This is a genomic window from Streptomyces sp. NPDC096132, from assembly GCF_044763345.1.
In the GTDB taxonomy this organism is placed as follows: Bacteria; Actinomycetota; Actinomycetes; order Streptomycetales; family Streptomycetaceae; genus Streptomyces.
Genome location: NZ_JBIWGA010000002.1, coordinates 77,308 through 191,168, shown reverse-complemented (window position 1 = coordinate 191,168; position 113,861 = coordinate 77,308). Strand labels below are relative to the sequence as shown.

The 113,861-nt window shown below is 71.3% G+C and carries 105 protein-coding genes and 3 pseudogenes (2 of these 108 only partly in view); 67 read left to right on the top strand and 41 right to left on the bottom strand.

The features are described 5' to 3' along the window. Both ACIRF9_RS05275 and ACIRF9_RS05270 read right to left on the bottom strand, forming a co-directional pair. On the bottom strand, positions 1-231 hold the start of the coding sequence (locus ACIRF9_RS05275) for an ABC transporter ATP-binding protein (RefSeq protein WP_403816631.1). Its footprint begins 693 nt before the window's first position; only the first 231 of its 924 coding nucleotides appear in the window; its start codon is at positions 229-231; the stop codon falls past the left edge of the window. A gap of 141 nt (positions 232-372) precedes the next feature. Then, positions 373-1,167: an aminoglycoside N(3)-acetyltransferase gene (locus tag ACIRF9_RS05270; RefSeq protein ID WP_403816629.1), complete on the bottom strand. Its 795-nt coding sequence runs from the start codon at positions 1,165-1,167 to the stop codon at positions 373-375. Between the two features lie 173 nt (positions 1,168-1,340). Between ACIRF9_RS05270 and ACIRF9_RS05265 the strand changes: the two genes are divergently transcribed. The 8 genes from ACIRF9_RS05265 to ACIRF9_RS05230 are packed head-to-tail and all read left to right on the top strand — an operon-like array spanning position 1,341 to position 7,892. Beyond that, positions 1,341-2,075 (top strand): helix-turn-helix transcriptional regulator, encoded by a 735-nt coding sequence (locus ACIRF9_RS05265; RefSeq protein ID WP_403816627.1) that lies wholly within the window; start codon positions 1,341-1,343, stop codon positions 2,073-2,075. Continuing rightward, positions 2,072-3,493, top strand: coding sequence for a Fe-S cluster assembly protein SufB (sufB, locus tag ACIRF9_RS05260; protein ID WP_403816624.1), 1,422 nt, complete (start codon positions 2,072-2,074; stop codon positions 3,491-3,493). The genes ACIRF9_RS05265 and sufB overlap by 4 nt, the downstream gene beginning before the upstream one ends. Positions 3,494-3,552: 59 nt before the next feature. After that, positions 3,553-4,734 (top strand): Fe-S cluster assembly protein SufD, encoded by a 1,182-nt coding sequence (gene sufD / locus ACIRF9_RS05255; protein WP_403816621.1) that lies wholly within the window; start codon positions 3,553-3,555, stop codon positions 4,732-4,734. Continuing rightward, complete coding sequence (locus tag ACIRF9_RS05250) at positions 4,734-5,054, top strand: non-heme iron oxygenase ferredoxin subunit (RefSeq protein WP_403816618.1); 321 nt, start codon at positions 4,734-4,736, stop codon at positions 5,052-5,054. The genes sufD and ACIRF9_RS05250 overlap by 1 nt, the downstream gene beginning before the upstream one ends. 7 nt (positions 5,055-5,061) lie before the next feature. After that, the gene (gene sufC / locus ACIRF9_RS05245; RefSeq protein WP_403816615.1) at positions 5,062-5,826 is read left to right on the top strand and encodes a Fe-S cluster assembly ATPase SufC; all 765 of its coding nucleotides are present in this window, start codon (positions 5,062-5,064) and stop codon (positions 5,824-5,826) included. Beyond that, complete coding sequence (locus ACIRF9_RS05240; RefSeq protein WP_403816612.1) at positions 5,823-7,079, top strand: cysteine desulfurase; 1,257 nt, start codon at positions 5,823-5,825, stop codon at positions 7,077-7,079. The genes sufC and ACIRF9_RS05240 overlap by 4 nt, the downstream gene beginning before the upstream one ends. Positions 7,080-7,095: 16 nt before the next feature. Next, positions 7,096-7,563 (top strand): Fe-S cluster assembly sulfur transfer protein SufU, encoded by a 468-nt coding sequence (sufU, locus tag ACIRF9_RS05235; RefSeq protein WP_403816609.1) that lies wholly within the window; start codon positions 7,096-7,098, stop codon positions 7,561-7,563. Further along, positions 7,560-7,892: a metal-sulfur cluster assembly factor gene (locus tag ACIRF9_RS05230; protein WP_403816605.1), complete on the top strand. Its 333-nt coding sequence runs from the start codon at positions 7,560-7,562 to the stop codon at positions 7,890-7,892. Before sufU ends, ACIRF9_RS05230 begins: the two co-directional genes overlap by 4 nt. Before the next feature lie 61 nt (positions 7,893-7,953). Here the strand turns inward: ACIRF9_RS05230 and ACIRF9_RS05225 are convergent, their stop codons facing one another. After that, positions 7,954-8,811 (bottom strand): AbfB domain-containing protein, encoded by an 858-nt coding sequence (locus ACIRF9_RS05225; RefSeq protein ID WP_403816602.1) that lies wholly within the window; start codon positions 8,809-8,811, stop codon positions 7,954-7,956. Between the two features lie 198 nt (positions 8,812-9,009). Here ACIRF9_RS05225 and ACIRF9_RS05220 point away from each other — a divergent pair, with 198 nt between their 5' ends. Together ACIRF9_RS05220 and ACIRF9_RS05215 are read left to right on the top strand one after the other, a co-directional pair. Further along, complete coding sequence (locus ACIRF9_RS05220; RefSeq protein ID WP_403816599.1) at positions 9,010-9,330, top strand: DMT family transporter; 321 nt, start codon at positions 9,010-9,012, stop codon at positions 9,328-9,330. Further along, complete coding sequence (locus tag ACIRF9_RS05215; protein WP_403816596.1) at positions 9,330-9,890, top strand: TetR/AcrR family transcriptional regulator; 561 nt, start codon at positions 9,330-9,332, stop codon at positions 9,888-9,890. Before ACIRF9_RS05220 ends, ACIRF9_RS05215 begins: the two co-directional genes overlap by 1 nt. On the opposite strand, the gene ACIRF9_RS05210 is transcribed toward ACIRF9_RS05215, so the two are convergent. Beyond that, on the bottom strand, positions 9,856-10,743 hold the full coding sequence (locus tag ACIRF9_RS05210; protein WP_403816593.1) for a winged helix-turn-helix transcriptional regulator: 888 nt from the start codon (positions 10,741-10,743) through the stop codon (positions 9,856-9,858). The two genes, ACIRF9_RS05215 and ACIRF9_RS05210, sit on opposite strands and share 35 nt — an antisense overlap. 86 nt (positions 10,744-10,829) lie before the next feature. Between ACIRF9_RS05210 and ACIRF9_RS05205 the strand changes: the two genes are divergently transcribed. Together ACIRF9_RS05205 and dapD are read left to right on the top strand one after the other, a co-directional pair. Beyond that, a complete protein-coding gene (locus ACIRF9_RS05205) occupies positions 10,830-12,053 on the top strand; it encodes an MFS transporter (protein WP_403816590.1) in 1,224 nt (407 codons plus the stop codon). Positions 12,054-12,691: 638 nt separating this feature from the next. Then, positions 12,692-13,681, top strand: coding sequence for a 2,3,4,5-tetrahydropyridine-2,6-dicarboxylate N-succinyltransferase (gene dapD / locus ACIRF9_RS05200; RefSeq protein WP_403816587.1), 990 nt, complete (start codon positions 12,692-12,694; stop codon positions 13,679-13,681). A 59-nt stretch (positions 13,682-13,740) separates the two neighbouring features. Here dapD and ACIRF9_RS05195 read toward each other — a convergent pair whose 3' ends face one another. After that, a complete protein-coding gene (locus tag ACIRF9_RS05195; protein ID WP_403816585.1) occupies positions 13,741-14,244 on the bottom strand; it encodes a hypothetical protein in 504 nt (167 codons plus the stop codon). 140 nt (positions 14,245-14,384) lie between these two features. On the opposite strand from ACIRF9_RS05195, the gene ACIRF9_RS05190 reads away from it, so the two are divergent. Together ACIRF9_RS05190 and ACIRF9_RS05185 are read left to right on the top strand one after the other, a co-directional pair. Next, the gene (locus tag ACIRF9_RS05190; RefSeq protein WP_403816582.1) at positions 14,385-14,942 is read left to right on the top strand and encodes a SigE family RNA polymerase sigma factor; all 558 of its coding nucleotides are present in this window, start codon (positions 14,385-14,387) and stop codon (positions 14,940-14,942) included. Then, a complete protein-coding gene (locus ACIRF9_RS05185; RefSeq protein WP_403816579.1) occupies positions 14,939-16,159 on the top strand; it encodes a WD40 repeat domain-containing protein in 1,221 nt (406 codons plus the stop codon). The genes ACIRF9_RS05190 and ACIRF9_RS05185 overlap by 4 nt, the downstream gene beginning before the upstream one ends. 21 nt (positions 16,160-16,180) lie before the next feature. Here the strand turns inward: ACIRF9_RS05185 and dapA are convergent, their stop codons facing one another. After that, complete coding sequence (dapA, locus tag ACIRF9_RS05180) at positions 16,181-17,080, bottom strand: 4-hydroxy-tetrahydrodipicolinate synthase (RefSeq protein ID WP_403816576.1); 900 nt, start codon at positions 17,078-17,080, stop codon at positions 16,181-16,183. A 202-nt stretch (positions 17,081-17,282) separates the two neighbouring features. On the opposite strand from dapA, the gene ACIRF9_RS05175 reads away from it, so the two are divergent. From ACIRF9_RS05175 to ACIRF9_RS05160, 4 genes are all read left to right on the top strand, one after another. Beyond that, positions 17,283-17,687: a phage holin family protein gene (locus ACIRF9_RS05175; protein ID WP_403816574.1), complete on the top strand. Its 405-nt coding sequence runs from the start codon at positions 17,283-17,285 to the stop codon at positions 17,685-17,687. Then, entirely contained in the window at positions 17,684-18,367 is a 684-nt protein-coding gene (locus ACIRF9_RS05170; protein ID WP_403816571.1) for a DUF3618 domain-containing protein, read from the top strand. Before ACIRF9_RS05175 ends, ACIRF9_RS05170 begins: the two co-directional genes overlap by 4 nt. Positions 18,368-18,498: 131 nt before the next feature. Continuing rightward, positions 18,499-19,110: an ArsR/SmtB family transcription factor gene (locus ACIRF9_RS05165; RefSeq protein ID WP_403816568.1), complete on the top strand. Its 612-nt coding sequence runs from the start codon at positions 18,499-18,501 to the stop codon at positions 19,108-19,110. A gap of 23 nt (positions 19,111-19,133) precedes the next feature. After that, entirely contained in the window at positions 19,134-19,877 is a 744-nt protein-coding gene (locus tag ACIRF9_RS05160) for an SRPBCC domain-containing protein (RefSeq protein WP_403816565.1), read from the top strand. A gap of 14 nt (positions 19,878-19,891) precedes the next feature. Here the strand turns inward: ACIRF9_RS05160 and ACIRF9_RS05155 are convergent, their stop codons facing one another. Further along, entirely contained in the window at positions 19,892-21,718 is a 1,827-nt protein-coding gene (locus ACIRF9_RS05155) for an endonuclease/exonuclease/phosphatase family protein (RefSeq protein WP_403816562.1), read from the bottom strand. Between the two features lie 260 nt (positions 21,719-21,978). On the opposite strand from ACIRF9_RS05155, the gene ACIRF9_RS05150 reads away from it, so the two are divergent. The 4 genes from ACIRF9_RS05150 to ACIRF9_RS05135 all read left to right on the top strand — a co-directional run bounded on the left by ACIRF9_RS05150 (position 21,979) and on the right by ACIRF9_RS05135 (position 27,647). Beyond that, positions 21,979-23,409, top strand: a complete 1,431-nt coding sequence (locus ACIRF9_RS05150) for a hypothetical protein (protein ID WP_403816559.1) — start codon at positions 21,979-21,981, stop codon at positions 23,407-23,409. A gap of 414 nt (positions 23,410-23,823) precedes the next feature. Then, the gene (locus tag ACIRF9_RS05145; protein ID WP_403816557.1) at positions 23,824-25,272 is read left to right on the top strand and encodes an alkaline phosphatase PhoX; all 1,449 of its coding nucleotides are present in this window, start codon (positions 23,824-23,826) and stop codon (positions 25,270-25,272) included. Between the two features lie 349 nt (positions 25,273-25,621). Beyond that, the gene (locus ACIRF9_RS05140; protein ID WP_403816554.1) at positions 25,622-27,205 is read left to right on the top strand and encodes a TROVE domain-containing protein; all 1,584 of its coding nucleotides are present in this window, start codon (positions 25,622-25,624) and stop codon (positions 27,203-27,205) included. A gap of 157 nt (positions 27,206-27,362) precedes the next feature. Beyond that, positions 27,363-27,647: a muconolactone Delta-isomerase family protein gene (locus ACIRF9_RS05135; protein WP_403816551.1), complete on the top strand. Its 285-nt coding sequence runs from the start codon at positions 27,363-27,365 to the stop codon at positions 27,645-27,647. A gap of 5 nt (positions 27,648-27,652) precedes the next feature. Here ACIRF9_RS05135 and ACIRF9_RS05130 read toward each other — a convergent pair. Then, positions 27,653-27,775 (bottom strand): annotated as a pseudogene (locus tag ACIRF9_RS05130) (TetR/AcrR family transcriptional regulator); the annotation flags it as partial. A gap of 70 nt (positions 27,776-27,845) precedes the next feature. On the opposite strand from ACIRF9_RS05130, the gene ACIRF9_RS05125 reads away from it, so the two are divergent. Both ACIRF9_RS05125 and ACIRF9_RS05120 read left to right on the top strand, forming a co-directional pair. After that, the gene (locus ACIRF9_RS05125) at positions 27,846-28,493 is read left to right on the top strand and encodes a GntR family transcriptional regulator (RefSeq protein ID WP_403816548.1); all 648 of its coding nucleotides are present in this window, start codon (positions 27,846-27,848) and stop codon (positions 28,491-28,493) included. A gap of 14 nt (positions 28,494-28,507) precedes the next feature. Continuing rightward, positions 28,508-29,533, top strand: coding sequence for a 1-aminocyclopropane-1-carboxylate deaminase (locus ACIRF9_RS05120; RefSeq protein WP_403816545.1), 1,026 nt, complete (start codon positions 28,508-28,510; stop codon positions 29,531-29,533). An 18-nt stretch (positions 29,534-29,551) separates the two neighbouring features. Here ACIRF9_RS05120 and ACIRF9_RS05115 read toward each other — a convergent pair whose 3' ends face one another. Both ACIRF9_RS05115 and ACIRF9_RS05110 read right to left on the bottom strand, forming a co-directional pair. Next, positions 29,552-30,448, bottom strand: coding sequence for an RNA polymerase sigma-70 factor (locus ACIRF9_RS05115; RefSeq protein ID WP_403816542.1), 897 nt, complete (start codon positions 30,446-30,448; stop codon positions 29,552-29,554). Positions 30,449-30,527: 79 nt separating this feature from the next. After that, the gene (locus tag ACIRF9_RS05110) at positions 30,528-31,637 is read right to left on the bottom strand and encodes an NAD(P)/FAD-dependent oxidoreductase (RefSeq protein WP_403816539.1); all 1,110 of its coding nucleotides are present in this window, start codon (positions 31,635-31,637) and stop codon (positions 30,528-30,530) included. A gap of 281 nt (positions 31,638-31,918) precedes the next feature. Between ACIRF9_RS05110 and ACIRF9_RS05105 the strand changes: the two genes are divergently transcribed. Then, positions 31,919-32,485 (top strand): TetR/AcrR family transcriptional regulator, encoded by a 567-nt coding sequence (locus ACIRF9_RS05105; protein ID WP_403816536.1) that lies wholly within the window; start codon positions 31,919-31,921, stop codon positions 32,483-32,485. Positions 32,486-32,782: 297 nt separating this feature from the next. On the opposite strand, the gene ACIRF9_RS05100 is transcribed toward ACIRF9_RS05105, so the two are convergent. The 5 genes from ACIRF9_RS05100 to ACIRF9_RS05080 all read right to left on the bottom strand — a co-directional run bounded on the left by ACIRF9_RS05100 (position 32,783) and on the right by ACIRF9_RS05080 (position 37,969). Beyond that, positions 32,783-33,973 carry a TerD family protein gene (locus ACIRF9_RS05100; RefSeq protein WP_403817921.1) on the bottom strand — a complete coding sequence of 397 codons (1,191 nt, stop codon included), beginning with the start codon at positions 33,971-33,973 and terminating at the stop codon, positions 32,783-32,785. Between the two features lie 95 nt (positions 33,974-34,068). Then, complete coding sequence (locus ACIRF9_RS05095; protein WP_403816533.1) at positions 34,069-34,335, bottom strand: hypothetical protein; 267 nt, start codon at positions 34,333-34,335, stop codon at positions 34,069-34,071. Between the two features lie 85 nt (positions 34,336-34,420). Continuing rightward, a complete protein-coding gene (locus ACIRF9_RS05090; RefSeq protein WP_403816531.1) occupies positions 34,421-36,055 on the bottom strand; it encodes a hypothetical protein in 1,635 nt (544 codons plus the stop codon). Positions 36,056-36,216: 161 nt separating this feature from the next. Continuing rightward, positions 36,217-36,984 (bottom strand): DeoR/GlpR family DNA-binding transcription regulator, encoded by a 768-nt coding sequence (locus ACIRF9_RS05085; protein ID WP_403816528.1) that lies wholly within the window; start codon positions 36,982-36,984, stop codon positions 36,217-36,219. 175 nt (positions 36,985-37,159) lie between these two features. Further along, positions 37,160-37,969 (bottom strand): NAD-dependent epimerase/dehydratase family protein, encoded by an 810-nt coding sequence (locus ACIRF9_RS05080; RefSeq protein WP_403816525.1) that lies wholly within the window; start codon positions 37,967-37,969, stop codon positions 37,160-37,162. A 166-nt stretch (positions 37,970-38,135) separates the two neighbouring features. Between ACIRF9_RS05080 and ACIRF9_RS05075 the strand changes: the two genes are divergently transcribed. From ACIRF9_RS05075 to ACIRF9_RS04970, 22 genes and pseudogenes are all read left to right on the top strand, one after another. Beyond that, complete coding sequence (locus ACIRF9_RS05075) at positions 38,136-39,083, top strand: 5-dehydro-4-deoxyglucarate dehydratase (protein ID WP_403816522.1); 948 nt, start codon at positions 38,136-38,138, stop codon at positions 39,081-39,083. Further along, the gene (locus ACIRF9_RS05070; protein WP_403816519.1) at positions 39,080-40,243 is read left to right on the top strand and encodes a hypothetical protein; all 1,164 of its coding nucleotides are present in this window, start codon (positions 39,080-39,082) and stop codon (positions 40,241-40,243) included. The genes ACIRF9_RS05075 and ACIRF9_RS05070 overlap by 4 nt, the downstream gene beginning before the upstream one ends. A 77-nt stretch (positions 40,244-40,320) precedes the next feature. Then, positions 40,321-40,929: a TIGR03086 family metal-binding protein gene (locus ACIRF9_RS05065; RefSeq protein ID WP_403816516.1), complete on the top strand. Its 609-nt coding sequence runs from the start codon at positions 40,321-40,323 to the stop codon at positions 40,927-40,929. Positions 40,930-41,033: 104 nt separating this feature from the next. After that, the gene (locus tag ACIRF9_RS05060; RefSeq protein ID WP_403816513.1) at positions 41,034-41,786 is read left to right on the top strand and encodes an MBL fold metallo-hydrolase; all 753 of its coding nucleotides are present in this window, start codon (positions 41,034-41,036) and stop codon (positions 41,784-41,786) included. A 142-nt stretch (positions 41,787-41,928) separates the two neighbouring features. Continuing rightward, positions 41,929-42,585 carry a GntR family transcriptional regulator gene (locus tag ACIRF9_RS05055; protein WP_403816511.1) on the top strand — a complete coding sequence of 219 codons (657 nt, stop codon included), beginning with the start codon at positions 41,929-41,931 and terminating at the stop codon, positions 42,583-42,585. Beyond that, positions 42,582-43,493, top strand: a complete 912-nt coding sequence (locus ACIRF9_RS05050; RefSeq protein WP_403816508.1) for a dihydrodipicolinate synthase family protein — start codon at positions 42,582-42,584, stop codon at positions 43,491-43,493. The genes ACIRF9_RS05055 and ACIRF9_RS05050 overlap by 4 nt, the downstream gene beginning before the upstream one ends. Beyond that, positions 43,490-45,256 carry an L-arabinonate dehydratase gene (gene araD / locus ACIRF9_RS05045; RefSeq protein WP_403816506.1) on the top strand — a complete coding sequence of 589 codons (1,767 nt, stop codon included), beginning with the start codon at positions 43,490-43,492 and terminating at the stop codon, positions 45,254-45,256. Before ACIRF9_RS05050 ends, araD begins: the two co-directional genes overlap by 4 nt. 117 nt (positions 45,257-45,373) lie before the next feature. Further along, positions 45,374-46,309, top strand: a complete 936-nt coding sequence (locus tag ACIRF9_RS05040) for a carbohydrate ABC transporter permease (protein ID WP_403816503.1) — start codon at positions 45,374-45,376, stop codon at positions 46,307-46,309. Beyond that, entirely contained in the window at positions 46,306-47,205 is a 900-nt protein-coding gene (locus ACIRF9_RS05035; protein ID WP_403816500.1) for a carbohydrate ABC transporter permease, read from the top strand. The genes ACIRF9_RS05040 and ACIRF9_RS05035 overlap by 4 nt, the downstream gene beginning before the upstream one ends. After that, on the top strand, positions 47,202-48,464 hold the full coding sequence (locus tag ACIRF9_RS05030) for a pectate lyase (RefSeq protein ID WP_403816497.1): 1,263 nt from the start codon (positions 47,202-47,204) through the stop codon (positions 48,462-48,464). The genes ACIRF9_RS05035 and ACIRF9_RS05030 overlap by 4 nt, the downstream gene beginning before the upstream one ends. After that, a complete protein-coding gene (locus ACIRF9_RS05025) occupies positions 48,461-49,618 on the top strand; it encodes a Gfo/Idh/MocA family protein (protein ID WP_403816494.1) in 1,158 nt (385 codons plus the stop codon). The genes ACIRF9_RS05030 and ACIRF9_RS05025 overlap by 4 nt, the downstream gene beginning before the upstream one ends. Beyond that, positions 49,618-50,508 (top strand): PmoA family protein, encoded by an 891-nt coding sequence (locus tag ACIRF9_RS05020; protein ID WP_403816491.1) that lies wholly within the window; start codon positions 49,618-49,620, stop codon positions 50,506-50,508. Before ACIRF9_RS05025 ends, ACIRF9_RS05020 begins: the two co-directional genes overlap by 1 nt. Further along, positions 50,505-52,064, top strand: coding sequence for a family 43 glycosylhydrolase (locus tag ACIRF9_RS05015; protein ID WP_403816488.1), 1,560 nt, complete (start codon positions 50,505-50,507; stop codon positions 52,062-52,064). Before ACIRF9_RS05020 ends, ACIRF9_RS05015 begins: the two co-directional genes overlap by 4 nt. Positions 52,065-52,096: 32 nt before the next feature. Next, a pseudogene (locus tag ACIRF9_RS05010) lies at positions 52,097-53,206 on the top strand (polysaccharide lyase family 1 protein); the annotation flags it as partial. Positions 53,207-53,288: 82 nt separating this feature from the next. Continuing rightward, entirely contained in the window at positions 53,289-54,629 is a 1,341-nt protein-coding gene (locus ACIRF9_RS05005) for an ABC transporter substrate-binding protein (RefSeq protein ID WP_403816485.1), read from the top strand. Between the two features lie 132 nt (positions 54,630-54,761). Further along, positions 54,762-55,556: a rhamnogalacturonan acetylesterase gene (locus ACIRF9_RS05000; protein WP_403816482.1), complete on the top strand. Its 795-nt coding sequence runs from the start codon at positions 54,762-54,764 to the stop codon at positions 55,554-55,556. 18 nt (positions 55,557-55,574) lie between these two features. Further along, on the top strand, positions 55,575-56,888 hold the full coding sequence (locus tag ACIRF9_RS04995) for a polysaccharide lyase family 1 protein (protein ID WP_403816480.1): 1,314 nt from the start codon (positions 55,575-55,577) through the stop codon (positions 56,886-56,888). Positions 56,889-57,012: 124 nt separating this feature from the next. Then, positions 57,013-58,131: a pectinesterase family protein gene (locus tag ACIRF9_RS04990; protein WP_403816477.1), complete on the top strand. Its 1,119-nt coding sequence runs from the start codon at positions 57,013-57,015 to the stop codon at positions 58,129-58,131. Positions 58,132-58,138: 7 nt separating this feature from the next. Beyond that, positions 58,139-59,170, top strand: a complete 1,032-nt coding sequence (locus ACIRF9_RS04985; protein ID WP_403817918.1) for a pectinesterase family protein — start codon at positions 58,139-58,141, stop codon at positions 59,168-59,170. Continuing rightward, on the top strand, positions 59,154-60,311 hold the full coding sequence (locus ACIRF9_RS04980; RefSeq protein WP_403816474.1) for a dienelactone hydrolase family protein: 1,158 nt from the start codon (positions 59,154-59,156) through the stop codon (positions 60,309-60,311). The genes ACIRF9_RS04985 and ACIRF9_RS04980 overlap by 17 nt, the downstream gene beginning before the upstream one ends. Before the next feature lie 38 nt (positions 60,312-60,349). Then, positions 60,350-61,462 (top strand): chondroitinase-B domain-containing protein, encoded by a 1,113-nt coding sequence (locus tag ACIRF9_RS04975; RefSeq protein WP_403816471.1) that lies wholly within the window; start codon positions 60,350-60,352, stop codon positions 61,460-61,462. Positions 61,463-61,571: 109 nt separating this feature from the next. Next, on the top strand, positions 61,572-62,369 hold the full coding sequence (locus ACIRF9_RS04970) for an HAD family acid phosphatase (protein ID WP_403816469.1): 798 nt from the start codon (positions 61,572-61,574) through the stop codon (positions 62,367-62,369). Here the strand turns inward: ACIRF9_RS04970 and ACIRF9_RS04965 are convergent. After that, positions 62,362-63,627: pseudogene (locus ACIRF9_RS04965) on the bottom strand (family 43 glycosylhydrolase); the annotation flags it as partial. The gene ACIRF9_RS04970 and the pseudogene ACIRF9_RS04965 overlap by 8 nt on opposite strands. 146 nt (positions 63,628-63,773) lie before the next feature. On the opposite strand from ACIRF9_RS04965, the gene ACIRF9_RS04960 reads away from it, so the two are divergent. Then, positions 63,774-64,928: a right-handed parallel beta-helix repeat-containing protein gene (locus ACIRF9_RS04960; protein ID WP_403816467.1), complete on the top strand. Its 1,155-nt coding sequence runs from the start codon at positions 63,774-63,776 to the stop codon at positions 64,926-64,928. Between the two features lie 89 nt (positions 64,929-65,017). Here the strand turns inward: ACIRF9_RS04960 and ACIRF9_RS04955 are convergent, their stop codons facing one another. The 4 genes from ACIRF9_RS04955 to ACIRF9_RS04940 form a co-directional block, all read right to left on the bottom strand. Further along, complete coding sequence (locus ACIRF9_RS04955; protein WP_403816464.1) at positions 65,018-66,703, bottom strand: rhamnogalacturonan lyase B N-terminal domain-containing protein; 1,686 nt, start codon at positions 66,701-66,703, stop codon at positions 65,018-65,020. Between the two features lie 30 nt (positions 66,704-66,733). Beyond that, on the bottom strand, positions 66,734-67,564 hold the full coding sequence (locus ACIRF9_RS04950) for a pectate lyase (RefSeq protein WP_403816461.1): 831 nt from the start codon (positions 67,562-67,564) through the stop codon (positions 66,734-66,736). Positions 67,565-67,661: 97 nt separating this feature from the next. After that, entirely contained in the window at positions 67,662-68,546 is an 885-nt protein-coding gene (locus ACIRF9_RS04945; protein ID WP_403816458.1) for a hypothetical protein, read from the bottom strand. After that, the gene (locus tag ACIRF9_RS04940) at positions 68,543-69,106 is read right to left on the bottom strand and encodes a SigE family RNA polymerase sigma factor (RefSeq protein ID WP_403817915.1); all 564 of its coding nucleotides are present in this window, start codon (positions 69,104-69,106) and stop codon (positions 68,543-68,545) included. The genes ACIRF9_RS04945 and ACIRF9_RS04940 overlap by 4 nt, the downstream gene beginning before the upstream one ends. Before the next feature lie 257 nt (positions 69,107-69,363). On the opposite strand from ACIRF9_RS04940, the gene ACIRF9_RS04935 reads away from it, so the two are divergent. Then, positions 69,364-70,764 carry an NCS2 family permease gene (locus ACIRF9_RS04935; RefSeq protein WP_403816455.1) on the top strand — a complete coding sequence of 467 codons (1,401 nt, stop codon included), beginning with the start codon at positions 69,364-69,366 and terminating at the stop codon, positions 70,762-70,764. Positions 70,765-70,876: 112 nt separating this feature from the next. Here ACIRF9_RS04935 and ACIRF9_RS04930 read toward each other — a convergent pair whose 3' ends face one another. From ACIRF9_RS04930 to ACIRF9_RS04920, 3 genes are all read right to left on the bottom strand, one after another. Next, positions 70,877-72,328 (bottom strand): peptidoglycan D,D-transpeptidase FtsI family protein, encoded by a 1,452-nt coding sequence (locus tag ACIRF9_RS04930; protein WP_403816452.1) that lies wholly within the window; start codon positions 72,326-72,328, stop codon positions 70,877-70,879. 65 nt (positions 72,329-72,393) lie between these two features. Continuing rightward, entirely contained in the window at positions 72,394-72,864 is a 471-nt protein-coding gene (locus tag ACIRF9_RS04925) for a GNAT family N-acetyltransferase (protein WP_403816449.1), read from the bottom strand. Between the two features lie 13 nt (positions 72,865-72,877). Further along, positions 72,878-73,651: an IclR family transcriptional regulator gene (locus ACIRF9_RS04920; protein WP_403816446.1), complete on the bottom strand. Its 774-nt coding sequence runs from the start codon at positions 73,649-73,651 to the stop codon at positions 72,878-72,880. Between the two features lie 140 nt (positions 73,652-73,791). On the opposite strand from ACIRF9_RS04920, the gene ACIRF9_RS04915 reads away from it, so the two are divergent. From ACIRF9_RS04915 to ACIRF9_RS04885, 7 genes are all read left to right on the top strand, one after another. After that, a complete protein-coding gene (locus ACIRF9_RS04915) occupies positions 73,792-75,321 on the top strand; it encodes an aldehyde dehydrogenase (NADP(+)) (protein ID WP_403816443.1) in 1,530 nt (509 codons plus the stop codon). A gap of 134 nt (positions 75,322-75,455) precedes the next feature. Beyond that, a complete protein-coding gene (locus tag ACIRF9_RS04910; RefSeq protein WP_403816440.1) occupies positions 75,456-76,064 on the top strand; it encodes a DUF1349 domain-containing protein in 609 nt (202 codons plus the stop codon). A gap of 34 nt (positions 76,065-76,098) precedes the next feature. Beyond that, the gene (locus ACIRF9_RS04905) at positions 76,099-76,602 is read left to right on the top strand and encodes a GNAT family N-acetyltransferase (RefSeq protein ID WP_403816437.1); all 504 of its coding nucleotides are present in this window, start codon (positions 76,099-76,101) and stop codon (positions 76,600-76,602) included. Positions 76,603-76,678: 76 nt separating this feature from the next. Further along, positions 76,679-77,395, top strand: coding sequence for a DsbA family oxidoreductase (locus ACIRF9_RS04900; protein ID WP_403816434.1), 717 nt, complete (start codon positions 76,679-76,681; stop codon positions 77,393-77,395). A 96-nt stretch (positions 77,396-77,491) separates the two neighbouring features. Continuing rightward, a complete protein-coding gene (locus ACIRF9_RS04895; RefSeq protein ID WP_403816432.1) occupies positions 77,492-78,544 on the top strand; it encodes an aminotransferase class V-fold PLP-dependent enzyme in 1,053 nt (350 codons plus the stop codon). 47 nt (positions 78,545-78,591) lie between these two features. Next, positions 78,592-79,218 carry an RNA polymerase sigma factor gene (locus ACIRF9_RS04890; protein ID WP_403816429.1) on the top strand — a complete coding sequence of 209 codons (627 nt, stop codon included), beginning with the start codon at positions 78,592-78,594 and terminating at the stop codon, positions 79,216-79,218. A 25-nt stretch (positions 79,219-79,243) separates the two neighbouring features. Further along, positions 79,244-80,350 (top strand): maleylpyruvate isomerase family mycothiol-dependent enzyme, encoded by a 1,107-nt coding sequence (locus ACIRF9_RS04885; RefSeq protein ID WP_403816426.1) that lies wholly within the window; start codon positions 79,244-79,246, stop codon positions 80,348-80,350. An 88-nt stretch (positions 80,351-80,438) separates the two neighbouring features. On the opposite strand, the gene thpD is transcribed toward ACIRF9_RS04885, so the two are convergent. From thpD to ACIRF9_RS04855, 6 genes are all read right to left on the bottom strand, one after another. After that, positions 80,439-81,326, bottom strand: coding sequence for an ectoine hydroxylase (gene thpD, locus ACIRF9_RS04880; RefSeq protein ID WP_403816423.1), 888 nt, complete (start codon positions 81,324-81,326; stop codon positions 80,439-80,441). 5 nt (positions 81,327-81,331) lie between these two features. Further along, positions 81,332-81,736 (bottom strand): ectoine synthase, encoded by a 405-nt coding sequence (locus tag ACIRF9_RS04875; RefSeq protein WP_403816420.1) that lies wholly within the window; start codon positions 81,734-81,736, stop codon positions 81,332-81,334. A gap of 14 nt (positions 81,737-81,750) precedes the next feature. Beyond that, positions 81,751-83,022: a diaminobutyrate--2-oxoglutarate transaminase gene (ectB, locus tag ACIRF9_RS04870; RefSeq protein ID WP_403816418.1), complete on the bottom strand. Its 1,272-nt coding sequence runs from the start codon at positions 83,020-83,022 to the stop codon at positions 81,751-81,753. A 74-nt stretch (positions 83,023-83,096) separates the two neighbouring features. After that, positions 83,097-83,609, bottom strand: a complete 513-nt coding sequence (gene ectA / locus ACIRF9_RS04865; protein ID WP_403816415.1) for a diaminobutyrate acetyltransferase — start codon at positions 83,607-83,609, stop codon at positions 83,097-83,099. A gap of 219 nt (positions 83,610-83,828) precedes the next feature. Next, the gene (locus ACIRF9_RS04860; protein WP_403816413.1) at positions 83,829-84,356 is read right to left on the bottom strand and encodes a DinB family protein; all 528 of its coding nucleotides are present in this window, start codon (positions 84,354-84,356) and stop codon (positions 83,829-83,831) included. Between the two features lie 40 nt (positions 84,357-84,396). Continuing rightward, positions 84,397-85,497: a pyridoxal-phosphate-dependent aminotransferase family protein gene (locus ACIRF9_RS04855; RefSeq protein WP_403816410.1), complete on the bottom strand. Its 1,101-nt coding sequence runs from the start codon at positions 85,495-85,497 to the stop codon at positions 84,397-84,399. Between the two features lie 201 nt (positions 85,498-85,698). On the opposite strand from ACIRF9_RS04855, the gene ACIRF9_RS04850 reads away from it, so the two are divergent. The 10 genes from ACIRF9_RS04850 to ACIRF9_RS04805 all read left to right on the top strand — a co-directional run bounded on the left by ACIRF9_RS04850 (position 85,699) and on the right by ACIRF9_RS04805 (position 97,364). Beyond that, positions 85,699-86,562, top strand: a complete 864-nt coding sequence (locus tag ACIRF9_RS04850) for a transporter substrate-binding domain-containing protein (RefSeq protein ID WP_403816407.1) — start codon at positions 85,699-85,701, stop codon at positions 86,560-86,562. 4 nt (positions 86,563-86,566) lie between these two features. Further along, positions 86,567-87,400, top strand: a complete 834-nt coding sequence (locus ACIRF9_RS04845; protein WP_403816404.1) for an amino acid ABC transporter permease — start codon at positions 86,567-86,569, stop codon at positions 87,398-87,400. Next, positions 87,397-88,188 (top strand): amino acid ABC transporter ATP-binding protein, encoded by a 792-nt coding sequence (locus tag ACIRF9_RS04840; RefSeq protein ID WP_403816401.1) that lies wholly within the window; start codon positions 87,397-87,399, stop codon positions 88,186-88,188. Before ACIRF9_RS04845 ends, ACIRF9_RS04840 begins: the two co-directional genes overlap by 4 nt. A 222-nt stretch (positions 88,189-88,410) precedes the next feature. Beyond that, entirely contained in the window at positions 88,411-89,502 is a 1,092-nt protein-coding gene (locus tag ACIRF9_RS04835; RefSeq protein ID WP_403816398.1) for an amidohydrolase family protein, read from the top strand. A 164-nt stretch (positions 89,503-89,666) separates the two neighbouring features. Then, entirely contained in the window at positions 89,667-90,587 is a 921-nt protein-coding gene (locus ACIRF9_RS04830) for an SCO1860 family LAETG-anchored protein (RefSeq protein WP_403816395.1), read from the top strand. Positions 90,588-90,796: 209 nt separating this feature from the next. Further along, positions 90,797-91,651 carry an ABC transporter permease gene (locus tag ACIRF9_RS04825; protein ID WP_403816392.1) on the top strand — a complete coding sequence of 285 codons (855 nt, stop codon included), beginning with the start codon at positions 90,797-90,799 and terminating at the stop codon, positions 91,649-91,651. Then, the gene (locus ACIRF9_RS04820) at positions 91,648-92,535 is read left to right on the top strand and encodes a carbohydrate ABC transporter permease (RefSeq protein ID WP_403816389.1); all 888 of its coding nucleotides are present in this window, start codon (positions 91,648-91,650) and stop codon (positions 92,533-92,535) included. Before ACIRF9_RS04825 ends, ACIRF9_RS04820 begins: the two co-directional genes overlap by 4 nt. Positions 92,536-92,562: 27 nt before the next feature. Next, on the top strand, positions 92,563-94,212 hold the full coding sequence (locus ACIRF9_RS04815) for a sugar ABC transporter substrate-binding protein (protein WP_403816386.1): 1,650 nt from the start codon (positions 92,563-92,565) through the stop codon (positions 94,210-94,212). A gap of 30 nt (positions 94,213-94,242) precedes the next feature. Beyond that, positions 94,243-95,304: a LacI family DNA-binding transcriptional regulator gene (locus ACIRF9_RS04810; RefSeq protein WP_403816383.1), complete on the top strand. Its 1,062-nt coding sequence runs from the start codon at positions 94,243-94,245 to the stop codon at positions 95,302-95,304. A 194-nt stretch (positions 95,305-95,498) separates the two neighbouring features. Further along, positions 95,499-97,364 (top strand): DUF2264 domain-containing protein, encoded by a 1,866-nt coding sequence (locus ACIRF9_RS04805; RefSeq protein ID WP_403816380.1) that lies wholly within the window; start codon positions 95,499-95,501, stop codon positions 97,362-97,364. On the opposite strand, the gene cobC is transcribed toward ACIRF9_RS04805, so the two are convergent. From cobC to cobM, 5 genes are read right to left on the bottom strand one after another with little or no spacing between them, the layout of a single operon-like run. Then, positions 97,312-98,373, bottom strand: a complete 1,062-nt coding sequence (cobC, locus tag ACIRF9_RS04800; RefSeq protein ID WP_403816377.1) for an Rv2231c family pyridoxal phosphate-dependent protein CobC — start codon at positions 98,371-98,373, stop codon at positions 97,312-97,314. The genes ACIRF9_RS04805 and cobC overlap by 53 nt on opposite strands. Beyond that, positions 98,363-99,292, bottom strand: coding sequence for a sirohydrochlorin chelatase (locus ACIRF9_RS04795; RefSeq protein ID WP_403816374.1), 930 nt, complete (start codon positions 99,290-99,292; stop codon positions 98,363-98,365). Before ACIRF9_RS04795 ends, cobC begins: the two co-directional genes overlap by 11 nt. A gap of 52 nt (positions 99,293-99,344) precedes the next feature. Next, on the bottom strand, positions 99,345-101,027 hold the full coding sequence (gene cobJ, locus ACIRF9_RS04790; protein ID WP_403816372.1) for a precorrin-3B C(17)-methyltransferase: 1,683 nt from the start codon (positions 101,025-101,027) through the stop codon (positions 99,345-99,347). Then, a complete protein-coding gene (cbiE, locus tag ACIRF9_RS04785) occupies positions 101,024-102,259 on the bottom strand; it encodes a precorrin-6y C5,15-methyltransferase (decarboxylating) subunit CbiE (RefSeq protein ID WP_403816369.1) in 1,236 nt (411 codons plus the stop codon). Before cbiE ends, cobJ begins: the two co-directional genes overlap by 4 nt. Next, positions 102,256-103,074, bottom strand: coding sequence for a precorrin-4 C(11)-methyltransferase (cobM, locus tag ACIRF9_RS04780; RefSeq protein WP_403816366.1), 819 nt, complete (start codon positions 103,072-103,074; stop codon positions 102,256-102,258). The genes cbiE and cobM overlap by 4 nt, the downstream gene beginning before the upstream one ends. Before the next feature lie 110 nt (positions 103,075-103,184). Between cobM and ACIRF9_RS04775 the strand changes: the two genes are divergently transcribed. Further along, positions 103,185-103,913: a ZIP family metal transporter gene (locus tag ACIRF9_RS04775; RefSeq protein WP_403816364.1), complete on the top strand. Its 729-nt coding sequence runs from the start codon at positions 103,185-103,187 to the stop codon at positions 103,911-103,913. Positions 103,914-103,924: 11 nt separating this feature from the next. Here the strand turns inward: ACIRF9_RS04775 and cobI are convergent, their stop codons facing one another. The 7 genes in view from cobI to ACIRF9_RS04740 are tightly spaced (each overlapping or abutting the next) and all read right to left on the bottom strand, a layout consistent with a single transcriptional unit that may run on beyond the window. Next, a complete protein-coding gene (cobI, locus tag ACIRF9_RS04770) occupies positions 103,925-104,674 on the bottom strand; it encodes a precorrin-2 C(20)-methyltransferase (RefSeq protein ID WP_403816361.1) in 750 nt (249 codons plus the stop codon). Then, on the bottom strand, positions 104,659-106,050 hold the full coding sequence (locus tag ACIRF9_RS04765) for a cobyrinate a,c-diamide synthase (RefSeq protein WP_403816358.1): 1,392 nt from the start codon (positions 106,048-106,050) through the stop codon (positions 104,659-104,661). Before ACIRF9_RS04765 ends, cobI begins: the two co-directional genes overlap by 16 nt. After that, positions 106,050-106,649, bottom strand: coding sequence for a cob(I)yrinic acid a,c-diamide adenosyltransferase (cobO, locus tag ACIRF9_RS04760; RefSeq protein ID WP_381431947.1), 600 nt, complete (start codon positions 106,647-106,649; stop codon positions 106,050-106,052). The genes ACIRF9_RS04765 and cobO overlap by 1 nt, the downstream gene beginning before the upstream one ends. Then, positions 106,649-108,646, bottom strand: a complete 1,998-nt coding sequence (locus ACIRF9_RS04755; protein WP_403816355.1) for a putative cobaltochelatase — start codon at positions 108,644-108,646, stop codon at positions 106,649-106,651. The genes cobO and ACIRF9_RS04755 overlap by 1 nt, the downstream gene beginning before the upstream one ends. Then, positions 108,643-112,296: a cobaltochelatase subunit CobN gene (gene cobN / locus ACIRF9_RS04750; RefSeq protein ID WP_403816352.1), complete on the bottom strand. Its 3,654-nt coding sequence runs from the start codon at positions 112,294-112,296 to the stop codon at positions 108,643-108,645. Before cobN ends, ACIRF9_RS04755 begins: the two co-directional genes overlap by 4 nt. Beyond that, entirely contained in the window at positions 112,293-113,825 is a 1,533-nt protein-coding gene (locus ACIRF9_RS04745) for a cobyric acid synthase (RefSeq protein ID WP_403816349.1), read from the bottom strand. The genes cobN and ACIRF9_RS04745 overlap by 4 nt, the downstream gene beginning before the upstream one ends. After that, positions 113,822-113,861, bottom strand: the 3' portion of a protein-coding gene (locus ACIRF9_RS04740) for a cobalamin biosynthesis protein (protein WP_403816346.1). Its footprint extends 902 nt past the window's final position; only the last 40 of its 942 coding nucleotides appear in the window; the start codon falls outside the window, past its right edge; its stop codon occupies positions 113,822-113,824. The genes ACIRF9_RS04745 and ACIRF9_RS04740 overlap by 4 nt, the downstream gene beginning before the upstream one ends.

Genomic DNA, 113,861 nt, shown 5'->3' with positions numbered 1-113,861 from the left:
GCGCAGCGCGGAGGCCTGTCTCACCGGGTCGAGGCCAAGGACGTGCACGCTGCCGGAGTCCGGCCGGAGGTACCCCTCGCAGGTCTCGATCGTGGTCGTCTTGCCGGCGCCGTTGGGACCGAGGACGGCGGTGACGCCCGCCCGGGCCGTCAGGTCGAGGCCGTCCACCGCGGTTTTCGTCCCGTACCGCTTCACCAGGGCCTGGACCCGGACGACAGGCTCAGTTCGCATGGGTCCAGAGTCTAGGTTCGCCGGTGGGGGCTCAGACGTGGGGGTGCCCCCGCTCGAGCGGAGCCGAGAGTGGGGGAGGGTACGGGAACCGGCCACGCGCTCCGGCGGACGGGACGGCGGATGTCGGCGTGACCACCCCGGTCACTCCTCGTCCCGGGGCCGGTGGATCGCCAGCCACCGCTCGGCGTAGGCCACGGCGTCCGCGACCGGGAACAGGCGTGCCTCGGCCGCGCCCACCTTCCCCCGTACGACGGGACGGTCCCGTTCGAAGTCGTGGCCCAGCTCGTCGAAGCGGTCGGAGTCGATCGACACCTCGGTCACCACCTCCCAGCCGCCCGGCCCGGGCCGGGCCACCTCCACCAGCGGGGCGGGGATCCGGTACTCGGCGAGGTGGAAGCTGGTGCAGGTGTCGTATCCCGCGCCGAGGAGCAGCACCCGCGCCCCCGCCTTCTCCAGCCGGGCCAGCGGGCTGCGCTCACCCAGCCGGCAGTCGGGGGCGTGCCCCTCGACGATCTCCGCCGCGCGTGCCCCGAGTGCCGCGAAGGAGGTCTGCGGGTGCGCGCTGCGCAGGGCGCCGGGCCAGGTGCGCACGGTCTCCGGGATCACCCCGAGCCCTTGGCTGGGGGTGACGAGGGGGTCGTAGGCGGGCATGGTGGCGCGGATCGTCTCCCACCACTCCTCGGGCACCGGCGGATTGCTCCACACCGCCGGATCGGACAGGTCCCCGGACTGCGTCGGGACCACGAGCGTGCCGTCCGGGCCGAGGGCGTCGCGCAGTCCCTGGACGACCGCGACGGCGCCTCCGCAGACCCAGCCGAGCGAGCTGAGGGAGGAGTGGACGAGGAGGGTTTCTCCCGGTTCGACACCCAGATGGCGCAGCTGGGCCGCGAGGGTCTCCCGGGTGACAAGTGGGCCGGTCGGAGGGGGTGTGGGCATGGTTGTGCAGTGTCCCGGGAGGGGGAGTGGAGGGCCACCGGTTTTATCGGGCGTTTGATCGATCAATGATCGTTTCCGCAGGTCAGATTAGGTATGCCTAAGTGACGCAGGGCACCGTCGGGCGGACCGGACGCGGCTTGCCTGCCTCTGAGGAATTACGCAACAATGGCGTTGTGAAAAACGTCGGCGAGGCTCGGGAGACCCCCAGGGGGACCCCGCAGGAGGAGCTCGCGACCGGGGAGCGCTCGACGCGCAACCGGGTCGCGCGGTCCATCCTGGACCACGGGCCGTCGACCGTCGCCGAGCTGGCCGACCGGCTGGGGCTCACCCCCGCCGCCGTACGCCGCCACCTCGACGCACTGGTCGCCGACGACGTCGTACAGGCCCGCGAGCAGCGGGTGTACGGAGCGCGGACCCGCGGACGCCCCGCCAAGGTCTTCGCCCTCACCGACTGCGGCCGTGACGCCTTCGACCAGTCCTACGACAAGCTCGCCGCGGACGCCCTGCGCTGGATCCAGGAACGCTTCGGCGGGGACGAGGCGGTCGTCGCCTTCGCCCGCGCCCGGATCGCCGAGCAGGCCGCCGCCTACCGCGAGGCCGTCGAGGCCGCCGCCCCCGAGGAGCGCACCGAAGCCCTCGCCAGGGCCCTGAGCGCGGACGGGTACGCTGCTACGGCGCGCAGCGCACCGGTCGGCGAGCAGCTGTGTCAGCACCACTGCCCGGTCGCCCATGTGGCGGAGAAGTTCCCACAGCTCTGCGAGGCCGAGACCGAGGTCTTCTCCAAGCTGCTCGGAACGCACGTCCAGCGGCTGGCCACCATCGCCCACGGCGACGGGGTCTGCACGACGTTCATCCCCAAGATTTCCCACAACGCATCTGCAAGCACGGCCGGGAGGAACCCCGCATGACTCTCCCCACGGAGACTGCCCACCCCGAACTCGAGGGTCTGGGCAAGTACGAATACGGCTGGGCCGACTCCGACACCGCCGGTGCCTCTGCGCGGCGCGGCATCAACGAGGACGTCGTCAAGGACATCTCCTCGAAGAAGTCCGAGCCGGAGTGGATGACCAAGCTGCGTCTCAAGGGCCTGAAGCTCTTCGGGAAGAAGCCCATGCCGAGCTGGGGCTCGGACCTCTCGGGCATCGACTTCGACAACATCAAGTACTTCGTGCGCTCCACGGAGAAGCAGGCGGAGTCCTGGGAGGACCTGCCCGAGGACATCAAGAACACCTACGACAAGCTGGGCATCCCGGAGGCGGAGAAGCAGCGTCTCGTCGCCGGTGTCGCCGCCCAGTACGAGTCGGAGGTCGTCTACCACCAGATCCGCGAGGACCTGGAGGAGCAGGGCGTCATCTTCCTCGACACCGACACCGCGCTGAAGGAGCACCCGGAGCTCTTCAAGGAGTACTTCGGGACCGTCATCCCCGCCGGTGACAACAAGTTCGCCGCGCTGAACACCGCCGTGTGGTCCGGCGGGTCGTTCATCTACGTCCCGAAGGGCGTGCACGTCGAGATCCCGCTCCAGGCCTACTTCCGGATCAACACGGAGAACATGGGCCAGTTCGAGCGGACCCTGATCATCGTCGACGAGGGTGCCTACGTGCACTACGTCGAGGGCTGTACCGCCCCGATCTACAAGTCGGACTCGCTGCACAGCGCGGTCGTCGAGATCATCGTCAAGAAGAACGCCCGCTGCCGCTACACGACCATCCAGAACTGGTCGAACAACGTCTACAACCTGGTCACCAAGCGCGCCGTCGCCTACGAGGGCGCGACCATGGAGTGGATCGACGGCAACATCGGCTCCAAGGTGACGATGAAGTACCCGGCCGTCTACCTCATGGGCGAGCACGCCAAGGGCGAGACCCTCTCCATCGCCTTCGCGGGCGAGGGGCAGCACCAGGACGCCGGCTCCAAGATGGTCCACATGGCGCCGAACACCTCCTCCAACATCGTCTCCAAGTCGGTGGCGCGCGGTGGCGGCCGTACGTCCTACCGCGGTCTCGTCGAGATCGGCGAGGGCGCCCACGGCTCGAAGTCCAACGTGCTGTGCGACGCGCTGCTCGTCGACACCATCTCCCGCTCCGACACGTACCCCTACGTGGACGTCCGCGAGGACGACGTGTCCATGGGCCACGAGGCGACCGTCTCCAAGGTCTCCGAGGACCAGCTCTTCTACCTGATGAGCCGTGGTCTGAGCGAGTTCGAGGCGATGGCGATGATCGTGCGCGGCTTCGTCGAGCCCATCGCGAAGGAGCTGCCGATGGAGTACGCGCTGGAGCTCAACCGGCTGATCGAGCTGCAGATGGAAGGCGCGGTCGGCTGACGCCCGCCCTGAAGGCAGCACGCAGATTTCTGACGTAGGAAGAGAGCAAACCGACAGCCATGGCTGAGGCTCAGAACATCCCGGTGGGGTCCACCACCGCCGGCGCGATCGCGGTCGCCGCCGAGTCGACCGTCGCCACGCGCATGAGCGCGCCCCCGTCCTTCGACGTCGCGGACTTCCCGGTCCCGCACGGCCGTGAGGAGGAGTGGCGGTTCACCCCGCTGGAGCGCCTGCGCGGTCTGCACGACGGCACCGCCGTCGCCACCGGCGAGGGCGTCAAGGTCGCCGTCGAGGCCCCCGAGGGCGTCACCGTCGAGCTCGTCGACCGCGACGACCCGCGCCTCGGCAAGGCGGGCACCCCCGTGGACCGGGTCGCCGCCCAGGCCTACTCGGCGTTCGAGAAGGCCGGCGTGATCACCGTCCCCAAGGAGACGGTCCTCACCGAGCCGATCCGGATCGCCGTCCACGGCGAGGGCGGCACGTCCTTCGCCCAGCAGGTGATCGAGCTGGGTGCCTTCGCCGAGGCCGTCGTCGTCATCGACCACACCGGTGACGCCGTCGTGGCCGCCAACGTCGACTACGTCCTGGGCGACGGCGCCAAGCTCACCGTCGTCTCCGTCCAGGACTGGGACGACAAGGCCGTGCACGTGGCCCAGCACAACGCGCTGGTCGGCCGGGACGCGAGCTTCAAGTCCGTGGTCGTCACCTTCGGCGGCGACCTCGTCCGCCTCCACCCGCGCGTGCAGTACGCGGGCACCGGCGGCGAGGCCGAGCTGTTCGGCCTGTACTTCACCGACGCCGGCCAGCACCAGGAGCACCGCCTGCTGGTCGACCACAACGTCCCGCACTGCAAGTCCAACGTCGTCTACAAGGGCGCCCTCCAGGGCGACGACGCGCACGCGGTGTGGATCGGCGACGTGCTGATCGAGGCCAAGGCCGAGGGCACCGACACCTACGAGATGAACCGCAACCTGGTCCTCACGGACGGCGCGCGCGTCGACTCGGTGCCGAACCTGGAGATCGAGACCGGCGAGATCGTCGGCGCCGGCCACGCCTCCGCCACCGGCCGGTTCGACGACGAGCAGCTGTTCTACCTGATGGCCCGCGGCATCCCGGCCGACGAGGCCCGCCGTCTGGTGGTCCGCGGCTTCTTCGCCGAGCTGGTCCAGCAGATCGGTGTCCCGGACATCGAGGAGCGTCTGCTCGCCAAGATCGAGACCGAGCTGGAGGCCACCGTCTGATGGCCCCCTTCGTACGCGTCTGCGGCCTCAGCGAGCTGGAGGAGGACACCCCGAAGCGGGTGGAACTCGACGGCACGCCGGTCTCGGTCGTCCGGACGGAGGGAGAGGTGTTCGCCATCTACGACATCTGCTCCCACGCGAACGTCTCGCTCTCCGAGGGCGAGGTGGAGGACTGCCAGATCGAGTGCTGGCTGCACGGCTCCGCGTTCGACCTCCGCACCGGCAAGCCGTCCGGCCTTCCCGCGACGCGCCCCGTCCCCGTATACCCCGTAAAGATCGAAGGGGACGACGTGCTCGTCTCCCTCACCCAGGAGTCCTGAGGCCACCATGGCAACGCTTGAAATCCGAGACCTGCACGTCACCGTCGAGGCCGACAACGCCACGAAGGAGATCCTCAAGGGCGTCGACCTCACCGTGAAGCAGGGCGAGACGCACGCCATCATGGGCCCCAACGGCTCCGGCAAGTCGACCCTCGCCTACTCGCTCGCGGGTCACCCCAAGTACACGATCACCGGCGGCACCGTGCTGCTCGACGGCGAGGACGTCCTGGAGATGTCCGTCGACGAGCGCGCCCGCGCGGGTCTGTTCCTGGCGATGCAGTACCCGGTCGAGGTCCCCGGCGTCTCGGTCTCCAACTTCCTGCGTACCTCCGCCACCGCCATCCGCGGCGAGGCCCCCAAGCTGCGCACCTGGGTGAAGGAGGTCAAGGAGGCCATGGAGCGCCTCAACATGGACCCCTCCTTCGCCGAGCGCAACGTCAACGAGGGCTTCTCCGGCGGTGAGAAGAAGCGTCACGAGATCCTCCAGCTCGAACTGCTCAAGCCGAAGGTCGCGATCCTCGACGAGACGGACTCCGGTCTGGACGTCGACGCCCTTCGCATCGTCTCCGAGGGCGTCAACCGCGTCCGCGAGACCGGCGAGGTCGGCACCCTGCTGATCACGCACTACACGCGCATCCTGCGCTACATCAAGCCCGACTACGTCCACGTCTTCTCCGGCGGTCGCATCGTCGAGTCCGGCGGTGCCGAGCTCGCCGACAAGCTGGAGGACGAGGGCTACGAGGCGTACACGAAGGGTGGCGCATCCGAGTGACACAGCTGCCGGGCCTCCTCGACACCGAGGCGATCCGCAAGGACTTCCCCGTCCTGGACCGGCTGGTCCACGACGGCAAGAAGCTCGTGTACCTGGACAACGCGGCGACCTCGCAGAAGCCGCGCCAGGTGCTGGACGCCCTGAGCGAGTACTACGAGCGCTACAACGCCAACGTCCACCGCGGTGTGCATGTGCTCGCCGAGGAGGCCACGGCGCTGTACGAGGGCGCGCGTGACAAGGTCGCCGCGTTCATCAACGCGCCGAGCCGCGACGAGGTGATCTTCACCAAGAACGCCTCCGAATCGCTGAACCTTGTGGCGAACATGCTCGGCTGGGCCGACGAGCCCTACCGGGTGGACCGCGAGACCGAGATCGTCATCACGGAGATGGAGCACCACTCCAACATCGTGCCGTGGCAGCTGCTGTCGCAGCGCACCGGCGCGAAGCTGAAGTGGTTCGGCCTCACCGACGACGGCCGCCTCGACCTGTCCAACATCGACGAGGTCATCACCGAGAAGACGAAGATCGTCTCCTTCGTGCTGGTCTCCAACATCCTGGGCACGGTCAACCCGGTCGAGGCGATAGTGCGCCGCGCCCAGGAGGTCGGCGCCCTGGTCCTGATCGACGCCTCCCAGGCGGCACCCCACATGCCGCTGGACGTACAGGCCCTCCAGGCCGACTTCGTGGCCTTCACCGGCCACAAGATGTGCGGCCCGACGGGCATCGGCGTCCTCTGGGGCCGCCAGGAGCTCCTGGAGGACCTGCCTCCGTTCCTCGGCGGCGGCGAGATGATCGAGACGGTGTCGATGCACTCCTCGACCTACGCGCCGGCCCCCCACAAGTTCGAGGCGGGCACCCCGCCGATCGCCCAGGCGGTCGGCCTCGGGGCGGCGATCGACTACCTCCAGTCGATCGGCATGGACAAGATCCTCGCCCATGAGCACGCGCTCACCGAGTACGCGGTGAAGCGGCTGAGCGAGGTCCCGGACCTGCGGATCATCGGCCCGACCACGGCAGAGGACCGGGGCGCCGCGATCTCCTTCACGCTGGGCGACATCCACCCGCACGACGTGGGCCAGGTACTGGACGAGCAGGGCATCGCGGTGCGGGTGGGCCACCACTGCGCCCGCCCGGTCTGCCTCCGGTACGGAATTCCCGCGACCACGCGAGCGTCGTTCTATCTGTACTCCACGCCGGCCGAGATCGACGCACTGGTCGACGGCCTGGAGCACGTACGGAACTTCTTCGGCTGAGGGGCGTGCTGAAAAGGTGAAGCTGGACTCCATGTACCAGGAAGTCATCCTGGACCACTACAAGAACCCGCACGGGCGTGGTCTGCGCGATGGCGACGCCGAGGTGCACCACGTCAACCCGACGTGCGGTGACGAGATCACCCTCCGCGTGAAGTACGACGGCACGAAGATCGAGGACGTCTCGTACGAGGGCCAGGGCTGTTCCATCAGCCAGGCCAGTGCGTCCGTCCTGAACGAACTCCTGGTCGGCAAGGACCTCGCGGACGCGCAGAAGATCCAGGAGACCTTCCTGGAGCTGATGCAGTCCAAGGGCCGCATCGAGCCGGACGACGCGATGGAGGAGGTGCTGGAGGACGCGGTCGCGTTCGCCGGCGTCTCCAAGTACCCGGCCCGGGTCAAGTGCGCCCTCCTCAGCTGGATGGCGTGGAAGGACGCGACGGCCCAGGCCCTGGCCGGAGCCGACGCCGAAAGGAAGACGGCATGAGCGAGACCCTCGAAACGAAGCCGGCCTCGGAGGAGGAGCTCCGCGAGGCCCTGATGGACGTCGTCGACCCCGAGCTGGGCATCGATGTCGTCAACCTGGGCCTGATCTACGGCATCCACATCGACGACGCGAACATCGCCACCGTCGACATGACCCTGACCTCGGCGGCCTGCCCGCTGACCGACGTCATCGAGGACCAGGCCAAGTCCGCCACGGACGGCCTCGTCAACGAACTGCGCATCAACTGGGTCTGGATGCCCCCGTGGGGCCCGGACAAGATCACGGACGACGGCCGCGAACAGTTGCGCGCGCTGGGCTTCAACGTCTGAGATCACCGGCACATACGTGAGCGGCGGCACCCGACCGGGTGCCGCCGCTTTCGTATGCCGCTCAGTCCAGCCCGGCCACGAACCGGAAGGCCGAGTCCGCCTGGAACAGGCTGCTGTTCTGGTACGAGTCGAGCCGGATCTGGAAGTCCTTGTGGCGCAGGTAGCGGCCCGGGTAGTTGACCGACTCCAGCATGACCGCGCCGGAGTAGGAGGAGGCGCGGGAGCAGAAGGTGGCGTCCTGCTGGAACAGGGAGGAGCCGTCGTTGCGATCGGCACGCAGGACGAAGTTGCGGTGGCGCAGGTACTTGCCGTCGGACGTCTTGAAGGAGAAGCAGGCGCTGTCCGTCAGCCCCTTGACCACGGTGAAGGTGGAGTCCTCGCGGGACTCCGAGCCGCGCGGCGCGTCGAGCTTCACCTGATCGCTGCTCAGATGCCAGTAGCGGTCCGGGTAGTTGACCGACTGCACCGAGCGCTCGTAGCTGGTCGGCGTCGGGTCGGACGGCTTCTTGGTGGGGGAGGCCGAGGCCTTGCCCGAGGAGTGCGGGGACGGGCTGCTGTCGTCGTCCTGTGCGGACGCCGAGGCGGAGGCCGAGGCCGATGAAGAGGCGGACGGGGAAGCGCTCTTGTCGCCCTTTCCGGCCGTCGAGGCCGACGGGGAACCGCTCACCGACGGAGTGGCGAACGAGATCAGTCCGTCGGAGCTCGCGTCGTCGGACAGGGTCTGCCCCTCACGCGCGTCCGAACGCCCTTCGGAATCCCGGTCGTTGACCACGATCGCGGTCACGCAGGCGACGACGGTGGCCACGGCGAGGGCGCCGGCCAGCCAGAGCCGTCGGGTTCCGGGAGCCCGGGAGGTGTCCGGGGCCCAGCCGTTCTCCCATGGTTGCTCCTGGGGTGGCCGGGACTTGTTTTTTGGCATGCGCTGTTCCTCCAGCGGCGCTGCTGACGGCGGCCGCGGCTGCGATGGCCCGGTATGTGAACGGTGAAACAGTAGTGGAACCTGTGGCGCACGTTCAGCCGTTTGGGTGAGCGCTTTCGATAACGCTTTCGTAGCTGTCGGCACTCTGTCTATGTACATGCGTACACATCACCCCCTTTCATGTGTACGCTCGTACATATGGGATACCTGACGCTCTCCGGAGCCATCGCCGCCGAGGTGGCCGCGACCACCGCCATGAAGTACAGCGAGGGCTTCAGCAAGCTCTGGCCCACCCTCCTGACGGCCGCCGGCTACGCCGTCTCGTTCGTGCTGCTCGCCCAGACCCTGAAGTCCGTCGGGATCGGCACGGCGTACGCGATATGGTCCGGGGCCGGCACCGCCACCATCGCCGTGATCGGTCTCGCGCTCTTCGGCGAGACCCTCACCCTCACCAAGATCGCCGGGATCGTGCTGATCATCGGCGGAGTGGTGGTCCTGAATCTCGGCGGCGCGCACTGATGCCCCGCCGCTACGACCCCGAACGCCGCCAGCGCATCATCGACGCGGCGATCCGCGTGGTGGGAGCGAAGGGCCTGGCGGGCCTCACCCACCGCTCGGTGGCGGCCGAGGCGGATGTGCCCCTGGGCTCCACGACGTACCACTTCAGCACCCTCGACGACCTCATGACGGCCGCCCTGCGGCAGGCCAGCGAGGGCTTCGCCAAGGTGGTCGCGGCCCACGGCGGCCTCTCCGACCCCGACACCGACCTGCCCACCGAACTGGCCGCCCGGCTGGGTGAATGGCTGGCCGGCGACCGCGTCGGCGTGGAACTGGAGTACGAGCTCTATCTGGCGGCCCTGCGCCGCCCCGCCCTGCGCCCGGTGGCCGCCGAGTGGGCCGACGACCTGGCCGCCCTGCTCGCCCGCCGCACGGACCCGGACACGGCCCGTGCCCTGGTCGCCCTCATGGACGGCATCTGCCTTCAGGTACTGCTCACGGACACCCCCTACGACGAGGAGTACGCCCGCGAGGTCCTGTCCCGGCTCATCCCTCCCGCCCGAGCCGCCGCACCACGCTGAGCGCCGCCTCCACGCTCCCCACCACGTCCGTCACCGGGTACTGCACGTCGCGCACCACTCGCTCCCGGTCGACGACGAGCGTCAGCCGCTTGAGCCGGCTCGCCCCCGCCGCCCGGAACGTGGGCAGCCGCAACGCCCCGATCAACGACAGCTCCGCATCCGACAGCAGCGGAAACCCGAGCCCCTCCTTCTCCGAGAACTCCCGCTGCTCGTCCGCCCGTTGAGTGGACACCCCGTGCACCTCGGCCCCCGCCGCCCGGAACTCGTCGAGCCGGTCCCGGTACGTGCAGGACTCCAGCGTGCACCCCGTGGTCCCCGGAATGCCCGACCATCCCGGCGGATACGACTCCCCCCGCGCATAGGCACCCGGAAAGCAGTACACCACCGTGTACGGCATCCCGCTGTCGACCGGATCCCGCAACACCCCCCGGTCGTCGACGAGTCGCAGCTCCGGAACCCGCGTCCCCACCAACGAGTGCACCCGCCGCCCCTCGGCGGACGCCTCCCCGGCCGTAGCGGTCGTGGCCCCGTCCCCCAGCACCCACGCGTCCCCCCAGTCCTGAAGGGCCACCAGCACCGGCAGCAGCGCACGCCCCCTCGGCGTGAGCCGGTACTCGTACCGCACGGGCCGCTCCTGATACGGCACCCGCGCCAGCACCTCCGCCTCCACCAGCAGACGCAACCGCTCGGTCAACACCTTCCGGGACAGCCCGAGTTCACGTTGCAGCGCGTCGAACCGATGCACTCCCCGCGCGGTGTCACGCACGATCAGCAGCGTCCACCAGTCGCCCACGACGTCCAGAGCCTGCGCGATGGCACAGGTGGAGTCCTCGAGGCTCGTCCTGCGGGCCATGGCAGGGCTCCTTTCTCCATTGACCCGAGGCTGCCATGCTGACACAGTGAGTTCCCAAAAGGAACTCACTCAACCGAGGGGGACGGGTGCGAGGACTACGGGACTTACCGCGCACGGTGTGGCTGCTGGCGGCCGGAACGTTCATCAACATGATCGTCAGCGTCACCTTCGTCTTCCTCTTCCTCTACCTCACCGGCCCCCGCGGCATGAGCCCCGGCGAGGCGGGCCTGCTGGTCGGACTCGGCGGCGCGGGCCTGATGGCCGGCAACTTCACCGGCGGCTGGTACGGCGACCACCTGGGGCACCGCCGCGTCCTCCTCACGGCCGCCGCGACCAGCGGCCTCCTCCTGGCCACGGTCCCCCTCCTCCCCACCCCCGCCCTCTTCCTCGCCCTCCCCCTCGCCCAGTACGCCTCCGGCGTCCAGCGGGCGGCCAACTCCGCACTGGTCGCCGTGATCGTCCCCGAGCACACCCGCCGCCAGGCCTTCGCCCTCGTCCGCGCCTCGGCCAACGGCGGCTTCACCATCGGCCCCGTCCTGGGCGCACTCGTGGCGACCAGACTCTCCTACGACTGGCTCTACGCGGCCGAAGGCCTGGGCAGCGTGGCGATGGCGGCCTGGACCGCCCGCGTCGTCCCCGCCCGCCTCACCCCCCACACCCGCCCGCCCCGCGACAAGGGCGGCGTATGGCCTGCCCTGCGCGCCCGCCCGGCTGCCCTCGTCCTGCTGCTCGCCATCCTCGTGACCGACATCGTCTACCGCCAGCAGTACTCGACGTTCCCCCTCTACCTCGCCGACCACCACATGGACACCGGCGTCTACGGCACCCTGCTCGCCCTCAACGGCGTGGTACTCCTCTGCCTGGAACTCCCCGCCGCACTGGCCCTGCGCCGACACGCGCCCCTGCGCATCGTGGGCACCGGACTCCTCCTCGTGGCCGCGGGCTACGCCACCCTGCTCCTGGGCGCGAACATCACCACGGCCGTGGCGATGATGACCCTCCTCACCCTCGGCGAACTGCTCTACAAGACAACGGCCACCGCCTACATGGCCGACGAGGCACCACCCCACGTCCAGGGCCGCTTCCAGTCCCTGTACGCGGGCGTCTCCATCAGCGGCGTAGTCCTGGCGGCCCCCCTGGGCGGCACCTTCTACGAAGCGGCCCCCACCGCCCTGTGGCCCCTGTGCGCGACCCTGGCCGCGACAGCGGGAACGGCCGTACTACTCACCACCTCACGCAAGCCACACCAGCGGGAAAGCCGGGAGACGGCGGAGGCGGGCCACGACGGCAGACCGCAACCGGTCGCGTAGCTCGTCTCGCGCAAGCCACGCACTCGGGAGAGCCGGACGACGGCGGAAGCGGGCCGCGGCGGGCTCGGGAGAGCCGGGAGACGGCGGTGGCGGGTTGCGGCGGGCTCGGGAGAGCCGGAAGTCGGCGGTGGTGGGTTGTGGCGGGCTCGGGAGAGCCGGAAGTCGGCGGTGGTGGGTTGCGGCGGGCTCGGGAGAGCCGGAAGTCGGCGGTGGTGGGTTGTGGCGGGCTCGGGAGAGCCGGAAGTCGGCGGTGGTGGGTTGTGGCGGGCTCGGGAGAGCGGGGAGACGGTGGTGGCGGGTTGCGGCGGGCTCGGGAGAGCGGGGAGACGGCGGTGGTGGGTTGTGGCGGGCTCGGGAGAGCCGGGAGACGGCGGAAGTGGACTACCGACCGTCGCCAAACCACCCACTCGGGAAAGCCGGGAGACGGCGGGAGGGGCCGTGGCCGTACGTCGCAGCCCGTCGCTCAGCTCGTCTCTGCCCCGTCGGACTGTGGCAGCGGGTGGCAGTGCGCCCGACGCGCGACGGGCTCGACGTACCGCCACGGCCCCGACGCCCCACTTCCTGCCCCGTTGGCCCGCTACATGAGACGCCGCCCCGCTGGTTAGCCTCCGCACTCTTCGTCCGGTTAGGTTTTTCCCATGACCGACACGACTGCTCCGAGCACCACCGGCGCGGTGGCCACCGGCCTCGCCACCATCGCCGCCGACGGCACGATCCTCGACACCTGGTTCCCCGCCCCCGAGCTCGCCGAAGAGCCCGGTCCCTCCGGCACCGAACGCCTCACCACCGAGCAAGCGGTCGCCGCCCTCGGCGAAGGCGCCGCCAAGGCGATCGGCCCGGACACCCGCCGAGGCGTGGAAGTCGTAGCGGTCCGCACGGTCATCGCCTCCCTCGACGCCAAGCCCCTCGACGCGCACGACGTCTACCTCCGCCTCCACCTCCTCTCCCACCGCCTGGTCAAGCCGCACGGCCAGAACCTGGACGGCATCTTCGCCCACCTCGCCAACGTCGCCTGGACCTCCCTCGGCCCCGTCGCCGTCGACGACGTCGAGAAGGTCCGCCTGAACGCCCGCGCCGAGGGCCTGCACCTCCAGGTGACGTCCATCGACAAGTTCCCGCGCATGACCGACTACGTCGCCCCCAAGGGCGTCCGCATCGCCGACGCCGACCGCGTCCGCCTCGGCGCGCACCTCTCCGAGGGCACGACCGTCATGCACGAGGGCTTCGTCAACTTCAACGCCGGCACCCTCGGCACCTCGATGGTCGAGGGCCGCATCTCGGCCGGCGTGATCATCGGCGACGGCTCGGACATCGGCGGCGGCGCCTCCACGATGGGCACCCTCTCCGGCGGCGGCAACGTCATCATCTCCATCGGCGAGCGCTGCCTCATCGGCGCCGAGGCGGGCGTGGGCATCGCCCTGGGCGACGAGTGCGTGGTCGAGGCCGGCCTCTACGTCACCGCAGGCACCCGCGTGACGATGCCCGACGGCCAGATCGTCAAGGCCCGCGAGCTCTCCGGCGCCTCCAACATCCTCTTCCGCCGCAACTCGGTCACCGGCACGGTCGAGGCCCGCCCGAACAACGCGGTCTGGGGCGGCCTGAACGACATCCTGCACAGCCACAACTGACGCACGCAGCAGGAAGCGCCCTCCCGCCGACGGGGAGGGCGCTTCGTCGTATGGAGAGGTCACGCGGCCACAGCGGCCGCGAACGCCGACAACGTCGCGAAGTCGTCGTCCCGCAGCCCAAGGCGCGGGCTCACGAGATGCAAGAGCGCCGGGGCGGGGTGGCGGGCGGCGACGTAGGCGGAGTCCGCGGGCGACTGCTCGTCGTCGACCCAGGCGAAGGGACGTCCCGCCGCATGGGAGAGGAGGGTCTCCGTCTTCCAGTGGACCCCGTCGCCCCGCTCGGCGAACAGCGCCGCGCCGAAGTCGACGTACGGCAGCTCGGGCAGCCCCACCATGGGCGCGATCCAGCGGTTGGCCTCGGCCATCCAGGTCGTGGCCCAGCACAGGTCGTAGGGGAGGCGCAGCAGAGCCGCGCCGTGCCCGGGGTTCAGCCAGACCCGCAGAGGACGGCCGGGCCGCACGGACGCCCTGATCGTCGTATAGCCGGCGGGGCGCCGCTCGGGCTTGGCGGCGTACGGGTTGAGAGGCCCGTCGACGTCGAGGTACAGCAGCGGCCGGCTCATGTGCCCACCGTAGGACGGCAGCCGCGCGGCGGTCCCGGAATTTTCTGCGGACCGCAGGCATAGCGGTGCGGGGCCGGGAGCGTCACAAGGGGCATGGGGACCGGGCAGTGGGTCCGCTCCCGGGGGAAGAGAAGGTGACGATGGATGCCGAGGCACTGGAGAGCTTCCGACAGTTCGTGGACAGTAGGTCGTCCGCGCTGCTGAGGACCGCCGTCCTGCTCAGCGGCGGCGACCGGCACGCCGGTGAGGACCTGCTCCAGAACGCCCTGGCCAAGGCCGCCGGCCGCTGGCACCGCATCGACGAGCCCGAGGCGTACGTACGTCAGGTGCTGTACCGCCAGCAGATCAGCCGCTGGCGGCTGAAGTGGCGCCGACGGGAGGTGAGCGTCGCCGAGCCACCGGAACCCGGCGCCGAGCGGGACGCCGCCTCCGCCGCCGAGCTGCGCGTGGTCATGCGCGCGGCCCTGTCCCGGCTGACCGCCCGCCAGCGCACCGTCCTCGTGCTGCGCTACTTCGAGGACCTGCCGGAGGCCGACGTGGCGCGGCTCCTGGGCTGCTCGGTGGGCACCGTACGGTCCACCACGCACCGCTCCCTCGCCCGGCTGCGCTCCCTCGCGCCGGAACTCGCCGCCCTCGGCCCCGCGGACGCCGAGCAGCCGCCGTCCCGTGACTTCTCGCCCGTGGAGGTGCGTCCGTGAACGTCGACGAACTCGTGCGCGACGCCCTGCGTGAACAGGCCGAGGAGCAGACGGCGGCAGTGCCGGGGCTCGTCGACCGGGTGCTGACCCTGCGCCGGCGCCGCCGTACCCGCCGGATCGCGACCGTCGCCGTCGCGACCGCCGCCGTGGTGGGCATCGCCGTGGCGGTGCCGAGGCTGGACTCCGGCGGCACCACGGACGTGCGCCCCGCGGACGTCATCCCGCCGAACCGGATCAGCGCGCAGCCGGACCAGTCGCCGCCGCGCGACATGATCGCCGCCGGGGGGACGGCGCTGGCCGCCTACTACGGGACGACTCAAGTCCCGCAGTCGAAGAAGACGCAGGTGGCGACGCGCACGTACTGGCTGCTGAACCCGGTGACGAAGAAGTACGTGAAGACCACCAAGTGGTCGTGGGTCGCCGTCGCCCCGGGCTTGAAGACCGCCGCCGTCCTGGAGCAGAACCTGCCGGTGAGCCGGATCGGCCTGCTCGACATGGCCAGCGGCGAGGTCAAGCGGTGGATCAAGGTCGATCACACCGTGGGCGGGCTCGCGTTCTCCCACGACGGACGGGAACTCGTCGCGACGACCTACAGTGAGAACCCGGACCTGCAGCCCATCCCTAAGAAACTGGAGGGGGGCGGCTTCGAGACCGAGTCCACGAGCCCGCACCGGACCGGCTTCTTCGTCGTCGACGTGGCCTCCGGCAAGAGCGAGTGGAGCCGGGTCGACCTGGGCGGCGGGGCCGGGGACCCCGACTTCATCAACAACCGCCAGGACTTCGCCTTCAGCCGGGACGGCAGCCTCGTCTGGGCCGGTACGCCCATGGCGCCGGGCTACCAGTACTACGACCGGAAGGGCGCCGAGACGAACCCGCCGGCCGACGGGAAGTACGTCCGGTGGTACGTCGAGGCCGGCCTCTCGCCCGACGGCAAGCAGCTCGCCGGCGACTTCGCGGGCAAGAAGTACAAGACGTCGTCCTGGATCCTGGACCCGAGGACCGGAAAGACGATCACCGAGACGCACGGCCAGCAGCTGCTCGCGTGGGCCGACGACTCCTCGCTGATCGCCTGGGACATCGGCAAGGACGGCAACGAGTACCACCAGCGGCTGGTCCTGGTGACGCCGGGCAGGGACGAGGTCGTGCCGCTCAGCGACTTCCGCTCGACCAAGGACAACACCCTGGGCCGCTGGGCGCCGGTCTTCGCGGACCGGTGACCCGCGCCCCCGGGTGCCGGGTCACTCCACCAGCCGGTCGTAGGCCGCCCGCAGCGCGCGGACCGCCTCAGGGCCGGCGGGGCGCAGCGGCGCGCGGACCGGGCCCGCGGGCAGGCCGAGTGCGTTGAGGAGCGCCTTGGCGGTGACCGTGCCGGGCAGACCCGCCGCCATCATCAACTCGATGAGCGGCGTGGCGCGTTGCTGGAGGCGGGCGGACACGGGGGTGTCGCCCGCCTCGAACGCGTCCAGGACCGCCCGGAGTTGCTCCGGTACGACGTTGGCGACCGTGCTGACATATCCCGCACCGCCCACCGCGTACAGGGCGAGATTGTGCTCGTCGCACCCCGCGTAGTACGCCAACTCGGTCTGAGCCAGTACCTTTTGGGCGCCCAGGAAGTCGTAGGAGCAGTCCTTGACGGCGACGATCCGGGGGTGATCGGCGAGCCTCAGGAGGGTCTCCGGCTCGATCCGGGTGCCGGTGCGGCCGGGGATGTCGTACAGCATCAGCGGTAGCCCGGAGGCGTCGGCGACCTCCCGGAAGTGCGCCTCCAGGGCGTCCTGCGGAGGCCGGCTGTAGTACGGGCTGACGACGAGCACCCCGTCCGCGCCCGCCTTCTCGGCGGACCGGGCGAGCTCGACCGTGTGCCGGGTGTCGAAGGTGCCGACGCCCGCGACGACGGACGCCCGGTCGCCGACCGCCTCCCGCACCGCCGCGACCAGCTCCGCCTTCTCGGCGTCCGAGGTGGTCGGCGACTCACCGGTCGTCCCGGACAGCACCAGCCCGTCGCAGCCACGCCCCACCAGCCACGCGGCGAGCCGCTGCGCCCCGTCGACGTCGAGCGCGCCCGACCCGGTGAAGGGCGTGACCATCGCGCAGAGGGCACGGCCGAAAGGCGGGTTCATGGAAGCTGCGTTCGTCATGCCAGTAGTCTCGGCCCCGTTACAGTGAAGCTCCACTTAAATCTTCTACGAGATATCCATAAGGGGAGCTGAGAAGTCGAAGCCTCTCCACGCCGCGAGGCCGGGGCAGCCGGGGTCGGTCGCCGTCCTCGAACTCGCCGCGGGGATAGCGGGCACGGGCCGGGGTACCCGGTGTCCCGCACACGAGAGGAGGCGGAACACCGTGACCGTGACACGTCCAGCCGGGCACCACACCGTCGGTGAACTCGTCAGCCAGGCCACCGAACAGCTCTCCCGGCTCGTACGACAGGAACTCGCCCTCGCGAAGCTGGAACTCGCCGAGAAAGGGCGGCGGGCGGGGCGCGGTGGCGGACTGCTCGGCGCCGCGGGCGCGTTCGCCTACGCCGGGCTGCTGGCCCTCGCCGGCACGGCCGTCGCCGCCCTCTCGCTGACGCTGCCCGTGTGGGCTTCGGCGCTCATCGTCACGGCGGTGCTGTTCGCGATCGCCGGCCTGCTGGCCGCGACCGGCCGCGCCCAACTGCGCCGGGCCGCACCCCCCACCCCCGAGGAGACCCTCGGCAGCGTCAGGGCCGACGTCGAGGAGATCAGGGAAAGGGCGCATCGATGACGGACAGGGAAACGGCGAGGGAAACGGCGGCGCACCTGCGTCGGCAGATAGCCCGCACCAGGAGCCAACTGGGCGCCACGGTCGAGGAGTTGGCGGGCAAGACGGACGTGCGCGGCCGGGCCCGGGCCCGCGCGGCGGACTTCCGGGACCGCGCGGGCGCGATGACGGTACAGCTGCGCAGCACGGCGGCCCAGGCCGGCCAGACGGTCCAGGACAGGACGGCGCATGCCCGTCACGCCGTGCAGGAACGGGCGAACCGGGCGGGCCACGCGGTTCACGAGCGGGCGGCCCACGCGGGCCACGCCGCCCAGGACAGGGCCCTCCGGGCGGGGCACACCGCTCAGGACAAGGCGCTCAGGGCGGGCCACACCGCTCAGGACAAGGCCCTCAGCGCCGGGCACACCGCCCAGGACAAGGCGCTCAGGGCGGGCCACACCGCTCAGGACAAGGCCCTCAGCGCCGGGCACACCGCCCAGGACAAGGCCCTTCAGGCGAGCGACACCGCCCGCGGGAAGGCCACCCGCGCGGGTCGCACCGCGGAGCGCGAGGTGCCGGCCCCCATCCGCGGACCCGTGCGGTTCGCGATGCGGCACCCCAAGCCGATCGTGATCGTCGGCGCGGCGGGCGTGGCGCTCGTCGCGGCGGGGATCCTCGGGAGGCGCCGGGCCGAGCACCGGTAGGCGCGAGCGGGGAACACCGGCCCGGCATCCGCGAGACGCGGGTGCCGGGCCCCCTCATGTCCTGCCTCGCGCCCTCCACCGAAAACTCAGTCCTCCTGGACAAAAAAAGTTTTCGGTGAGACGGTGGACGCATGCTGGACGTCACCGTGATCGAGGACCCGGAGGCCGCCGCCGTCTCCCTGGACCCCATAAGGGCCCGACTGCTGGCCGAGCTGGCCGCGGGGCCGGCCTCGGCGGCGATGCTGGCCGGGAAGGTCGGGCTGCCGCGGCAGAAGGTGAACTACCACCTGAAGGCCCTGGAGCGGCACGGCCTGGTCGAACTGGCCGACGAGCGCCGCAAGGGCAATGTCACCGAGCGGCTGATGCGCGCCACCGCCGCCTCGTACGTGATCTCCCCGCTCGCCCTCGCCGAGGTGCAGCCGGACCCCGACCGCTTCCGCGACCAGCTCTCCGCGCGCTGGCTGCTCGCGCTCGGCGCCCGTCTGGTGCGGGACGTCGGCTCGCTGATCACCGGCGCCACGAAGGCCCGCAAACGGCTGGCGACCTACGCGCTGGACGGCGAGGTCCGTTTCGCCTCCGCCGCCGACCGCGCCGCGTTCATCGAGGAACTGACGGCGGGGGTCGGCGCCCTGGTCCGCAAGTACGACGCCCCCGATGCCGAGGGCGGCCGCGACCACCGGATCGTCGTGGCCGTGCACCCCACGGTCAAGGATCCGGCCACCACCCCTGAACTTGCCGAGTAACAAGCCCAGTCGAGGAGCTCACCATGTCGCAGGACAAGGAAAAGGCATTCGAGATCGTCCGCGAGTTCGATGTCGACGCCACCCCCGAGGAGGTGTGGGAAGCGATCACGAACGGCACCGGGGGATACCTGTGGCCGATGGAGCCGCCCGAGCCCAAGGTCGGCGGCAGCGCGGCCTTCGGATCGACGGTCACCGCCTACGACCCGCCGCACCACCTCACCATCCGCAGCGAGGACGTCGGCTTCTCCATCCAGAGCGTGAACCAGCTCGAGCACGTCATCGAGTCACGCGACGGCGGCCGGCGCGCCTGGGTGCGGTACGTGCACAGCGGGATCTTCACCGACGACTGGGACAACCAGTACGACGGAGCGAGCCGGCACACCGACTTCTATCTGCACACCCTGCGCGAGTACCTCACCCACTTCGCGCCCCGCCCCGTCACGTTCGCCCAGCTCAACGGCCCCGAGGCCTCGATCACCCCGGGGGCGCTCACCGAGGTCGAGCGGGCGCTGGGGCTGGCGGAGGACGCTACGGCGGGGGCCCGGGTGACGGTCCGCGGTCCGCGGGAGTTCGACGCCGTGCTCGACTACCGGAACCCGTACTTCGTCGGACTGCGCACCGACGACGCCCTGATCCGTGTCTTCGGACGCAACCACTGGGGCGCGCCGGTCGGCGTCAGCGTCCACGACTTCGCCGCGGACGCCGACGCCAAGGCCAACGAGGACGCCTGGCAGGGCTGGCTGAACGGCGTGTTCAGCCGGCCCTGAGAACGACCGCCCGGTTACGGCTCGAAGCGCAGCACCTGCGGGTCGTGGTCGCTGATCTGGTCGTGGAACTCCGAGTTGATGTGCACGCTGTCGTACTCGAAGTCGCAGGACCGCCGGATCGACGGGCTCACCAGGATCTGGTCCAGGACCTGCTGGTTGCCCTGGTAGTCGTAGGTGTACCGCTCGCTCCTGGGCAGCGACTTGATCGCCGACCACAGCTCGCCGTCACCCTCGAGGATCTGCGCGGTGCCGGAGAACTCGAAGTCGTTGATGTCGCCGAGCGCGATGACGTCCGCGTTCTTCTGCGTGTCGAGGATGTCCTTGACGAACGCGTTGACCAGCGTCGCCTGCTGGTGACGCTGGGTCTCCGAGCTGCGCACCACCGGCTGGTACTGCGCGTGCAGCGACTGGTCGCCGCCCTTGGAGTTGAAGTGGTTGGCGATCACGAAGACCGTACGGCCGCGGAAGGCGAACTCGCCGACCAGCGGCTTGCGGCTGGCGTTCCACGCGGTGTTCGCCGGGTCGATACGGCCCGGGGACGCCGTCAGCTGCGCCTTGCCGCGCACCTTGGTCACCCCGACGGCGGTCGTGGCGTCGCCGCCCGCGCGGTCCGTGAAGGACACCCGCTCCGGGTTGAACAGGAACACCTGACGGATGTTGCCGCCCGGCTCACCGCCGTCGGTGTTGTTCGTCGGGTCGATCGAGCGCCAGTCGTACCTCGGGCCGCCCGCCGCCACGATCGCGTCGATCAGCTTGTTCACGGTGACGTCGGCGGCGGTCGTGCCGTCGTTCGTCGCGCCGTTGTTGTCCTGGATCTCCTCCAGGGACACGATGTCGGGCGACTTCAGGTTGTTCACGATCGCGGAGGCGTGCTCCTCGAACGTGGCGTCGGACGGGTCGAGGTTCTCGACGTTGTACGTCGCGACCGCCAGCTCGCCCTTCTTCTGCTTCTCGGTCGTCTCCCGCTCCAGGCCACCGCTCTTCAGCGTGCCGAGCGTGCTCGCGACCAGTGTGTAGCCGCCGAACTGGTTGTAGTCCAGCGGACCCGTGGTGGTGCCGATGAGGGTGTCGCCCACGTTCGCGACCGGGAAGTCGGCCGTCGCGCCCAGCGACTGGATCTGCAGCCGGCCGGTGTTCTGCGAGGTGTAGGAGCCGTACACCGTGCCACCGCGCCGGTTCGCGTTCTCCCGCGGCTTCACCGTGACCCACAGCTCGCTGTACGGGTCGGTGGCGGTGACCACCCGGGCGTCGGCGACCTGGACGTTCATGCCCTCCAGGGACTCGTAGAAGTCCAGGGCGTACTTCTTCGGCTCCAGGGTGAGCCCGTTGACCGAGTTGTTCGCGGCGCTGTCGCCGGCCGGGGTGTAGGCGGCCGGGACCGACTTGGCGTCGATCACCGTGGCCGCCGGGACCGCGTTGCCGCTGGAGACGACCGTCACCGTCGGCTTGACGATCTCGGTGACCGACTGGTTGCCGGAGGCGGCGCCGCCCGGGACGAACTCCGAGACCGTGCCGCTCACGGTGACCGCGTCGCCGACCGCGACCTTCGGGGTGGAGCTGGTGAAGACGAAGACGCCCTCGCTGGTCGCCGGATCGGCGTCCGGGTTCGGATCCTGGATCCAGAAGCCTCTGGAGGAGCCGTAGGTGCGTACGCCGGTGACGATTCCGGTCACCCCCGTGACCGCCTGGCCGGCGTACAGCGATATCCGGGTCGTGCCCTGGATGTCATGGACGGCCACCGTGTCCGCGTGCGCGGGGGAGGTGAGGACGACAGTGGACGCCGCGGAACAGACGGCGGCGACGGTGAGCGCGGCGACGCGCGCGGACTTCATGCTCGGCAACGGGATCCCTCCGGGGACATACGTGGGCGCCGGGACGAGGGTGGAGCGTGAGCGCGTATGACGCGCGTAGAAAGGCGCGCAGAAATGAGTGAACAGTCGTTCCCCCGACTTCTACGCGCGTCAATCTCCTGCTTGATCAGGCCAGTTGTCAAGGATTGAGCCATGTATGGCTCCCGACGAGGAGATGAACCGGACGGGATGGGTCGAAATCCCTCTAGGCTGAACGCCTGAGTGGTACGACGCCCTAGGAGAACCCGCCGATGTCAGACAGCTCCCCCCTGCCGCCCGTACGGCTGCAACCCGAAGCGGAGCTGGCGCGCGACGCGCTGTCCACGCCGTTGCTCTCCCGGGCCGCCCGGCTCGCCCGCTGGGCCGGCCCCGACACCCGGGTCGACGCCGGCGGCGGACTCGTCGACGAGCAGCTGCCGGACGCCGCCGAGCTGCTCGGACTGACCGGGGACGACGCGGCCGCCTACGCGAGCGAGGCCTGGCGGATCGCCGTGGACACCGGACTCGTCGTGATCGCCGACGAGGAGGCCGGCACCGTCACGGCCGGCGAGGACCTGGGCCTGCTCACCGCCGGCACCCCGCACGACGTCCTCGCCGTCTGGCTCGCCGCCCTGGAGGCCGTCATCGCCGACGCGGCCGTACCCGACCTCGACGAACTGATGGACGCCATGGACGCCGTCGGCGAGGTCGACTTCTCCCAGCTGGACTGGGACCCCGAGCGCGAGGCCGCGTTCCTCGACGGCGTGCTCGGCAACCTCTACCTGCTCACCGCCAGCGAGGACGGCCCCGGCGACAGCCCCGTCCCGCTGCCCGCGCTCGCCGCCTCCATGATCGTCCCCGGTGACATGGGCGAGCCCACCAACGACGTGCTGGAACAGGTCTCCGACGCGATGATGCGCCTCGACGACCAGTTCCGGCTCCTGGAGCCCATCGGGCTCGTCGCCTACCAGCCCGTCGACGAGGCCCTGATGGGCGACCCCGACGAGGAGCCCGCCGCCGGCCCGGTCGACGAGACCGACGTCTCCCGCTACGGCATGGTCCGCCTCACCCCGCTCGGCCTGTACGGGCTACGGGCGCGCCTGCTGGAGTCCGGCTTCCAGGCCCCGGCCGTCGGTGAACTCTCCGACAAGGGCGCCGACGCGCTCCTCGACGGCAGCGCCGGGTACGGTCCGCACGCCGCCCGCGCCGAGACCGAGCAGTGGCTCGCCCACCGTGAACCCGTCGCCGCCGCACAGGAGTTGCTCTCCGCCGCCCGCGGCTCCGACCCCGGCGCACCGCTGCGCCGGCTCCGCTGCCAGCAGGCCCTCTCGCTCGTCGGCGCGGCGGCCGAACCCGCCGTACGCGAGGTCCTCGACGACCCCGAGCTCGGCGGCCTCGCCCGCGTGTGGCTGACCGAGCTGGGCGCGACGGACGTACCGGCCCCGTCCGAGGAGCTGGTCTTCTGGCTCACCATCGACACGTTGGCCGCGCAGCTCGCCGCCGAGGGCAACTCCGAGGAGCTCCAGGCCCTCGTCGAGGGACTCGCCCAGCAGCACAGCGGCTTCTTCGCGGCGGCCTGGCGCGTCGAGCACCCCGCGACCCCGGACGTCCTGGAGGCGATGGGCCGCCTGCATCCCGACAAGCGGATCGCGAAGGAGGCCCGCAAGGCGGCCTTCAAGGCGAGGTCGCAGCAGGGCCACTGAGCGGGCACCCCCTAGGTCGTGTCCGCAAAGTCCCTCCCCCAGAGGGGGTGCCCCCAGCCCCGCGACGCCCGGCACGCTCCCCCCTCTCGGCTTCGCTCGAGCGGGAGGTACCCCCACCGCCGCACCGGGCGAACACCCGAGTACAACCAGTACGCGGGTGCCCGCCCGGCACGCCGAGAGCACGCACCGGACACCGCGGGGCCCGCCCTTCGGGCGGACGACGGGACTTTGCGGACACGACCCAGGGGCGGCCGGGGCGGCTTTGGGAAGCCGTGGCCGGATCCGTGCGGATTCATGGAACCGGGTACCCGGACGCCGCCCCCCGTTCAACTCCCGTTCAGGCATGGGCGGGACGGTGTCGCCGAACCGAGGTCCGCCACCCTCCACGGCACACCCACCGTCTCAGGAGACACCATGTCGCTCACCCGCAGGGACTTCGCCAGACAATCCGCGCTCACCGGTGCCGGGGTGGCACTGGCGGGCAGCGTCGGCGCCCTCGCCACCGCGCCGAACGCCCTCGCCTCCACGGAGACCGAGAGCGCGACGGAGGAGTCCGCGGCCGGTCACCACGGCGGCGTCGGCTACGGCCCCCTGCTTCCCGACCCCGACGGCATCCTCGCGCTGCCCGCCGGATTCAAGTACCGGATCATCACCTACAGCGGCAGGACCAAGCTGGAGTCGGGCGAGTTCACCCCCTCCAACCACGACGGCACCTCCACCTTCGACGGCCCGCGCGGCGCGACCCTCCTGGTCAACAACCACGAACTGAAGGGCCCCCGGTCGGCCTGGAAGTACCCCGTCCCGCTCACCGAGGGCCTGGTCTACGACCCGGCCGCGTCCGGCGGCTGCACGGTCGTCGAGGTGCGCCCCGGCGGCCATGTCGCCGAGTGGGTCGGCATCGCCGGTACCTCCACCAACTGCGCGGGCGGCAACACCCCTTGGGGCACCTGGCTCACCTGCGAGGAGACCGAGGACAAGGCCGGCCAGAACGGCATGACCAAGGACCACGGCTATGTCTTCGAGGTCGACCCCGAGGACCGCCGCGCCAACAAGAACCCCAAGCCCATCAAGGCGCTGGGCCGTTACGCCCACGAGGCGGTCGTCGTCGACCCCAAGCGCGGCCACCTCTACCTCACCGAGGACGCCGCCGGCCCCAACGGCCTCCTCTACCGCTGGACGCCGCCGGAGGGCTTCTGCCACGGCCGCGGCAAGCTGCGCACCCTCGCCGACGACGCCGGTGTCCTCGAGGCCTTCAAGTGCTTCGACTCCGGCGGCCAGTTCGTGGACGACCTCTCCCGCGCCACGAAGATCGGCACCGTGTACGGCGTCGACTGGGTGACCGTCCCCGACCGCGACGCGAGGACCACGCCCGTCCGCAAGCAGTTCATCGACGGCCAGGTCACCCGCGCCCGCAAGCTGGAGGGCATGTGGTGGGGCGACGGCGGCACGTACATCGTGTCCTCGTACGCCCGCGGCGAGAGCCCCGTCCAGCACGACGGCGCCGTCTGGTTCTACGACCCCAAGCGCCGCACCCTCACCCTGAAGGTCCTGCTCGGCGTGAACCCCGACCCGTCCGTCGACGGCGCCTTCGACGGCCCGGACAACATCACGGTCTCCCCGTACGGCGGCCTCGTCATCGCCGAGGACGGCGAGGGCATCCAGCACCTCTTCGGCGCCACCGACAGCGGCCGCACCTACCCGATCGCCCGCAACGACCTCAACATAGGCACCGAGGAGGACCCGGAGTACAGCGAGTTCACCGGCGTCACCTTCTCCCCCGACGGCAGGACCCTCTTCGCCAACATCCAGGACCCGGGAATCATGCTGGCGATCACGGGCCCCTGGAAGCGCCAGAAGCGCTGACGGAAAGCGGTCGTTAAATAGTTCGCGACACCCGTGCTGCGTCTCCTAGATTGAGATCACGAACAGCGCACCTCCCGGTGCGAAGGCAGCGGCTACTTCTTCCAAAGAATCCAGCGCCGCGGCCGACTTGATCTCGGGAGGCGCAGCATGCGGTGGGTGCCCGGTGCGCAGGCAACGGTTACTTCATTGGATCGGACGGTTGCGGGTTCGAGTCCCGTCATCGACTTCGGGTCGGTGTAGCTCAATCGGTAGAGCATCTGAATAAGTCCGTCGCCGACCTCTGACCTCGGGCACCCTCCCTCTGCTCCGCCTCCCTCCTGAACATCATTGAATTCGGGGGGAATTCACCATGGCGCGCTTCAACAGCCGTGCCGCCAAGGCTCAGCCGGTCTCGCCCGTGCGGACCACCGGCCGCACCGTCCGTACCCACCTGGGCGGCCGGGGCTTCGAGCGGGACGCCCGTTCCGAGCTTTTCCTGCTCGCGGTGTCCAACCTCGTCTCCCAGCAGACCTTCCACGAGTCGGGCGCCGACCGCGACGACCGCTTCGCCAAGCTCCTGCGCGAGCTCGCCGTCAGCGATCCGTCCTGGACGGCGGGCCTGCTGGGCTGGCTGCGCGGCGAGGGCAACCTCCGTACGGCCGCGATCGTCGGCGCCGCCGAGTACGTGCACGCGCGGCTGGCCGCGGGCGTGACCGACGGCCCGTCGAACCGCCGGGTCGTGGACTCGGTGCTCCAGCGCCCCGACGAGCCCGGCGAACTGCTCGCGTACTGGACGGCGACGTACGGCCGTGCCGTCCCCAAGCCCGTCAAGCGCGGCGTCGCCGACGCCGTACGGCGCCTCTACAGCGGCAGGTCGCTGCTGAAGTACGACACCGCGTCCAAGGGCTACCGCTTCGGCGACATCCTCAACCTGGTGCACGCGGCGCCGGACCCGGACAAGCCGTGGCAGGGCGAGCTGTTCCGGTACGCCCTCGACCGCCGGCACCACCCCGACACCGCCGTACCACCCGCGTCCGACCGGGTCCTGACCGCTCACCGCGAGCTGATGGCGGTGCCGGTCGAGGAGCGGCGGGCGGTGGTCCTCGCCCCCGACGGCGTGGAGCGCCTCGCGGCGGCCGGAATGACCTGGGAGGCGCTGGCGGGCTGGCTGCAGGGACCGATGGACCGGGCGGCCTGGGAGGCGGTCGTCCCGAGCATGGGCCCGATGGCAATCACCCGCAACCTGCGCAACTTCGACGAGGCCGGTGTCTGTGACGAGGTCGCGGCGCGGGTCGCGGCCCGGATCAGCGATCCGGCGGAGGTCGTACGGTCGCGGCAGTTCCCCTTCCGCTACCTCGCCGCGTACCGGCACGCGCCCTCGCTGCGCTGGTCGTACGCGCTGGAGCAGGCACTCGGCCACTCGCTGGCCAACGTGCCCGCGCTGCCCGGCCGCACGCTGGTCCTGGTCGACCGCTCGGGCTCGATGTTCTACTCCCGGCTGTCGGACCGCTCCGAGCTCACCCGGGCCGACGCGGCGGCGGTGTTCGGCGCGGCGCTCGCGCTGCGGGCGGGCGCCGCGGATCTCGTCGAGTTCGGGACCGGCAGCAACGCGATCCGGTTCCGCAAGGGCGAGTCGGTGCTGAGGCTCCTCGAGCGCTTCGGCGACCTCGGCGGCACCAACACCACCGAGGCCGTGCGCCGGCACTACCGGGGCCACGACCGCGTCCTGATCGTCACCGACGAGCAGTACGCGGCGAGCCGGCACGGCGACCCGACCGACCAGGTCCCGGCCGACGTACCGGTCTACACCTGGAACCTGGCCGGCTACCGACCGGGCCACGGCCCGTCGGGCAAGGCCAACCGGCACACCTTCGGAGGCCTCTCGGACGCGGCTTTCCGGATGGTTCCCCTGCTGGAGGCGGCCCGTGACGCGCGCTGGCCGTGGGCGGGCTGACGGTCAGTCCGGGCGGGAGACCTGGCAGTGGCTGATCCGCCAGGCGGTGGGAGGCCGCGCCTACCAGCCCGGAGGACACCGGTCGTGGCGGCCGGTCGGGGACGGGTGGACGATGACCGCACGGGGGCGCGACGCCTTGGCGAAAGGGAGCAGGGCCATGCGAGAGTTCCTGGTCGAGATCACCACCGTCCCCGAGGGCACGAGCGAGGAGGAGGTCGGCGAACGCCGACCCGCCGAAGCCGTCCGCGCCCGCGAACCGGCCGCCACCGGCAACCTGGCGGTGGGTGAACTGCTCAGCATCGGGGTCTGGCGGGCCGCCGACGAGGACGAACTCCACGAGAAGGTGTTGGGCACCCTGCCGCTGCGGCCCTGGATGACCCTCACCGTCACCCCGCTCGAGTCCCACCCCAACGACCCGGGCCGGAGCGACGGCGCACACTGACGACCTCACGCGCCGGCCGGGGCCCTCTCCGGTGCGCTCGCGCCCAGCAGCGCCAGGCAGTTCGCCCCCAGGGGGCCCAGCCGGTCGGTGTCGCTGTAGAGCTTGGCGAACATCACCTGCCCCTCCAACGGCCCGGATCGGTTCGGTCCCTGCGAGGCCCTTGCCTGCCCCTCGGACTGATATCTAACATTTCAGTTCATGGAGGCCGTGCCACGCACTCTGCTCAGGGACCGCGCCTACGCGGCGATCCGGGACGCCATCGTGACCGGGGCGATCGAGCCCGGTGCGGTGGTGCGGGACGCCGATCTCGCGGAGCGGCTCGGGCTGTCCCGGGCGCCGGTGCGGGAGGCGTTCGCGCGGCTGGTGGACGAGGGGCTGCTGGAGAGCAAGCCGCAGAGCTACACGCGGGTGACGCCGGTCGTCGCCGCCGACGTACGGGACGCGGCCGCCGTGGTCGGCGCCATGCACGAGCTGGTGACCCGGATCGCGGTGCCCCGGCTGTTCGCGGCGGACGTCGAGGGGATGCGCGCGGCCAACGAGCGGTTCGCCACCGCCGTACGGGCCGGGGACGTGGACGCCGCCCTGCGGGCCGACGACGAACTGCACGACGTCCTCGTCCGCGCCGCGGGCAACCGTGCGGCGGCCGCCACCATCGTCCGTTACACCCCCCTGATCCGGCGGCTGGAGCGACGGCGCTTCGGCGAGGGCGGCACCTGCCGCTCGGCCGGGCTGCACGGACGGCTGATCGAGGCCTGCGCCGGCGGTGACGTGGACGAGGCGGTCCGGGTCACGGCGGAGATCTGGCGCACGCTGGCCGATGTGGCCGACCTGGCCGACACCGACTGAGCCAAGGAGGCTCCATGCCGACGAAATCCCTCTCCTCGTACGAGCGTTACCCCCTCCTCTTCGGCCCCTCGCCGATCCACCCGCTGGAACGGCTCACCGCCCACCTCGGCGGGGCCGCCCTCTGGGCCAAGCGGGAGGACTGCAACTCCGGGATCGCGTACGGCGGGAACAAGACCCGCAAGCTGGAGTACCTGGTCGCCGACGCCCTCGCGCAGGGCTGCGACACGCTCGTCTCGATCGGCGGGGTGCAGTCCAACCACACCCGCCAGGTCGCCGCCGTCGCCGCCCGTGCCGGGCTGAAGTGCGTGCTGGTGCAGGAGAGCTGGGTGGAGTGGCCCGACTCCGTGTACGACAAGGTCGGCAACATCCTGATCAGCCGGCTCGCCGGGGCCGATGTGCGGCTGGTGCGGGCCGGCTTCGGGATCGGCTTCAAGGAGAGCTGGGAGCTGGCGCTCAGGGAGGTCGAGGAGTCGGGCGGCAAGCCGTACGCCATTCCGGCCGGGGCGTCCGACCATCCGTTCGGGGGGCTCGGCTTCGCCGGGTGGGCGTACGAAGTCGCCGAGCAGGAACGGGAGTCGGGGGTCTTCTTCGACACCGTGATCGTGTGCTCGGTGACCGGGTCGACCCAGGCCGGCATGGTCGCCGGGTTCGCCGCACTGGAGGAGGCCGGTGGCCGCACCCGGCGGGTGATCGGGATCGACGCCTCGGCCAAGCCCGCCGAGACCCGCGAGCAGATCGCCCGCATCGCCCACCGCACCGGACAGCTCATCGGTGTCCGGCGAGAGCTGACCGTCGACGACATCGAACTGGACGAGCGCTACCACGCCGGGGTCTACGGCGTCCCGGACGACACGACCCTGGAGGCGATGCGACTGGCCGCCCGGACCGAGGGCATGGTCACCGACCCCGTCTACGAGGGCAAGTCGATGGCCGGCCTCATCGACCTGGTCACCCGCGGCGAGATCACCCCCGACTCCACCGTCCTGTACGCCCACCTGGGCGGCCAGCCGGCACTGAACGCGTACAGCGCCCTGTTCTGACGTCCCGGCCGGCCGCGGTCAGCGGGAGGTGAGGAGGGTTTCGGACTCGACCCGGGTGAGCTTCTCGGGGTTGCGGACGTAGTAGAGGCCGGTGACGCGGGCGTTCTCCACGCGGAAGGCCAGCACACCGTCGATCACGCCGTCCACACGCAGGATGAGTCCGGGGTTTCCGTTGACCGTCGTGGGCTCACTGGTGAAGGTGCCGCCGGCCTTGGCGAGACTGCCGATCATGTATCGGAGCACCTTGTCGGCGCCGGCGACCGGCCGCAGGGCCGCCGGCTTGAGGCCGCCGCCGTCGCTGACGAAGACGACGTCCGGGGCGAGTACGTCGAGCAGCCCCTGCAGGTCCCCGGTCGCGAGCGCGGACTGGAACGAATCCAGCGCTGCCCGGGTCTCTTCCGGGGAGACCGAGGTACGCGGCCGGCGGGCGTCGACGTGCCGGCGGGCGCGGTAGGAGATCTGGCGTACGGCGGCAGGGCTCTTGTCGATCGCGGCCGCGATGTCGTCGTAGCCGATGTCGAAGACCTCGCGCAGCACGAAGACGGCGCGTTCGGTCGGGGAGAGGGTTTCGAGGATGAACATGAGGGCCAGCGACAGGTTCTCGGACAGTTCGACGTCCTCGGCCACGTCCGGCGCGGTGAGCAGGGGCTCGGGCAGCCAGGGGCCGACGTAGGCCTCCTTGCGCCGATTGAGGGTGCGCAGCCGGTTGAGTGCTTGCCGGGTCGTGATCCTCACCAGGTAGGCACGCTGGTCCCGCACCTGCTCCAGGTCGACCTCGACCCACCGCAGCCAGGCCTCCTGGAGGACGTCCTCGGCGTCCGCCGCGGATCCGAGCATCTCGTACGCGACGGTGAACAGCAGGTCGCGGTGGGCGACGAAGGCCTCGGTCGCGGGGTCGGTGCCGTGGTCGTTCATGTCGTGCGCTTCACTTTCTCGTGGTCGGCCCCAAGGGCCGGAGGCAGGCCGTGGAGCAGGTTCCCGGTCCGGTGGCGGGTCAGCCGGCCTTGCGTGCCCCGGACACCAACTTGTTGAGGGTGAACACGCAGGCGATCTCCTTGACGCCGGCACCGGTCCGCCCGCTGATGCTGAGCGCGTTCACCTTGTCGTTCGGGTAGGAGAACTGGGTGACGCCCCCCTTCCGGCCGAGGCTGAGGCACTGCCCGGCGAAGAACATCCGGACGGGAGAGGCTTTCTTCCCCTCGATCCGGCGCAGGATCGTGGCGGCGGCCGCCGGGCCCAGCTGCGTGGCGGCCTGGCAGCTCAGCCGGAACGGGTGGTCCGGCATCACTCCCGCGTCCCCAGCGGCGATGATGCGCTCGTCGTCCACACTGGTCAGCGTCGTGTCGGTGACCAGACGGCCTTCGGCGTCGGTGCGCAGCCCGCTGCGGGCGGCCAGGTCCGGGATACGGAATCCCGCGGTCCAGACCGTCACCGCGCTGGGCAGTTCGCGGCCGTCGTCGAGCCGTACGCCGTCGCGTGTCACTTCCGCCACCTGCGCACCGGGTCCCTCGATGAGGGTCACACCCAGCTTGGCGAGCCGGCGGGCGACCGGACGGCGGACTCGGGGATGCAGGGAGGGGCCGAGCACCTTGCCGCAGACCAGGGTGACCTTGCGGCCCACCTCCGCCAGCTCGGCGGCGGTTTCCAGGCCGGTCGGGCCGGCCCCGACCACGGTCACCGGAGCCGACGCGGGCGTCGCGTCCAGCGCCGACCGCAGTCGCTCCGCCCCCTCGAGGTCCGACACCGAATGAGCGAACTCCGCCGCTCCGGGGACGCCGGGATCAGCGGCGCCGCTGCCCACCGCGTAGACGAGGTAGTCGTAGGAGACGGTGCCACCGCCCGCCAGCGACACCTGGCGCTCGGCGGCGTCGATCCGGGTCGCGGTGTCGACCACCAGCCGGACGTTCCCGCCCATGACCCTGTCGAAGCTCTCGACCGCGTCATCGGAGCCGGTCACGAGCTGGTGCAGGCGGATCCGCTCGACGAAGTCGGGACGCGGATTGACCAGGGTCACCGACACGCCGTCGCGCCGAGCCAGGCGGTTGGCCGCCGTCACGCCCCCGTACCCGCCGCCGACCACGACCACCTTCACGTTCCCGTTCATCACGTCTCCCTCGTGTTGTGCACTCGGCATGGAGACACCGGCCGCGCGGTCGTTGTAACAGCCTGCGGGTGAGACGTGGCGCACATCGGTTGCGGCGTCCAAGGAGCGGTCCGGGGTGGCCAGGGGGTGCTTGCTCCCTGTCTGGTGTCCCCGCGTGAAGTGGTGGAGCATGCGGACAGCACGACGTAGCCCGCAGAAGACAAGCGCAGTAAGCGGGGATGGTCTCCGTTTAGTGCTGGACAAAATGCGGAGAGAGTCCCCGGTTCGCAAGGAGTAACTGGATGACGCAGGTCAGACCCATGCGCGCGGACGCTCGCCGCAACTACGAGCGCTTGCTGAAGGCGGCTGCGGAGGCCTTCGCCGAGCATGGGGAGGGTGCCTCCCTGGACGACATCGCCAAGCGGGCGGGGGTCGGCTCCGGCACGCTGTACCGGCACTTCCCCACGCGGCAGGCGCTCCTGGAGGCGGCGTACGTCGACCGGGTCGAGGCGCTGGCGGTGCGGGCCGACGAGCTGGCGGAGGAGCTGCCGGCGGGGGAGGCGCTGGTGGAGTGGCTCAACGAGCTGTGCGTCGGCACGATCGAGGTGCGGGGGATGAAGGCCCTGTTGGGGTCTGCCGTCACGGACGGGAGTGTGGCGGCGGTGACCGCGTGTGGGACGAGTGTGAAGGGGGCGGCGACTCGACTGGTGTCGGCGGCGCAGGGGGCGGGGGTGTTGCGGGGGGACGTCGATGCCATCGATGTGCTGCGGCTGGCGCACGGGGTGGCCACGGCGTCGGAGTTGGCGAAGGGGGACGGGGCTTTGATCCGGCGGTATGTGGGGTTGCTGGTGGAGGGGTTGGGGGCGTAGGGGCTGGTTTTCCGGGTGCCCGGGGTGGGCGCTGGGCGGGGGTGCGTTCCGCTCACCCGCGCTTGCGGGGTGCCGCTGCGCCCACCCTCCCCCACTCTCGGCTTCGATCGAGCGGGGGGACCCCCATCGCCCCAGCGGCACGACTGCCCGCAGCTAGGGGGGGACGAGAGCCGCTGCCGGGTTCGGTCGGCGTGACTGCAACCCCCTAGGGGCGCGGGGAACTGCGCGACCAGCCCACCACGACCCGCACCCGGCCGCGACGCCCCCGAACCAGGACGCCCCCGAACAGCGCCCCCGCTACAGCGCCTGTGCTGCCGGCTGCACCATGTTGCGTACCGTGCGTGCCTTGACGAAGTCGCCCATTGCCGTCATTTCCCATTCGCCGGAGAACTGGCGGATCAGCTTGGCCATCATCACGCCCGTCTGGGGTTCGGCGTTGGTGAGGTCGAAGCGGACGAGTTCCTCGCCGGTGGCGGCGTCCAGGAGGCGGCAGTAGGCCTTGGCGACCTCCGTGAACTTCTGGCCGGAGAAGGAGTTGACGGTGAAGACGAGGCCGGTGACCTCCTGGGGGAGCCGGCCCAGGTCGACGACGATCACCTCGTCGTCGCCGCCGCCCTCGCCGGTGAGGTTGTCACCGGAGTGCTTGATCGCGCCGTTCACGATGGACAGCTTGCCGAAGTAGCAGCTGTCGACGTGGTTGCGCTGGGGGCCGTAGGCGATGACGGACGCGTCCAGGTCGATGTCCTTGCCGCGGTACGCGGGCTCCCAGCCGAGGCCCATCTTGACCGCCGAGAGCAGCGGGCGGCCGCCCTTGACGAGGGAGACGGTCTGGTTCTTCTGGAGGCTGACGCGGCCCTTGTCCAGGTTGATCTTCCCGGCGCCGGGGGCCGGCGGGGGCGGAGTCCGGGGCATCGGCGGGGCCGGCGGGGTGACCGGTGCCTGTGCCGTGGGCGTCGGGGGAGCCACCGGCTGGGCCGGTGCCGCGGGCGCCGCCGGTTCCTCCACCGTCACGCCGAAGTCGGTGGCGATGCCGGCCAGGCCGTTGGCGTACCCCTGGCCCACCGCCCGGGCCTTCCACGCGCCGTTGCGCAGATAGATCTCCACGACCACCAGTGCCGTCTCGGTGCCGAGCTGCGGGGGCGTGAAGGTGGCGAGGACGCTGTTGTCGTCCGCGTTGCGGAGGGTGGCCGTCGGTTCGATGCCCTGGAACGTCTGGCCCGCGGCGTCCGGGCTCGCGGTGACGACGATCTTCTCGATGCCGGGCGGGACCGCGGCCGTGTCGACGGTGATCGCGTCGGGCGACGTACCGCCGCCGGAGCGGTACGTCACACCCGGGCCGACGGGTTGGTTGTAGAAGATGAAGTCGTCGTCGGAGCGCACCTTGCCGTCGGCGGTGAGCAGCAGGCCCGATACGTCGAGCCGCACCGGTGCGGCGACGTCCACCGTCACGCGCACGGTGGGAAGAGGGATGTTCGAGCCGGGGGTCATAGCTGTCATGCCCCGTGAACGAACGAGACCACTTTGCCGTTCCCTTACCGAGCCCGAACGGCCCTGCCCGCCCCCCGCCGTGCGCGGCGGCGCCGTCAGCCGGCTCCGAGGGCCGTGGCCAGCTGTACCGCGGCGGTGCCGGCGGCAGCCGCGCCGCCCACCGAACCCGTGATCCGGTCCAGCAGATCGAGGATCCGGCCCCGGTCCGCCCGGCCGGCCGCCAGCTCGGCGTCGACGTCGGAGGCCTCGGCGGCGAGTGTCCTTCCCGCCTCGGTGGTCTCGTCCGCGGCCGGGGACGCGGCCAGCAGTTCCTGGAGGAGCGAGCGCAGCTGCTGGAGGTCCGAGCCGTGGTGGTTGATCACTCCGCCCGGACCGAGGATGCTGTTGCTGACGCTGCCGATCCGATAGCTGAACGAGTCGGCCGGCCGGGGCGGCCGCGACGCGGGGTCAGTCGGTGTGGCCGGGAGGCTGTTCGGTTCCCGGTCCTGTGGGTCGCTGGTGCTTGGGTTGTCCTGACTCGTCATTGATCACCTTTCCGTTCGGACCGAGGTTGGACTTCTCGACCCGGTGGATCTGATAGGTGGTGTTGTTGAAGATCTGGTCGCGGCGGGTGCGGAACTCCGACGTGTCGACCTGCCGCTCGGTGAGGAACTTCTCCAGGCAGTCGATCACGCTGCGCTGCATCCGCTGCAGGCAGTCCTGGGCGTCGTTCGCCTCGAAGTAGCTGGCCAGGAGGGGCCGCGCGGCCCACTCCCGCAGGCTGGTCTCGGCGCCGAAGTCGTGGATCCGGCGTCCCAGGGCGGCGCTGCGCTCGATCTCGTCGGTCTGCTCCTTCCACACCCCCTCGCTCCTGGCCCGGCCCGTCCTCGGTTCCCGGGCGTCGCCGTCCGCGCCGTCGTCGGTGCCGGAGGTGTCCTGCCGGGGCTCCCAGGAGCCGCGGGTGAGATAGCGCTCGAGGAGTTGGTCGGCGATCTGGTCGCAGGCGGATTCCGGGGAGCTGCCGGGACGGGGATCGAGATGGGCGTCGAAGTGGTCCTGGAAGGGGTCGTCGAGCTGTACGCGCCAGGGGTCCAGGTCGGCCAGCACATAGGCGGCGATCTCCAGGGAGAGCATGTTGCCCTCGCGGGAGACACGGACGAACATCGACACGACCAGCCGTCCGCCGTCGAACCGTCGCTGCAGGCACACGTACGTGCGGGCCCGCCCGGTCGGGCGGTCGACGCCCGCTTCGAGCCACTGGGGCGACACCCGGCACGGCGGCGGCTCCTCGCGGTTCTCCCACGGGCCGCGCGCCGTGGCGGCGATCACGTCCCCCCGGATGTGCAGACGCTGCCCGACGATCACCGAGTCCAGGCCCCGGGACGGTAGCTCCGCCACCAACCGGTCGTGGACGTCGTGGGCGGCGAAGGGCAGTGGTTCCACCTCGCGCGAGGTACCCCGGCTGATGTCGACGGGTGCCATCACCACGTGCTCGACGGGAAAGCCGCTGCCGATGAACGGGGTCGCGGAACGCGCGGAGAAGACGACCAGGTTGGCGTTCTGGATCTCCTCGATGCGCTTCTCGTCCGCCGCGTCCTGCTCCGGCGCGCAGGTCAGCGGTGCGATGTCGGGCCGCCGCAGCTTTGTCGCCGTCGCGAGGGTGTCCCGTACCGTGGCGCGCACGACCCTGCCCCCGTGGACGACCGCCGCCGCGCCGGCGACGACGGCCGCGGCGCACGACCAGAGCCACTGCGGCGAGAGGTACAGCGGCGCCGTGACACCGAACACGGCCACCGCGAGCGACAGCCCCAGCACCACCCGCACCACGTCCAGGGCCCGTGCCGCGTCCCGCCGGCGATCGCGCGCGAGACACGCGTGGCGCCATACGGCGACCATGTCGACCCCGAACGAGGGGCACCCGGCCTCGAGACCGGCCGGCAGCGTGTTCTCGCAGACCTCGTCCCGGAACTTCTGGTTGAGATGGACGGCGAGGCACAGGGCCCGGGTGGCCGAGTCCTCCGCCGCCTCCGGCAGGCACAGCTCCTCGTCGGAGACCCCGGCCGATCCCGCCCCCTGTCCGGAGGCTTCCTTCTGAAACGCCACACCCGCTCCCTTCGGTCGCGAGTACGTTCGTCATATGAGCGCAGTCGAACTTCCCACCGCGGATTCGGCCCAAGCCGGACGACCGGAACTGGTCGATATCCGCTGGAAGGGAGCGTCACACGCCCACAGAAGGACGGTGTGCTGACAGGTCGTCGGCTGTTTCAGACCCTGACGACCTGTGGTCCCAGCAGGGAGTAGCGGTGGGCCTCCGCTGCCGGCAGCAGTGTGCTCGTCACGATCGTCTCCAGGGCGCCGACATCGGCGAACCGGCAGAAGCTGACCGCCCCGAACTTGGTGTGCACGCCCGCGAAGACCACCCGTCGTGCCGCCCTCATGGCCTGCGCCTTGACCTCTCCGACGGCCGGGTCGGGTGTGGTCAGCCCGTGTTCGCGGGAGATGCCGTTGGCGCCGATGTAGGCGAGGTCGACGACGAAGCCGGCCAGCATCTTCGTCGTCCAGTGGTCGACGGTCGCGAGGGTGCCGGGCCGGACCCGGCCGCCGAGGAGCAGTACGGAGGTGTTCGCGGCCTCGGCGAGCGTGCCCGCGACCGGCAGGGACGCGGTGACCACGGTCAGTGGCCGGTCCCCGGGCAGGGCCTCGGCGATGAGCTGCGGGGTGAAGCCCTCGTCGACGAAGACCGTCTCGGCGTCCCCGAGCAGCCCGGCCGCGGCGGCCGCGATCCTGCGCTTCTCGGGCACACGGCTGGTGGCGCGGAAGGCGAGCGTCGTCTCGAAACCGGGGCTCTCGACGGGGTAGGCGCCGCCGTGGGTGCGGCGCACCAGGCCGTGGTCCTCCAGGGCGCGCAGATCCCGCCGTACGGTCTCCTTGGCCACGCCCAGTTCGGTGGCGAGCGCGGCGACGTCGACCGAGCCGGCGGCACGGGCGGCGCGCACGATCTCCCGCTGGCGGTCTTCCGCGGTGCCGCTCATGGTGTCACCCGCCTTCCTGCGCCGTGCTGCCCGTTCGGGCGCCATGGAGGAAGTTCTACAGCGGGTGGGTGCCGGTGAACAGGTCCGTTGCGGGGGTGATGGTGCCGGAGCATGCCCGTTCGGGCGGGGTGCCCCTGGAGTGGCGCTGCCGCGCCACATCGGGCCTGCCCGAATGTCAGTACGGCCAGATCGGCGGGTCGCTCACGAAGTGGCCGCCCAGGTACGCGTGCGCGATGTTCTCCGGGTCCAGCTCGCCCTGCTCGGCGATCAGCTTCTCGGCGTACGGCTCGGAGTCGTCCTGCGGCTCGTAGCCCAGCGCCCGTGCGGAGGTGAGGTCCCACCACAGGCGGGTGTTGGCGGAGGAACCGTAGACGATCGTGTGGCCGACGTTCTCGGCGGTCAGGGCCGCGTGGAAGAGGCGGGCGCCGTCGGCCGGGCTCATCCACACCGACAGCATGCGCACGCCGGTGGGCTCGGCGAAGCAGGAGCCGATGCGCACCGACACGGTCTCCAGGCCGTGCCTGTCCCAGTAGAGCTGGGCGAGGTCCTCGCCGAAGGACTTGGACAGGCCGTAGAAGGTGTCCGGGCGGTGCGGGGTGTCGACCGGGATCAGGGGGTCGTCGCCCCGCGGGCGGGGGGTGAAACCGACGGCGTGGTTGGAGGAGGCGAAGACGATCCGCCCGACGCCCTCCTCGCGGGCGGCCTCGTACAGGTTGTAGGTCCCCTCGATGTTCGCCTTGAGGATCTTCTCGAAGGGGGCTTCCAGGGAGATGCCCGCGAGGTGGATGATCGCGTCGACGCCCCGGACGGCCTCCCGCAGGGCTGCCCGGTCGGCGAGGTCGGCGACGATCGCGTCCGGCTCGCCCTCGATCGGGCGCAGGTCCAGGAGGCGCAGCTCGTAGCCGTGGGCGGGGAGCAGGTCCCGCATCAGGGTGCCGAGACCGCCGGCGGCGCCGGTGAGCAGGACGGTGCGGGGCGCTGGCATCCTCGGTTCTCCTTGAGTCGCAGGCTGCATGAGGGCACGGCATTCACATTCGTGGACAAGTTAAGGATCACTGCCCCGCACGGTCAAGGGTGGCGCGAGCTATGTTCATAAACATAAACTCCAATCAGAAGCGTGCACATCTCGGCACTACTCCCAGGGAGAGCCCGTGACGCCTGCCGACCTGGCCACTCGACTCGGCATCCCCAGCGGACCGCTGTTCTTCCCCGTCACGGCCTACGGCCCCGACGGCGCCGTCGACCTCGACGTCTACCGCGCGCATGTGCGCCGGGGAGTGGAGGCAGGCGCGGCGGCCGTCTTCGCCTGCTGCGGCACGGGGGAGTTCCACGCGCTCACCCCGGAGGAGTTCGAGGCCTGCGTCCGGGCGGCCGTCGAGGAGACCGGCGGACGGGTGCCGGTCGTCGCGGGCGCCGGGTACGGGACCGCCCTCGCCGTGCGCTACGCGAGGCTCGCCGAGGCCGCCGGCGCCGACGGGCTGCTCGCCCTGCCCCCCTACCTCGTCGCCGCCGCCCAGGAGGGCCTGCTGCGGCACTACCGGGAGGTCGCGGCCGCCACGGCGCTCCCCGTGATCGTCTACCAGCGCGACAACGCCGTCTTCACCCCGCAGACCGTCGTCGAACTCGCCCGCACCGACGGGATCATCGGCCTCAAGGACGGCCTCGGCGACCTCGACCTGATGCAGCGGATCGTCAGCGCCGTCCGCACCGAGGTCCCCGGCGACTTCCTCTACTTCAACGGCCTGCCGACCGCCGAGCAGACCCAGCTCGCCTACCGCGCCCTCGGCGTCACCCTCTACTCCTCCGCCGTGTTCTGCTTCGCCCCCGAGATCGCCCTCGCCTTCCACCGCGCGCTCACCACCGGCGACAGGACGACCGTCCACCGCCTGCTCGACGGCTTCTACCGCCCCTTCGTCGAGCTGCGCGCCCAGGGCCGCGGCTACGCCGTCTCCCTCGTCAAGGCGGGCGTCCGGCTGCGCGGCCTCGACGTGGGCGAAGTCCGCCCGCCGCTGCACGAGCCGAGCGAGGATCATCTCAAGCGGCTCGCCCAGGTGATCGAGCGCGGACACGCGCTCCTGGAGGAGGACACCACCAAGTGAAGGCGTCAACGTTCGTCTACCCCTGGGACGTCAACGGCGACCCGGCGGCCCCGGCCCGCATCGCCTCCCTCGGCGTGGAGCAGGTGACCCTGGCCGCCGCCTACCACTCCACCCGCGCCCTCACCCCCCGCCACCCGCGCCACCGCATCGTCACCGCCGAGCACGCGGCCGTGCTGTACCCGGCGGACGCCCGCTGGGAGGGCCGGGAACTGCGCCCGTACGCGGCCGGCGACTGGGCCCCCGGCGACGCCTACGGAGAGGCCGCCGAGGCCCTCGCGGCCGCCGGCCTGGAGGTGCACACCTGGGTGGTCCTCGCCCACAACTCCCGCCTGGGCGCCGAGCACCCGGACACCTCCGTCGTCAACGCCTACGGCGACCGCTACCCCTGGGCGCCCTGCATCGCCCAGCCCGCCACACGCGCGTACCTCGTCGACCTCGCCGCCGAGGCCGCCGTACGCCCCGGAGCGCACGGCACCGAACTGGAGTCCCTCGGCTGGTACGGCCTGCAGCATCTGCACGCCCACGACAAGACCGCCGGGGTCGGCCTCGGCGACGCGGGCCAGTACCTGATGGCGCTCTGCTTCTGCCCCGCCTGCCGGGCCGGCTACGGCGCACAGGGCCTGGACGCCGACGCCCTCGCCGCCGCCGTACGGGAGGCGCTGGAGCCGCTGTGGCAGGGGGCGCCGGACGACGGAGGCTGGGCGGGCGTGGAGAAGCTGCTGGGGGAGGAGACGGCCGCGGCCACGCGCGCGTGGCGCGACGACACCGCCCGCACCCTCCAGGAGACGGCCGTCGCCGCCGTCCGCGCCGCGGCCCCCGACGGCTTCCAGGTGCTGCTGCACGCCGACCCCGTGACCCATCACGTCGGCGCCAACGCGGGGGTCGACCCGGCGCACATCCTGTCCGTCGCGGACGGCGTCGTGGTGCCCTGCGCGGGCGGACCGGCCCTGCTGGCCCCCTTCGCCGAGCAGGGCCGGGCGGACGCGGTGATCGCCGCCAACTTCGGCGTCGTCTCCGGCATGGGCGGCAGCCCGGACACGCTCGCGGCCGACGCGGCACGCGCGCGGGAACTCGGGGCGACGGAGATCCGGCTGTATCACGCGGGCCTGGCCTCCGACGCGGACCTGGCGGCCGTACGGGAGGCACTGGCGGCCCGCTGAACCGCGCGGGACGCGACCGCGCGCGACGAGTCGGCCGGCGTGCGATGAGTTCTCGTGTCCCGGGCGGTCCACCCTGCATGACTGACATCACGACGACCACTCTCGACCTGGGCCCCCAGACCAGGATCGTCGCGCGCCTCGCGGCGGCCGTCCGCGACGATCAGCTCGCGGACGGCACGCCCTGCCCGGATTACGCCGTCCACCACATGCTCGGGCATCTGACCCACCTCTCCGCCGCCTTCCGGGACGCCGCACGCAAGGACCTGGGGCCCACCACCGACACCCCGCCCACCTCCGCCACACCGGACATCGGGCCCGACTGGCGCACCGAGCTGCCCAGGGTCCTCGACGAGCTCGCCGAGGCCTGGCGGGACCCTGCCGCCTGGACCGGCATGACCCGTGCGGGCGGCGTCGACCTGCCCGGCGCGATCGCCGGTGCCGTCGCCACCGACGAACTGGTGATCCACGGCTGGGACCTGGCGCGGGCCACCGGGCAGGCGTACACCCCCGACCCGGCCGCCCTGCGGGCGTCGTACGACTTCCTGCTCGCGGCCGCCGAGCAGGGGGATCGGGGCGGCGGGATCTTCGGCCCCGTCGTGCCCGTCCCGGAGGGCGCCCCGTTGCTCGACCGGGCGATCGGGCTGAGCGGGCGGGACCCGAAGCAGGGCCCGCCGACCGGGGCGTGATCGCCGGGCCGGGCGGGCCAGGAGTCGTACGTCACGCCCCGCGCCCGGCGTAGACAAACGCAAACGGGACCCCTGTCGCCGGGTGGATCCGTACGCTCCCCACCATGCCCCTGAGTCTCACCGTCCTCGGCACCGCCTCCCCGTACCCCCGGCCGGGCCGCCCCTGTTCCGGCTACCTGCTGCGCGGGGCGGGCGCGGAGGTGTGGGTGGACGCGGGGCCCGGATCCTTCGCCGAATTGCAGCGGCACACGGATCCCGACCGGCTCACCGCGATCTGGATCTCCCACCTCCACGCCGACCACAGCGCCGACCTCCTCGCCGCGTCCTACGCGATGGCCTTCGGCGGGCTCACCCCGCCGGCCCCGATCCCGGTGTACGCGCCCATGGACTGCGCGCTGCGGCTGGCCGGCTTCTTCGGGCGGGCGGACATCCGGTTCCTGAGCGGGGTCTTCGACTTCCGCCCGCTGTACGACCGCCACACCGTACGGCACTGGAACCTGCGGCTCACCACGCGCGCGGTGCTCCACGACACCGAGGCGTACGCGCTGCGCGTCGAGTGCCAGGGGAGCGTGTTCGCGTACTCCGGGGACACCGGGCCGTGCGACGCGCTCACCGAACTCGCCTCCGGCGCGGACCTGTTCCTGTGCGAGGCCGACATCGACGAGCATCGCAAAGGCGAACAGGTGCATCTGACGCCCGAGGACGCCGGTGAGGCGGCCCGCAAGGCCGGTGTGCGGGAGCTGTTCGTCACCCATGTCGGCCCCGGTCTCACCCGCGAGGACGCGACCGCCCGGGCGGCGGCGGCCTTCGGCGGACCGACCCGGACCGCTCGCGAAGGCGAAACCATCCCCCTCTGATCTCTCTCTCAATCTTCTTCCGGTCTTCTTCTGCCTTCTTCTGTCGGAAGCATTGACGAAACACGGCGCCCCTCCTACCTTCAACGCGTCGTACTTCGTACGTCATATATGAGACGCGATATGTGAGATCAGAGAGGCCCGCATGACCTCTGTGCCCACGCCGATCCCCTCCCGCACGCAGTACGTGCTGGAGGAGATCAAACGCCGCATCCTCACCGGGCAGCTGACGCCCGGTCAGGCCCTGGTCGAGACCGAGCTCGCCGCACAGTTCGGGGTGTCCAAGACCCCGGTGCGCGAGGCGCTCAAGACCCTGGCCGGCACCGGACTGGTCGTCATGAGCCAGTACAAGGGCGTCACGGTGCGCATGGTGGACGCGGACATGGCGCGCGAGGTCTACGACGTACGGCTGCTGCTCGAACCGGAGGCGCTCAAGCGGGCGGTGCGCCGGGGCGCCTCCCTGGACGCGGCACGCGATGCGCTGACCAGGGCCGACGAGGCGACCGACACCGCCGAACGCTCCCTGGCCAACCGGGAGTTCCATCGCGCCCTGTATCTGCCGTGCGGCAATCCGCTGCTCGGCCGGATGCTCGACGAGGTCCGCGACCAGGCCGCCCTCGTCTCCGCCGTCGCCTGGGCCGCCTCGCCCTCCTGGGAGCGGGAGGCCGGTGAGCACCAGGAGATCCTGCGGCTCGCCCTCGACGGTGACGCCGACGGCGCGGCCCGCGCCCTGTACGCCCACATCGCGTCGTTCGTCGAGCGAGCGTTCCCCGAGGCAGCGAACCAGGAAGGTCAGGAATGAGCAGCGTGGCGTTCGAGGACCAGCGAGCGGCGCTGGCCGACGTGGTGGCGATCCCGGTGACCCCGTTCGCCGAGGACGGCTCCGTCGACCGGGCCGCCCACCGGGCCCTGCTGCGCCGTCTGCTCGACGGCGGGATCACCACCCTCACCCCGAACGGCAACACCGGCGAGTTCTACGCCCTCACGCCCGAGGAGCGGCGGCTCGTCACGGAACTGACCATCGACGAGGCGGGGGAGCGCTCGGCCATCCTCGTCGGTGTCGGTCACGACGTCCCCACCGCCGTCGCCTCCGCACGGCACGCCCGTGAGCTGGGCGCCCAGATGGTGATGGTCCACCAGCCCGTCCACCCCTACGTGTCGCAGCGCGGCTGGGTCGACTACCACCGGGCCATCGCCGAGGCCGTGCCCGAGCTGGGCGTCGTCCCGTACATCCGCAACGCGCAGCTGCACGGCGAGCGTCTCGCCGAACTCGCCGACGCCTGCCCGAACGTGATCGGCGTGAAGTACGCCGTCCCGGACGCGGCCCGCTTCGCCGCCTTCGCCCGGGACGCGGGCCTGGAGCGCTTCGTCTGGGTGGCCGGCCTCGCCGAGCCGTACGCCCCCTCCTACTTCTCCGCGGGCGCCACCGGCTTCACCTCAGGACTCGTGAACGTCGCCCCGGCCGTTTCGCTGAACATGATCGAAGCGCTTCGATCAGGAGACTATCCGGCGGCGATGAAGGTCTGGGAGCAGATCCGCCGCTTCGAGGAGCTGCGCGCCGCCAACGGCTCCGCCAACAATGTCGTCGTCGTCAAGGAGGCCCTTGCCTCCCTTGGGCTGTGCCGCCGTGACGTCCGTCCGCCGAGCCGCTCGCTGCCCGAGAGCGAGCGCGCCGAGGTCGCCGCCATCGCCGCGGGGTGGTCCATATGAAGCGCTTCGACGATCATGCCGAGGACCGCTCCGAGCGCCGCCGGAAGCGCCCGGAGGAACTCAGAAGCCACCAGTGGTACGGCACCGACGGCCTGCGCTCCTTCAGCCACCGCGCCCGCACCCGTCAGCTCGGCTACCTCCCCGAGGAGCACCTCGGCAAGCCCGTCATCGCCATCCTCAACACCTGGTCGGACATCAACCCCTGTCATGTGCACCTCCGTGACCGGGCCCAGGCGGTCAAGCGGGGCGTGTGGCAGGCGGGCGGTTTCCCGCTGGAGTTCCCGGTCTCCACGCTCAGCGAGACCTTCCAGAAGCCGACCCCCATGCTCTACCGCAACCTGCTCGCGATGGAGACCGAGGAGCTGCTGCGCTCCTACCCGGTCGACGGGGCCGTCCTGATGGGCGGCTGCGACAAGACCACCCCCGCGCTGCTCATGGGCGCGGCCAGCGTCGACCTGCCCACCGTCTTCGTGCCCGCCGGGCCCATGCTGCCGGGCCACTGGCGCAATGAGGTCCTCGGCTCCGGCACCGACATGTGGAAGTACTGGGACGACAAACGGGCCGGCCTCATCGGCGACTGTGAGATGGCCGAGCTGGAGAACGGCCTCGCGCGCTCGCCGGGCCACTGCATGACGATGGGCACGGCGTCCACGCTGACGGCCGCCGCCGAGGCGCTCGGCGTGACGGTCCCGGGCGCGTCCAGCATCCCCGCCGTGGACTCCGGGCACGACCGGATGGCGGCCAGGGCGGGCCTGAGCATCGTCGAACTGGTCCACAGGGACCGCAGGCTCTCCGCCCTCCTCACCCGCGACGCCTTCGAGGACGCCGTGACGACCGTCCTCGGCCTCGGCGGCTCCACCAACGCGGTCATCCACCTCGTCGCCATGGCCGGCCGCGCCGGCATCCGCCTCACCCTCGACGACTTCGACCGCATCGCCCGCACGGTCCCGGTCCTCGCGAACGTCCGCCCCGGCGGCCAGAAGTACCTCATGGAGGACTTCCACTTCGCCGGCGGCCTGCCCGGCTTCCTCTCCCGGATCCCGGACCTGCTCCACCTGGACCGGCCGACCGTCTCCCACGACTCGATGCGCGAGCAGCTCGCCGGCGCCCAGGTCCACCACGACGACGTCATCAGGCCCCGGGACAACCCGGTCGCGAGCGAGGGCGGGGTCGCCGTACTGCGCGGCAACCTCTGCCCCGACGGCGCCGTCATCAAGCACATCGCCGCCGAGCCGCACCTGCTCAAGCACACCGGTCCCGCGGTCGTCTTCGACGACTACAGGACCATGCAGCGCACCATCAACGACCCGGAGCTGGGCATCACCGCCGACAGTGTGCTGGTGCTGCGGAACTCCGGCCCCAAGGGCGGCCCGGGCATGCCCGAGTACGGCATGCTGCCCATCCCCGACCACCTGCTCAAGCAGGGCGTGCGGGACATGGTCCGGATCTCCGACGCCCGGATGAGCGGCACCAGCTACGGCGCGTGCGTGCTGCACGTGGCGCCCGAGTCGTACGTCGGCGGACCGCTCGCGCTGGTCCGCACCGGTGACCCGATCACCCTCGACGTCGAGGCCCGCACCCTCCAGCTCCACGTGGACGACGAGGAGCTGGAGCGGCGCAGGGCGGCCTGGACACCGCCGCCCACCCGCTACGAGCGCGGCTACGGCGCGCTCTACAACGAGCAGATCACCCAGGCCGACACCGGCTGCGACTTCGAGTTCCTGGCCCGGCCGGGCAAGGTCGCGGACCCGTACGCGGGCTGAACCCCGTACCGCCACCGCACCATCCCGGGCACGGCCAAGAACGCACCACGCACGACGAGAAAGCGCTTCCTGAACGAGCACGACGCACGCACGACGTACCGAGAACGGAGAACAGTCATGGCCCAAGCCGCAGCCGTGGCGAAACCGCCCGCGCCACCCCGGCGGCGCCGTGCCTCCGCCACGCCCCGCAGGCTCCCGTACCTGCTGATCGCGCCGGCGGCCCTGCTGATGCTGGGCTTCATCGCCTACCCGGTGATCAGCGTCTTCTACTACAGCCTGCAGAACTACAACCCCACCAAGCCGTGGCGCAACGGCTACGCGGGCTTCGACAACTTCGTCCACGCCTTCACCGACGATCCGCAGTTCTGGGACACGCTGACCTTCAGCGCCAAGTGGGTCTTCGTCGAGGTCGGGCTGCAACTGCTGTTCGGTCTGGCGCTGGCGCTGATCGTCAACCAGACCTTCGTGGGACGGGCGCTGGGCCGCGCCCTCGTCTTCTCCCCGTGGGCCGTCTCCGGCGTGCTGACCTCCGCGATCTGGGTGCTGCTCTACAACTCCCAGACGGGCATCACCCGTTACCTCGCCGACATGGGCATCGGCACCTACGGCACCAGCTGGCTGTCGGACACCTCCACCGTCTTCCCGGCGGCGATCGTCGCCGACCTGTGGCGCGGCGTCCCCTTCTTCGCCATCCTCATCCTCGCCGACCTCCAGTCCGTCTCGAAGGACCTGTACGAGGCCGCCGAGGTCGACGGGGCGAGCCGCGTCAAGCAGTTCTGGCACATCACCCTGCCCCATCTGAAGGACGCCATCGTCCTGTCCACGCTGCTGCGCGCGGTGTGGGAGTTCAACAACGTCGACCTGCTCTACACGCTGACCAACGGCGGTCCGGCGGGGGAGACCACCACCCTCCCGCTGTACATCGCCAACACCTCCGTCGACGCCCACAACTTCGGCTACGCGTCCGCCCTCACCACGGTCGCGTTCGTGATCCTGCTCTTCTGCTCGATGGTCTATCTGCGGCTCAGCAAGTTCGGAGGTGAAGGCAAGTGATCACCAAGGAGGCCACCGAGGTCGCCCCCGCCCCCGCGCCCGTGCCCCCCGCCGCCGACCGGCGGCCGGGCAGGAAGCACCGCGCCTGGGACGAGGTCCCCCGCTGGCAGATCTACGTCCCCCTGTCGATCTACCTGCTCTTCACCCTGATCCCGTTCTACTGGATCCTGCTCTTCGCGCTCCGCCCGGCCGGCTCGACCTCGCTCGTGCCCTGGCCGATGACCTTCGACCACTTCGAGAAGGTCTGGAACGAGCGGGACTTCGGGATCTACTTCCAGAACAGCGTGCTCACCGGCGTCGCGACGCTGCTGCTCACCACCCTCGTCGCCCTCACCGGCGGCTACGCCCTCGCCCGCTTCGACTTCAAGATCAAGCGCGCGTTCATGCTGGCCCTGCTGTGCACCCAGTTCGTCCCGGGCGCGCTGCTCCTGGTCCCGCTCTTCCAGATCTTCGCCGAACTGAAGATGATCAACTCGCTCGGCAGCGTCATCATCGCCGAGACGGTCTTCCAGCTGCCCCTGTCGATGATCCTGATCAGCGGCTTCATCCGGAACGTGCCCTACTCCCTGGAGGAGGCCGCCTGGGTCGACGGCTGCAACCGGCTGACCGCCTTCCGGATCGTCGTCCTGCCCCTGCTGCGGCCCGGGCTGATCGCCGTCGGCTCCTTCGCCTTCGTGCACGCCTGGAACCACTTCCTGTTCGCCCTGATGTTCCTCTCCGACCAGTCCAAGCAGACCATCCCGGTCGGCCTCAACACCCTGATGAGCGCGGACAGCGTCGACCTCGGGGCCCTGGCCGCCGGCGGCATCATCGCCGCCGTTCCCGTGGTGATCGTGTTCGCCTTCATCCAGAAGTGGCTGATCACCGGGTTCAGCGCGGGGGCGGTGAAGGGATGAGACTCCGTCAGGTCACCGTCGTGGGACTGCTGGTGGGAGCCTTCTGCGTCCCCGCCCACGCCGAGGCCCGGGACATCGGCCGCGACACCCTCGCCGCCGACGACGGCTGGGCCGCGTACGGCACCGGCACCACCGGAGGCGCGGCCGCCGACGACGACCACGTGTACACGGTCACCAACCGCGCCGAACTCGTCCGCGCCCTCGACAACGGCAGCGCCACCCCCAAGATCATCAAGATCGCGGGGACCGTCGACGCCAACACCGACGACGACGGCGACCACCTGGACTGCGCCGACTACGCCACCGACGGCTACGACCTGAAGAAGTACCTCGCCGCCTACGACCCCCGCACCTGGGGCTCCGCCAGGCCCAGCGGCCCCCAGGAGGAGGCCCGCCAGGCGTCGGCGGCGCAGCAGGCCGAGCGGGTCGTGCTGACCGTTGGCTCCAACACCACCATCGTCGGCCTGGGCAAGGGCGCCGTCCTCAAGGGCGGCAGCCTCCAGGTCAGGAACGCGGACAACGTCATCCTCCGCAACCTCGACCTGCGCGACGCCTACGACTGCTTCCCCGTCTGGCAGCCCAACACCGGCGGCCTCGGCGACTGGAAGACGGCGTACGACAACGTCTGGCTGACCGGCGCGACCCACGTCTGGGTCGACCAGGTCACGGCGAGCGTAATGCGAACGTCTGATCGGCATTTCATCCTTCAGGGGGGATGGGCAGGGCATTTCGTCCTTGGCGCTCCCAAGGAGCAGGCTCCCGGGGCTAGCATCGGCTTGTCTCACCACAGAGATGGTGGATCTACCGCCGGGCGGGCGGAAAGTGACGCCTGTGGAGGCCCATGTAAGACCGATCTCCGCGGAGACTGGCCAGGGCCTGCGAAGCAGGAACCCATGGTGGTGCCGCATAGCGGTACGGACCGAAATCTTCAGCCCCAGGGCTGGGGAGGTCGTCAATCGCTCGGCGTGTCGACCGAGCGGGCGTTCTACGCCGAGGGCTGCATCTTGGCCAAGCCCTCGCGCGTAGAGGTCGCCGACCTGGTCAAGAGCTGGAACGGCACCGCCCTGCACCAGAGCGGCACCCTCTTCAACGGCTGGCCCGTGGACCTGCTGGCGATCCACAACGCCTACAACTCCGGCAGCGAGCGCGATCTCACCGCGGACGTCGGCTGGACGCCTACCCTGCACGGAAAGATCGACAGCGCCGCAGTGGCCGACCGCGAGGTGGCCCGCGGCGCGGGCGCAGGGAGGATCCCATGAGCACCGTAGACATCGTCCTGGCGGGCGCACGTGGCCACGGCCGCTGGCACCTGGACAACATCCGCCGGCTCCAGGACAAGGGCATCGTCCGGCTCGCGGGCATCTGCGAGCTGACCCCGCTCACCCCGGACGAGATCCCCGAGGGCCTCGGCACACCGGAGCAGTCCGCCGACTTCGGCGCCCTCCTGGACTCCACCGGGGCGCGCATCGCGGTGATCTGCACGCCCATCCCGACCCACACGGACCTGGCGCTCCAGGCCGCGGCCAGGGGCGTGCACCTCCTCCTGGAGAAGCCGCCCGCCCCCTCCTGGGCCGAGTTCCGCCGGATGGCCGACGGGGTCGCCGAGGCGGGCGTGGTCTGCCAGATCGGCTTCCAGTCGCTGGGCTCGCACGCCGTGCCCGCGATCCGCGAGCTGGTCGCCGACGGGGTGATCGGCGAGATCGCCGGGGTCGGCGGCGCCGGCGCCTGGGCCCGCGCCGAGGCGTACTTCCGGCGGGCACCCTGGGCGGGCAAGCGGCGGCTGAACGGCGTCGACGTCATCGACGGCGCCCTCACCAACCCGCTCGCCCACGCCGTCGCCACCGCCCTCGCCCTGGCCGGCGCGACCCGCGCCGAGGACGTCACCGGCATCGAGACCGAACTGGCGCACGCCAACGCCATCGAGTCCGACGACACCTCCTGCGTCCGCGTCACCACCACCGGCGACCTCCCGATCGTCGTCGCCGCGACCCTGTGCGCCGAGGACCCCGACGACCCGTACGTCGTCGTCCACGGCAGCCGCGGCCGGATCACCTACTGGTACAAGCAGGACCGCGTCCTGCTCCAGCGCGCCGGCCACGGACCCGAGGAGTTCGAGTACGGCCGCACCGACCTGCTGGAGAACCTCGTCGAGCACCTCACCGACGGAACCGCACTGCTCGTCCCGCCGGCCGCGACCGAGGCCTTCATGCGGGTCGTCGAGGCGATCAGGGTCGCCCCCGACCCCGTACGGCTCCCCGACGACGCCTGGCACCTGCTGAAGGACGAGGACCGCCGGGTCGTCCCCGGCATCGACGGCCTGGTCGCGGCCGCCGCCGACACCCTCGCCCTCTACTCCGAACTGGGCGCCCCCTGGGCGCTCACGACCGCGCATCCGAAAGAGGTGAGTACCTGATGCCACAGTCCCCGGACGCACCGGTCGTATTGCGCGTCGCGGGCCGCCCGGTCGGCCGCTACGTCACCCGGCCCGAGCTGCCCGCCCGGCTCTCCCCGCGTCCCTATCTCCACCCGGTCACCACCCTGGCCGGCACGGCGGTCACCGAACTGGCCCCGGCCGACCACCTCCACCACCTCGGCGTCGGTGTAGCCGTTCCCGACGTCGAGGGGCACAACTTCTGGGGCGGCCGCACCTATGTCCGCGACCGGGGCCCGACCGAACTCGACAACCACGGCACCCAGCGGCACGGCTCCTTCCAGCTCCGCGACCCCGACGGATTCGTCGAGGAGCTGCGCTGGGTGACGGCGGCCGGGGCGGAGTTGCTGCGCGAGCGCCGTACCGTCGCGGCCACCGAACTGACCGGCACGGCCTGGGTGCTGGACTTCACCTTCTCCCTCACCAACGTCACCCCGGGCCCGCTGTCCATCGGCAGCCCGGCCACCAACGGCCGTCCCGGCGCGGCCTACGGCGGCTTCTTCTGGCGGGCCCGCAAGGAGCAGGAACCCCCGCAGGTCTTCACCGTCGACCGCGAGGGCGAAGAGGCGGTCCACGGCAGCCGCGCCGACTGGGTCGCTCTGACGGGATGGGGGTCCCCCCGCTCGAGCGAAGCCGAGAGCGGGGGAACATGGACACTGGCCTTCGCCGGGGCCACCGAAGAGACCCGCCAGGACCCGTGGTTCGTGCGCGCCGGGGAGTATCCGGGCGTCGGCTCCTCACTGGCGTCCGGGGAGCGGCTGCCGGTCCCGCCCGGCGAGACCGTCGTACGGCGGATCGTGACCGTGGTGGCCGACGGGCGTCTCCCCCGGCTCGAGGTGGCGGCCCTGGTCCGCAAGGCGGTGAGCCAGTGACGTACGAGACCCACGGTACGTACGAGACGTACACGAACCCGGTCCTGAACGCCGACTGGTCCGACCCGGACGTCGTGTGCGTCGGCGACGACTTCTACCTCACCGCCTCCAGCTTCGGCCGCGCCCCCGGCCTGCCGCTGCTGCACTCGCGGGACCTGGTCAACTGGACCCTGGTCGGTCATGCCCTCGAACACCTGGAACCGGCGGAGGAGTTCGCCGGACCCCGCCACGACTGCGGGGTCTGGGCCCCGTCGCTGCGCCACCACGACGACCGCTTCTGGATCTTCTGGGGCGACCCCGACCAGGGCGTCTTCCAGGTCAACGCCCCGGAGATCAGGGGCCCCTGGACCCGTCCGCACCTGGTGAAGGAGGGCCGGGGACTCATCGACCCCTGCCCGCTGTGGGACGACGAGACCGGCGAGGCATACCTCGTCCACGCCTGGGCGAAGTCCCGGTCGGGCGTCAAGAACCGGCTCACGGGCCACCGGATGCACCCCGACGGCACCTCCCTCCTCGACGAGGGCAAGCTGATCGTCGACGGGGACCGCATCCCCGGCTGGTTCACCCTCGAAGGACCGAAGCTCTACAAGCACGACGGCTGGTTCTGGATCCTCGCGCCCGCCGGAGGAGTGGAGACCGGCTGGCAGGGCGCCTTCCGCGCCCGGGACTTCTTCGGCCCGTACGAGGAGAAGATCGTCCTGGAGCAGAAGGACACCGAGGTCAACGGCCCCCACCAGGGCGGCTGGGTGCGCACCCCGGCCGGCGAGGACTGGTTCCTGCACTTCCAGCAGCGCGGTGCCTACGGCCGGGTCGTCCACCTCCAGCCGATGAGCTGGGGTCCGGACGGCTGGCCGGTGCTCGGTGACGAGGGCGCCCCCGTCGCCGTACACCGGCGGCCGGACCTGCCCGTGCAGCCGCCTGCCGCGCCCGCCACCGACGACGACTTCCCCGGCGGACGCTTCGGCCGCCAGTGGCAGTGGACGGCCAACCCCCAGGCCGGCTGGGCCACCCAGCACTCCGCCGACGGCCTGCGCCTGACCTGCGTACGGACGGCGGACGCGCACGACCTGCGCACTCTGCCGAACATCCTCACCCAGCGCCTCCCGGGAGTCCCGTCCGCCGTGGAGGTGGAGCTGGAACTGCACGGCGAGGAGCCCGGCGCCCGCGCCGGACTCGCGGTCCTCGGCGACGCGTTCGGCTGGATCGGCCTGCAGCGCGGCACCGACGGATCGGTCCACCTCGTGCACCGCTTCGCCGAAGCCGTCGCCATGGGGGCACCTCCCACGCCTTTCGGGCAGTGGGGGAACGAACGGGACGCCGACCACCCGCGGCTCGCCCCCGAGGGCCGGGCGCGCCTGCGGATCGAGATCGGCACGGGCGCACGCTGCCGTTTCGCGTACGACGTCGGCGAGGGCCTGCGCTGGTCGGGCCCCGTCTTCGCCGCCACCCCCTGGCGCTGGGTGGGCGCCCTGCTCGGTCTCTTCGCGCTCGCCCCCACGGGACCGGGGCCTGCCGGAGCGGCCTCGTTCACGGAATTCCGGATCAGACCGCTCTGACCCTTTCCCCTGTACGCCTGTTGGGAGCCGCAATGACGCACTTCCATAGCAAGCGCTTGCCAAGACCGCGGTCACGGCCGAGGGCGGGTGCGGTGCTGATCGCCGTGGCCGGTCTGATCGCCGCGCTGGGCCTGGGCACCGTCGGTGAGGCGAGAGCCGCCGCACCCGCCACCGCCCCGGCCGACCGTTGGACCGACCGCGCCCACGGCTTCGCCTCCCTCGCCGGGGGAACCACCGGCGGGGCCGGCGGCAAGGTCGTCACCGTCACCGACCAGGCCGCGCTCGCGAGGTACGCGGCCGCCGAGGAGCCGTACGTCATCCGGGTCGAGGGCTCGGTGGCGGTGGAGCCGTTCGGCTCGGACATCGTGGTCGGCTCGAACAAGACGATCATCGGCGTCGGCGACACCGGCGAGATCGTCCACGGCGAGCTCCACCTCGACCCCGGCACGCACAACGTCATCATCCGCAACCTCACCATCCGGGACTCGTACGTCGAGGGCGACTGGGACGGCAAGACCACCGACTTCGACGCGATCCAGATGGACACCGTCGACCACGTCTGGATCGACCACAACCGCTTCACGCACATGGGCGACGGGCTGCTCGACATCCGCAAGGACAGCCAGTACGTCACCGTCTCCTACAACCAGTTCTCGCAGCACAACAAGGCCTTCGGGATCGGCTGGACCACCAACGTCCTCACCCAGATCACCATCGACCACAACTGGTTCACCGGCACCAAGCAGCGCAATCCGTCCGCCGACAACTGCGCCTACGCCCACCTCTACAACAACTACCTCTCCGCCCAGGTGGCCGACGGCGACCCGGTGTGGACGTACGGGAACTGGTCCCGGGGCCACACGAAGATGGTGATCGAGAACAGCTACTACGACGGGGTCCAGCACCCCTACCAGGCCGACGCCACCGCGGAGCTGGTCCAGCGGGGTTCGATCCTGCGGAACACCAGCGGCCGGACGGACACCTGGGGCTCCGCCTTCGAACCCCGCGACTTCTACGCCTACCGGCTGGACCCGGCGGCCGCCGTCCCGGCGCTGGTCAAGCGGTTCTCAGGACCGCAGAAGCGGATCGGCGCCGTGCTCGACGGGCCGGGCGCCCACCCGACCGTCCGGGTCGCCGCGAACGACCGGGCTCCCCAGGCCCGCCACTGACCCCCCACAACTTCATATCTCCGTTGGATCGATCCAGAAGAAGAGAGCCGACCACATGAAGAGCAGCATCCGCAGAAGCAGGCGCGCCGCCCTGGCCGTCGCCCTGGGCTCCGTGCTCGCGCTGACCGCCACCGCCTGCGGCGACGACGGCAGCGGCAGCGCGGGGGACAAGGGGAACGAGGGCTCGGGCAAGGGCGAGATCACCTTCTGGGACAACAACGGCGGTGTCCGCACCGACATCTGGAAGGAGATCATCGCCGACTTCGAGAAGGCGAACCCGGACATCAAGGTCAAGTACGTCGGGATCCCCGCCGCGAGCGCCCAGTCCAAGTACGACACCGCCATCCAGGGCGGCGGCCTGCCCGACGTCGGCGGCGTGGGCACCGCGATGCTCGCCGAGGTCGCGGTGCAGGGCGCGCTGGAGCCGCTGGACAGCCGGCTCGAGAAGAGCGACCTGAACGGCAAGCTGAGCCAGAACCTGCTGGACAGCAGCCGGGCGGCGGGCGGCGGCAAGGACCTGTACCAGATCCCGACCTCGTCCAACAACGGCACCCTGTGGTACCGCACCGACCTGTTCGAGAAGGCCGGTCTGGACGCACCGACCACCTGGACGAAGTTCTACGAGGCCGCCGACAAGCTCACGAACAAGGGCAAGAACGAGTTCGGCTTCACCATCCGCGGCGGCGAGGGCTCGATCGCGCCGGCCCTGGACGCGGCGTACAGCCAGACCGGCATCGACACCTTCTGGAACGGCGACAAGACCACCGTCAACGACCCGAAGCTCGTCGCCGCGCTGGAGAAGTACGTCTCCCTGTACAAGAAGGACACCCCGTCCGCCGACGTCAACAACGACTTCACCAAGATGGTCGCCCAGTGGGACAGCGGCACCATCGGCATGCTGAGCCACAACCTCGGTTCTTACCAGGACCACCTGAAGGCGCTGGGCGCGGACAAGTTCCGGGGCATCCCCAGCCCGACCCAGGACGACGGCAGCCGGGTGCAGATCTCCAACCCGGTCGACGGGCTGAGCGTCTTCAAGTCCAGCAAGAACAAGTCGGCCGCCTGGAAGTTCGTCGAGTTCGCCGTCTCGCACGAGGAGAACTCCAAGTACAACGAGTCGGCGGGGCAGATCCCGGCGAACACCGAGGCCGCGAAGGACGCGTGGATCCAGAAGGCCGAGCCGACGAAGCTGGCGGCCGAGGCGCTGAACGGGGCCGGTACCAAGATCGTGCAGCTGCCGTACTACCTGCCCGACTGGAACACCATCTCCAAGGCCGACAACGAGCCGAACTTCCAGAAGGTGCTGCTCGGGAAGATGAGCGCGAAGGACTTCTTGGACACGTTGGCGGAGCAGCTGAATGCTGCGCAGGCCGACTGGAAGAAGAACAACGGGTAGCTCGGGTGGTTCGGGTCGCGGGGCGACTGCGGGTCCGTTGTGGCTGGTCGCGCCCACGCGGCGGAGCCGCATATCGCAGCCGCCCCGCGCCCCTAGGGAATCCAATGAACCTCTCTCGAAAGGTGCACGTTCGTGGCCCTTACCCGCAGACAGGTCACTTCGGCGGTGGTCGCCGCCCTCCCCCTCGGTGTCGCCGCTGCCGGCACCGCGCACGCCCACAGCCGTGAACGCACTCTCTACATCGCCGGTGACTCCACCGCCGCCCAGAAGTACTCCGATGCCGCGCCCGAGACCGGGTGGGGCATGGCGCTTCCGTTCTTTCTCCGCGGGGACCGGCCGGTCGCCAATCACGCGGTGAACGGGCGGAGTTCGAAGAGCTTCGTCGACGAGGGGCGGCTGGACGCGATCCTCGCGGCGATCCGGCCGGGGGACTTCCTCCTCGTGCAGTTCGCGCACAACGACGAGAAGACCACCGACCCCACGCGCTACACCGAGCCCTGGACGACGTACCAGGACTATCTGCGGCTCTACATCGCGGGTGCCAGGGCGAAGGGGGCGCGGCCGGTCCTGGCCACGCCCGTCGAGCGGCGGAGGTTCGACGCCGAGGGGAACGCCGTGCCGACGCACGGGGAGTACCCCGCCGCCATGCGGGCGCTCGCCGAGGAGGAGCGGGTGGCGCTGCTCGACCTCCAGGCGCTGTCGCTCGCGCTCTGGCAGGAGCTGGGGGTCGAGGCGACGAAGACCTATTTCAACTGGACCGAGACCGAGCAGGACAACACGCACTTCAATCCGCCGGGCGCGATCGCCGTGGCGCGGCTCGTCGCGCGGGAGCTGCTGCGGACGCGGGTGCTCGGCCCGCGTGACGTGGTGCGGCTGCGCGACGAGATCCCCACGTCCTGGATCACCTGGCCCGAGCCGCTGACGTAACAAGAGGAGACCCGCACAGTGCGTACACAGAAATGTCATGGACGCGTCATTGCTGCCCTGGTGGGGTGCACCGCGCTGGTGCTGTCCGTCACCGGTACCGCGTCCGCCCATGCCGCGTCCCGCGACCTCGGCCGGCAGGTGCTCGCCGCGAACGACGGCTGGGGCTCGTACGGGACCGGGACCACGGGCGGGTCGGCCGCCGACGCCGACCACGTGTACACCGTCACCACCTGGGCCGAGTTCAAGGCAGCCCTCGCGGCCGGTGGCACCGCCCCGAAGATCATCAAGGTGAAGGGCGTCATCGACGCCGTCGCCGAGGGCTGCGACGCCTTCGCCGCGCCCGGCTACGACTTCGACGCCTATCTCGCGAAGTACTCGCCGCAGGCCTGGGGGCTGGACACCGACCTCGCCGCCGAGCCGGACGACAGCCCCGAGGGGCTGCGGCGCACGTCCCAGGCCAACCAGGACAAGGCCATCAAGGCGAACGTCCCGTCCAACACCACCATCGTCGGCATCGGCAGGAACGCCGGGTTCAAGGGCGTCAGCCTGCAGATCAAGGCCGTCGACAACGTGATCATCCGCAACCTGGCGTTCGAGTCGCCCATCGACTGCTTCCCCCAGTGGGACCCGACCGACGGCTCCACCGGCAACTGGAACTCCGAGTACGACACCGCCGTGGTGTACGGAGCCACCCATGTCTGGCTGGACCACAACACGTTCACCGACGGATTCCACCCGGACAGCGCCGCCCCGACCTACTTCGGGATGCTCTACCAGCAGCACGACGGCGAGCTGGACATCGTCCGCGGCTCCGACTACGTGACCGCGTCCTGGAACGTCTTCACCGAGCACGACAAGACGATCCTCATCGGCAACAGCGACAGCGAGTCGACGGCCGCCGGTGACCGCGGGCACCTCAAGGTGACCTTCCACCACAACCTGTTCTCGAACCTCGTCGAGCGCGCGCCCCGCGTCCGCTTCGGCCAGGTCGACTCCTACAACAACCACTTCGTCGCGAACGGCGACTACTCCTACAGCTTCGGCATCGGCAAGGAGTCCCAGCTCGTCGCCGAGCACAACGCCTTCACGCTGCCGGACGGGATCAGCGCGGCCAAGGTGCTCAAGCGGTGGAACGTCTCGCCGGTCACCGCGGACGACAACTACGTCAACGGCACGGCCACCGACCTGATCGCCGTCCACAACGCCGAGATCCCCGGCGAGGTCCTGGAGTCCGGCGCGGGCTGGACCCCCACCCTGCGCACCAAGGTCGACCCCGCGAAGTCCGTCCCCCGGATCGTCGACTGCGGCGCGGGCGCGGGACGCCTCGGCTGATCCGTCGGCACGAAGGCCGGGGCGGCGGCTGCCGTCGTCACCCCGGCCCTCCGTACGAAGGCCGGAGCGGCGTCCGTCGTCGCCCGGCCCCTCCCGCAGAGCCGCACCGCCAAGGAGCACCCGCATGCACCCCCTTTCCAGAAGGCGGTTCCTCGCCGCGACCGCCGGCACGGCCGCCACCCTCGCCCTAGCCACCCCGCCCGCACGGGCCGCCGCCACGGGCAGACGCGGCCCGTTCGGCCGCTACGGCACGCCGGCCGCCCGCCTCACCCCCCAGACCCTGTACGTCGACCCGCTCGGCCGGGGCGACGCCACCTCCGTCCGTGACGCCGTGGCCGCCACGACCGGCAGCGGCTGGACCCTCGTCCTCGCCCCGGGCGTGTACCGCGAGACGGTCGTCCTCGACGCCACCCGCACAGAGGCCACCTGGATCGGCGCCTCCGAGGACCCCCGGGACGTCGTGATCGTCTACGACAACGCGGCCGGCACCCCCAAGCCCGGCGGCGGCACCTACGGCACCACCGGCTCGGCCACCACCACCGTGCAGGCCGACGGTTTCACCGCCCGCTGGATCACCTTCGCCAACGACTGGCTGCGCGCCGACCACCCCGACATCACCGGCACCCAGGCCGTCGCCATCAAGATCCAGGGCGACCGGTCAGCCTTCCACCACTGCCGCTTCCTCGGCCACCAGGACACCCTGTACGCCGACTCGATCTCCCTCGCCGCCTTCGCCCGGCAGTACTACAGCCACTGCTACGTCGAAGGGGACGTCGACTTCGTCTTCGGCCGGGCCACGGCCGTCTACGAGCACTGCCACTTCCGCACCCTGAACCGCACCGACCTGGCCGGCGCCCCCTACGGCTTCGTCTTCGCCCCCTCCACGGCGGGCGCCAACCCGCGCGGCTACCTGGTGACCCGGAGCCGGATCAGCAGCGAGGCCCCCGACGCCTTCTACAAGCTGGCCCGCCCGTGGGTGCCCAGCTCCGACACCACCGCCCGCCCGAGCCTCACCGTCCGCGACACCCGCCTGGACGCCGGCATCGACGCGGTGGCCCCCTACACGAACATGTCGGCCTCCTTCCCCTGGCAGAACCAGCGGTTCGCCGAGTACCGCAACACCGGTCCCGGAGCCGAGATCACCGTCCCCGAGAACCGTCCCCAACTCACCGACGAACAGGCCGAGTCGGCGACCCGGGAGACCTACCTCGGGGACTGGAAGCCATGGAAGGGGGAGTGCTGAGATGCCGCTGCGCAGACGCACCCTCCTCGCGGGCCTCACCGGCGCCGCCCTGCTCCCCGCCACCCCGGCCCTCGCGCACTCCCGCCGCGTCCTGCACGTCCGCCCCGGCGATTCCGTCCAGGCGGCCGTGGACCGGGTCGACGGCCCCGGCTGGACGATCGTCGTGCACCCCGGGACGTATCGCGAGGTCGTCGGCATCCCCGCCGACAAGGCGGAACTGACGTTGCGGGGCGCCGTCCGCGACCCCCGTGCCGCCGTGATCGTCCACGACAACGCCAACGGCACCCAGCGCCCCGACGGTTCGGGCACCTACGGCACGGCGGGCTCGGCCACCTTCACCTGCGCCGCCCCCGGGCTCGCCGTCCGCGACCTCACCCTCGCCAACGACTGGCTGCGCGCCGACCACCCGGACATCACCGGCACCCAGGCCGTCGCCGCCTACGTCACCGGCGACCGCAGCCACTTCGAGAACGTCCGCCTGCTCGCCCACCAGGACACCCTCTTCGCGGACACGAGCGCGCTCGACGCCTTCGACCGGCAGTACTACCGCCACTGCCACATCGAGGGAGACGTCGACTTCGTCTTCGGGCGGGCCCGGGCCGTCTTCGACGCCTGCCGCTTCCACACCCTCCAGCGGGACGTCGGCTTCACCCCCAAGGGCATGGTCTTCGCCCCCTCCACCGCCCGGGCCAACCCCTACGGCTTCCTCGCGCTGCACGGCCGGATCACCTCCGGCGCCGAGGACGCCGCGTACAAGATCGCCCGGCCCTGGGTGCCCTCGTACGAGACGACCGCCTGGCCCTCGCTGGTCGTGCGGGACACCTGGATCGGCCCCGGCATCGACGCCGTCGCCCCCTACACCAACATGCGGGACGCCTACCCCTGGCAGACCATGCGTTTCCGTGAGTACGCCAACTCCGGCCCCGGCGCGGAGATCTCCGTCCCGGAGAACCGTCCCCAGCTGACGGCGGAGGAGGCGGCCACCCACACCCGGCGCACCTACCTCGGCGACTGGAGGCCGTATGACCGGCGCCCGTGACCCGGTGGGCCGCCGCACGTTCGTGGTCGGAGCGGGAGCCGCCCTGCTGGCCGGGGGCGCGGCGACCGGCGCGGAGGCGGCCGTCGTGGACGGGCCGTTGCCCGACTTCCACCCCGCCCTCAGGGCCGCGCTGACCTTTCCCCTGGCCTGGGGGAAGTCCCCGGTCCGTGACTTCCGGGCCTGGCGCCGGGTCGCCCGGGCCAAGGTCGAGGAGCTGCTGATCGTCGAGCGGGAGGACGGGACGCCGTACGCGCCGGAGTACGGTCCGCCAACCCGGCGGGACGGCTACACAGCCCGCTCGGTCACCCTCTCCCTCACCCGGTACGAACGCGTCCGCGCCGCCCTCCTCACCCCCGAAGGCCCCGGCCCCTTCCCGGCGGTGCTGCTCCTGCACGACCACGGGGCGAAGTTCGACATCGGCAAGGAGAAGCTGGTCCGGCCCGAGGACGACGTACGGCTCGCCTCCGCTCAGGCGTGGGCGGACCGGTACTTCAGCGGACGGTTCGTCGGCGACGAACTGGCCCGGCGGGGATACGTCGTGCTGTGCGCGGACGCCCTCGGCTGGGGCGACCGCGGTCCGCTCGCCTACGACCAGCAGCAGGCCCTCGCCTCGAACCTCTACCAGCTCGGCTCCTCACTCGCCGGACTCATGGCCCGCGAGGACGCGCGGGCCGCCGGATTCCTGGCCGGCCTCGACCACGTGGACGCGCACCGGGTCGCGGCCGTCGGGTTCTCCATGGGGGCCTTCCGCGCCTGGCAGGCCGCCGCGCTGAGCGACGACCTCGCCGCCGCGGCGGCCGTGTGCTGGATGACCGGCCTGAAGGAGGTGCTGGTCCCCGGCAACAACATCCTGCGCGGCCAGTCCGCGTACTGCATGCTCCACCCGGGGCTTCCCCAGTACCTCGACTTCCCCGACGTGGCGAGCATCGCCGCACCCCGGCCGATGCTGTTCTTCGACGGCGGGCTCGACCCCCTGTTCCCCGCCGACGGCGTCCGCACCGCCCACGAGAAGCTGCGCGCCGTCTGGCGCTCCCGCCACGCCGAGGAGCGGTTGTACCTGAGGACCTGGCCCGACCTGGGCCATGTCTTCGTCGACCGCATGCAGGACGAGGTCTTCACCTGGCTCGACCGCGCCCTGTGAACCGTCCCCCCACCCGCACGAGAAAGGACCCGCACTCCATGTCTCGTCGTACCGCTCTCACCGCCCTGGCCGCCCTGTCCCTGGGCGCCGGGCTTGCTGTCCTCCCCACCCAGGCGCAGGCCGCGACCGTGGTCGTCAGCAACTCCACGGACCTGTCCAACGCCATCAAGAACGCCACCGCGGGCACGGTCATCCAGGTCCGCGGCGGCACGTACTACCCGACGGCCACCCTCCAGTCCACCGCCAACGGCACCTCCTCCTCGCCGGTCACGCTCACGGCGTACGGCTCGGAGACGGTGAAGATCGACGGCTCGTCGCTCCCCGACGGCGACTGGATCTTCAAGCTGACCGCCGACTACTGGAACGTCTCCAACATCACCTTCCAGAACTCCCCGGACAGCGCGGTCGTCTGCCAGTCCTGCACCGGAACGGTGTGGAACAACATCAAGACCATCAACGGCGGCGACTCCGGCTTCACCCTCACCGGGGACGGCACGGTGAACAACACGGTCAGGAACATCGACTCGTACGGCCACTACGACGCCGCGAACCACGGCGAGAACGCCGACGGCATCGCGGTCAAGTACGGCTCCGGCACCGGCAACCTCATCACCGGCGCCCGCCTGTACAACAACTCGGACGACGGCATCGACTTCTGGTCCTTCTCCTCGCCCGTCACCATCGAGCACACCTGGTCCTTCGGCAACGGCGTCAACCGCTGGTCCGACTCCGCGTTCGCGGGCGACGGCAACGGCTACAAGCTGGGCGGCGACGGCGAGGTCGTCGCCCACGTCGTCAACAACTCGGCCGCCTGGGGCAACGCCGGCAACGGCTTCACCGAGAACTCCAACACCGGCGCGATCGTCATCAACCGCACCACCGCCTACGCCAACAGCAAATGGGGCTACTACTTCGCCACCGGCTCCGCCCGCCTCGGCAAGAACCTGGCGGTGAGCAACGGCAGCGGCCTGGTCAGCAAGGGCTCCTCCGTGGTCTCCGCCGGCAACAACTGGGACAGCGGCATCTCCACCCCGGCCTTCAGGTCGACGGACGCCTCCACCACGTACAACGCCCGCAGTTCCAGCGGCACCCTGCCCGCCACCACGTTCCTGACGACGGGTTCGACGACGATCGGGGCGACGATGGACTGACCTGCGGCCGAGCCGCCCAGGGCGCTTGACCCGTTTTTTGCCCGACATGCGGTCTCGATCGGGCAACGGGTCTCGCGCCCGACCGCGTGACGCGCGTAGAAAGCTTGTCATGCATAAGCCACTGCGCATCGCGGCCGTCGCCGCCGCCTGTGCCGTCGCCGGTGCCGCGCTCTACGGCGCCGGCGCGGCCACGGCCGGCCAGTCCACGGCCAACTCCACCCACGAGCCCTACAACATCGGGCTCCTGGTGAAGGACATCGACACCTACTACGGCACCACGGCGGACGCGAACGGCGTCTACCAGGCGTCGCCGACCAGCCCCTACGCCAAGGACCTCGCGGCGATCGACAAGGCCGCGAAGAAGTACATCGACCAGGCGGCCCGCAAGGCCCGCCACCACGGCGAGAAGCCCGCGGTCGTCTTCGACATCGACGACACGCTGCTGCTCAGCCTCGACTACGAGAAGAAGACCAACTACACGTACAACTCGACCACCTGGGCCGAGTACGTGGCCAAGGCGGACCGTCCGGCCGTCTTCGGCAGCCCCGAGCTGGTCCAGTACGCGAAGTCCAAGGGCGTCGAGGTCTTCTACAACTCGGGCCTGAAGGAATCGCAGCGCGCCTCGGCCGTCGAGAACCTGAAGAAGGTCGGCGCCGACGTGAACCTCGACACCGCCCACGTCTTCCTCAAGGACGCGGCCAACCCGCCGTCCTATCTCAGCGCCTGCGCCACCGCGAACAACTGGACCTGCACCACCGTCCAGTACAAGTCCGGCACCCGCAAGCACATCGAGGACGACCTCGGGTACGAGATCATCGCCAACTTCGGCGACCAGTACTCGGACCTCGAGGGCGGCTACGCCGACCGCACGTACAAGCTCCCGAACCCGACGTACTTCGTCAGCTGACGCGCCGTAGGGGCTCGATCCCCTCCAGCGTCGGCACGACCGGCTCGATGCCGCCGTCCGCGGCGAACCGCATCCGGTCGATCGTCGTCTCGCGGTGCGTCCCGTCACCGGCCGGTCTCCCGGGCCCGTTCAGTGCGAACCGGTGGTAGACGATGTACCACTCGTCCGTGCCGGGCACGTTCACCACGCTGTGGTGGCCGGTGGCGAGGATGCCGTACTCGGGACGTTTGGACAGGATCGTCCCCCGCTCGGTCCACGGGCCGAGCGGGGACGGTCCCGTCGCGTACGCCACGTGGTAGTCCACGCTGCGGGTGTCGTCCTCGGACCACATCAGGTAGTACGTGCCGTGCCGCTTCACCACGAAGAACGCCTCCCGGAAGTTCTCCGGGGTGATGTCCCGCACCGCGCCCGCGTCGAACGACACCATGTCGTCGTGGAGCGGCACCACGTATCCGTGCGTGTTGCCCCAGTAGAGATACGACGTCCCGTCGTCGTCCGTGAAGACGGCGGGGTCGATCATCTGGCCGCGGTAGTCGGTCTTCGCCACCAGCGGCCTGCCCAGCGCGTCCTCGAACGGCCCGGCGGGGGAGTCCGCCACCGCCACACCGATCTGCTGCTCGGCGCAGAAGTAGAGGTAGTACCTGCCGTCCCGCTCGGCGATCGCCGGCGCCCACGCGTACCGGTCGGCCCAGCCGACATCGGTGCCGAGGTCGAGGACGACCCCGTGGTCGGTCCAGTGGACCAGGTCCTTCGAGGAGTACGCCGTGAAGCGCGTCCCGCCCCAGCCCGGGAAGCCGTCCGTCGTCGGGTAGATCCAGTAGGCGCCGTCCATGAAGCGCACATCCGGATCGGCGTGGAGCCCGGGCAGCACGGGACTCCCGGTCGGCACCGCCTCGACCGTCCAGGTGCGGCTCGTGCCGTCGGCCGCCGTCACCGTGTACGTCCGCGGTTCACGGAAGTCGCGGGGCGTACCGGACGCGGGGCTGAGCGTGGCACCCTCGCCGACGGCGATCGACGGGGCGAGCCGCGAGAGGTCGGCGTCCGGCTCCATCGGCAGGACGACCTTCGACGAGGCCTCCGTGACGATCGCGTCCCCCCGCCGGCCCGCCGCCGTCACGTCCACGACCGAGGCGGGCGTCACGGGGACGGCGACGGGGACGAAGAGAGGGTCGGTGTACTTCGGGTGCGTCACGGACGGTGCTCCGGGGATCGTGGTGCCGGGTGAACAGGGCCATGAGCAGTGTGCGGGCGATACCGGAGTGGTGGGAGGGGCGCGAAAGTTTCGCTCTTTTTCGCGGGGCTCGGCAACCCTTTCCGGCCACGGTGGCGACTGGTGTGCGGAGACGGGCCGGGGCGGCCCCTCCGGCCCGTCTCCCTCCTCACCCTCACGTGAAAGGAACGCCCGTGCTTCTGAGCACCGGACGCCACCGCAGGACGCGTACCCTCTCGATCGCCGCCGCCGTGGCGCTCGCCGCGGGGGCGGGCGGTGTCTACCTCGGTCTGTCGGGCGGCGGCGCCCAGGCCGCGTCCTCGACGGTCACCGTCTCCACCACCGCGCAGCTGGAGTCGGCCGTGAAGAACGCGGTCGCCGGCACGGTCATCCAGGTCCGCGGCGGCACGTACTACCCGACGGCCACCCTCAAGTCCACGGCCAGCGGCACCGGTTCGTCCCGCATCACGCTCCAGGCCTACGGCACCGAGAAGGTGAAGATCGACGGCTCCAAGCTGCCCGCCGGCTCGTGGCTGGCCGGGATCTACGGCAGCTACTGGACCGTCCAGAACCTCACCTTCCAGAAGTCCCCGGCCCAGGGCTTCGTCGTCACCTCGTCCACCGGCGGTGTCTTCAAGAACCTGGTCACGGCGAACAACGGCGACTCCGGGTTCACCCTGCGCGGCGACAACACCGTCAACAACCTCGTGCAGAACCTGGACAGTTACGGCAACTACGACGCCGCCGGGCACGGGCAGAACGCGGACGGCATCGCCATCAAGTTCGGCTCCGGGACGGGCAACAAGATCACCGGCGCCCGCCTCTACAACAACTCGGACGACGGCCTCGACCTGTGGCAGTTCTCCACGCCCGTCACCATCGAGCACTCCTGGGCCTTCGGCAACGGCAAGAACCGCTGGTCCGACTCCGCCTTCGAGGGCAACGGCAACGGGTTCAAGCTGGGCGGCGGGGGCGTCGCGGTCGCGCACGTCGTCAACAACAACGCGGCCTGGGACAACACGCTGAACGGCTTCACCGAGAACTCCAACACCGGGGCGATCGTCCTCAACCGCAATACCGCGTACTCCAACACCGAGGCCGGCTTCTACTTCGCCACCGGCAAGGCCCGGCTCGCCCGCAACCTCGCGGTGAGCAACAAGGGCGGGCTGTCCAAGCTGGGGTCCTCGACCGTGTCCGCCGCGAACAACTGGGACAGCGGGGTGTCGACGCCGGCCTTCGTGTCGGCCGACGCGACCACGGCGTACGGGGCCCGTAAGTCGGACGGTTCGCTGCCGGCGACGGCGTTCCTGACGACGGGCTCGACGACGATCGGCTCGACCATGAACTAGCCCGAGGGCAACAGGAAACGCCCCCACCTGACCAAGGGTGGGGGCGTTTCCTGCTGCCGGCCGGAGAGGGGGGCCGGGCCGGCAAGCTCTCAGGACAGCAGGTCGACGCAGTCGAACGACGTGCCCGGGCTCAGGAACGCCGTGCCGCTCGAGCCGCTCACGATGGTGAGCTTGAGGACGTTGTACTGGGAGACGTCCGTCTTCCAGGCGCTCGCCGGGACGTTGTACGTGAAGGTGTGGTTGTTGCCCCGGTAGGAGCCGGTGGTGAGGGACCGGGTCGAGGGCTGGGTGACCGCCGCCGGGATCGCGGAGACCCAGTCGTTCACCGTCACGCGCGGGCGGCCGTTCGCGAAGGCGTCCGTGACGCCGATCCGGAGCGTGTGGGCGGCCGCCGCCTGCTCCTTCGTCAGCCTGAAGTAGATCAGGATGCCGTCGTTGACGTCCTTCCAGACGTACGCGGGGAAGGACGCGGCCGGGTCGCCGCTGCCGATCGTGATGTTGCCCGTCCACTTTGCCGCGCGGGCGTCGGAGGGATGTGCGTACGTCATGAGCTCGGCGTTCTTGAACTCGCCGGGCGTGCCGTCCCAGTCGCCGAGCCGCCAGACGGTCTTCGCCGTGGACGGGTCGCCGGTGATCGACAGGGTGTGCAGGCTGGTCGTGGCGCCTGCCGTCACCTTCACTTCCTGCGTCAGCACCGCCAGCTCGCCCTTGAAGACGGTCAGCGTGTACGTCCCCGGCAGCATCCCCTTGCAGGAGAAGGCACCGGTACCGGTCGCCGCCCTCGCCCAGTACTGGGCGTCCTTGTTGGCGAAGCCGACCGTGTACGGGTACTTCGCGTCCATGCCCTTCAGGCCCACGCCCGCGACCCTGCCGCGGCCGGCCTTGCCGACCCAGCCGGTGATGCCGAGGCCGTCCACCCAGGAGGTGTCCAGCTTGTCGTGGAAGAGGGACGGGGAGGGCGTGCCGCCGTCGGTGAAGGCGAGGACGTACGGTCCCTGCAAGCCGAAACGTTCCGCCTCGGTCTGGGCCTCGTTGTAGTGCAGGATCTCGTAGAGGCCCGCGCCCTTGTCGTTGGAGTGGCGCAGCAGGGAGCGGTAGAAGGGGCCGCCCGAGGCCTTCTCGTGGTTCGAGCGGACCAGGTACAGGCCGACCGAGCCCGTCGTGAAGCCGACGTGGTCGTAGTCGACGGTGCGCTTGCCCGAGTAGTGCTTGGAGTGGGTGGTGCCGTCGGCGCGCTTCCACACGTCCCCGGCCTCGATGATCGTGTCCGAGGCCTCGATCCAGGAGTCCGGGCCGGTGTTGGGGAACATCCCGGGCTTGAGGCGGACGATGTAGCGGGTCGCGGTGAAGGAGGCGTCCGCCTTGTTCGTCCAGAGGTAGACGTTGTTCTGCCCGCTGCGGGCCGCGTACCACTGGGTGATCGCGCCGTGGACCACCTTGATCAGGACGGTGGAGCCCGACTGCCTGATCGTGACCGTGGAGGCGCCGAGGCCGGACTCGACGTGCGAGTGCTTGCCGCCGTAGCCCTCGTACTCCTTGCCCTTGTAGACCAGGGAGGTGAGGTCGCCGGTGGTCTTGGAGACCTTGAAGACGAGGGAGGAACCGGTGTCGACGACGTAGTTCCTGCCGTCGTCCCGGTAACCGAAGGCGGCGGCGGACGCGGACGAGAGGAGGCCGGCGCCGCCCGCGACGGCGGCGCCGGTGGCGGCGACCCCGATCGCGGAGGCCCCGAGCACACGTCGGCGCGTGAGGTGTCGTCTCTTGTGCGTGCTCAAGGGTCGTGCTCCGGATTGTTGAATCTTGCGTTACTTGTACGTGATGTCAGATGAGGAGAACTTGCAGGTGGTTCCGTCCGCACCGGTGCCGATCTCCGTGGGCTCCTTGCCGGAGTTGTTGCCCTTGAAGCGCACGCAGGTCTTGACCTTCTTCTTGGGGTCGTTCTGGATGCGGATCTTCGACAGCGTGGCCGTGTCGCCATAGTTGGCGTTGACCCCGACGATCGCCTTCAGGGGCGCCACGACGTCGATGTCGCTCAGCACGATCGTGCGCTTGAACTGCGTCTTGCAGTTGCCGCAGGAGCGCACCAGCTTCCCGGAGTTCTCCACGCGGAAGCCGGACACGGTGAGCTTGCCGGCGCCGTTGAACTGCAGCACCTTGTCGTCGGCGTTCTTCGCGCCACCGCCGACGACCTTGTACACGGCCGAGGACGACTTGCCCTTGAAGCTGGCCGCGTCCTCACCGACGTCCAGCCACCACACGTTCTGCAGCGTGCAGGAGCCCTTGCAGTGGACTCCGTCCGCCGCCGGGGTGCCGATGATCACGTTCTTCAGGACCGCGCCGTCGGCCAGCTCGAAGATCGCGCCCTGCGACTCGTCCTGGTCGGAGGTGCCGAGCGCGCCGCTGCCGTAGAACTTCTTCAGCTTGCCGTCATAGGTGCCCGACACCTTGATCGTCGAGGAGACGGCCTTGCTGCCGGTGGCCGTGGGCCAGGCGGTCGCGGCGCCCGCCGAGGACAGCAGCGTCGTGGTGACGATCGCCGCGCCGGTGATGCCCAGGGCGGTGGAGCCCGCGATCAGCGCCCGCCGCTTGGTGACCTTGCGGCGGTGCCGGACGCGCGGTTCTGCTGAAGCAGTCATGTGCCGAATCCTCAAGTGGGTGGTGACTCTTGTGCCTTGGGGTCGTCACCGGTGAGGAAAGGGTTGCCGCTGTTTCAGAAGTTTTTTGTGGGGCCTGCTACGAGTCGCCCTCGGCCGAGTCCTGGGTCGCGAAGTCGCCGCCCAGGGTGCGGGCCCTGCCGTCCGACTCGCCCGTGATGACGTAGCTGTCACGCGCGGCGTCCCGGCCTCCGCGGTCGTGGTCGTACTGCCCGGCGAACACCCACTCGCCCACGGGGACCGTTCGGCCCTCCTTGAGCACCCAGGTGTAGACCAGGAAGCCGTCCTGCTCGGTGACGGTGAGCGTGAAGTCGTCCTCGGGCAGCGAGCGCCAGGCACCGGCCGAGGACACCCCGCCGGTCTGAGCGACCCTCAGCTGCACGGTGAGCGCGGTGGCTTCCTGCTTCGCCCGGATGGTGATGTTGCTCTGCGCCCAGAAGTCGTTGCTGTGCGGGTCCACGGAGCCGTCCGACCACAGCGGCCCGTCGTCATCGTCGTCGGTGCCCGGCAGCAGGGCGACGGCCGGCGCGGAGGGCGTCGACGTGGCCGAGGGCGTCGGGGAACTGCTCGGCTTCGACGGTGCCCCGGTGGCGCCGCCGGAAGTCGCACTCGGTGTGCTCTTCGGCGAGGCCGGCGGACGGCTCGTCGCGTCCGGGGACTTCACCGGCGGCGAGGACACGGCGACCGTCTGCGGCGACGGTGAGTCGTCCTTCACCGCGGACGCCACCGCGTAACCGCCGACCGCGAGCATGCCCGCGACCGCGGCCGTGGCACCCACGACCCGCGCCCAGCCCCAGACCAGCGGGCGGGTCGCGCGGTGCGCGCGCCGCTCCAGCTCCGTCGTCTCTCCCGCCATACCGCGCTCGACCCGGGCGAGGATGCGCTCCCGGTTCGGCTCGTACGCCTCGGCCGCCTGGTGCAGCCGGGCGCGCAGTTCGTCGTGCACGTCCCGCTGCATCGTCATCGGTCCCTTCCCGAGGCCTCGCTGGTGCGCGCCATCGCGTGCACCTTAAACGGAGCTCCCTTGGCGCCGAGCAGCTTCTGCAGCTCGGCCATTCCCTTGGAGGTCTGGCTCTTCACCGTACCGACCGAGACCCCCAGGGCGAGCGCGGTGTCCTTCTCCGAGAGGTCGAAGGCGTGCCGGAGCACCACGCAGGCCCGTTTGCGGAAGGGGAGTCTACGCAGCGCGGACTGCACGTCCACAACGCCCGCGACATCAGGATTTTCCGTCTTTTCCTCGCGTTGCGACCAGAACAGGGCGATTCTGCGTCGCTCGCGGACGGCGCTGCGGATGCGGGTGCGGGCCAGGTTGGCGACGACGCCACGGGCGTACGCCACCGGGTGGTCGGCCGCGCGCACGCGGTCCCAGCGGTTCCACAGGGCGAGGAGCGCGTCCGCCGCCAGGTCGTCGGCGGCATCCGCCTCACCCGTCAGGAGGTGGGCGAGACGGGCCAGTTCGGCGTAGTGGCGGTCGAAGAAGGCATGGAATTCCACGGAGGCGGCGTCGTCGACGACTGTGCCCACGGGTGACCTCTTCTCGATGGCTGCTGTGCGTGTCATGTGAATGACATGGGGATGTCCCGGGGAGGGTCTGGGACGAGATCCGGAAGCGTAGCAGTGATCATCCACTTGGCTTGGTACTGGGGTTCGAACATCATGTGGCCGCCAGGAGCTGCGCGGAAGCCCGATTCCGTAACACGGCGAAAACCTGAGCACGGTTCAACGAGGCCACAATCCAGCCAGCATCCGCACACGATCATTCAGGCAGCAAGGAGCAACACGTGACCAGTGTCGACCGGTACTTCAAGATCTCCGAACGGGGATCCACCTTCGGCCGGGAGATACGCGGCGGCTTCGCCACGTTCTTCACGATGGCCTACATCCTTGTCCTGAATCCCATCATCCTCGGCAGCGCGAAGGACAAGTTCGGCCACACCCTCGACACCGTCCAACTCACCACCGCCACCGCCCTGGTGGCCGCGGTGATGACGATCGTCATGGGCGTCGGCGGCAACCTGCCGCTCGCGCTCGCCGCGGGCCTCGGCCTGAACGCGGTGGTCGCCTTCCAGATCGCCCCGCTGATGAGCTGGGACGACGCGATGGGCCTGATCGTCCTCGAGGGCCTGCTGATCTGCGTGTTGGTGGTGACCGGTCTGCGCGAGGCAGTCATGCACGCCATCCCGCAGCCGCTCAAGCAGGCGATCAGCGTCGGCATCGGCCTGTTCATCGCCTTCATCGGCTTCGTCGACGCCGGCTTCGTCAGCCGCATCCCCGACGCCGCGGGCACCACCGTGCCCGTCCAGCTCGGCGGCACCGGCACCCTCTCCGGCTGGCCGGTCCTCGTCTTCTGCCTCGGCGTTCTGCTGACGGTCGCGCTGCTCGCCCGCAAGGTCAAGGGCGCGATCCTGATCAGCATCGTCACCATGACCGTGCTCGCGATCGTCATCAACTCGATCGCCGACATCAAGTCCTGGGGCCTGACCACGCCGTCCTGGCCCGACGAGATCGTCGACACCCCCGACTTCGGACTGATCGGTCACTTCAGCCTGTTCGGCGCGTTCGGCGAGACCACCGCCATCACCGTCGTCCTGCTGGTCTTCACCCTGATCCTGTCCGACTTCTTCGACACCATGGGCACGGTCGTCGGCATCAGCGCGGAGGCCGGACTGCTCAACGAGAAGGGCGAGGTGCCCAACCTCGGGCGCGTGCTGCTCATCGACGGCGCGGCGGCGGTCGCCGGCGGCGCTGCCTCCTCGTCCTCCGCGACCTCCTACATCGAGTCCGCGGCCGGTGTCGGCGAGGGCGCGCGCACCGGCTTCTCCAACCTGGTCACCGGCGGTCTGTTCGCCCTCGCCCTGTTCCTGACCCCGCTCCTCACCATCGTCCCGCTCCAGGCGGCGGCCCCGGCCCTGGTCGCCGTCGGCTTCCTGATGATGACCCAGGTCAAGAACATCGACTGGGACAAGTACGAGATCGCCATCCCTGCGTTCCTCACCATCGCCGTGATGCCCTTCACCTACTCGATCACCAACGGCATCGGCGCGGGCTTCCTCGCGTACGTCGTGATCAAGACGGTCCTCGGCAAGGCGAAGGAGGTCCACTGGCTGCTGTGGGCGGCGTCGGCACTGTTCGCGGTGTACTTCGCGATCGACCCGATCGAGCAGATTCTGGGCGTGAAGTAGCGACGCCGGTGAGGTACGCAACCCAAGGGGCGCGGGGCCGCATCGATATGCGGCCCCGCCGCGCGGGCGCGACCAGCCACGACGGACCCGCAGGCTGATCGCGCAGCCATCCTCAACCCTTCAACGCCGCTTGCATCATCGCCTTGGCCACGGGTGCCGCCAGGCCGTTGCCGCTCACTTCTGAACGTGCCGCGTCCGACTGCTCCACCACCACCGCCACGGCCACCTCCTTGCCGTCCGTCTTGCCGTAGGACGTGAACCAGGCGTACGGCGCCTTGCTGTTGTTCTCGCCGTTCTGGGCCGTGCCCGTCTTGCCGCCGACGGTGACGCCGTCGATGAGCGCGTTCGTGCCGGTGCCCTTCTCGACGACCGTCTGCATCGCGGACTGGAGCTGCTCGGCGGTGGAGGAGCTGATGATCCGTTCGCCGGACGCCTCGTCGTCGTAGTCCTTGAGGACGTCGCCGCCGCTGTCGGTGATCTGGGAGACCATGTGCGGCGAGACCAGCTCACCGCCGTTGGCGATCGCGGCCGACACCATGGCCATCTGCAGCGGGGTGGCGGTCACGTCGAACTGGCCGATGCCGGTCAGCGCGGTGGACGACTCGTCCATGTCGGAGGGGTACACGCTCGGGTACGCCCGCACCGGCACGTCCAGGCTGTCGTCGTTGAAGCCGAACTTCTCGGCCATCGCCTTCACCTTGTCCTGCCCGAGCTGCACGGCCATGTGCGCGAACACGTTGTTGCAGGAGTACTGCAGCGCCACCCGGATCGAGGCGTTCTCGCAGGGCGCGGAGGTGTTCTCGTTCTTCAGGACCGTGCGGGTGCCGGGCAGCGTGTAGGGGTCCTCGCTGTCCGTCTTCTCGTCCACCGACGAGTACAGCCCGTCCTCCAGCGCGGCCGCCGCCACCACCAGTTTGAACGTCGAGCCCGGCGCCAGCGGCTGCCGCAGCGCCCGGTTGACCAGCGGCTTGTCGGAGTCGGAGTTGAGCTTCTTCCAGGCCGTACCGGCGGTGTTGGCGTCGGTGAGGGACGACGGGTCGTACGACGGGGTCGACACGACCGCCAGGATCTTGCCGGTCGTCGGGTCGATCGCGACGGCCGCGCCCTTCTTGTCGCCCAGCGCGTCGTACGCCGCCTTCTGCACGTCCGGATCGATCGTCGTGATCACGTCGCCCGGGTCGGCCCGCTTGTCGGTGACCGTGTCCATCACGGTCTTCAGCCGGCTGTCCGTCCCGTTGAGCAGGTCGGCGTAGATGCCCTCCAGCTGGGTCGGGGCGTAGGCCTGCGAGGCGTAGCCCGTCACCGCCGCGTACAGCTTGCCGTTCGTGTACGTCCGCTTGTACTTCAGGTCGCCGCCCGAGGTGGCGGCCGAACCGGTGACCGCCTTTCCGGCCACGATGATGTTCCCCAGCGGCTGCGAGTACGTCTCGATCGCGTTGCGCCGGTTGTCTGTGTCGTCCGCGAGAGCCTGGGCCTCGTAGAACTGCACCCAGGTCGCCCTGATCAGCAGGGCGAACACCAGCAGCAGCGAGAAGACCGAGGCACGCCTGATCGTCTTGTTCATTGCGATCAGGAAGACGAGCGGGCCGAAGCGAATCGTTCCCTTCGGCCGGTTTTCTCATCGTACGTTCATGCGTCCAGCTTCAGGACGACCTCCGGGGTCTCCTCGCCGCGCGCGTGGGCGAAGCCCGAGGCGTGCGCCGTGACGCGGAAGCCGCACTTCTGAAGCACCCTGAGGGAACCGGCGTTGTCGGCCGCCGCCCGGGCGTACAGCGGACGCTCGGTGACCTCGGCCAGCAGCGTCCGCAGGGCCGCCGTCGCGATGCCCTTGCCCCAGTAGGCCCGGTCCACCCAGTACGTCACCTCGCGCTCGCCCGGCTCCCCGTACACCGCCGCGTGACCGACGACGTCCCCGTCGGTCAGGACCGTGCGGACCAGCGCGGTGGAGGACCTGACCCGTTTCCAGTGGTCCTCGAAGGCGGACCGGTCGGAGGGGTTCTCCGGGGTGAACGCGGCCATCCGCAGGGCCTCGGGGTCGTTCAGCAGCCGGTAGAACACCGGCAGATCGCTGTCGTGGACGGGGCGCAGGGCGATATCCATCACCCGAGCCTACTCAGAGCCGGCGGGTGGCGAGCGTGAGGCGGTCCCGCGCGTCGAACAGGGCGTCCTTGACCATCTGCTCGTGCGCCGGGGTCAGCCGGGCCACCGGCACCGAGCAGCTGATCGCGTCCCGGGCCGGGGTGCGGTAGGGGATCGCCACACCGAAGCAGCGCAGGCCGAGGGTGTTCTCCTCGCGGTCCACGGCGAAGCCCTGATCGCGCACCTGGTGCAGTTCCTCGATGAGCTTCTCGCGGTCCGTGATGGTGTGTTCGGTGAGCGCGGGCAGTGTCTCCGGGAGCATCTTGCGGACCTGCTCGTCGGTGTACGTGCTCAGCAGCGCCTTGCCCAGGGAGGTGGAGTGGGCGGGCAGCCGGCGGCCGACACGGGTGAAGGGGCGCAGATAGTGCTGGGACTGGCGGGTGGCGAGGTAGACGACGTTCGTGCCGTCGAGGCGGGCCAGGTGGATGGTCTCCGTGGTGTCGTCGGAGAGCCGGTCCAGGGTCGGCCGGGCCGCGGCGACGACCTCGTCGCCGTCGATGTAGGAGGTGCCGACGAGCAGCGCCCGGACACCGATGCCGTACCGCGTGCCCGTCGCGTCCGTCTCCACCCAGCCGAGTTCCACGAGCGTGCGGAGCAGCATGTAGAGGCTGGACTTGGGGTAGCCGACGGCCTCCTGAACCGCCGCGAGGGAGTGCATACCGGGGCGGCCGGCGAAGTATTCCAGCAGCTCAACCGTCCGCACCGCGGACTTGACCTGCGCCCCGCCCCCCGTCTCGCCAGCCGACATCGCCCTTGACCCCTTCGTTCGACGGGAAATAGTCTCCAACAGCATATTCACCATGAGAGACGCTGTTCAGTATATCGAACGTCCCTGGTGGATGAGCCAATACCAAACGTGGCCAGTAAGCAAGCGTGGAGGGACCCGCGGTGGCAGCAGCACCAGTCTGGAGTGTCGACCCCCGTACCGGGAAGCAGCGTGAACAGGTTGCGGTGGAGGCCACGGCCCAGGAGGTGGACACCGTCGTCCGTGCCGCGCACGCCACGCGCGGCTCGCTCGCCGACCGCACCGTCCGCGCCGCCTTCCTGCGCACCGCCGCCGACAAGCTGGAGGCGGCCAAGGACCAGCTGGTCGAGGTCGCCGACGCGGAGACCGCGCTCGGCCCGGTCCGGCTGAACGGCGAGCTCGCCCGCACCTGCTACCAGCTGCGCGCGTTCGCCGGCATCGTCGACGAGGGCGCCTTCCTCGACGTCGTCGTCAACCACCCCGACGACACCGCCACCCCGCCCATCCCCGACCTGCGCCGCTACAAGGTGCCGCTCGGCGTGGTCGCCGTCTACTCGGCGTCCAACTTCCCCTTCGCGTTCTCCGTCGCCGGCGGCGACACCGCGAGCGCGCTGGCGGCCGGCAACCCCGTCGTCGTCAAGGCGCACCCCGACCACCCGGCGCTGTCCGAGCTGGTCGCCAAGGTGCTGCGGACGGCCGCCGCCGCGCACGGCATCCCCGAGGGCGTCCTCGGTCTCGTGCACGGCTTCGAGGCGGGCGTCGAGCTGATCAAGCACCCGCTGGTCGCCGCGGCCGGTTTCACCGGGTCCATCCGGGGCGGGCGCGCGCTGTTCGACGCGGCCGCGGCCCGGCCGACGCCGATCCCCTTCCACGGCGAGCTGGGCTCGCTGAACCCCGTCGTGGTCACCGAGGCGGCCGCCGCCGAGCGCGCGGAGGCCATCGGCGCCGGGCTCGCCGGATCGATGACGCTGGGCGTCGGGCAGTTCTGCGTCAAGCCGGGCCTGGTCCTCGTACCGTCCGGCTCGGCCGGTGACGGGCTGGTCAAGTCGCTGACGGACGCGGTGAGCGACACGGAGGCGGGCGTGCTGCTCGACCACCGGATGCGGGACAACTTCATCGCCGGGGTCGCCGAGCGGGCCGAGCTGCCCGACGTCGAGACGCCGGTGACGCCCGGCGCGGGCGGGGAGCACACCGTCAGCGCGGGCTTCCTGACGGTGCCGGCGGCACGGCTTGCCGAGGAGGGCGCGCACGACCTGCTCCTCGAGGAGTGCTTCGGGCCGGTCACCGTGGTGGTCCGCTACGAGGACGAGGGTGAGGTCAAGGCTGTTCTGTCGCGGCTGCCGGGGAATCTCACCGCGACCGTGCAGCTGTCCGACGAGGAGGCCGCCGGGCAGGGGCGGGGGGCCGAGATCCTCGCGGAGCTCACGCCGCTCGCGGGGCGTGTGCTGGTGAACGGCTGGCCGACGGGGGTTGCCGTCGCGCCGGCGCAGCATCACGGGGGGCCGTACCCGGCTACGACGTCCACGTCGACGTCCGTGGGTGGGACTGCCATCGAGCGGTGGCTGCGGCCCGTTGCCTATCAGAACGCGCCTGCGGCGCTGCTGCCGGTGGAGCTTCGGGACGAGAACGAGTTGGGGCTGCCTCGTCGGTTCAACGGGCGTTTGGAGCGGTAGCGCTCCGCGGGTGCGCCGTAGGGGTGCGCCGTAGGGGTCGGGGTGTATCGGCGGGTGCGGCGCCGTCGTGGCCGTTCGCGCCGTTCCCCGCGCCCCCAAGAAGGGCGGCCTGCCTCCCCCTGGATAATTCCGCCATGGACGTCTCGCTTCCCGAACTGCCGTTTCCCCTCCGTACCTATGGGCCCGACGGGCACTGGTCCCACGAGGACGGGGTGCTCACCGGGTGGGCCGGGCCGCGGCAGGACCGGTTCGTGCCGCCGACCGGGGAGGGGCTGGAGCCCGCCGCCGACGCGCCGCGGCTGCTCGGGGCGCCCGAGGGGGACTTCCAGCTGATCGCGCGGGTCACCGTGGGATTCAACTGGGCCTTCGACGCGGGGGTGTTGTACGTCCATGTCGGCGAACGCGCCTGGGCCAAGCTCTGCCTGGAGTACTCCCCGGACGTGGCCACCGTCTGCACGGTGGTCACCCGGGGACACTCCGACGACGCCAACTCCTTCACCGTGGACGGCAGTTCCGTCTGGCTGCGGGTGAGCCGGACCGGTCGCGCCTTCGCCTTCCACGCCTCGCGCGACGGCCGGCGCTGGACCTTCGTCCGGCTGTTCACCCTGGGCGAGGAGAAGGAGACCGGCGCCGCCCTGGTCGGCTTCATGACCCAGTCGCCGATGGGGGAGGGGTGTGTGGTGACGTACGACCACATCGAGTTCCGGGACGCCTGGCCGGACGATCTGAGAGACGGCAGCTAGGAACCGGGACGCCTGCTGTGTCGTCCTCCCGTGCATGATCGGAGAACCCCCCACCCCGAGCCGAGTGATCCGTACCGTCGTGCCCGCCGAGGCGGAGGCCGTCGTGGCGCTGCACGCGCGGGCCCGGGCCACGTACTACCCCGACGGGATCCCGCAGGACGGTACCGCCTGGCTCGCCAACTGGCGTACGGCCATCGAGCGGCCCGACGGACAGGTGCTGTGCGTCGTCGAGCAGGGGCGGATCGTCGGCCTGGCCTCGTTCCGGGTGCCGGAGGGCGCCGGTGCGGAGACGGTCAAGCTGTTCCAGTTCCACGTCGACCCGGACCGCTGGCGGGCGGGCATCGGTACGGCCCTGCACACCGCCTGTGTGGAGCAGTGGCGGGCCGACGCGCGTCGTACGGCCGTGCTCGACGTGCATGTCGACAACCGGCGCGCCCAGGCCTTCTATGCGCGTCAGGGCTGGGTCCCGGACCCGGAGAACCCGCCCGCGGACGACGACCACCATCTCTTCCTGCGCTTCTCCGTGCGCGGGGAATGAACCCCGCTGATTGAACGTTCATGCACTCGGCGGAGGGGGTCTCCGTCCCCCGTACGAGTTGGAGAGTGCCGAGACCATGCGCGTCGAGATCTGGAGCGACATCGCCTGCCCCTGGTGCTATGTCGGAAAGGCCCGCTTCGAGAAGGCGCTCGAGGCGTTCCCGCACCGCGACCAGGTCGAGGTGGTGCACCGCTCCTTCGAGCTGGACCCCGGCCGCGCCAAGGGCGACGTCCAGCCCGTGATCAAGATGCTCACCAAGAAGTACGGCATGAGCGAGGCGCAGGCGCAGGCCGGTGAGGAGAACCTCGGCACGCAGGCCGCCGCCGAGGGACTGGAGTACCAGACCCGGGGCCGCGACCACGGCAACACCTTCGACATGCACCGCCTGCTGCACTTCGCCAAGGAGCGGGGCCGGCAGGACGAGCTGATCCAGATCCTCTACCGGGCGAACTTCGCCGAGGAGCGGTCCCTCTTCACCGAGGGCGACGAGCGGCTCGTGGAGCTGGCCGTCGAGGCCGGCCTCGACGCCGACGCCGTCCGCAAGGTGCTCACCGACCCCACCGCCTACGCCGACGACGTCCGCGCCGACGAGCGCGAGGCCGCCCAGCTCGGTGCGAACGGCGTGCCCTTCTTCGTGCTCGACCGCGCCTACGGCGTCTCCGGCGCCCAGCCCGCCGAGGTCTTCGCCCAGGCCCTCACCCAGGCCTGGGGCGACCGCTCCCCGCTGAAGCTGATCGACGACGGCGGCGCGGAGGCCTGTGGCCCGGACGGGTGCGCGGTGCCGCAGCACTGAGAAGCGCAGGTGGGGGCGGACGTATAAGCGCTCCTTAGGGGTTCCGCTCAGAAATCCGCAATGGACTACGAGTTCTCCCGGCCCCACAGTGGACCCATGGAGACCTTCGAGAGCCTCGTCCGCGCCGAGTTCGCCCCGAAGAACACCTACCTCAACACCGCGAGCAACGGGCTGCTGCCGGCCCGCGCCGTGGCGGCCCTGCGGGAGGCCGTCCAACTGCGGGCCGACGGCCGGCCGCTCGGGCCGTTGTACGCCGACGTGGAGGCGGCCCGTGCCTCCTACGCCCGGCTGGCCGGCGTTCCCACCGAGCGCGTGGCGGCCGGCGCCTCGGTCGCCGCCCACACCGGGGTGATCGCCGCCTCCCTGCCCGCCGGCGCGGAGGTCCTCACCGCCGAGGACGACTTCACCTCCGTGGTGAACCCGTTCCATGTCCGCGGCGACCTCAAGGTGCGCGCCGTGCCCCTGGAGCGGATCGCCGAGTCGGTCCGTCCCGGCACCGCGCTCGTCGCGGTCAGCGCGGCGCAGTCCGCCGACGGCCGGATCGCCGACCTGCCCGCCCTGCGCGAGGCGGCGCGGGAGTACGGAGCCCGCACGTACGTCGACTTCTCCCAGGCCGCCGGCTGGCTTCCGATGGACGCCGGCGCGTACGACTACACCGCCGCCGTCGGCTTCAAATGGCTGCTCGGCCCGCACGGAGCGGCCTTCCTCGTCCTGCCCGAGGACTTCGGCGGGCTGACGCCGGTGCTGGCCGGCTGGGTCGCGGGCGAGCGGCCCTGGGACAGCTGCTACGGCCCCGTGACCGAACTCGCCCACTCCGCACGCCGTTTCGACCTCACCCACGCCCTCTTCAGCTACGCCGGTCTGCGCCACTCCCTCGCCCTCGTCGAGGAACTCGGCGTGGAGGCCGTCCGAGCCCACGACCTGGCCCTCGCCGACAGCTTCCGCACCGGACTCGCGACCCTCGGCCACGAACCGCTGCCCGCCCCCGGCTCCGCGATCGTCTCGGTGCCCGGACTCGGCCACCGCCAGGCGGAGTTGAGCGCGGCGGGCATCGAGGTCTCCGACCGCGCGGGCAACCTGCGCGCCTCCTTCCACCTCTACAACACCCCCGCCGACGTCGAGCGCCTGCTGGACGTGCTCTCGGGCTGACAGCCCTTGCCGCACGCGCGCCCGGGACGCTAGGAAAGGCACCAGGGGTGGTGGTGCCGGTGGATCCCACGGACACGGACAGGGACGCATCGACGGGGGCGGTCGCCGACGCCGAGCTGCACGGGCGGCTGGTGTACGGCGACGGGTCCGCGCTGGCCGAGACGTACGCCGTCTACGGCGGGCTGGTGCGGCGGATCGCCCTGCGCGTCACCCGCAGCCCGGCCGCCGTCGAGGACATCGCGCAGGAGGTCTTCACCGAGCTGTGGAGCAGGCCGTACGCCTTCGACGCCCGCCGGGGCAGCCTGCGCACCTGGCTGTCGATGCTCGCGCACCGGCGGGCCGTGGACTGGGTGCGCCACGAGGCCCGGCACCGCAAGGCCGGCCGCGCCGACGACAGCGCCCTGCACACCATCCCGGACGCGGCGCCCGGTCCCGACGAGGCGGTCGTGGACCGTGAACGCTCCCTGCTCCTGCACTCCGCGCTCGCCGAACTCCCGCAGCCGCAACGGGAGGTGGTGCACCTCGCCTATTTCGCGGGCCGCACCTACCGCCAGGCCGCCGCCGAACTCGGCATCCCCGAGGGCACCGCCAAGACCCGGCTGCGCACGGCCCTGCGCCGGCTGGCCGAGACACTGGCCGACCCACCGGACCCGGCCCTGGAAAGAGGCGCATGATGGCGACAGCGGAAGGAGGCGACCGGTGACCACCGACCACGAGCACGACCACGGCCACGACCGTGACCACGACGGCCTGCGCGACCTGGTGGCCGCCTCGGCCTTCGACGCCGTGACGCCCGCCGAGAAGGAGACGGTGGCCCGGCACCTGGACGGCTGCGCCGAGTGCGCGGCCGAGGCGGAACGGCTGCGCGAGACCGTACGCCTGCTGGACGTGCCGCCCGGGGAGGGTGCCGGGTGGGAGCCGCCCCCGAGCCGGGGGCCGATGGTCGAGGCCGAGCCGGACCACGTGGTGGCGGGACTGTTCCGGGGCCGCCGCCCCCAGTGGGAGAGCCCCCGCCCCGCCGCCACCCCGGTGGCCGCGCACGCCGCCGCCTACGCCGGATCCGTGGCCTCCCTGACCGCGCTGCTGCCCCATGTGTACGGCAGGTGGGGATACGACCGCTGGAAGGTCCCGGTGGTGCACGACTGGGACGTCCAGTCGACCCTCGCCCACCTCGTCGCCGCCGACGAGCAGCTCGCGCTGGCGCTCGGCGTGGACGCACAGGTGCCCCCGTCGCCGGCCGAGGACGGCGAGCCCTGGGGCGCGTACTGGGACCGGCGCACGGCCGACGTGATCCGCCACGAGCGCCGCCACTCGCCCGAGCGGACGCGCGCCGCCTGGGCGGCCCAGTGCGCCGCGCTGCTCGCCACGCCCGAGGCCCACGATCCCGAACGGGCCGCGCGCGCCGTCGAGTTGATGGGCATGCGGCTGCCCGTCGCCGACCACTTCACCGTCCGGGCCTTCGAGACGTGGATCCACACCGACGACATCGGCCGCGCCCTCGGCATCCCGGTACCGCCGCCGCCCGCGGCGCACCTCGAGCGGCTGGTACGGCTGGCCGTGAGCGTCCTCGGCCAGGCCCTCGGCCCCGCCGTGCCGCCCGTCCGCTTCACGCTCACCGGCATCGACGAGTGGACCCTCGGCGCCGGGACCGGCCCGGTGCGCGCCGGACTCGTCCTGGACCCGGTCGACTTCTGCTTCCTCGCGGGCGGGCGGAGCGCCCCGGACGCGGTGCCGCACACGGCCACGGGCGACGCCGCCGCCGTACGGGACGTACTGGAACGGACGGCGTCGCTGGCGTGGCTTTGACCGGGTGATCAGCGGACCGGGGTGAAATCCCGAGCACCGATGCTGCATTCTCCGGGGGACAACCCCCGGACCCCCGGCCGGGCGGGGCTCACCGGACCGGAGTGAAGTCCCTCGCTCCGATGAACTCCGGCCGCCGTACGGGTGCCGCGAACGGCTCGACCGCCGTGTTCTCCACGCTGTTGAACACGATGAACACATTGCTGCGCGGGAACGGCGTGATGTTGTCGCCCGAGCCGTGCATGCAGTTGCAGTCGAACCAGGTCGCGGAGCCCGCCCGGCCGGTGAACAGGCGGATGCCGTACTCGCCCGCCAGCGTGGTCAGCGCCTCGTCCGAGGGCGTGCCCGCGTCCTGCATCTGCAGGGACTTCTTGTAGTTGTCCTCGGGCGTGGCGCCCGCGCAGCCCAGGAACGTCCGGTGCGAGCCCGGCATGATCATCAGGCCGCCGTTGGTGTCGAGGTTCTCGGTCAGTGCGATCGAGACGGACACCGTGCGCATGCCCGGCAGACCGTCCTCGGCGTGCCAGGTCTCGAAGTCGGAGTGCCAGTAGAAGCCACCGGCCCCGAAGCCCGGCTTGACGTTGATCCGCGACTGGTGGACGTACACGTCCGAACCGAGGATCTGCCGGGCCCGCCCGACGACCCGCTCGTCACGCACGAGGGCCGCGAACACGGGACTCAGCCTGTGCACCTCGAAGACGGAACGGATCTCCTTCGACCGCGGCTCCACGATCGACCGTTCGTCGGCCCGGACCTCCGGGTCGCAGACCAGCCGCTCCAGCTCCCGCCGGCAGACGGCGACCTCGTCGTCACTGATGAGCTGGTCGACGGCGAGGAAGCCGTCGCGCTCGTACGCCTGGAGATCGGCCGCCGGGATCGGGCCCGGGGTGCTGGGGGAGCCCCAGACGACGGGGTCCTGGCGGGGGACGGACACCTCGGTGGTGCCGCGGGTGGGATAGAGATCGGTGACGGTGGTCATGACGGTCACACCTCCTCGGGCTCGGTGAGCAGGGGATAGACGCCGTTCTCGTCGTGGTCCTCCCGGCCCGTCACGGGCGGGTTGAACACGCAGAGGCAGCGGAAGTCCTCCAGGACGCGCAGCGTGTGCCGCTCGTGGCCGTCCAGGAGGTACAGGGTGCCGGGAGTGATCGGGTACGTCCTCCCGGTCTCGTGGTCGGTGAGTTCGGCGGCGCCCTCCACACAGACCACGGCCTCGATGTGGTTGGCGTACCACATCGACGTCTCGGTGCCGGCGTACAGAATCGTTTCGTGCAGGGAGAATCCGACGCGCTCCCGGGCGAGCACGATCCGCTTGCTCTCCCAGGTGCCGGACGCGGCCCGCACATGCCGGTCGGTGTTCTCGATGTCCTTGAACGAACGGACGATCATCGCGTCCCTCTCTGTCAGGCGGTCTCGCGGACGGCGCGGGCGACGACGCTCAGCCCCTCGTCCAGCTCCTCCGGGCTGACGGTCAGGGCCGGCAGCAGCTTCACGACCTCGCTCTCGGGACCGGAGGTCTCGATCAGCAGCCCCAGCTCGAAGGCGCGCCGCGCCACCCGGGACGCCCGCTGCCTGTCGTGGAACTCCAGTCCCCACACCAGACCGCGCCCCCGGTACTCCTTCACCTCGGCGAGGTTCTCCTCGGTGATCGAGATCAGCGCCTCCTCCACCTGCTCGCCGCGCGCCCGGGTCTGTTTCTCCATGGCGGACCCGTCGGCCCAGTACGTCTCGAGGGCGGCCGTCGCCGTCACGAAGGCGGGGTTGTTGCCGCGGAAGGTGCCGTTGTGCTCGCCCGGCTCCCACACGTCGAGCTCCGGCATGAACAGGCACAGCGACATGGGAAGGCCGTATCCGCTGATGGACTTGGAGACGGTGACGATGTCGGGGGTGATCCCGGACTCCTCGAAGGAGAAGAAGGCCCCGGTGCGCCCGCAGCCCATCTGGATGTCGTCGACGATCAGCAGCATGTCCTGCCGCTCGCACAACTCCTTGAGGGCGCGCAGCCATTCGGGCCGGGCCACGTTGATCCCGCCCTCGCCCTGCACGGTCTCCACGATCACCGCGGCGGGCTTGTTGAGCCCGGACCCCTGGTCCTCGAGCAGCCGCTCGAACCACAGGAAGTCGGGGACGGTCCCGTCGAAGTAGTTGTCGAAGGGCATGGGCGTACCGTGCACGAGCGGGATCCCGGCCCCGGCCCGCTTGAAGGCGTTGCCGGTGACGGCGAGGGAGCCCAGCGACATCCCGTGGAAGGCGTTGGTGAACGACACGATCGCCTCGCGTCCCTTCACCTTCCGCGCCAGCTTCAGCGCGGACTCCACCGCGTTGGTGCCGGTCGGCCCCGGGAACATGACCTTGTACGGCAGATCGCGCGGCCGCAGCACCAGCTCCTGGAAGGTCTCCAGGAACGACCGCTTGGCGACGGTCGACATGTCGAGTCCGTGGGTGACCCCGTCGCGCAGCAGATAGTCGATCAACGCCCGTTTCAGTACGGGGTTGTTGTGGCCGTAGTTGAGGGATCCGGCACCGGCGAAGAAGTCGAGGTACCGGTGGCCGTCCTCGTCGTACATCAGGCTGCCCTGCGCACGGTCGAAGACGGCGGGCCAGCCGCGGCAGTAGCTGCGCACCTCGGACTCGAGGGTCTCGAAGACGCTGAGATCGGGCTGGGTGATGGTCACGACGAATCGCTCCTCGGTGTGGGGGACAGAGGGATGAGCGGGTGTGGGGGAAAGGGGCGGTGGGGCGGTGGGGCTCAGCGGGGGAGGGAGAGGGGGCCGATGCGGTGGAGCACCTCGGGGCCGTGCGGGCCGTCCGGGAACAGCCCGGTCCCGAACAGCACCTCGCGGCTGAGCGTGGCCCCGTGCCGGGCGGCGTACGAGGTGAACAGCCGCTCGGAGGCGGTGTTGCCCGGCGTGATGGTGGTCTCGACGGCGGTCAGCGGACGCTCGGCGGCGAGTCGTGCCGTCAGTCCGTCCAGCAGCGCGGCGGCCAGACCGCGGCCCCGGTACGCGGCGTCCACGGCCACCTGCCAGACCAGCAGGGTGTGGGGGTCCTCCGGCCGTACGTACCCGGTGACGAACCCGACCGGTTCGCCGTCCTCCGCGCGGGCCACGGCCGAGGTGCCGGCGAAGTCGCGGCACCACAGCAGATAGCTGTAGGACGAGTTCAGATCCAGGTTTCCGGATTCCTTGGCAATACGCCAGAGTGCGGCCCCGTCCGCCACGGTGGGCCGGTCGATGAGGAGGTCTGCTGGTGCGGCAGTCATGCGGAAGGAACTTACCCAGGGAAATTCAAAAGCGCATGGAGGGGGCGTGGGGATTCCGTGATGCCGCTGAGGCCGGGGTGGGTTATGCGGCTTTTGCCCTACCGCAAAAGCCGCATAACGGCCTCTCTGTGCAATGCGTCACGCGCCTGTGGCGAGTGGGAAATCTCCCGGGTTTATTCGCGGGGAACCCGGGCAGAAGAACTCGGGAATTCTCTGAATTCAGAAACCGGTAACCCCATCGATATGTTCCCGGAGAATGTCCGCGTGGCCGTTGTGCCGGGCGTACTCCTCGACGAGGTGAAGGAGCACCCAGCGAAGACTGACCGGGGCCCCGGCCATCGGCCCGTCGGCGATCCGCCCGGTCTCCTCCAGCGACCGCCCGGCGATCACCTCACGCCCCCGTGCGACCTCCCGTCGCCAGACCTCCAGCGCCTCCTGAAGCCCTCGGGCCGGATCCAGCGCATACCCGGTCTCCTCCTCGAAAAGCACCGGCACGTCCAGCCTGGCGACCACCCGCTGGAACCAGGTCCGCTCGACCTCGGCGAGATGCTGCACCAGCCCGAGCAGCGTCAGCTCCGACGGCGCCGCCGCCGCCATCCGCACCTGCTGGTCGTCGAGCCCCGCGCACTTGAGTTCCAGCGTGGCCCGGTGAAAGTCCAACCAGCTCTCCAACATGGGGAGTTCGTCACCGGTCAGGAGGGGGACGGGCCGGCCGTCGGGAAGCCTCTGGGGCGTGTCAGCGGTCATCGGCCGAGCATGCCACGCCCCACCGACAAGCGAGGGCCGGCTACGCCCATGCCTCCTCCGCCGCCCGCAGTGCCCCGGCCACATCCACGTCCAGCCCCTTCTCCGCCAGCGCGGCGCCCAGGGCCACCAGGCTGCCCCGCACCGCACCCGGCGTCGCGTCGACGCCGTAGTGGTTGACCCGGATCATCTCCTTGGCCAGGGCGCCCCCGCCCGCCGCCAGCGGCAGCGCGGGGTCCATCGCCAGAGCCCGGCCCACCAGTTCCGACGCGGGCACACCCGACGGCACCCGCAGCGTCGTCGCGACCGGCGCCGCCTCCGCGGCCTCGTGCACATACGGCTCCAGACCCCCGCCCAGCGCCACCGCTCCCGCACGCGTCGCCGCGGCGGCGGCCGCGTGCCGGCCCATCACGGTGGCCGGCCCCTCGGCCTCGATCCGCGCCACACACGCCTCCAGCGCCAGCATCTCCAACTGCGCCGGAGCGTGCAGCAGCGCCTTGCGGCCCCCGTCGACCCAGCGTTCCTTCCAGTCCAGCAGCGAGAGGTACGAGCGGCGCGGCGCCCTCGGGTTCGCCGCCATCCGCGCCCACGCCCGCTCGCTCACCGACACCGCCGACACACCCGCCGGTCCGCCCATCGCCTTCTGCGCGCCGATTACGCACAGATCCACCCCCCACGCGTCCGGCAGGACCGGCTCGGCCCCGACGGAGGCCACGGCGTCCAGAGAGAACAGCGCACCCTGCTCCCGCACCGCCTCACCGATCTCCGCCACCGGGTTGGTGTTGCCGGTCGCCGCCTCCGCGTGCACCAGCGACACGAAGTCGATCTCCGGGTGCGCGGCGAAGGCCTCCCGGATCTGTCCGGCCGTGACCGCCGTGTGGAAGGGCACCGCCAGATCGATCACCGTGGCCCCGCAGTCCCGCAGCCAGTCCCCGAAGGTCTGCCCGTACGGACCGGTGATGACGTTCAGCGCGGTCGTCCCGGGGCCGGCGGTCGCCCGGATCGCCCCCTCCAGCGGCAGCAGCGCCTCGCCCTGCATGATCACGACGTCCTGTTCGGTGCTCAGCAGGCGCGCCACCCGGTCCTCGATCGACGCGAAGCGTGCGGCACTCAAGGGGGCCAGGTCCAGGAAGGGGTGTGTCACGGCGGGGTGCTCTCTCTTCACTCACGGGGTATGAGGTCTCGAGAGTAACCGGCAGACCCCAACACCTCTCCCGACGCACGCTCCCCTCCCCCCACTGATGAGTTCGTAGGTCAGGCAGCCCCGCGACCATCGGTTTGGTTTGAGACACCCAAACTTCTCCTTATAATCGGAACCCACAGTTCCCTTACAGGAAGGCCCGCCGTGAACACGCTCTTCGGGCGACGGACCCGCATCCTGGCCGCCACCACCGCGACGGCCGGGCTGATGCTCGTGGCCGCCTGTACCTCCAGCGACGACTCGGGCAGCGGCTCCAAGACCGCCGCGGGCGGGGTCGAGCTCGTCAAGGCCGGTCAGCTCACCACCTGCACCCACCTGCCCTACCCGCCCTTCCAGTCGGAGATCGACGGCAAGGTGCAGGGCTTCGACGTCTCGCTGATCGACCTCGTCGCCGAGGACCTCGGCGTGAAGCAGGAGATCCTCGACACGCCCTTCGAGAACTTCAAGACCGGCGCCTTCCTCAACTCCGGCGAGTGCGACCTGGCCGCGGCCGGCATGACCATCACCGAGGAACGCAAGAAAAACGTCGACTTCTCCGACCCGTACTTCGACGCCACCCAGGCCGTCCTGGTCGACAAGGACGCCGACGTCAGCTCGCTGGCCGAGGTGAAGTCCGAGAATGTCAAGCTCGGCGCCCAGGCCCAGACCACCGGCGAGGACTACGCCAAGAGCCAGGGCTTCGACCCGGTCTCCTTCGAGTCCTCCGACGCCGTCCTCAACGGTCTGCGCACCGGCCAGGTCAAGGCCGTGATCATCGACTACCCGGTCGTCCAGGGCTGGCTGAAGGACAAGGCCAACGCCGACGCCTTCAAGGTCGTCGACAACCTCAACACCGGTGAGCAGTACGGCTTCACGGTGAAGAAGGGCAACACCAAGCTCCTCGCCGCCATCAACAAGGCGCTCGCCGACGCGAAGGCGGACGGCACGTACAAGGAGCTGTACGAGAAGTGGATCGGCCCCTACGACGAGTCGGCCGCCTCCGCCTCCCCGTCCGCGTCGGCCTCCTGACCCCATGGCCTCCACGGACGTACCACTCCAGCCCCGGAAGAAGGGCCTGACCCGGCGCCAGAAGCGCCGCCTCTCGCGCGGCGCGCAGTACGTCGTGTTCGTCGCCGCCGTGATCGCCTTCGCGGTCTCGGCCGACTGGGACCGGCTGCAGAACCAGTTCGCCCAGTGGGACATCGCGCGGCAGATGTTCCCGGACGTCATCACGCTGGCGCTGAAGAACACCGTGCTGTACACGCTGTCCGGCTTCGCCGTCGGACTCGTGCTCGGCATGGTGATCGCGCTGATGCGGCTGTCGTCGGTGGGCCCCTACCGCTGGTTCGCCGGCGTCTACATCGAGATCTTCCGCGGTCTGCCCGCCCTGCTGATCTTCATCTTCATCGGCGTGGCCGTGCCGCTCGCCTTCCCGGGCACGGAGATCGTCGGCGGCACCTACGGCAAGGTCGCCCTCGCGCTCGGCCTGGTGGCGGCCGCGTACATGGCGGAGACGATCCGCGCCGGCATCCAGGCCGTACCCAAGGGGCAGATGGAGGCGGCCCGCTCCCTGGGGTTCTCGCCCGCCCGGGCCATGGTCTCGATCATCATCCCGCAGGCGTTCCGGATCATCCTCCCGCCGCTCACCAACGAACTGGTCCTGCTGTTCAAGGACTCCTCGCTGGTGCTGTTCCTCGGGGTCACCCTGGAGGAGCGGGAACTGTCCAAGTACGGCCGCGACCTGGCCAGCCAGACCGCCAACTCCACGCCGATCCTCGTCGCCGGCCTCTGCTACCTGCTGGTGACCATCCCGCTCGGCTTCGTCGTGCGCCGTATGGAGGCCAAGGCCCAGGAGGCCGTCAAATGAGCCGACCGGAGATCCAGGTCAAGGACCTGTACAAGTCCTTCGGCAGCAACGAGGTCCTGCGCGGCATCGACCTCGAGATCGGCCAGGGCGAGGTCGTCTGTGTGATCGGCCCGTCCGGCTCGGGCAAGTCGACGCTCCTGCGGTGCGTGAACCTGCTGGAGGAGCCGACCAAGGGCCAGGTCTTCGTCGGCGGCACCGAGGTCACGGACCCGGACGTCGACATCGACGCCGTACGCCGCCGTATCGGCATGGTCTTCCAGCAGTTCAACCTCTTCCCGCACCTGACCGTGACCGAGAACCTCACGCTCCCGCAGCGTCGGGTGCTGAAGCGCGGCAAGGCGCCCGCCGCGAAGGTCGCCGCGGAGAACCTGGCACGCGTCGGTCTGTCGGAGAAGGCGGACGCCTACCCCGCCTCCCTCTCCGGCGGCCAGCAGCAGCGCGTCGCCATCGCCCGGGCGCTCGCCATGGGCCCCGAGGTCATGCTGTTCGACGAGCCGACCTCGGCGCTCGACCCGGAGCTGGTGGGGGACGTCCTGGCCGTCATGCGCATGCTCGCGCACGAGGGCATGACGATGATGGTCGTCACCCACGAGATGACCTTCGCCCGCGAGGTCGCCGACCGGGTCGTCTTCATGGACGGCGGAGTGATCGTCGAGGAGGGCACCCCCGACCGGGTCATCGGCTCCCCGAGCCACGAGCGCACCCGTCACTTCCTGTCCCGGCTGCTGGACCCGGCGATGGCCGAAGTCGAGGAGGAGACGTCCGACCAGGTGGGCAAGAGCGACTAGTGCCCCGGCAGGCAACGTTTGCCCCGTCGCGACGCCCGGCACGCCCTCTCGCCGCACCGGCCGAAAGCCCAAGTACATCCAGTACGAGGGCTTCCGGCCGGCACGACGAGAGCACGCTCCCCCACTCTCGACATCGCTCGAGCGGGGGGACCCCCACGACGCCGCTCCTTGACGGGCAAACGTTGCCTGCCGCGGCACTAGCCGGTCATTAAGGTGCGGTGCATGAGCGATCAGCCGGTGCTGCACGTGAAGGGCCGGGTCCTCGTCGGACCCGACGACATCCGCGACGAACTGTGGGTCGTCGACGGCCGGATCTCCTACGACCGTCCCGTCGGCGTCCGCGACGTCCGGACCGTGGCGGGCTGGGCGCTGCCCGGCCTGGTCGACGCCCACTGCCACGTGGGCCTGGGGCCGGACGGCCCGGTCGCGCCGGACGTCGCCGAGAAGCAGGCGCTGACCGACCGCGAGGCCGGCACGCTGCTGATCCGCGACGCCGGCTCGCCCTCGGACACCCGCTGGGTCGACGACCGCGACGACCTCCCGAAGATCATCCGGGCCGGCCGGCACATCGCCCGTACCCGCCGCTACATCCGCGGCTACGCCCATGAGATCGAGCCCGCCGACCTGGTGGCGTACGTCGCCCGGGAGGCCCGTCGCGGCGACGGCTGGGTCAAGCTGGTCGGCGACTGGATCGACCGCGAGGTGGGCGACCTGGCCCCGAGCTGGCCCCGGGAGGCGGCCGAGGCGGCCATCGACGAGGCGCACCGGCTGGGCGCCCGGGTCACCGCGCACTGCTTCGCCGAGAACTCCCTGCGCGACCTCGTCGAGTCGGGCATCGACTGCATCGAGCACGCGACGGGCCTCACCGAGGACCTGATCCCGCTGTTCGCCGAGCGCGGTGTCGCGATCGTGCCGACCCTCGTCAACATCGCGACCTTCCCGCGGCTCGCGGCGGGCGGCGAGAGCAAGTTCCCGCGCTGGTCGGCCCATATGCGCCGGCTCCACGAGCGCCGCTACGACACCGTGCGGGGCGCCTACGACGCCGGCATCCCGGTCTTCGTCGGCACGGACGCCGGCGGCACCCTCCCGCACGGCCTCGTGGCCGCCGAGGTCGCGGAACTGGTGACGGCGGGCATCCCGGCCGTCGAGGCCCTGGCCGCGACGACATGGACCGCCCGCGCCTGGCTCGGCCGGCCCGGCCTGGAGGAGGGCGCCCCGGCCGACCTCGTCGTCTACGACAACGACCCGCGCGCCGACGTCCGCGTGCTCGCGGCACCTCGCCGGGTGGTGGTGGGCGGCAGGGTCAGGGCGTGACGGCCGCCGCGATCCGCCCGCACCGCTGAACATGTGTGCCATACGAGTCGAAGATGTGTGCGGAAAACTCACGTTGGAGTGAACTCCCGTCAGGCCGCTGACCGTTCACCCCTCGTACGTAATTCTTGCGGGGTCCCGAAGCGTCTCTTCTGGGGAGCCCACCCGTGAGCACCGTGTACTTCCGCATGCCCGCACGCCGTCTCGCCGTCGTGGCGGCGGCCACCGCCCTGACCGCCGGCCCCGTCGGCCTCGCCGGCGCGGGTCCGGCGCACGCGACCGACGGTCGGGGCGGTGCGAGCGCGGTGGCTCTGCGCACCGGCCTCGACGTCGCCCTGGTCGACAGAACGGTCGAGGTGCCGCTCACCGTCTCCCTCGACGAGGTGCGGGCGCCGCAGAGCGCCGGGAGGACCGCGCTGACGGCCCAGCTGGACGGCGTCGACGGCGGACAGCCCTTCAGTCTCCTGCGCGCCGACGTCGCCGAGGCGAAGGCCGGCGTCGACGGCGCGAAGGCCGAGGCCTCCACCCGCCTCGCCCGCGCCCGGCTGCACGTCCCCGGGCTGCCCCTGCTCTCCCTGATCGAGATCGACGCGGTCACCTCCAGGGCGACCTGCGAGGCCGGGAAGACCCCGGTCGCCACCTCCGCCCTGCCCGGCGCGGTGACGGTCCTCGGCAAGAAGGTCTCGGTGAGCGCCGGCGGCCCGACCGAGGTCGAGGTGCCCGGCGTGGGCGAGGTCCGGCTCGACCTGTCCCGGCGTGAGGTCACCTCCCGCACGGCCGCCGCGACCGCTCTTCGGCTCACCGTGCGGGTGAACCCGCTGAAGCTGAACGTCGCCGAGGTCACCGGCACCCTGACCCTGGCCGAGGCGCGCTGCGAGACCCCGACCGCCTCCGAGGAGCCGGCCGGGTCGAGCGCGACACCCGAGGCCGACGTCGAGCCCGCCGACGTCGAGCCGCAGGGCGCCCCCGCCGAGGCGGACCTCGCCCGGACCGGAGGCGGCCCGGTCACGCGGTACCTCGCGGCCGGATCGGTGGTGCTGCTGGCGGCCGGTGGCGCGGCGGTCGCCGTGGCACGCCGCCGCAACTAGACGCCCTGCAAACGCTTTCAGTCGTTGACCCAGGTGGACGCCCCATGGCCACCTGGGCCAACTCCCTTTCTCTGTCAGAACTGTTGACCACTGCATGAAAGCGTTTTAACTTCCTCTTCGCTCCTACTCCGAGAAGCGAGGGGGAACCCGTGGCAGTCGTCCGGCATACGAGGCGAAAACGCTTACAGAGCGGGGCTCTGTTCCTGCTCATGCTCCCCGGTCTCGGCTACTTCCTGCTCTTCCACTACGGCGCGCTGGCCGGCAACGTCATCGCCTTCAAGGAGTACGTCCCCTTCGACGGCCTCTGGGACAGCCCCTGGGTCGGCCTGGACAACTTCCGGCGGATGTTCGAGGACGCCGCGTTCTGGGACGCGGTCCTCAACACGGTCTGGATCGCGGTCCTCCAGCTCGTCTTCTACTTCCCGGTGCCGCTCGCCCTCGCCCTGCTCCTGCACAGCCTCACCTGGACCAGCGTCCGCCGCTTCGTGCAGTCGGTGGCCTACCTCCCGCACTTCATCTCCTGGGTGATCGTCGTCGCCCTCTTCCAGCAGGTGCTCGGCGACACCGGACTGCTCAACTCCGGCCTGAGCGGCATGGGGCTGCACACCGTCGACGTCATCGGCGACCCGGACGCCTTCCGGCCGCTCGTCGTCGCCCAGGTGATCTGGAAGGACGCCGGCTGGGGCACGATCATCTTCCTCGCGGCCCTCGCCCAGGTCGACGAGCAGCAGTACGAGGCCGCCGCGATCGACGGGGCCGGACCCTGGCGGCGCTTCTGGCACGTCACCCTGCCCGCCATCCGCCCGGTGATCGTGCTGCTGCTCATCATGCGGCTCGGCGACATCCTCTCCGTCGGCTTCGAACAGATGCTGCTCCAGCGCGACGCCGTCGGCCCCGAGGCCGCCGAGATCATCGACACCTTCGTCTACTACCAGGGCATCGTCGGCGGCGACTACGGCTTCGCGGCCGCGGCGGGCCTGTTCAAGGGCGTGATCGGCGCCCTCCTCGTCCACGCCGCCAACAAGGTCGCCCACCGCCTCGGCGAACAGGGGGTCTACAAGTGAGCAGCCACGTCCGGCCCGGCTGGATGGAGAAGCCGAGACCGGTGACCCAGGCGGGCAAGGTCCTCGCCCTGACCGCCGTCGTCCTCCTGGTCTGCGTCCCGTTCCTCGTCATCGTGTCGACCTCGCTCGCCTCCACCGACGAGGTCGTCGCCAACGGCGGCTGGGTGCTGTGGCCGACCGAGCCCTCGCTGAAGGCCTACCGCGACATCCTCGACGGCGGCATCGTCACCCACGCCCTCGGCGTCAGCGCCGGCGTCACCGTCGTGGGCACCCTCCTCAGCCTCGCCTGCACGGTGACCCTCGCCTACGCCCTCTCCCGTCCCGGGACCCTCGGCGGCCGGCCGGTCCTGCTGCTGATCCTGTTCACGTTCCTCTTCCCGCCCGGCATGATCCCGAGCTTCCTGCTGGTCAAGGAGCTGGGCCTGCTGGACAACTACGCCTCCCTGGTCCTGCCGGTCCTCGTGAACGTCTTCAACCTCGTCGTCCTGCGCGGCTTCTTCCAGGGCATCCCCGAGGAGCTGTACGAGGCCGCCCGCCTCGACGGGGCGGGGGACTGGCGGGTGCTCGTCTCCGTCGTGCTGCCGCTGTCCAAGGCCGCGCTCGCCGTCGTGGGCCTCTTCTACGCGGTGGCGTACTGGAACTCCTGGTTCTACGCCTCGCTCTACCTGGAGAGCGATCACTGGCCCCTCCAGCAGGTGCTGCGCACCTATGTGGTGGCCGGCTCCGGACTCACCGACGCGACCACCGGAGAGGGCACGGTCACCGCCCCGCAGACCGTGCAGATGGCGGTCCTGGTGATCGCCACCGTACCCATCCTGCTCGTCTACCCCTTCCTGCAGAAGTACTTCACCAAGGGCGTGCTCACCGGCGCCATCAAGAGCTGACTCAAGCCGACACGAGGTGATTCACCCATGGCCCGCATGTCCCGACGTACCCTCCTGCGCTCCATGGCGGTGGGCGGTGCCGCCGCCTCCGTCCCCGGCCTGCTGACCGCCTGCTCCACGAGCTCCGGCGACAGCGACGTCTCCAACGCCGGCAAGAAGCTCGCCCCCTGGCCGGCCTACAAGCCCGCCGCCGGCCCGAAGCCCGACCTCGCCCCCACCGACGCCGGCGTCCAGGCCGGCTACACCGCCTACCCCACCGACCTGGTCAAGTCCGTCTCCCGGACCCCCGGCGACGGCTCCACCGTCAAGGTCATGTCGGTGTCCTTCGGCACCCCGCCCAAGCCGGCCTCCGCCAACCGGTTCTGGGCCGCCGTCGAGAAGGCACTCGGCGTGAAGATCGAGTACACGATCGTCTCCCAGGCCGACTACCAGAAGAAGATGGCCACGGTGATGGCCGGGGACGCCGACACCCTGCCCGACATCATCAACCTGTTCTCCGGCTTCGTCCTGCCGCGCGAGGCCGAGTTCGTCCAGCGGCGCGCCGAGGACCTCACGCCGTACCTCTCCGGCGAGGCGATCGCCGACTACCCCAACCTCGCCAACATCCCCACCCACGCCTGGAAGGACATGGGCCGCATCGGCGGCCGCCTCTACGGCATCCCGCTGGAGCGCCCGCTGCCCGGCTCCACGCTCTGGATCAACCAGGGCGTCTTCACCGACGCGGGCATGAAGGAGGGCTGGACCGCCGACGACTTCGCAGCCGTCGCCCGGCAGGCCACCGCAGGAAAGCGGTACGCGCTCGGCGCCGCCAACGGCTCGCTGTTCGGCAACGCCGTGCACTCCGCCGCCCACCGCGCGCCCCAGGAGTGGGCCGTCACCGAGGACGGCACGTTCCTGCCGGGCTGGGCCGACGAACGCTTCAAGGCCGCGATCGCCTTCCAGGCCGGCCTGCGCAAGGCCGGCAGCTACCTCCCCGACGCCACGTCCATCTCCCAGATCGACCTGACCACCCTCTTCTACAACGGCACCGTCGCCTCCATGCAGGACGGCTTCGGCGCCTACCTGCCCAAGTACCGCGAGTCCCAGGGCAAACTGACCCCGGCCGCCGCCCTGCCGTACGGCGTGGACGGCGAACCCGGCGGAATCGTCGCCGCCCGCCGCTCCTTCGGCTACACCGTGCTGAAGAAGGCGAAGAAGGAACGCGTCGAACTGCTCCTGCGCATCCTCGACCACCTCGCCGCCCCGTTCGGCAGCCAGGAGTGGGAGCTCGTCCACTACGGCGTCGAGGGCACCCATTTCACCCGGGGCAAGGACGGCTCCCCGCAGCCCACCAAGCTCGGCGAGGTCGAGAACAACACCAACCTGCCGCTGAAGTACCTCGCCGAAGGCCCCCAGGTGCTGTTCGTACCGGGCATGCCCGACGCCGTACGCGCCCTGCACACCTGGCAGCAGAAGGTCGTCCCGCACGCCATCCGCAACGCCTCCTACGGCCTCCAGTCCCGGACGAAGAACGCCCAGGGCACCACCCTCAAGGCGCTCCTCGACGACACCGTCACCGGGATCGTCGCCGGCCGACTGCCGCTGTCCGAGTGGGACACGACCGTGAAGACGTGGCGCAGCCGCGGCGGCGACAGAATGGCCGAGGAGTTCGCCAACGACTACGCGGCCAACACCTGAAAGCCGCCGGCGAGGGAGGAGACGCGGGGGATGGGGAACGACATGGTGCCCAAACAGCGGGTCACGATCCGCGAGGTCGCCGAGCGGGCAGGCGTGTCGACGGCCACCGCCTCCCGCGCGCTCAGCGGCAACCATCCGGTGCCCGCCGCGACCCGGGCCCGCGTGCTGCGCGCCGCCCACGACCTCGACTACGTCGCCAACGCGCACGCCCGCGCCCTGGTCGGCGGCGGCCGCAAGATGGCCGCCGTCGTTGTCCGCCAGGTCACCAGCCCCTTCTACGCCCAGGTCGCCGAGGGCGTCGAGGCGGAGGCCGCCGACCGGGGCTGGCTGTGCGTGGTCGGCGCGACCGGCGGCGATCCGCAGCGTGAGATGGAGTTCGTCCAGCTCATGCGGGAGGAGGGCGCGCGGCTCGTCATCCTGGTCGGCGGGGTCGTCGAGGACGAGGCGTATCGCTCCCGCGTGGCCCACTACGCCCAGGCCCTCGACGCGTCCGGCGCCCGGCTGGTGCTGTGCGGACGGCCCGCGCCGGACCCCGACATCCCCGCGCTGGTCGTGGAGTTCGACAACGAGGCGGGCGCCCGGGCGATCACCGGGCACCTGCTGTCCGCCGGTCACCGCCGGATCGTCTTCCTCGGCGGGCTGCCCGGGAACACCGCGCTGGACGCCCGGGTGGCGGGCTACCGGGCCGCGCTCGCCGAGCACGGGCTGCCGCCCGAGGCCGCGCGGGTCGTGGACTGCGGGCTCGGGCGGGCGGCGGGGGTGCGGGCGATGGGCGAACTCCTCAAGGAGACAAGGGAGTTCACCGCCGTGTTCGCGGGCGACGACATGGTCGCGGCCGGTGCGCTGCGGGCCGTCGCCGACGCGGGACTGCGCGTCCCGGAGGACATCTCCGTCGTCGGATACAACGACATCCCGCTCGCCGAGGACTTCAACCCGCCCCTGACCACCGTACGGACACCCGCCGAGGAACTCGGCCGGGCCGCCGTCCGCATCGCCCTGCGCGATCCCGAGCGGGCCGCTGGGACCCACCATCTGCTGGGCACCCACATCGTCGTACGGCGAAGCGTGGCTCCGCCGGGTGGGCCGTCGTGAGGGTGCGGGCCGTCTGTGGCTGGTCGCTCCCCCACTCTCGGCTTCTCCCCCACTCTCGACTTCGCTCGAGCGGGAGGGGCCCCCATGAGCGGGGGAACCCCCATCGCGGCGGAGCCGCATATCGATGCAGCCCCGCGCCCCTTAGGTGCGTTGCCGTGCCCCCTGACCACAGCTCACGGAGGACTTGCCCGCGTATGCCAGAGGCCGACTTCCTTCTCTCGCCTCATACCGGCTGGACCCGCGCCCACTGGGAGGCGGCCGCCGATCGGTTGCTCGATGGGCTGCTGCCCTATGCCACTCCCGGGTTCGCCCAGTACCGGCTGCCCGGGCCGCCCAGCCACTCCGGTTCCTGGTCCGACGGCCTGGAAGGGTTCGCGCGGTCGTTCCTCCTCGCCGCCTTCCGTGTCGCGGGGTCCCGCGGCCGGGTCGGGGCCGGGCTCGTCGAGCGGTACGCCGCCGGGCTCGCCGCCGGGACCGATCCGGGCCACCCCGAGCACTGGCCGCCCGTCACCGACCGCGCCCAGCCCATGGTCGAGGCCGCCTCCGTCGCCGTCGCGCTGCACGAGTCACGGGCCTGGCTGTGGGACCACCTGGACGACGGGGTGCGGGGGCGGGTGGTCGACTGGCTGGGCGGGTTCGTCGGGGCCGACGTGAACGACTCCAACTGGCGGCTGTTCCAGGTGATCACGGAGGAGTTCCTGGCCTCCGTCGGCGCCCCGTACCGCCGTGACGAGATCGACGCCGGGCTCGCCCGGCTGGACGACTGGTACCGGGGCGGCGGCTGGTACACCGACGGCGACGGACGGAAGTTCGACTACTACAACGCCTGGGCCCTCCACCTGTACCCGGTGCTGTGGGCGCGGATCGCGGGCCCCCGCGCCGACCCGGACACGGTGGCCCGGCACCGGGCGCGACTGAGCGAGTTCCTCACCGCCCACCAGCACTTCTTCGGCTCCGACGGCGCCCCGGTCCACCAGGGTCGCTCCCTCACCTACCGGTTCGCGACCACGGCCCCGCTGTGGGCGGGCGCGCTCGCCGACGCCACTCCCCTACCGCCCGGCCGCACCCGCCGCCTCGCCTCGGGAGCCCTGAAGCACTTCGCCGAACGGGGCGTCCCCGACGAACAGGGCCTGCTCACCCTCGGCTGGTACCGGCCCTTCCGCCCCGTCACCCAGCGCTACTCGGGCCCCGCCTCCCCGTACTGGGCGAGCAAGGCCTTCCTCGGCCTCCTGCTGCCCGAGGACCACCCCGTGTGGACGGCCGTCGAGGAGCCCGGGCCCGTCGACACCGCCGACGCCGTCCTCGCGGTGCCCGCACCCGGCTGGCTGCTGCACTCCACCGCGGCCGACGGGATCGTACGGCTCGTCAACCACGGCAGCGACCGCCTCCCGCCCCCGCCCGCCACCGCCGAGGACAGCCCGCACTACGCCAAGCTCGCCTACTCCAGCGCCACCGCCCCCGACACCCCGGCCGGCCCCGACAACCACATCGCCCTGCTCGCCCCCGACGGGACGCCCTCGCAGCGAGGGCGCATCCAACCGCTGGGCGCCCGCGGCCGGAGCGCCGGGTCCCGGCAGGGCGGCGGGAGCGGGATCGAGACCGTGAGCGTGGTGCGGGGGCCGTGGGAGATCCGGGTGCACCGCGTCGACGCGCCGCCCGGCACGCCCGTGCGCGAGGGCGGCTGGGCCGTCGCCGACGACTTCGGGCCACCCCTCGCGAAGACGGGCCCCGGCCATGCGCTGGCCATCCGCGCCGACGGCCTGACCAGCGCGCTCGTCGCCCTGCACGGCTGGGGCGACGCGGCCGGCACCGTCGTACGCGCCCTGGACGCCAACGCCTGCGGACGGCACTCGGCGACCCCCGTCCTCGAAGGCGCCGCCCCGCTCCTGGTCACCCTCGTCGTGCTGGGCGTGGACGCGCCGACCGCCGGGGCGGAGGCAACCGTGGACGTCGATGGCGCCGTGCGGGTCCGGTTCCCGGACGGCACCCAGGAGCGGGTGCCGTCGCTCAGCGGTCCGCCAGCGTCATCGCCCGGTCCAGCGCCTGGAGGAACGAGTTGACGGTCGTCCGGTCCCGCACCGCCAGCCGCAGCCACTCCTCGTCGAGCCCGGGGAAGGTGTCCCCCCGCCGGACCGCGAACCCCAGGTCCCGCAGACGCCGGCGCACCGCGGCCGCCCGCGGCAGCCGGACGAGGACGAAGGGGCCCTCGGCAGGACCGGCGACCCGGACCCCGTCGGCCGCGAACTCCTCCAGCCCGGCGACCAGATGGGCCCGGTCGGTGGCGACCCGATGGGCGGCATGGGCCGCCTCCGCCAGCGCACGCGGCGACACGCACGCCTCGGCCGCCGCCAGCGCCGGGGTCGACACCGGCCACAGCGGCTGCGCCCGCTCCAGCTCGGCGATCGTCTCCGGCGCGGCGAGGACGTACCCGATCCGCAGGCCGGCCAGCCCCCAGGTCTTCGTCAGGCTGCGCAGCACGACCAGACCGGGGACGTCCGTGCGCCCGGCGAGGGCCTCGCGCTCGCCGGGCACCGCGTCCATGAACGCCTCGTCGACCACCAGCGTCCGCCCGACCCGCGCCAGCCGCGCGATCGTCTCCGCCGGGTGCAGCACCGACGTGGGGTTCGTGGGGTTGCCGATCACCACCAGGTCGGCGTCCTCGGGCACGGCCGCCGGATCCAGCAGGAAACCGTCCTCGGCCCGCAGCACCACCCGGTCCACACTGTGCCCGGCGTCCCGCAGCGCCGCCTCCGGCTCGGTGAACTGCGGGTGCACGACGACCGGTCGACGGACCTTCAGGGCGCGCGCCAGCAGCACGAACGCCTCCGCCGCGCCCGCCGTCAGCAGCACCCGCTCCACCGGCAGCCCGTGCCGCGCCGCCACCGCCGCCCGCGCGGCCCGCCCGTCCGGGTAGGCCGCGAGGCCGGTCAGCGACGCGGCGATGTGCTCGCGCAGCCAGCGCGGAGGAGTGTCCGCGCGGACGTTCACCGCGAGGTCGACGAGCGCCGAGCCGGCGTCCCGCACCTCGGCGTCCCCGTGGTGCCGCAGGTCGTGCCCGTCAGTGTGCATGGGAATGCGTGTGCCCTCCGTGGTGCTGGTGCCCGTGGTGGTGACCGTCGTCGTCCGGGTGGAAGTGCGGCTGCTGCGGCAGCCCCACCTTGTCCTCGAAGCCGGGCAGCGCGATCCGGTACACGCACGAGTCGCAGTTCATCCGCAGATCCCCCTTGACCGCCTCCTCGTACCGCTCCATCACCAGGTCGAGCAGTTCCGGCTCGGACCCGATGACGTCCGCCGAGCGCACCTCCACCTCCGGGTGCGCGGCCGCCCACCCCTCGGTCTGCTGCCGCACCCGGTCCGGCAGGATGCCCGTGAACAGGAAGTACGGCAGGACGACGATCCGCCGCGCGCCCAGCCTCACACACCGGTCGAGGCCGCTCGGCACGTCCGGCGCGGCCAGCGACACGAACGCCGTCTCCACACCCGCGTACCCGCGCCCCTCCCACAGCAGCCGGGCCGCCTTGTACACCTCCGCGTTGGCGTCCGGGTCGGTGGATCCGCGCCCCACCAGCAGCACGGTCACGTCGGAGCGGTCCTCGGGCGTGCGCCCGGAGGTGCCCAGCGCCTCGTCGAGCCGCCGCTCCAGGACGTTCAGCAGCGCCGGGTGCGGGCCCAGCGGACGGCCGTAGGTGTACGAGACCCCCGGGTGCCGCTCCTTCTCACGCGCCAGCGCCGCCGGGATGTCCCCCTTGGCGTGCCCGGCGGACACCAGCATCAGCGGTACGGCGGCGAACCTCCGCACCCCCCGCTCCACCAGCTCGGTCACGGCCTCGCCCAGCGGCGGCGGGGACAGCTCGATGAAACCGCCCGCGACGGGCAGTTCGGGGTGGCGGCGCCCCAGTTCCCGTACGAAGTCGCGGAACGCCTCGGCTCCGGCATCGTCCCGGGTGCCATGGCCGGCGATGAGCAGGGCGGGCGGCGGGGTGGTCACGGTTTCTCCTCGGCGAAAGCAGCGAAAGGGGGGTGGTTCGGCAGGGGGCGGTTCACTTCGGCTCCTCCTGCCAGCGGTAGCCGCGGGGCGTCACCATGCGCCCCGCGACGGTCCGGGTCGCCGTGTTGCCCACGGTCACGACCGTCATCATGTCGACCGTCGCCGGGTCGAGCGCGGCCAGGGTGGTCACCCGGGCCGTCCCGTCCGGGCGTGAGGCGTTGCGCACGACACCGACGGGCGTCGCCGGCTCCCGGTGCTCCGCGAGGATCGAGAGCGCCTTGGGCAGCTGCCAGTCGCGGCCCCGGGAGCGGGGGTTGTAGAAGGTGACCACGATGTCGGCCTCGGCCGCCGCCCGCACCCGCCGCTCGATGACCTCCCACGGCGTGTGCAGGTCGGACAGGCTGATCGACACGTGGTCGTGGCCGAGCGGCGCGCCGAGCAGCGCGGCGGCCGCGAGCGCGGCGGTCACGCCCGGCACCCCGACCACGTCGATGTCCTCGGACGCCTCGGCGAGCGCCGGGGAGGCCATGGCGTACACACCGGCGTCCCCGCTGCCGATCAGCGCGACCGCCTGTCCCTTGCGGGCCTCCGCGACGGCCGTGCGCGCCCGCTCCTCCTCGGCGCCCAGGCCCGACTCCAGGATCCGGGTGCCGGGCCGCAGCAGGTCACGGATCTGGTCGACGTACTGGTCGAGCCCGACGAGCACCGAGGCGCGCCGCAGCTCGTCCTTCGCGCGCGGGGTGAGCAGGTCCCGCGCACCGGGCCCGAGCCCGACGACCGCGAGCCGCCCTCGCCCCGGCCGCCGTACGACGGCGCAGGTCGCCATCGCGGGAGTCCCGGCCGACTTCCGCTTGGGCACGACGAGTTCACCCCCGCCGAGCAGCGCGGACGCCTCCGCGACGGAGGGCGTGCCCACGGCGGCGAGCGGCGCGTCGGAGGGGTTCGGCACCTCCACGACGGCCAGCTCCTCGGCGGAGTACGTCACCACCGGCACGCCGAGCCGCGCGGCCGCCTCCAGGATGCCGGGCTCCTCCGCCTTGGCGTCCACGGTGGCGAGCCCGGCGACGCTGCGAGCGGACAGTCCCGCGTCCCGCAGCGCGCCCTCGATCACCTCGAGCACCTCCTCGGCCGGGGCGCCCCTGGACGCGCCGACGCCGACGACGAGCGACGGCGGCCGCAGCAGCACCTCCCGGGAGGCGGGCGCGACGGCACGGTCGGTGATCCGGACGGTGTACGCCCCCTCCGGCGCGAACGGCACCGGCGGCAGCGGCCAGGTCACCTCGGCGTCCAGCGCGACCGGCTCGCCGTCCAGCAGGGCCCGGGTCACCCCGGCCACATCGCCCTCCGCGGGCAGGCCGAGGGTGTCCAGACCGGGGATGCCGACGGCGTCCGTCGCCGTGGTCACCACGGGCTCGGCACCCAGCAGCTCGCCCACCTCCACGGCGAGTTCATTGGCGCCGCCGGCGTGCCCGCCGAGCAGCGGTACGGCGAACCGGCCGCCCTCGTCGACGCACACCACACCCGGGTCGGAGACCTTGTCGGTCAGCAGCGGGGCGACGAGCCGTACGACGGCCCCCGTCGCCAGGAAGCACACGAGCTGCTCGCACTCCGCGAACGCCCGCCGGACGGCGTCCCCGACGGGACCGTCGTACACGCGCGTACGGTCCGGCCACGCCACGGCCAGCCGGTCGCGCGCCGCCGCCCCGGCCGCGGTGGCGGAAATGAGGCCGATCACTGAGCAACTCCTTCACTGGACACCGGGGTGCGCACACCCCACAGCAGAAATACGGGATTGGTCGCCGCCAGCCGGGTCACGTCTCCCGGCAGGGGAGCGAGCCGCGAGGACTGGAGCAGGACGCCGTCGACGTCGTACCCGGCCCCGACGAGCGCGGCCCGGGCGGCCGGCACGCGGTCCAGCGCGGCCATGGCGACCACCACGGTCCGCCGCGCCCGCCGCGCGCAGACGCCCACGATGTCGGGCAGCTCCCGCCCGCCGCCGCCGACGAACACGGCGTCGGGATCGTCGAGGCCGTCGAGCGCGCCCGGCGCCATGCCGTGCACGACGTCGACGTACACGCCGTGCGCTCCGGCGTTGGCGCGGATTCGTTCCACCCCGTCCGGGGCCTTCTCCACCGCCGCGACGGCGGCACCGAGCCGCGCGCACTCCACGGCCACCGACCCCGACCCGGAGCCCACGTCCCACACCAGGTCGCCGGGGCGTGGCCCGAGCCGGGCCAGGGCCAGCGCCCGCACCTCGAACTTGGTGATCATCGAGTCGCGGTGCGCGAAGTCGTCCTCGGCCAGCGCCCATCCCGCGGGCCGGGCCGCGCCGCCCGCGAGGGTCCGTGCGGGACCGAGCGGCCGGGACTCGTCCAGACACAGGACGACACTCACCGCCGTACCCCAGTCCCGTTCCGCCGCCTCGGCGGGGGAGACCCGCTCCACGCGTTCGCGCAGCGGATCGCCCAGCGCGGAGGCGACCACGAGGACCCGCGCGGACTGCCGCAGTGCCGCCCCCAGTTCGGCGGGTCCGGCGCCGGGCCCGGTGAGCACGGCGACCTTGGGATGCGCCCGGCAGACGTTCACGGCCGTCCGGGGATCCCGTCCGTGCGCGCTGACGACGACCGCGTCGTCCCACGTCAGCCCGAGCCGGGCGAAGGCGGCGGCGACGGAGGAGACCCCGGGACGCACGTCCAGCAGCTCAGGCCCGAACCGCTCGGCGAGCGCCCGCACGATCCCGAAGAACCCCGGGTCGCCCGAGGCCAGCACGACCACCCGCCGGTCCTCGGCGACGTACGTCCCGACGACGTCGAGGGCGGGCGCGAGCGGCCCGAGGACGATCCGCTCGGCGGTCGCGGGCAGCCGTACGGCGTCCAGGTGGCGCCGCCCGCCGACGACCAGCTCGGCGTCGGCCAGCTCCTCGGGGCCCGGCGGCGCCCCGGTGCCCGTTCCGAAGACCGTGATCACGTACCGGCACCCCGCTCGCGCAGCGCCCTGCGGGCCTCCGGGTCGGCCTTGCGGTAGCCGTGGAAGTGGCCCGGGTGGTACAGGTGCGAACGGGTGCCGTGGGCGTCGAGGGCCGGGCCGACCAGGAAGAGCGTGTGCTTCCAGAGCTTGTGCTCCTTGACCGTCTCCTCCAGCGTGCCGATGGTGCACTTCACGACCAGCTCCTCCGGCCAGGTCGCCTGGTGGGCGATCACCACCGGGGTGGCGGTCGGGTAGCCGCCCTCCAGCAGCTCCCGCACCAGCTGCCCGCTGCGGGCGGCGGACAGGAAGATCGCCATGGTGGTGCCGTGCCGGGCGAACTCCCGCACCTCCTCCCCGGGCGGCATCGGCGTCTTGCCGCCGCCGAGCCGGGTGAGGACCACGGACTGCGCGACCTCGGGAATGGTCAGCTCACGCCGGGCCAGCGCGGCGACCGCGGAGAAGGACGACACCCCGGGGACGACCTCGGTCGCGATACCGATCGCGTCGCACCGGTCGAGCTGCTCCTGCGTACCGCCCCACAGCGCGGGGTCGCCCGAGTGGATGCGCGCGACCCGCAGACCCTCCCGGCGGGCGCGCTCGTACACGGCCACCACGTCCTCCAGGGACATCGTCGCCGAGTCGAGGATCTCCGCACCCTCCCGCGCGTGGTCGAGGACCTCCGCCTGGACCAGGCTCGCGGCCCAGATCACGACGTCGGCCTCGGCGATGGCGCGCGCGGCACGGAAGGTCAGCAGGTCGGCGGCGCCGGGGCCGGCACCGACGAAGGTCACCTTGCCGGCGGGGGCATCGGCCATGGGTTCGGGTCCTCTCACAGCGGGTTCGAAGCGGGTCGCAACGGGTCGTAACGGGGTCAGGTCAGGGGCCGGATGTGCGCGGCCGGGGGCTGATCGGATACGAAGGGCCCATGGCGGTCTTCGTCGCGCTCGGCGCGTTCCTCATGACGCTGGCCGGCGGCTGGACGGCACAGCGTGTCACCGACCGCCGCCACCTGGTCCTCGGCCTGGCCGGTGGCCTGATGCTGGGCGTCGTCGGCCTGGACCTGCTGCCGGAGGCCCTGGAGGCGGCCGGCACGGAGGTCTTCGGCGTCCCGGCGGCGCTCCTGCTGTTCGTCGCGGGGTTCCTGCTGGCCCATCTGGTGGAACGTCTGCTCGCCGTGCGGCAGGCCGCGCACGGCGCCGGGGAACACAACGGCCGGACCCCCGAGGTGGGCCTGACGGCGGCCGCGGCGATGGTCGGCCACAGCGCCATGGACGGCGTGGCGATCGGCGCGGCCTTCCAGGTCGGCGGCGGCATGGGCCTGGCGGTGGCCGTCGCGGTGATCGCGCACGACTTCGCGGACGGCTTCAACACGTACACGATCACGAGCCTGTACGGGAACGCCCGCCGCAAGGCGCTGTTCATGCTGTTCGCGGACGCCGCGGCACCCGTGCTCGGTGCGGCGGCGGCGACCGTGGTCACCATCCCGGAGCAACTGCTCGGCGGCTATCTCGGCCTGTTCGGCGGCGCGCTGCTCTACCTCGCCGCGGCCGAGATCCTCCCCGAGGCCCACCACGAACACCCCGCCCGCTCGACCGTGCTGTGCACGATCGCGGGCGCGGCCTTCATCTGGCTGGTGGTGGGCCTGGCGGCCTGAGCTGCCGGGTCTCACAGCTTCCCGCCCCGCCCGCCCTCGCGCCGCGCGGGCGCGATGAGCGTCGAGAGGTAGGGCAGCGGCTCCCCGCCCAGCTCGGCGGCCGGCCGGATCGACTCCTCCGCCAGCCCGAGCGCCGACCCCCACACCGCGTCCCCGATCCGCCCGGTCTCCCGCAGCGCCTCGGCGACCTCGGCGGCCTGCCGACCGAACTTGTAGGCCACGACCGTCCCCGGCCCGGCCAGCGCGTCCTTCAGCACGGCCGACCCGGCGGTGACGGGCACGAGCGTGAGCGGCTCGGTGCCCTCGGTGAGCACCGCCCCGGACCGCGCGGCCAGATCCTGCATCGCCGTGATCCCGGGCACGGTGTCCACGACGGTCCCCGGCACCAGCTCCGCGACGGTCTGCGCGAGATACGTGAAGGTGGAGTACACGTTCGGGTCACCGATGGTGGCGAAGGCGACGGTCCCGTGCTGCCGCAGCAGCCCGGCCACCCGCTCCCCGGCCGCGTCCCAGGCGGCCTCCCGCCGCGCCCGGTCGCTGCGCTCGTTGAGCGCGAACACGACCCGGACGACCTTCTCCTGCGGCACGTAGTGCAGCACGGTCGCCTCGGCCCGCCCGCGCTCGCCCGTGTCCATGACGGGGACGACGACGACCTCGGCGGCCCGCAGCGCGTTGACGCCCTTCACGGTCACCAGCTCCGGATCCCCGGGACCCACCCCGACTCCGATCAGCCTGCTGCTCTCGCTCATGACGTCCGGCACCTCTCCACGAACCTACGGGCCACACCGGGCTCGGCCGCCCAGTGCGTGTGCAGATAACTCGCGTGCACACCTTGTTGTACGAAGCCTTCGACCCGTCGCTCGGGGGCGCGTACGCCCCACGCGGGGTCCGCCCCCGCTCCGGGCTCGACGACGGTCCGGTGAAACTCGTGCCCGCGCATCCGCGTCCCGGCCACGGCCAGCACACTGTCGCTCACGGCGACGGCGTCCCGGTAGCCGAGGGTGAGCCGTTCCGTCATCCGCGCGGTGGCGTCCAGCACGCCGCACATCGGCTGCCCGTCCAGCTCCCGGCACAGATACAGCAGTCCGGCGCACTCGGCGGCGACGGGAGCCCCGGACTCCGCCAGCGCGGCGACGGCCTTGCGCAACGGCTCGTTGGCGGACAGCTCGGCGGCGTACACCTCGGGGAACCCGCCCCCGATGACGAGTCCGGCGGTGCCCTCCGGGAGGGACTCGTCCCGCAGGGGATCGAAGGTGACGACCTCGGCTCCGGCGGCGGTCAGGAGCTCGACGTGCTCGGCATAGGAAAAGGTGAAGGCGGCCCCACCGGCAACGGCGACGACCGGCTTGCGTTCTTTGTCGGCTCGCTTCTCACCCAACCGAGACGGGTGGTTGTGGGTGGGCAAACCGGGGGTCCAGGGGGCAGAGCCCCCTGGTACGGGACCGGCAGCACGGGCGAGGGCTTCCAACGCGGCGAGGTCACACCCGTCGGAGACCTGCGCGGCCATGGAAGCAACCGCCTCGACCGCAGCTCCGCGCCGTTCGGCAACAGGAACCAACCCGAGGTGCCGAGAAGGCGTCGACATCTGCGGAGCACGCCGCAAGGCGCCCAGCACCGGCACCCCGGAGGAGTCCAGCGCCTCCCGCAGCAGCGCCTCGTGCCGGTCCGACGCGACCTTGTTCAGGATCACGCCTCCCACCCGGACCTCGGGATCCCAGGAGGCGAACCCGTGCACCAGCGCCGCCACCGACCGCGACTGCGACGAGGCGTCCACGACGAGCACGACCGGCGCCCGCAGCAGCTTCGCGACATGGGCGGTGGACGCCAGTTCGCCTTCCCCGGCGGCCCCGTCGTACAGGCCCATCACACCCTCGACGACCGCGAGGTCACATCCCCGCGCCCCGTGCAGGAACAGCGGAGCGACGAGCTCCGGCCCGCACAGGTACGCGTCGAGGTTCCGTCCCACGCGCCCGGTCGCGAGCGCGTGATACCCGGGGTCGATGTAGTCCGGCCCGACCTTGTGCGGGGACACGGCGAGCCCCCGCGCGGCGAACGCGGCCATCAGCCCCGTGGCGACGGTGGTCTTGCCGCTGCCCGAGGAGGGCGCGGCGATGACCAGCCGTGGGACGGACGACATCACCACTCGATGCCCCTCTGGCCCTTCTGGCCCGCGTCCATGGGGTGCTTGACCTTGGACATGTCGGTCACGAGATCGGCGAAGTCGACGAGCTTCTCGGGGGCGTTCCGCCCGGTGATGACGACATGCTGGGTACCGGGCCGGTCCCGCAGCACGGAGATCACCTCGTCCGTGTCCACCCACCCCCAGTGCATGGGGTACGCGAACTCGTCGAGCACGTACAGCTTGTACGTCTCGGCGGCGAGGTCCCGCTTGACCTGCTCCCAGCCCTCCCGGGCCTTCTCCTCGTTGTCCATCTGAGCGTCCCGCTGGACCCACGACCAGCCCTCGCCCATCTTGTGCCAGTCGACGGACCCGCCCTCGCCGGACGCCCCCAGCACCCGCAGCGCGTTCTCCTCGCCGACCTTCCACTTGGCCGACTTGACGAACTGGAACACCCCGATGGGCCACCCCTGGTTCCAGGCCCGCAGGGCGAGCCCGAACGCGGCGGTCGACTTGCCCTTGCCGATGCCGGTGTGCACCACCACGAGCGGCCGGTTACGACGCTGCCGGGTCGTCAGTCCGTCGTCCGGCACGACACTCGGCTGTCCCTGCGGCATTACGCGGCCCTCCTCGAACGACCCTGTACGTCCTTCACCAGCCCGGCGATCGACTCCGCCCGCAACTCGTCGAGCGTCACCGCCGTGCCTCCCAGCTCACCCGCGAGCTGCCCGGCGAGCCCCAGTCGCACCGGCCCCGACTCGCAGTCCACGACCACCGACGCCACGCCCTCGGCGGCGAACAGCCGCGCCGCCCGCCCCGCGAGCGCCACGGGCTCCGTCCCACCGGTGGCCCGCCCGTCCGTCACCACGACGACCAGTGCCCGCCGCGCCGGATCCCGCAGCCGCTCCACCCGCAGCACGTCGTGCGCCTTCAGCAGCCCGGCGGCGAGCGGCGTACGCCCCCCGGTGGGCAGCGACTCCAGCCGGGCGGCGGCCGCGTCCACCGACGAGGTCGGCGGCAACGCGACATCGGCGGCCGCGCCCCGGAACGTCACCAGCCCGACCTTGTCCCGCCGCTGATAGGCGTCAAGGAGCAGGGACAGAACAGCGCCCTTGACGGCACTCATCCGCTGCCGGGCCGCCATCGATCCGGAGGCGTCGACCACGAACAGCACGAGGTTCCCCTCACGCCCCTCCCGCGTCGCCTGCCGCAGATCGTCCCGCCGCACCACGAGCCCCGGTCCCGAGCGCCCCCGCGCCCGCTGGTGCGGCGCGGCGGCCTGCACGGTCGCCGCCAGGTGCAGCTTGGTGAGCGTCCCCCGGGGCCGCCGGGCCCCGGTGGTCCGCCCGTGCTCGGTCCGCGCCCGCGAGCGCCGCCCGGCGGCACCCTCACCGATCCCGGGGACGCTCAGCACCTTGGTACGGAACGGCTCGGAGGCCCGTACGGGGGACTGCTCGCCCGCACCGGACGCCTGCGGCTCCCCGCCCTCCCCGGCCTCGGGGCGCGCACCGGAGCCACCGTCGGCCCGCGGCCCCTCGGACGGCGGCTGCCCGCCACCCCCGCCGGGCCCGTCCGGGCCGGGATCCGGGTCCTCGTCGTCCGCCCCGCTGAACTCCTCCAGCGTCTGGTCGAGCTTGTCCTCGTCGAGCCCCGGCGCGTCGAAGGGATTGCGGCGCCTGCGGTGCGGCAGCGCGAGCAGCGCCGCCTGCCGCACGTCCTCCGCGAGGACGTCCGTCCGCCCGGCCCAGGCGGCCAGCGCGGTGGCCGTGCGCGCCATCACGATGTCGGCCCGCATGCCGTCCACCTCGAACGCCGCGCAGGTCGCCGCGATCTGCCGCAGCGCCCCGTCGCCCAGCCGCACCGACGGCAACAGCTCCCGCGCCGCCACGATCCGTGCCCGTACGGCGGACTCCTCGTCCGCCCACCGCTCGGCGAAACCCGCGGGATCGTCGTCGTAGGCCAGCCGGCGCCGGACGACCTCCACCCGCTGGTCGGGTTCGCGCGAGGCGGCCACCTCCACGGTCAGCCCGAACCGGTCGAGCAGCTGCGGCCGCAGCTCGCCCTCCTCGGGGTTCATGGTCCCGACGAGCAGGAAACGCGCGGCATGCCGTACGGAGACACCCTCGCGCTCGACGTACGACGCGCCCATCGCCGCCGCGTCCAGCAGCAGGTCGACCAGGTGGTCGTGGAGGAGGTTGACCTCGTCGACGTACAGGATCCCGCGGTGCGCGTCGGCGAGCAGGCCGGGCTCGAAGGCCCTGACGCCCTCGGCCAGCGCCCGCTCGATGTCGAGCGCGCCCACCAGCCGGTCCTCCGAGGCACCCACCGGCAGCTCGACCATCCGCGCGGGCCGTGTCTCGAACGCCCCCGGCTCGTGCGGCCCGTCCGGGCACGCCGGGTCGGGGGAGCCGGGGTCGCAGGAGAACCGGCAGCCGGAGACGACGTCCAGGGTCGGCATGAGCGCCGAAAGAGCGCGGACGGCCGTCGACTTGGCGGTGCCCTTCTCGCCACGCACCAGCACCCCGCCGACCGCCGGCGACACGGCGTTCAGCAGCAGCGCGAGCCGCAGGTCGTCCTGGCCGACGACGGCCGTAAAGGGGAAGGGGGTGGTCACTGGTCGCCCTCCAAGTCGCCTTCCAGCTCCAGGTAGGTGGCCCGCAGCCGCTCGAGCGTGTCGGCGTCCGGCTCGGCCCACAGCCCGCGATCGGCGGCCTCCAGGAGCCGCTCGGTGATACCCCGCAGGGCCCACGGGTTGGACTTCTTCATGAAGTCCCGGTTCTCCGCGTCGAAGACGTACTCGGCGCTGAGCTTCTCGTACATCCAGTCGTCGACCACGCCCGCCGTCGCGTCGTAGCCGAACAGGTAGTCGACGGTCGCCGCCATCTCGAAGGCGCCCTTGTAGCCGTGCCGGCGCATGGCCGCCATCCAGCGCGGGTTGACCACCCGGGCGCGGAACACACGGTGCGTCTCCTCGCCCAGCGTGCGGGTCCTCACCTGGTCCGGTACGGCGGAATCACCCACGTACGCCTCGGGGTTGGCGCCCGTCAGGTGCCGCACCATGGCGACCATGCCGCCGTGGTACTGGAAGTAGTCGTCGGCGTCGACGAGGTCGTGCTCGCGCGTGTCGACGTTCTTGGCGGCGACGGCGATCCGCTTGAACGCGGTCTCCATGTCCCCGCGCGCCGCCCGCCCGTCGAGCCCCCGCCCGTAGGCGTAGCCGCCCCAGACGGCGTACACCTCGGCGAGGTCGGCGTCCGAGCGCCAGTTGCGGGCGTCGATCAGCGGCAGCAGACCGGCGCCGTACGCCCCCGGCTTGGACCCGAAGATCCGGGCCGTCGCCCGCCGCCGGTCGCCGTGCTCGGCGGTGTCCGCGTCGGCGTGGGCGCGCACATGGTTCTGGTCGGCGGGCTCGTCCAGCTCGGCGACCTCGCGCACGGCGTCGTCGATCAGCCCGACCACGTGCGGGAACGCGTCCCGGAAGAAGCCGGAGATGCGCACGGTGACGTCGATGCGCGGCCGGCCCAGCTCGGCGAGCGGGACCACCTCGAAGCCCGTCACCCGGCGCGAGGCGTCGTCCCAGACGGGACGGCAGCCCAGCAGCGCCAGGATCTCCGCGATGTCGTCGCCCTGCGTACGCATGGCCGACGTACCCCAGACCGTCAGGCCCACCGACTTCGGGTACTCGCCCGTGTCCTGCAGATACCGCTGGACGAGCGAGTCGGCGAGCGACTGCCCGACCTCCCAGCTCAGCCTGGACGGGATGGCCTTGGGGTCGACGGAGTAGAAGTTGCGGCCGGTCGGGAGGACGTTGACCAGACCCCGGGTGGGCGAGCCGGAGGGGCCGGCCGGGACGTAACCGCCGTCGAGGGCCTTGAGGATGTGGCCGATCTCGTCGGTGGTCTTCGCGAGGCGAGGCACGACCTCGGTGCAGGCGAACTCCAACACGGCGACGCCGTCCGGGAGTTCCACACCGAGCACCCCGCGCAGGACGGCCGGGACGACCGAGACGTCCCAGTCCCGCGCCTCCATCCCCTCCGCGACCCGCCGGCACAGCTGCTCCAGCAGGTCGATCGCGTCGGCGGCCGTGCGCGACGGACCCTCGACGAGGTCGGAGAGCTCCACCGGCACCTTCACCGGCGCGCCCGGCTCGGCCAGCAGTTCCTTCTCGACCAGCCCGAAATGGGCCGCGAAGGACGCCCGCAGCCCCGGCAGGGCATTCGCCTGCCCGCCCCACACCTGAGAGGCGCGCAGGACGGCGAGCACGAGGTTCACGCGCGGCTCGCCGACCGGACCGCCGCCGAGGATGTGCAGCCCGTCGCGGATCTGCACGTCCTTGATCTCGCACAGATAGCCGTCGATGTGCATGACGAACTCGTCGAAGTCGGCGTCCTCCGGCTGCTCGTCCACATGCAGGTCGTGGTGGAGCTCGGCCGCCTTCACCAGCGTCCAGATCTGCGCCCGGACGGCCGGTGCCTTCGTCGGGTCCAGGTCGGAGACGAGCGCGTACTCGTCGAGGAGCTGCTCCAGCTTCGCCAGGTCGCCGTACGTGTCCGCGCGCGCCATCGGCGGCACCAGGTGGTCGACGACGGTGGCGTGCCCGCGCCGCTTGGCCTGGGTGCCCTCGCCGGGGTCGTTGACGATGAAGGGGTAGATCAGCGGCAGGTCACCGAGGACGGCGTCCGGCGCGCAACCCCCGCTCAGCCCAAGCCCCTTGCCCGGCAGCCACTCCATCGTGCCGTGCTTGCCCATGTGGACGACGGCGTCGGCGCCGAAGCTGTTGTCGAGCCACCGGTACGCGGCCATGTAGTGGTGCGATGGAGGCATGTCCGGGTCGTGGTAGATCGCGATCGGGTTCTCCCCGAAGCCGCGCGGCGGCTGGATCATGACGACGACGTTCCCGAACTGGAGAGACGCCAGCACGACGTCGTCCCCGTCGACGTACAGCGAACCCGGCGGTTCGCCCCACGCCTCCAGCATCGCGTCCCGCAACGACGGGTCCAGCTTGTCGAACCACGCCCGGTAGTCGGCGAGCGGCACCCGCGCGGGCGCGGCGGCCAACTGCTCCTCGGTGAGCCACTCGACGTCGTGCCCACCGGCGTTGATGAGCCGGTGGATCAACTCGTCGCCGTTGTCGGGGTACTCGGTGAGCGCGTAGCCCGCCTGAGACAGCGCGTCCAGCACCCGCACCGCCGAAGCGGGCGTGTCCAGCCCCACCGCGTTGCCGACCCGCGAATGCTTGGTCGGATACGCGGTGAACACCAGCGCCAGCTTCTTCTCCGCGTTCGGCTTGTGCCTCAACTTCGCGTGCCGTACGGCGATTCCGGCGACCCGAGCGGCCCGCTCCGGGTCGGCCACGTACACCGGGACGTCGTCCGGCCCCTGCTCCTTGAAGGAGAACGGCACGGTGATCAGCCGCCCGTCGAACTCCGGGATCGCGACCTGCATCGCCGCGTCCATGGGGGAGAGCGCGGCGTCCGAATCGTCCCAGGCCGCCTTGGACGACGTAAGACAAAGCCCTTGCAGCACCGGCACGTTGAGATCGGCGAGCGCCCCGATGTCCCAGGCCTCCTCGTCCCCGCCCGCCGAGGCCTGCGAGGCGTGGGTGCCACCGGCGGCGAGGACGGTGGCGACGAGGGCGTCCGTCTTCCCCAGGATCCCGTACAGCTCGGGGTCGGCGCCGCGCAGCGAACCGCAGTACACGGGAAGGGCGTTGGCGCCGCCCGCCTCGATGGCATCGCAGAGGGTGTCCACAAAGGCGGTGTTGCCGCTGAGTTCATGGGCCCGGTAGAAGAGCACGCCGACGGTGGGTCGGCCTTCCTCGTAGGCATACGAGCCGTGGACGCCGTACTCCGGCATCTTCTGCGGCTCGACGAACCCCTCGCCCGTCAGCAGCACGGTGTCGGAGAGGAACCGCGCCAGCTCGGTCAGGTTGGCGGGCCCGCCCTCGACGAGATACCGGAGCGCCTCCGCGACGACACCCGCCGGCACCGACGACTCGGCCATCAGCTCGGCGTCCGGCACGGTCTCGCCGCCCAGCAGCACGGTCGGGATCCCGGACGCCTTCAGCGCGGCAAGCCCGTCCTCCCAGGCCCGCTTCCCGCCGAGCAGTCGTACGACGGCGATGTCGGCGCCGTCGAGGAGACCGGGCAGCTCGTCCGTGACGTCGACGCGGGTGGGGTTGCCGATCCGGTAGCCGGCGCCGGAAGCGGCCCGGGCCGCCAGCAGATCGGTGTCGGCGGTCGACAACAACAACACTGTGCTCATGCGGGCGCTCCCGGTGGAATGAAAGGCAGTCCTTGCGGCGCGCCCGACTCGATGAGCCGCCAGAGCGCGTCCGTGTCCGCGTGCTGTTCGATCAGGTCGCCGAGCCGGTCGAGCTGCTCCTCGCGCAGCGCGGCGAAGGAGGTGTCGGCGGCCGGCACGAACCGGCGGCCCGCGGCGGCCGCCACCTCGCGCAGGAACGCCCGCCGGAAGCCGTCCGACTCCAGCGAGCCGTGCCAGTGCGTCCCCCAGGTCTGCCCGACCCGGCAGCCGTCCAGGCTGTGTCCTTTGTCATCAGAGATGAACGCGTCCCCTCCATGGACGTCGGCGACCCCGTGATGGATCTCGTACCCCTCGACCCGCTCGCCGAGGGCCTCGCCCACCGGCCGGGTGAGGGTCTTCTCCCGGGCGAACCGCACCCGGACGGGAAGGACACCGAGCCCTTCCACCTGCCCCTGCCGGCTCTCGACCTCGTCCTCGATGTGCTCGCCGAGGATCTGGAAGCCGCCGCAGATGCCGAGGACCGGCCGCCCCTCGGCGGCCCGCTGCCTCAGGGCGTCCGCCAGCCCGCGCTCCCGCAGCCACTCCAGCGCCCGTACGGTCCCCCGGGTCCCCGGGATCACGACGAGGTCGGCGTCGGCGAGCTCCTCGGGGCGGTCCACGAACCGCACGACGACACCGGGTTCGGCGGCGAGGGCGTCCACGTCCGTGAAGTTGGACATCAGTGGGATCGCGCACACGGCCACCCGCAGCACGTCGTCGCCCACGGGCGGGGAGACGTTCGACTCCCGCACGGTCCCGCGCAGGGAGACCCTCAGCCCGTCCTCCTCGTCGATCCCCAGCCCGTGCCGGAACGGCAGGACACCGTAGGTCCGCCGTCCGGTGAGCCCGTGCAGCATGTCGAGCCCCGGTTCGAGGAGCGATACGTCCCCCCGGAACTTGTTGACGAGGAACCCGGCGACGAGTGCCTGGTCCTCGGGGGAGAGGAGCGCGACGGTCCCGAAGAACGAGGCGAACACGCCCCCGCGGTCGATGTCGCCGACGACGAGCACGGGGAGCCCGGCGTTCCGGGCGATCCCCATGTTGACGATGTCGGTCCGCCGGAGATTGATCTCGGCGGGCGAACCGGCCCCCTCACAGATCACCGCGTCATACGTGCCCCGCAACTCGGCGAGACAGTCGAGAACGGTCCCGAGAAGCCGCTGCTGCCGCCCCCCGTGATACCCACGGGCACTCAGCTCCCCGACCGGCTTCCCGAGCAGCACGACCTGACTGCTCTGCTCACCGCCGGGCTTGAGCAGCACCGGATTCATGAGAGCCGTCGGCTCGACGCGACAGGCCTGCGCCTGCATCGCCTGGGCCCGCCCGATCTCGGCCCCTTCCTTCGTCACGAACGAATTGAGGGACATGTTCTGCGCCTTGAAGGGCGCGACCTTCACCCCCTGCCGCACCAGCCACCGGCAGATCCCGGCGGTGACGACACTCTTGCCGGCGTCGGAGGTGGTGCCGGCGACGAGGAGACCCCCGCTCATGACCTGTTCCCCCTTGCGATGAGGCGCCCGGCGACA

Excerpts from the sequence above, each read along its gene's own strand:
- ACIRF9_RS05270 (WP_403816629.1), bottom strand. The coding sequence starts at position 1,167 with ATGCCCACACCCCCTCCGACCGGCCCACTTGTCACCCGGGAGACCCTC.
- sufB (WP_403816624.1), top strand. The coding sequence starts at position 2,072 with ATGACTCTCCCCACGGAGACTGCCCACCCCGAACTCGAGGGTCTGGGC.
- sufD (WP_403816621.1), top strand. The coding sequence starts at position 3,553 with ATGGCTGAGGCTCAGAACATCCCGGTGGGGTCCACCACCGCCGGCGCG.
- ACIRF9_RS05250 (WP_403816618.1), top strand. The coding sequence starts at position 4,734 with ATGGCCCCCTTCGTACGCGTCTGCGGCCTCAGCGAGCTGGAGGAGGAC.
- sufC (WP_403816615.1), top strand. The coding sequence starts at position 5,062 with ATGGCAACGCTTGAAATCCGAGACCTGCACGTCACCGTCGAGGCCGAC.
- ACIRF9_RS05230 (WP_403816605.1), top strand. The coding sequence starts at position 7,560 with ATGAGCGAGACCCTCGAAACGAAGCCGGCCTCGGAGGAGGAGCTCCGC.
- ACIRF9_RS05225 (WP_403816602.1), bottom strand. The coding sequence starts at position 8,811 with ATGCCAAAAAACAAGTCCCGGCCACCCCAGGAGCAACCATGGGAGAAC.
- ACIRF9_RS05220 (WP_403816599.1), top strand. The coding sequence starts at position 9,010 with ATGGGATACCTGACGCTCTCCGGAGCCATCGCCGCCGAGGTGGCCGCG.
- ACIRF9_RS05215 (WP_403816596.1), top strand. The coding sequence starts at position 9,330 with ATGCCCCGCCGCTACGACCCCGAACGCCGCCAGCGCATCATCGACGCG.
- ACIRF9_RS05210 (WP_403816593.1), bottom strand. The coding sequence starts at position 10,743 with ATGGCCCGCAGGACGAGCCTCGAGGACTCCACCTGTGCCATCGCGCAG.
- dapD (WP_403816587.1), top strand. The coding sequence starts at position 12,692 with ATGACCGACACGACTGCTCCGAGCACCACCGGCGCGGTGGCCACCGGC.
- ACIRF9_RS05195 (WP_403816585.1), bottom strand. The coding sequence starts at position 14,244 with ATGAGCCGGCCGCTGCTGTACCTCGACGTCGACGGGCCTCTCAACCCG.
- ACIRF9_RS05190 (WP_403816582.1), top strand. The coding sequence starts at position 14,385 with ATGGATGCCGAGGCACTGGAGAGCTTCCGACAGTTCGTGGACAGTAGG.
- dapA (WP_403816576.1), bottom strand. The coding sequence starts at position 17,080 with ATGACGAACGCAGCTTCCATGAACCCGCCTTTCGGCCGTGCCCTCTGC.
- ACIRF9_RS05170 (WP_403816571.1), top strand. The coding sequence starts at position 17,684 with ATGACGGACAGGGAAACGGCGAGGGAAACGGCGGCGCACCTGCGTCGG.
- ACIRF9_RS05165 (WP_403816568.1), top strand. The coding sequence starts at position 18,499 with ATGCTGGACGTCACCGTGATCGAGGACCCGGAGGCCGCCGCCGTCTCC.
- ACIRF9_RS05160 (WP_403816565.1), top strand. The coding sequence starts at position 19,134 with ATGTCGCAGGACAAGGAAAAGGCATTCGAGATCGTCCGCGAGTTCGAT.
- ACIRF9_RS05150 (WP_403816559.1), top strand. The coding sequence starts at position 21,979 with ATGTCAGACAGCTCCCCCCTGCCGCCCGTACGGCTGCAACCCGAAGCG.
- ACIRF9_RS05145 (WP_403816557.1), top strand. The coding sequence starts at position 23,824 with ATGTCGCTCACCCGCAGGGACTTCGCCAGACAATCCGCGCTCACCGGT.
- ACIRF9_RS05140 (WP_403816554.1), top strand. The coding sequence starts at position 25,622 with ATGGCGCGCTTCAACAGCCGTGCCGCCAAGGCTCAGCCGGTCTCGCCC.
- ACIRF9_RS05135 (WP_403816551.1), top strand. The coding sequence starts at position 27,363 with ATGCGAGAGTTCCTGGTCGAGATCACCACCGTCCCCGAGGGCACGAGC.
- ACIRF9_RS05125 (WP_403816548.1), top strand. The coding sequence starts at position 27,846 with ATGGAGGCCGTGCCACGCACTCTGCTCAGGGACCGCGCCTACGCGGCG.
- ACIRF9_RS05120 (WP_403816545.1), top strand. The coding sequence starts at position 28,508 with ATGCCGACGAAATCCCTCTCCTCGTACGAGCGTTACCCCCTCCTCTTC.
- ACIRF9_RS05115 (WP_403816542.1), bottom strand. The coding sequence starts at position 30,448 with ATGAACGACCACGGCACCGACCCCGCGACCGAGGCCTTCGTCGCCCAC.
- ACIRF9_RS05110 (WP_403816539.1), bottom strand. The coding sequence starts at position 31,637 with ATGAACGGGAACGTGAAGGTGGTCGTGGTCGGCGGCGGGTACGGGGGC.
- ACIRF9_RS05105 (WP_403816536.1), top strand. The coding sequence starts at position 31,919 with ATGACGCAGGTCAGACCCATGCGCGCGGACGCTCGCCGCAACTACGAG.
- ACIRF9_RS05100 (WP_403817921.1), bottom strand. The coding sequence starts at position 33,973 with ATGACCCCCGGCTCGAACATCCCTCTTCCCACCGTGCGCGTGACGGTG.
- ACIRF9_RS05085 (WP_403816528.1), bottom strand. The coding sequence starts at position 36,984 with ATGAGCGGCACCGCGGAAGACCGCCAGCGGGAGATCGTGCGCGCCGCC.
- ACIRF9_RS05080 (WP_403816525.1), bottom strand. The coding sequence starts at position 37,969 with ATGCCAGCGCCCCGCACCGTCCTGCTCACCGGCGCCGCCGGCGGTCTC.
- ACIRF9_RS05065 (WP_403816516.1), top strand. The coding sequence starts at position 40,321 with ATGACTGACATCACGACGACCACTCTCGACCTGGGCCCCCAGACCAGG.
- ACIRF9_RS05060 (WP_403816513.1), top strand. The coding sequence starts at position 41,034 with ATGCCCCTGAGTCTCACCGTCCTCGGCACCGCCTCCCCGTACCCCCGG.
- ACIRF9_RS05055 (WP_403816511.1), top strand. The coding sequence starts at position 41,929 with ATGACCTCTGTGCCCACGCCGATCCCCTCCCGCACGCAGTACGTGCTG.
- ACIRF9_RS05050 (WP_403816508.1), top strand. The coding sequence starts at position 42,582 with ATGAGCAGCGTGGCGTTCGAGGACCAGCGAGCGGCGCTGGCCGACGTG.
- araD (WP_403816506.1), top strand. The coding sequence starts at position 43,490 with ATGAAGCGCTTCGACGATCATGCCGAGGACCGCTCCGAGCGCCGCCGG.
- ACIRF9_RS05040 (WP_403816503.1), top strand. The coding sequence starts at position 45,374 with ATGGCCCAAGCCGCAGCCGTGGCGAAACCGCCCGCGCCACCCCGGCGG.
- ACIRF9_RS05030 (WP_403816497.1), top strand. The coding sequence starts at position 47,202 with ATGAGACTCCGTCAGGTCACCGTCGTGGGACTGCTGGTGGGAGCCTTC.
- ACIRF9_RS05025 (WP_403816494.1), top strand. The coding sequence starts at position 48,461 with ATGAGCACCGTAGACATCGTCCTGGCGGGCGCACGTGGCCACGGCCGC.
- ACIRF9_RS05020 (WP_403816491.1), top strand. The coding sequence starts at position 49,618 with ATGCCACAGTCCCCGGACGCACCGGTCGTATTGCGCGTCGCGGGCCGC.
- ACIRF9_RS05005 (WP_403816485.1), top strand. The coding sequence starts at position 53,289 with ATGAAGAGCAGCATCCGCAGAAGCAGGCGCGCCGCCCTGGCCGTCGCC.
- ACIRF9_RS04990 (WP_403816477.1), top strand. The coding sequence starts at position 57,013 with ATGCACCCCCTTTCCAGAAGGCGGTTCCTCGCCGCGACCGCCGGCACG.
- ACIRF9_RS04980 (WP_403816474.1), top strand. The coding sequence starts at position 59,154 with ATGACCGGCGCCCGTGACCCGGTGGGCCGCCGCACGTTCGTGGTCGGA.
- ACIRF9_RS04975 (WP_403816471.1), top strand. The coding sequence starts at position 60,350 with ATGTCTCGTCGTACCGCTCTCACCGCCCTGGCCGCCCTGTCCCTGGGC.
- ACIRF9_RS04970 (WP_403816469.1), top strand. The coding sequence starts at position 61,572 with ATGCATAAGCCACTGCGCATCGCGGCCGTCGCCGCCGCCTGTGCCGTC.
- ACIRF9_RS04950 (WP_403816461.1), bottom strand. The coding sequence starts at position 67,564 with ATGACTGCTTCAGCAGAACCGCGCGTCCGGCACCGCCGCAAGGTCACC.
- ACIRF9_RS04945 (WP_403816458.1), bottom strand. The coding sequence starts at position 68,546 with ATGACGATGCAGCGGGACGTGCACGACGAACTGCGCGCCCGGCTGCAC.
- ACIRF9_RS04930 (WP_403816452.1), bottom strand. The coding sequence starts at position 72,328 with ATGAACAAGACGATCAGGCGTGCCTCGGTCTTCTCGCTGCTGCTGGTG.
- ACIRF9_RS04925 (WP_403816449.1), bottom strand. The coding sequence starts at position 72,864 with ATGGATATCGCCCTGCGCCCCGTCCACGACAGCGATCTGCCGGTGTTC.
- ACIRF9_RS04920 (WP_403816446.1), bottom strand. The coding sequence starts at position 73,651 with ATGTCGGCTGGCGAGACGGGGGGCGGGGCGCAGGTCAAGTCCGCGGTG.
- ACIRF9_RS04910 (WP_403816440.1), top strand. The coding sequence starts at position 75,456 with ATGGACGTCTCGCTTCCCGAACTGCCGTTTCCCCTCCGTACCTATGGG.
- ACIRF9_RS04905 (WP_403816437.1), top strand. The coding sequence starts at position 76,099 with ATGATCGGAGAACCCCCCACCCCGAGCCGAGTGATCCGTACCGTCGTG.
- ACIRF9_RS04900 (WP_403816434.1), top strand. The coding sequence starts at position 76,679 with ATGCGCGTCGAGATCTGGAGCGACATCGCCTGCCCCTGGTGCTATGTC.
- ACIRF9_RS04895 (WP_403816432.1), top strand. The coding sequence starts at position 77,492 with ATGGAGACCTTCGAGAGCCTCGTCCGCGCCGAGTTCGCCCCGAAGAAC.
- thpD (WP_403816423.1), bottom strand. The coding sequence starts at position 81,326 with ATGACCACCGTCACCGATCTCTATCCCACCCGCGGCACCACCGAGGTG.
- ACIRF9_RS04875 (WP_403816420.1), bottom strand. The coding sequence starts at position 81,736 with ATGATCGTCCGTTCGTTCAAGGACATCGAGAACACCGACCGGCATGTG.
- ectA (WP_403816415.1), bottom strand. The coding sequence starts at position 83,609 with ATGACTGCCGCACCAGCAGACCTCCTCATCGACCGGCCCACCGTGGCG.
- ACIRF9_RS04860 (WP_403816413.1), bottom strand. The coding sequence starts at position 84,356 with ATGACCGCTGACACGCCCCAGAGGCTTCCCGACGGCCGGCCCGTCCCC.
- ACIRF9_RS04845 (WP_403816404.1), top strand. The coding sequence starts at position 86,567 with ATGGCCTCCACGGACGTACCACTCCAGCCCCGGAAGAAGGGCCTGACC.
- ACIRF9_RS04840 (WP_403816401.1), top strand. The coding sequence starts at position 87,397 with ATGAGCCGACCGGAGATCCAGGTCAAGGACCTGTACAAGTCCTTCGGC.
- ACIRF9_RS04835 (WP_403816398.1), top strand. The coding sequence starts at position 88,411 with ATGAGCGATCAGCCGGTGCTGCACGTGAAGGGCCGGGTCCTCGTCGGA.
- ACIRF9_RS04825 (WP_403816392.1), top strand. The coding sequence starts at position 90,797 with ATGCTCCCCGGTCTCGGCTACTTCCTGCTCTTCCACTACGGCGCGCTG.
- ACIRF9_RS04815 (WP_403816386.1), top strand. The coding sequence starts at position 92,563 with ATGGCCCGCATGTCCCGACGTACCCTCCTGCGCTCCATGGCGGTGGGC.
- ACIRF9_RS04810 (WP_403816383.1), top strand. The coding sequence starts at position 94,243 with ATGGGGAACGACATGGTGCCCAAACAGCGGGTCACGATCCGCGAGGTC.
- ACIRF9_RS04805 (WP_403816380.1), top strand. The coding sequence starts at position 95,499 with ATGCCAGAGGCCGACTTCCTTCTCTCGCCTCATACCGGCTGGACCCGC.
- cobC (WP_403816377.1), bottom strand. The coding sequence starts at position 98,373 with ATGCACACTGACGGGCACGACCTGCGGCACCACGGGGACGCCGAGGTG.
- cobM (WP_403816366.1), bottom strand. The coding sequence starts at position 103,074 with ATGGCCGATGCCCCCGCCGGCAAGGTGACCTTCGTCGGTGCCGGCCCC.
- ACIRF9_RS04775 (WP_403816364.1), top strand. The coding sequence starts at position 103,185 with ATGGCGGTCTTCGTCGCGCTCGGCGCGTTCCTCATGACGCTGGCCGGC.
- ACIRF9_RS04765 (WP_403816358.1), bottom strand. The coding sequence starts at position 106,050 with ATGTCGTCCGTCCCACGGCTGGTCATCGCCGCGCCCTCCTCGGGCAGC.
- cobO (WP_381431947.1), bottom strand. The coding sequence starts at position 106,649 with ATGCCGCAGGGACAGCCGAGTGTCGTGCCGGACGACGGACTGACGACC.
- cobN (WP_403816352.1), bottom strand. The coding sequence starts at position 112,296 with ATGAGCACAGTGTTGTTGTTGTCGACCGCCGACACCGATCTGCTGGCG.
- ACIRF9_RS04745 (WP_403816349.1), bottom strand. The coding sequence starts at position 113,825 with ATGAGCGGGGGTCTCCTCGTCGCCGGCACCACCTCCGACGCCGGCAAG.